This window comes from Pseudoalteromonas sp. SA25, assembly GCF_011378705.1.
In the GTDB taxonomy this organism is placed as follows: Bacteria; Pseudomonadota; Gammaproteobacteria; order Enterobacterales; family Alteromonadaceae; genus Pseudoalteromonas; species Pseudoalteromonas arctica.
Map to the genome: position 1 here is coordinate 57,672 of NZ_WTKV01000010.1, position 95,202 is coordinate 152,873.

Here is a 95,202-nt window from a genome sequence, read left to right on the forward strand (position 1 = left end):
TTTCAATGGTGCCACTTACTTTAGAAGCGACATATTCACCATTTATAAAATTCACATTATTATGAAAGTTCATTGTGCTATCTCCCCATCCATCCGCCATCAACCAATAAAATAGCGCCGTTTACATAACTAGCAGCCTCAGAAGCCAAGAACACTGCGGGCCCTTTAAAGTCTTCAGGATTTCCCCATCGACCTTGTGGAATGCGCGCTAAGATGGCTGCATTACGCTCTTTGTCATTGCGTAATGCTTCAGTGTTATCGGTATCAATGTAACCTGGCGCAATGGCATTTACATTAATGCCTTTGCTAGCCCATTCATTTGAAAGCGCCATAACCAATTGCCCAATAGCACCTTTACTAGCTGCGTAACCCGGTACTGTAATACCACCTTGAAAGGTAAGCAAAGAAGCTGTAAAAATAACTTTACCCTCGCCATGTTCTATCATTTGTTTGCCTATTTCGCGGCTTAAAATAAATTGAGCATTTAAGTTAACTTCAATCACTTTATCCCATAAATCATCACCATGCTCAGCCGCAGGAGCACGTAGGATTGTACCTGCATTATTAACTAAAATATCAATTTTTGAAAAATCACTTTTTACATCATTAATAAAAGAATAAAGCGCATCACGATCACCAAAATCACATTGGTAGGCTTTAAAGTTTCGGCCAAGGGCTTTAACTTCTTTTTCTACTTCTGAGCCTTCAAGCTCTAAGCTTGCAGATACACCAATAATATCAGCGCCAGCCTGCGCTAAACCTAGTGCAATACCTTTACCAATACCGCGCTTACAACCTGTAACTAAGGCTACTTTGCCTTCTAAGCTAAATTTTTCTAGCATCTGATTCATTTTCATACCTTTATAATTTTTATTATTGTGGATTACATTCAACAAGCGCTTTCATGCCTTCTGGATTTCCATCCATACTCGCAAATGCACTACCAATATCAGTTAACGAACTAACCGAACTAATGAAAGGTTTAAGATCTATTTGGCCCGATGAAATTAATTCGATAGCCCAATCAAAATCGGCCGCTTCGTATACACGTGCACCTAATAACTCCAACTCTTTCCAAAAGAATTGAAATAAATCGATTTCAGGTTTAACACTGTGAATGGCCACCATTACTATACGACCCCGACGCCCTGCTATTTCGGTCATAGCCTCTATTGCGGGTTTTACGCCTGATACTTCAAATACAACATCTGCACCTTTTGTTTGTGTCCAACTGTCTACATAGGCAGCTAAATCTTCTTCAATGGGATTAACCGATTTAACACCTAGCTCATCGGCAAAAGCACGGCGGCTTTTGTTAGGCTCAGACACGAGTACTTCTGCACCAACACTTTTAGCAACCGCAGCAACTAATTGCCCAATTGGCCCGCCACCAAGTACAACCACTTTCTCACCCGCTTGTAAGCGCGAGCGTCGTACATCATGGCACGCAACCGATAAAGGCTCTATTAATGCACCTTGCTTTAAATCAACGCCTGCTGGTAATTTATGCAAAGTACGCGCTTTAACTGTCCAGCTTGACTGAAAAGCACCTGGTGTATCTATTCCCATAAACTTTAAATTTTGACAAATATGCGTATGCCCCGCATTACACGTAGGGCAATCGCCACACCAATCTAATGGGCGTACTACCACGTTTTCCCCTACAGCAAAGCCTTCAACGCCTTCACCTATTTCTGCAACAACACCTGATATTTCATGGCCAATTGTTTGCGGAATAGACACTCGTTGATCCATCACACCATGGTATATGTGCATATCAGTACCGCAAATCCCAACGTATCCAACACTCAATCTAATCTCACCCGCTTTAGGTTTAATAGATGTGCCTTCAACAATGTTAAATGACTTGTTACCTATATATTGTGCAGCTTGCATATTTTTATACCTTCAAGAATGTTTAATTAAATAGTAACCAAGTAATGCATCATTAAAACAATGCCGATACGAGGAATATCAAAGTGAACTATCACACCTTAATATGGTTTATTGTTAACAATTTACACCTAGGTATGTTGTTTGTAAAGCCACTCTTAATATTTAATATAACTTCAGAGCAGTAAAGCGGGCCTGTTAAAAACATTAAGGCTTGAGTAATAAAATTTACTTGTATGTTTTACTTCCAACCTATATTGTCAACAATTAACACAATGTAAAGAGGGACTATAGTGATTAAAAACAAAAAATCAATTCTTAGCTTACTGATAATTAGCGCTATAAGCTTAGCGGGATGCAGCCAAACCACACAAACGCCCAGTAGCCAAACAAGTAATAACGTTGTATTTTCTGATGTGTCTGAACAAGCAGGCTTAATAACACAAAAAAACTGGAAGTATGGCGGCCCTACCATTGCCGATATAAACAGTGATGGTCATTATGATCTGCTGCTAACAAATCACGACACCACCCCTATTCGTTTATTTATGGCAAATGGAGATGGCACATACACACTACAAAACGATATTTTTCCACGAGCAGATCTACACGGTATGTCGGCCGGTGATTACGACAACGATGGCGATCTCGATGTACTTATTGCACTAGGCGGTGGAAATGGCACCACACCTCAACCCCAGCGACTACTTAAGAATAATAATGGTAAATTTGAAGATAAAACTGTTGAAGCTGGCTTATCTAAAATGGGGGCTCGCGGGCGCTCTGTGCGCTGGGTTGATGTAGATGCCGATGGTGATCTTGATTTTATACAAGTAAACGCCGAAAAATTAATTCACGAAAACTCACCACGAAATATCATTTTTGAAAATCTCGGTAATGGAAAGTTTACTTATCACCCATCAGCTACTTTTGAAAATATAAAAGCCGAGCGTGTATTATTAACCGATTACAATAACGATGACATACTCGATATTTTTGCTTTTGATGGATACAACGATTTAACTATTTATCAAGGTAATAACGACTTTACCTTTGCCAATGTTACTAAAGATCTATTAGGTACAAATAGTGAAGCCTACAAAGGCACGCTCGCAGTTGCACAAGCTGATATAGATAACGACGGCGATATGGACTACTACCTTGCTCGCGGAAAGCTAAGCTACGCTATCGCTAATAACAGTCTATCGTTTAATAAAGGCAGCAAACGGCTAGACCTGCGTGATGAAGGTAATAAAAGCCACGATGGCATAACACTCATTACCGACAACACAAACTCAGGAAGTCTTATACTAAGTGACTTTTATCACTTCCCGCGTGCCAAGCTATTAAGCCAAATGGATGTATACATAGGTGAGAAAAAAGAACTAATAAATACACCTAGTAAAAACACCACCATTAGCCAGAAAAAAGCGCAAGGGTTTCCAACTAAGCTTGATAAAACCGGCTGGTACATTGGGTATTTAGGGAATAATAAATGGCGAGTGGAATGGGTACTTACCGACAACCTTGCATGGGATGTACGCGCATCATTCAAAAATGTAAAAAACTATCAAAGCGATTGGCAACCACAAAACCTCGCCCTTCCTGATGTATTACTACGTAACGATAATGGTAAGCTGGTTGATATTTCATCTAAATTAGATGCATTAACAAACAGTAATAACTGGGGAGTTGTACCCGGCGATTTTAATAACGACACAAAAATAGACTTTATGGTCTATCGCTTTGGCGAACTAAAAGAGCGAGTTGCTGATGTTTTACTCATTAACCAAGGTGATTACAACTTTAAAGCAACAATCACTCATAACGCCGATACCGAACGTGGCTTAGACTCACACGGCGATATGGGAGCCGCATTTGACTTTAACCTAGACGGAAAACTCGACCTACTAAGCGGAGATGAAGATAACGGCCAATGGCATTTATATAAAAATACCACTGAGTTAAGTCACGCCCACTTCACCCTTATTAGAGTTGGATACTCAAAAAGTGGGGTTGATCCGTATGGTGCAAAAGTACAAATTAAAACAGCAACTGCGAACCAATATCAAGTTATTGGCTCACAAAGTGCTACTCACTCGCAAAGCTTACTTAATATTGTACATTTTGGATTAGCACAAGCAGATTCAATTTCATCAGTTATCGTTACATGGCGAGATGGCAGCTCTGAGCTTTTAAATAAACAACCTGCAGATCAATTAATAAGTATTGGTAACTTAAATAACTGATCTATAGACGCGACTTTCATGGCCCCCTTAATTAAGCGAATAACGACAGGGGGCTTGTTTTACCAATTCAATATTCTGCTTATTTAACTGCTCAAAAAAACTTATCTATCTGTACTTTGTATTCCCATGGTTGCTGCAATACATTATTCGTATTGTGTTTATTCCACTCATTCCAAAGCTTTGCTAATTTCGCTTGTTCAGCAGGTAATGTATCAACCAAGATATGTCCTAGAGTTTTATCACTAACTTTAAGTGCGTTAAGCTTATCTAATACGACAACAATCGGGCGATCCATAGCAAAATTCGTCGCAGCTAATACTCCCCCTCGCCTATAAAATGTGCAAACTGAGCTTAAGCAGCATCCGTTGCTTACTCGGCCTATAAACCGCTGAAAGCGATAATACAGCAAAGAAAGGTTGTTTATTTGGCGACTGATTAATCAGTAAAATGACTGGCTTGAGTCGCAAGTGTATCCACTAAGTACCCTTCGTGTTCAGCATAGTGTTTAAAGTCTCGCTCCATCTTTTGAGAAGGGTAAGCCTGTTGTTCTGCTTTACCATATGAAAAATAACCACGCGCGCCATCACGAAAACAAAAGTTATCAAACTCTCGCTGAGTAGCGATGATATTCATCGTGATTACCTTGAAGCCTATGCGGTAGGATTTAATAACTCAGCGTACTTTTCAACGGTATTTAAAAAACACACCGAGTTATCATCAAAAGAATACCAACAACAATGCCAATTAAAGTCATCGATGAGGGCAGTTAAATGAGTTTATTTAATTTCCACATCACCATAACGCTGCTGATACAAAGATTTATGAACTTGTTTAGCCGCTTCAACTAATTCTGGGTATGGAATGTCTGTTGTTGTTACAAATCCAACATTATAATTTTCGCCATCATACGCCCGACCGGTAATTGGCGAATCAATATATTGGAACCAGTGAGCACCAATTAAATACGGATTATCAATAACCGTTTTCATATAGGTTTTGTACATATCAGCACGATCGCGTTGATTAGCAGCATGGATAATGCCTGGATTCGGTTGACCAGTATCACCTGAACCAATGTGAAATTCCCCAATAATCGTAGGCATATCTAGTTCTTTCAACATATCCCATGTCATCGGGTCTAGTCCTTCACGATAATAATTATAACTGATCACATCGGCATACTTCTTAGCAGACCAGCGAGCTTCTGGCGATGTCCCCCAAGAAGTAAACCTCGCGCCCATATATAAATGGTCAGGCAATACTGATTTTAAAGAATGATTTACAACCTTAAAATATTCATCGGAGAAACGAGTTAACAACCACGACAAATCGGCAATCATAGCGTTATTAAAATTACTGTCTTTTTTATAGTTAACGCCAGTATTATTAAATACTTCCCATGACTTAATATTTCTATTCCATGCCTTATTTAGCTGGCTAATGGTTTTATACTTTTGTTTTAACATATCACTGAACACTGATTTGGTCGGGCTATTCGCAGTCGTTTTAGATAGTGCATCAAGTACAATGCCATAACGTAAGGTTGTTGAGCCCTCTCCTCCCCAGCTCATTTCGTTATCAATAAACACCCCTATACACCAAGGGTTATTTTGTACTTCTTGGGCAATAACTTGAGTGGTTATGTTCGCTCTTTTAACAAATTCAGGATCGAAAGCGTCAGGCATGGCTCCCCAATAATCAAAACCAGAACTCAACCTTTTAAAGTCGCCGATGATCCACCCATTCGCAAAATAGGGAACTTGTTGATTATTATAAAAACTAGCATCGGTCCAATTCCCAAATGAAGTAAAGCCCCAATCTTGCATTCTTTTTAAGGTTACTTCGCGCCATTTATCGATATAAGAATCTGGGTATTGCTGAGCATAACGACGTTCTAAATTTGCTTGGTAAAAGCTAAAAACTTCCCCATGTTGGATTGGTCCAAGATGAGATGAGCGCTTGTAACTATAGTGATTTGCCAACTTATCATTATACTGTGGTAGCCAATTAAACATGGCTCTTCGGTCTGGATAAGCGATGTAGGCTGATTTTTGATATTTAGCTAAATTACTATTTAAGCCCTTTGAATCTTCTGGCGTTACATCATCAGGGTCACGCGCTCTGACCGCATCATCGCGATAATCTACACCTGTAAATGTTGTTGTGTTAGCCATTCGCGCGTTGGCAATACCTGAGGAAAAAAACAAATAACCTTCGGGGTCAACTAACGCCCATTTGCCATTTACTTTTTCCGTACGAAAAAAACCTGTTGCCTTTAACTTAGGCCCTTGCTTCCAACCGCCAAACTTACTTCTATCAGCCCGCGGGGTTACTTTCGACAAATCATTTAACTCTTTATTTGCGATTGCTCTTAATTGTTGTTCAGAGCTGACCTTTAACGGGTAGTTGACCTGTGTAGATTGACCAAATTTATCGACGATGTTTGTTAAAAAATCTGGTTTTGCATCGGGTATCGTTTCGAATCGTAAATTATCAACGGTTACAGCCGTTGGATTTATTTGAGTTTCTGTATAGATAGCGATACTTTCAACTTGGCTAAAATCTACATTGAGTTTAGCGCCTCTCAAGATCATTTTTCGTGCGGTTGTTTTAAAGCTAGCAGGAGTGTCTCTGAGTCCTGTATCAACATTTAAAGTCTGGGAGTTGAGCTCAAAATATAATGTAGCGTGCTCGTTAGTTGTTAGCCCAATTGTACGTCTTTGGACTTGTTTATCTTTACCTGTGATATTCACACTGAGCATCACTGGAAAGTCGCTTACGTTTGAAACATCGAAAAATAAAGCGCTATTGCCCAAAACACTCAGATCCCATAACTTATTCGGTTTGAGTGTGATCCCAGAGAATTTATGCTTAGTGGAAAACGAAAGCTCTAATGCTTTATTTTTATTTTTAATTACTTGTGTCGTTTTTATATTTTTATTTGTTAGTTTATAACTGTTACTAGCGTGCTCAAAATCGTCAATTAAAATAGTCTTGTTATCGTGTTGCAAGTCAAATTCCCTTGCAACACCTTCACCGCTTAAAACTAACGTTGAGTATACAAAGATAGATAAGCATCTAATTATTTTATTCATTTTATTACCTTATACTTTAACGAGTAATAGGTAATGTTATGAAAACGCACTCTGACACATATTTTTATTCATTTAATTGGTTATGAGTCATTAGTTGAATTATTTGCTGTTGATTCAACGCCGCTTCTACTACATAAAGCTCATCGAGTCCGCCTTTAAAGAACATTTGCTTCTCATGTATTGCGCCTTCTATGTAACCAATATTTTTTCCTATCGTCAGTGGCCGAGAGGATGGGTGCTGTAAATTTGTTGCGACTTTAGCGATTGACTTTTTCTGCGTTTTTTCAAGCTTACCATCAACATATAGCAAAACATGTGTCGCTAAGTTACTCTTTAGTCCACCGTATAAAACCACTGCAATATGGTGCCACTCATCATCTCGCAGATCGGTATTACCCACAATTTGAGCATTATAGGTCCCTATTCTGATCCTACCTAAAGGCCCGTCAATTAACTCTGGATTAGGGGAAATTTGCCACGCTGAATAATCTTGCTGTAATCCCCAGCTCACAATGCCGTATGCATTTTCAGGTAAAAAATCACTAGGTACTTTGAGCCAAAAGGCGACCGTTCTGGGGTTATCACTGCCAACACCAGGGTACTGTGTTTCTAACCAATTATTTTCACCATTAAAGCTGATTGCCTTATCATACACCCCAGCTACTTCTGTTAACGGTTCATCAATGGGTGATTTATCTTTGGCTACATACTGCTGCCCATCAATACCACGGCCGCTGGAGAGATAATTATGTTGCTGCTTATCATCAAATGACCAATGTAATAAGTGAGGCTCTTCTATTGAGTCTCCAGGTAATACACGCATAAAATCAGAAGGTACGCTAACAAAGCTGGTAATTTGATGATTTAAATCAAACGCTAATGCCTGATCTTTTTTCACATGTTGATAAGACTGCGTTTTATTGCCACGCGCTTTTATTTCACCATCGAGCACATGTACTTGAGATTCACCGCTATTAGACACTTCGACGCCAAATTCTGTGCCTAAATCTATTATCTCTGAACTTGGGGTATCAACTCTAAAGCCAATTGCATTTTGTGGTACTCGGGCCACTAACTTACCATGATGAAGCGTTACTTTATCTCTGGATTGCAAATTCACTTTAACCGGCGCTTCTAAAACGAGTACCACGCCATTTTCGAGTAAAATTTCACTGTAACCATGCTCAAGAATAATATCTCCTTGACCTAATTGACTGCCAACAGAAAAATTAGCGTTATGCGAAGCAGTCATTTTTGTGACTTCAGCAAACTTATTTGTGTAGTCCAAGTGCTCTGCCAAAAATATAACGCTGACAAAAAGCATAATACTTGCAGCAAGCGCATACGGGCTTGAAAACCAGCTCATTGTACTTTTCGGCCGAATCGTTTTTTGTTGCTCGCTTAGTTTTGCCATTACACTACGGGTAAAATTGTCTGGTCGCGTATCCGATTGATGATGTGCTTTTAATAAACGTTCACTCGTCACATATTTACTCACTTGTGCAAGTAAATTAACATCATGCTGACAGGCTTCAAGCAATTCGTCGGCAACATCTTCGCCAGCCAAATACGCGGCTAATAGCTGTTGTTGGTGCTTCGTCATTTGTTCAGTCATGCTCATCGTTGCTGCTGCTGTATTCTTTTATCAATACATGTTTTCAATGATTGACGAATTCTAAATAAGCGCATAGTCATAGTAGAATGTTTATCTTCATATTTTCGACATAGCTCAGCCAATGAAACGCCTAATGTGTAATGTTCAGTTAATAAATTGCGCATTTTCTCGCTTAATTTTTCAAGGCAAATAGTTAAATTATCAAACATATCAAGCTCGACCCCTTCATGGATATTTTCATCAATGTGTTGATTTATTAAGTGCTCTAACTCATCAGCGCTGCCTAATGCCACAGCTCGGTGTTTACGTTGATGGTTTTTTAATAAATAAGCAGCAATCCCCCTCAACCAAGCTAAAAAGGAACTTTCACTGTTAAACTCAGCGATTTTTTTAAAAGCAATAATAAAGGTCTCTTGTGCTAAATCTTCTGCTTCGTGAGGGGTATTTAGTCGAATAACTAAAAAGGCCCTCACAGCAGACTGATAACGCTCAACTAACAGAGAATATGCAGCAACATTGCCTTGTAATATATCGTCAATTATAGAACCATCACTTTTACCATCTAACGATATTATATTTTCTTTCAAATCAGAGTCCTAATTGAAATAACTGACGTAAGATGGTGCGTCAATTTGCAATTGACTTTGAGTCGTAAATAACTTCCCAGATGCTAAATCACGCTTAATAATCACAACATTATTACTATATTGATTAGCCACTAATAACTGTTTTTGTGATTTTGAAAAATTAAAATCACGAGGATGTAAACCGCCACTTGAGACTTTATTAATTAATTGTAGTCGGGTTTCTGCCATTAATTGATAACCATAAATTGCATTCTCACCGCGCACAGCCACATAAACATGGCGACCATCCTCAGAAATACGAATTGCCGATGCAAGGTTTTGTTGCTCGTCAACTTTTGCGGGCATTATATTTGTTTTTGAAACGTGTAATAACGCACCATTTTGTAATATTTTGAAGATACTAATACTGTTACTCAATTCATTTAAGCTAAACACTAATTTTTTAGCCGGATGAAAAGCAAGATGGCGAGGCCCATCCCCCGGCGTTAATTCAATGCGGTGTACTGGCGTAAAATCACTTTTTAAGCTATCAAAAACAATAATCTCGTCTGTACCTAAATCCGTCAAATACAGATAGCCACTTTGCTTATCCCACCCCGAAAAATGTAAATGAGCACTTCGTTGTCTGGGCGTAATACTACTTCCTGTATTAGTAAATTGACCCCGTGATACTAATAATCCTGCCTTATTAATATTAAACAGTTCACTATTACCTGTCGTGTAATTTACAACAGCTAACTGCTGGCGATCATCCGAAATATTAATATGACATAGCCCTTTTCCTTCAATCGGGTACGTTTTAAGCTTTGTAAACGCGTTACTTTTCCAGTCATACACGTTAATAACAGATTTTTTATCAAGCCCTCTGCCAATGCTATACAATTTATTTATTGTCGGTTGCCAATTTAGATAGCTTGGATCGGTTGCCGATACAACGACGCGTTCGTTAATTAATAGATCATCACTTTCGTTATAAGAAACTAAATAAACGCCCTGATCAGGCTCATTTGTGTAGCTGCCGACTAAAAAATAATTAAGTCGAGATTGTTCATCGCTGATACTTTGACAACCACCAAGGCAAAAAATAAAGGATATAAGAACAAACAGCTGAGCGCACTTTTCAAGTCGTATATGTAATCCTGTTAGCCATAAACTCATTTATTCAATTCCCTTTACTTAATTTGAATTTCAAACAGTGCTGCAGGCACATTTTTAGATGGATGAGCGAATTCTAGAATCAAGTGTTGCGTTGTTATAGGCTCTACTAAATCGATTTTATTAATACTTTGATAATTACCCGTAACGTGTGCAATTACCTCACCAGAATCTGTTTTAATTGTATAGGTTTGCACACAATAAGGTACCTGGTCTTCGTTATGCTCCATTAATACGGTTTCTAACGCATGGTCAAAGTCACTATCAAAATAAAGAACTATTTGCCTCATCGTTACTTTTTCTGGCCATACTAACCTTAGGGTTGGCGATGGATCTGCTAAGTCAGCAACCCATGCATTCGTTTGTAGCCAAGGCCTCACAAAGCCGTTAATTACCTGCGTCGCTTGGTGATTATGAATGGCGGGAGATATACCGATTGCCAAATTTTGACCGTTTGGCCGCCGCGCTGGTGTCCAAAATTCAAACTCTTCAAGACCACTATTTTCAGGTACTGTTTGTTTGCCTTTATTTGATACCGCTTTGTGAACTTTATTGAACACAACCATAGTGCCCGTAATAAGCTGCTCTGTGGTAGCAAGCTCTATATCACTGTTTTGTAAAAAACAAATGAACCCGTACTGCATCTCTAAGCTGCAATCACTAAAATCAAACTCGAGCGTACTTTCGCCCGCCGTGACAGACAAACTGATAGTTTTACTTATAACATCTGGCGTATAGTTTTCATGCTTGATACTAGTGCGCAATTGACACGTTAACTCTGTCTCTTTATGAGCAAAAACCGTTATGCTAATTGTTGGTCCTTGGCCTTTTGCAAAAGCAACCAACTGTGCACACGATGAATCTAATTGCATTCTACTGCCGCTAGGTTGAAAACCATTGAACACTAATTCACTCGATGCAGTAATAGAGGCTTGGGCTGCTAAATTATTGTGCTTATATAAACGGATCCCAGGGATACTTTGGCCATTTAGATTCAGGTTTTGCTGTAACTGTGCTATGTGTTCTGGCTGTAATAGCTCTTTGGGTGTGATATTGAGTTTATTACACATAGCAGCAGCTGCCCCCACCGCTTGTCCGCCGTGTGCGCAGGTGATCATAACTCGTGTTGAACCAAACGCCATATGTGTTGCGCTGATTATTCGTCCTGCATAATATAAATTTTCTATATCACGGCTAACAAAGCAGCGGTACGGTATTTGGTAAACCCCTTTTGAATGATATTGAGAGCAAGGAGGTCGTTCGCTGTATATGCCTTCAGCGGGGTGAATATCAATCGCCCATCCACCAAAAGATACAGCATCATTGAACTGGGTTTGCTCAATAATATCTTGCTGTTTTATCATATATTCCCCTTCAAAGCGCCTGCTTTCGCGTTTGCCAGGAATTGTGCCTACCCATTCTAAAGTTAGATTTTCGACATCATCAAACCTGCTGCTATTTTTTATATAGTCCCAAATTCCGTAAACGAGTTTCCAAAGCTCCCATTTAATATCCTCAGTTTCATAAATAGTATCGCGTATTCCGCCAAATTCTATCCACCAAAACTTACAACCAGAGTCACTTCCGGCAATATCTTTACAGCGAGGTATCGCCTCTATTTGTTCATACGAGTAAGCAAAATCAGGAGCTTTGTAACTAATAGGCTGATCCATTTTTTTACTGTAGAAAAATAATGTATGGCCAAGTAACTCCATGTTCTCTTCATCAGATGCTAACAGCTCACCAAACTCTGCTTTTGATTCAGCACCAATTCTGAACCCCGCTCCAGCATTAAACGCAACAAGGCCATCGCCGGTCGCATCACAAAATATCGGCGCACTAATAATGTAATGAGTAGAATTTTGACTGCAAAATGCCTCTACACTGGCAATCTTAGTGCTGTGTTGTTTATTTACATCAACCACAGAGGTATTTAACAACAAGGTAATATTTTTTTCGGCAATCACTTTGTCGAGCAAAATGGTATCGAAAATTAATGGGTTACCGTGTCTGTTTAACTTAAGATTGTCCAGCATGATCTCATCAATAACCCCACCCTCGCGTGACCAGCGATTATTGTTGCCCATATGCGATGTTGCCCCCAACGCCCATAATCTTACTTCGCTTGACGCATTACCACCGAGTACGGGACGATCTTGAATTAACACAACCTTGCTACCCGCTCGCGCCGCACTGATTGCTGCACATGTACCTGCTAAACCACCACCGGCAACAACAAACTGAGTATTTAATTGTTGTTTCTTGTTTTCGCGTGCAGCTTCATTAAAGTTTTGCTTAATCATAACTCTTGATCTCTTTTTCTTGTTTTTGATATGAGCGTTTATTTTTTAATTCTGGGCTTAATGACTGCGCAAAATAAACACTAGGCTGGTGAGGTACATCCGTAACTTTTAATTCTTTTTCAAGCTCATTTACCATTAAACTACAATCAAATCTGGCTAAAAAACTGTGTTTATTGCGCGCTTGTTTGTCTGAAAAGTGGCACAAGCCCCACTCAATCCCGTTTGATTTGCTTTCACAGTCAAATGCATTGGCAACATAAGGACCTGCTGCAATTGGCATGAGGGATGTCACCGCGGCAATCGAAAAGTTCACCCCATCAGGTGAATATTGAATGGTGTTACTTTCATTGCCATTTCTGATAGTAAAAGCAGCTATTCCTGATTTAAACGGAAAATAAGTAGTTTCGTGGCCTGAGTTTAAAATAGGGTTCAGAGGGTGTTTATCAAAAGGCCCAAAAGGATTATTCGCGGTTGCCAAGCCATTACCCACTAAGTAATCGGGTCTATCTCCGTAGGCGGCTTTATAGTATAAATGTATTTTTCCGTTATAAATTAATAAATAAGGGTCATGAATCGAGAATTGATCCCAACTTCCCGGCTCACCATTTTCAATAATAACCTCGCCATGTGGCAACCACGGTCCATCTGGCGTATCGGCAACTGATAGTGTTACCGGACAATGATCACCTTTCTTACCGCTAGCTTCATTAAAGGCTTGATAATAAAGATAATATTTATTTTCATAAATCAAGATATCTGGTGTACTAACCGAGCGCCAACCTAACTGCGGGTGCTTGGGCCTAGTGACGGCGATACCTTGTTCAACCCAGTCAAATCCATTAATACTGATGGCATAGCCAATTTCGGATAAATCCCAATCAGTGGAGGGAGTCAACTCATTACAGCGCTGCGCCCCTTTTGGTGGGAATTGAGTGCACCGTTTTGTGTACCAAACATAATAAAGACCATCAACTTTGATAATTTTAGATGGGTCGCGTCTTGAAATAGTCCCATCATTATTATGATAGCTAAACCCAGTGAGCTCAGTGTACTTAAAGCTAGTAAATAAAGGGTTGTCTTCCGGACGAGGGGTTAAATAATTGTCATACAACCTCGACATTGCTGCACTCAATTCTCGTGCTGGTTTTTTAGCTGGAATAACCCATGGGTAACTTTGCTGCTTTAATTTGTTATTGCTATTGCTCATTGATACGTACCTTTACTGCCTTACTTCTAAACTTAAAAACTAAAACACCCCCTAATATAAAAATGCCACTGCTTATTACTGTTATTTCGATTTTTCCAGTAGTTGCAATTGCGGCCAACGAAAGCATAATCGCGCCAGTAGAGAGAATACCAAACCCTAAAACTCGAATACCATGATTGTTATCCGCACTTTTTTCTGGAGTTATTAATTCGGCCGTCGGTTTAATTTGGCTTAATTCGACTAAGTAGTTTTCATAACACGCAGGTGTTTTTCTTTGTGCTCTTAAGTACAACTCAAATACCGTCAGCATCAATACAGGAAATAACACCCCCATCATCATCTCCTGCGCTCTATCTAAGCTAAAATCAAATAACCAAGGACTCACAAACTTAAAAAAAGCATTCACCAGTAAACTAAAAATAGTGGTTATTAAAATCGTTTTCCCAGTTTGATAACGAGAAAAAAGCAACCAAATGGGTGGCAAAAACAACGGTCCACCAGTGAGCGCAGCCATGGTCATTACCACTTCAACTACACCACCAAGTAAGGGAATTAGTAACGCAACAATAATCGTAATTAGACCGAGTACGCCAGTTGCAATTCGACCGACCTTGACTAGCGTAGCTTGGGAAGCATCTGGTTTTATATTTTTATATATGTCATTACTGATAACACCTGCGGCGATGTTTAAAGACGTGTTAATTGAGCTTGATGTCGCAAATACCATCCCTGCTAGCATTAATCCAAGCATCCCTACTGGCAATACTTCTTTGCACATTTGCAAATAAGCCCCTTCACTTTCAAACCCAACTAGATTGGGGTTCATCGTTCGGTAAATCATCGGGGCTAACATCCAAACTACTGGGCAAATAAGATAAAGAATCGCAAATAGTCCCCCAACCTTTTTTGCATCCTTTGGTGTTTTCACACTGGTGAAGCGTTGAATATAAGACCAGTTACCAGCAATAAAAAATAAGTTATAGAGCCCAAAGGCAAAGATAAACTCCCATGAATACTCATCATTTACTAAGCTAAAAAAATCATCAGGTGCTTTGTCGATAAAGTTCTCAATGCCGCCAATCGCCTCAAATGATAGCGGTACCACAATTAATACCGCTGCAGTGAGGACCACAAATTGCAAAATGTCGGTAATTATCACCGCCCATAAACCGCCAACAGCGGTATAGGCTAAGATCAATAGTCCTAAAATGATGACGGTATATTCAAGAGATAAACCCGTAGCGACTTCAACTATTTTTGCCACTGGATATAAAAAAGCACCAGTCGAAAAGCTCGCAATTAAGAGAAAAATATAGGTATAAGTTCTTTGTACATTTAAGCCAAGGCGCTGCTTAATAAATTCGGCTGCGGTTAATACACCGGTTTTCTGCCATTTAGGCGCAATAAATAAAGCAATCAACACCCCTGCTAAACACATAGTCCATTGAATAGTAATCGCCACCCAGCCATGCTTATATGCAATAGCTCCCCATACAACAAATGTACCTGCCGAGAAGAAACTCATAAACAGTGACAACCCACTCATCCACCAAGGTAGCGCACCTCCCGCAGAGAAAAAGCTTTTCATATTCTTTCCAGCAGCAGAAAAACTTAAGCCACACCCAATGATCAATAAAGAAAATATAACGACTACACTCATATCAATAATATGCATAGCCTTAGTCCTCGCTATTTTCTTTTCGGGTGTAGTACCTAACCCAATCTATCGCCATGCTGGTACCATCAATATCATCACTTACAGGACCTGCAATCGCCGCTTTTAAAATAGCTAAACTAAATAACATCGTTGTTTCACTAAAGCAGACATCATTTCTCATTGTGTAATAGAGTTCACCGTCAAAATAAAAATTAAAGTAATCTTTATCCCATTCAAGTCCATAGGTATGAAACTCTTTTGAAAAATCAGCAACGTCAGCGGCATTATATGAGGTGATTTTTTGCCAATTCTCTCCATCGTGATACTCGATGTTGTAATCGGAAATTAAATTGCGATAAGCACCTTTATCAACACCATGCTCTTGCAGCCAACCATTAATAAATTGAATAGCGCCAATTTCATGCGACTTATCCCAACTGAGTTCTAAAAACTTTTCACCATGTTTTTCTGACACCCAGCGTGTTTGCGGATTACCATCAATAGCAAAAGACTCTTCTGATATTAACTTATTAAATAACCCATTCGTCTTTATAGAAACATCGTCAGCTTGCGCTAAATTACTTATATTCTTTATTTTTTCTTCGTCAAATGCATCAGGGTATTGAGCGCTAGGCGCAAAGACTCTAAATTCAGAAATATGAAGAGACGTAGGATTAGTCGATGTTAATCGTATTTTTTTAGTTTTAACTGGCTTGTTAAACTCAACAGTGTGATCAGGCTTGCCGATTAAAGTGTGGTGTAACTGGTTATCACTGTGAGTAACACGGCCATTTGGTAGTGTATAAGTATCGGTCCAGTTATGTACGTTGGTATTAATTATATTAGGGAAATGGCCTTCATTAATATCAATCTCGCATGCCTTTAAGCCATCTTTAATCCCTTGTTTTGGCCAAAACCAAAATGAGTTATTCGTGCCATAGGCACCGGCATATTTAAAGCGAGCTTCAAAGTAGCCATAATGAAATGAGCGTTTTGACCAAATATTACCTGTCGTCCAGTCTTGGCCACCTCGAGGTTCTTTCTTCGCTAATAAGTGCAGTATTCCGTCTTTAACTTGTGCATTATCGCGCCAGCGACTACTTAATACCCATGGGTTTTCTGTCGGCCCATTTTGAGAGACCCAGTTTTTATCTAATTCAGCATTCGCATAATTAAACTCATCATTCCACTGTAATTGCCATGTTGAGGAGTCAAGTTCGCGTGGTTGATCAGCACCGGCAAAAAACGATGTGACAACTATTGTTGCCAGCGTACATTTAGAAAATACTTTAAACATGTTTTACCCTTTATTGTTGTTTTATCTAACGAGTTATAAGTTTTATTTCATGCTAGGTATTGTCTTGAGAAATCAAAATGACACAATTTTTATTAAAAAAATAAAAAAGCCCGCAGAAATGCTGCGGGCTTTTTATTAGATTAAAAATTTAGAAATTAATACGGGTATTAAGTCTCAATGTCCGGCCTGTTTTATATGCGTAAACAGTACGTGATTTAGTTGCATCGCCTTCAAGCGGGCTGCCTTCAGAAAACGTTTGGCCACCAGCATTTAAGAAACGACTGGTAAAGTATTGTCTTACGCCTTCATCAGTTACGTTAGCTACCTGTAACGATACAGTCATGTAGTTATTTACTTTATAACTTGCAGAAAAATCGAGTGTTTTACGTCCTTCTTCCCACAGCGATCCGTTTTCCCATGAGCGTTGTACAAGTTGATCTGTAGTGCCTTGATACGCTAAACGAATTTGGTGTCCGTCTTTTTCCCAAAAACCTGTTACGTTGTAGCTGTGCTCTGGTGTATACGCTACCGCTAATGAAGGTAGTTTTACGCTGTCATCAATAGATGATACTTCTTGATCGTACTTACTGTCTTGAAATGTATAGTTAGCCTGCAAGCCGAGGCCCGACCAAATACCAGGTAAGTTATCGTAGGTCTGCATATATTGAAGCTCTAACCCTTTAATACTTGCCCCTTTACCATTTTTAATTCGGGTGGTGTTAAATTTGGCACACATTTGCTCTAAGTCGCCCGAATACATCCACTCTTTTTGATAATCCTGGCCACCTTGAAAACGCTTAGGCATACATTTTTCTAAGCTATCTTGGCCTGCAATAAGTACTAAATCGTCTGGGTTATAAGATTCGCCCTCTTCGAGTCCCACTCCACGTAGGTCATCCATGTAGGTAACAATCGTTTCAGACTCTTCAAAGTTTGTCATGTCTTTATAAAATAATGATGCTGCTAATAATCCCGAATCGTTGAAATACCATTCATATGATAAATCAAGGTTTATTGATTCAAGTGGATCGAGTTTAGGATTGGTAAGCGTAATTGAGTTGTTACGGTTTTCACCGCCCCATTGTGTTTCTCTTACTTTAAAACCAGGACGTAGTGAATCTATTTGTGGACGAGCCATTGTTTTAGATGCTGCAAAACGAATAATGGTGTCTTCACTTTGCAAGTAGTTAATATTGATACTGGGTAAAAACAAATCGTAGTCGTGCTCACCAGTTACTGCAAACGAGCGTAAGCTTCTGTCTTCTGTTGGTAATAAGTTTCCATTTGCATCAAATTTACGCTCGCCATATATCCAGTTTTTTTCGGTTGATACATCAGAATGGCGCCATAACCACCACTCAGATTCATTTGGATTACCACGTACAGCGTTAGGATCATGACACGCGCCTTGAGCAGGAATAGCCACATCGTCTGATTTATCAATAGTGCCTTTTGTGTCGTAGCCTAGACCATCGGTTCTCGACCAGCGTATTTCTTCGTTGTAATCTGCACCATAAAATTGCGTTGCAGCACACAGTGGTAAGCTAGTATCACGCAACTCTGCTAATTTAAATGGGTCCATTAAACGAGCATTATTTGAAGGGTCAAATGCAAACTGTACACCCGATGCACCTTGCACTTCTACAGTCGTTTTTACATAACGCACACCCACATCACCTGTAACACGTCCATCTGCTAATTCGAAATTTAGCTTGGTGTAAAATGCTAAGTTATCTAGCTCTGTATTGCGTGTGTTTGAATCGTCTGTGGCAAAAGCAACTTCTGGACTCCCTAAAGCTACTTCAAATGCTTTAAAAGCCGAAAATCGATTCCACCCGTCGGTTACATTGTCGCGGCCATAACCTAAATCAGCCATAAAATCGTCAACAGGAAACCCTTCACCGTCGGTTATTAAATCACCAGAAATATCTCTTAAACCGCTACCAAGTACTGCAGGTTGGCCTGTTGCAGGGTTTATAACTACAACCCCCTCGCCTACACTATTAAAGGCTCCTTGCTGAGCATCTACATATTTTGTACGTTTTGACCATTTTGCACCAAATTCAATTGAGCGTACATAGCTTGTGTCAAGCACGTAATCAAAATCGACAAAGAGCGACTTTTGTTCATCTTCGACTTCGTTGAGGGTTCTGCCCATGTACGATAAATGCTGCGCTTTTAGCTCATCCGGATTAAATCCCGTGGTGCTGTAGTTATCCCATAGATTTGTTGGGTCACCAAAAGTGTCGTTTTCGCCGTAATCAATTAAGCCGGTGCCTGTAACTAATTTACACGGACCGCCTGCTGTACAGTCATAACCAACAGGCTCCATATCCTCTGGTGGCACATTTACTAAGCTCCATGCACTAATATTGGCAAAATTTTGCAGTGCAACGTACACTGAGTTTTCTGGTATTTGCTGCGTTTTAGAGTACCCAACGCCTGCTTCCATCGAAAATGAGTCACTAAAACCGTGATTCATATCAAGTGAGTAAACTTGGTTTTTATTTTCAAATTCACCTTCTGACTGCACTAAACCACCGTTACCAAAGCGGTTAATAAACTTAGTAAATGTATTCGTTTTTAAATCGATTGTACGCCAGCTAGCTTCAGGATCAGTAAATTTAGCTGTCACGCCGGAAAGGCCTGGGTCTTCACCTTCAACTAAGTTTTTAGTTTCCATTGAGCGCGTATTAATACCATGCATTGAGTTATTAACGTCTTGTTTTGCAAGGTTTGCGTTAAAGTTAAACTCTGTGTTTTCACTTGCTCGCCACTGCAAACCTAAGTTAATACTGGTGCGGTCATTTTGACTATCAAAAAGCTGATAATTAACTAAACGAGGTGTAATACCTACCGCATTTTCAACAACGTTGCCATTTGTATCTGTTGCTAAAGGCGACTGAACTGCTGTCCACTCTGTAGCAGAGTATTGGTCTTTTCGGTATTCGTTAGTCTCTTTAACTGCAGTAAAAACCACGCCAAAGGTATCGTCAAAAAGCTTTTTCGACATCGTACCCGATATTTTATAATTTTCTTTATCAGATAAATCGTTGTACCTGCCTTCTAAAGTCATAGTGGAAATTTCATAATTTAAATCAAGCGGCTTTGTAGTCGAAAGATTGATATTTGCGCCTAGCGAACCCTCTTCATGATCTGCACTCGGTGTTTTTACCACTTCAATTTTAGATAAAATATCGGATGAATACTGCGATAAGTCTACGCCTTGGCTAAAACCTGTAGAACCTAATTGCACACCATTCATGCTAATATTGTTTTGTTGTGAGTTAGCACCACGCACAGATATTCGTGCACCTTCACCATCAACGGATTGTACTGATACACCAGTTACACGCGAAAGCGCATCAGCAATATTTTGATCGGTAGACTTACCTATATCTTCCGCGTTAATCGAATCAACAACGTTTTCAGCAAAACGCTTATCATTAATAGATTTTTTGAGACTGGCGGCTAACCCGCTGACTTCAATTATTTCAATATCGGCTTCTACTTTCGGTTTTTCTTGTGTGCTTTCGTCTTGCTTGGCATAAACCAATTGTGTTGCAAGTACTGCAGCTGTAATCGCGCTCAACTTGAACGCTTTGTTGATGATTGTCATGTGTGTTCCCTTTCTAAGGTATTATTATGTTGTCAGGTTAATCTTTTGTAAACAATAATATAATAACCAAACAATTGTCAACTGTATTTTGTTAACAATATTTATTTGATTATAAAAAAGCAACTTAATGCGTAAGCATTAAATTGCTCTTAAGTAACAGTGTTAAAGTAAATATTTACACAGAGTTTATCGTCAATAGTTCTAGCCTAATCAAAATTCTTTTATATACGGCCAACCAGTAAACTGCTTTTCTGTTGATGGATCTGTATTCCACTCCCAGCACTCTAATTGATAATATTTTTTTGCATGGTTTATTTTAATAATTCCATAACCTTCACTTTTTAAGTTTCTGTCAGCTAAAAACTTACCCCACGTTGTATTTTGTTTAGCAAAAAGTTTATGCGTAACTTTTGGGTTAGCTGCCGCTAGAACTCGCATTTTATTGCCAAACGTGTCGGTAAAATCACCGGTGTTTTTGTCGTTGTTTCGCTGATTTGGTAAAGGTGCGTAGGGTTCAAACCATCGCTGCCAAAATGCTGCGCTAGCTGGGCCTGCAAAAAACAAGCTGCCATCATCAAAAGTATTGATTCCTTGATAGGCAAGCAATCCGAGGTGTTGATCTCCCGCAATTACTAATGCGTTAGCGTCACTTACTAGTTTTACTGCGCGTGTACGCCCATCAGCCGGGTAGCCATTTGCATCGTAATCTATTAATGCTTTGCCATTTTCATCGGTTTGAGGCGACCCCCACATGGAAGCTGTAATACATATTTTAGGTTTACCCGGGTGCATAGTTTGCCAGTCTTTTAAAAAGGCTTCTTGGCGTTTACCTAATAACTCACCCGTTGTGGCAAGCTTATTCGCTTTGTAGTCAGGTGGCGTTTTAAATTTACGATCCTCAACCATCGCAAAACTAATACCGCCATATTCAAATGCAGCATAACTAACCGGAATATCGTATTTTATCGGTGTGGGATCGTAAGGGTCCGGATTATGCCCATTTTGCATACGGTAGATCATTCTAACAAGGTCTTTGTCCCACTTATAACCGCCGTCTTCCTCTTTTAGCATATCGGAGTGATCGCCACCATCGCCCCACAAGTTACCTTGCAGCACATCATGGTCATCAACTAAAACAAGTGTAGGCTTATCTTTTATACTATCGGCAAACGCCCAGTACCATAAGTACCATTTATATAAGGTATCTAGTTTGGCATCTTTGGTGTGGCGACCATAGCGAGTCGGGTATGTTTCGTAGTACTGATCGCCACAAAAGACATACATATCAGGGTTATGGTAATCAGCATTTTCTACAAGTTCAGTGTGAGGAAATAAAATATTGTCTTTGGTGTAACGTCCTAAATCGCGCTCGCTACTAATAAGGCGTGTGTAATGTGTGTTGTCTAAGCTTTTAGACGTAGGAATAATACAAGAGTACAATGCAATCGTAAATTCTTTACTATTTTGTGGGTCCTTAGCAATAGTTCCAGAATATAAAGTGTCATCAGGCTTTTGTGGGTTAACAATTCTGTATTGAGCTTGTTTTAAATAATCCCAATTACTTAATCTAAACCTTGCTACAAAACCATCTTCAATTTTTGCTGTACCTGCATATTGCCAATCCGATTGGTTTTCAAACTGATATTGCAGCTCCACGCGTGAGAACTTTTTAATATTAATAGGCATTAACTGACAAGATAGCTTGAGTACCTGCTGATTAACGCTATACATACACCCCATAACGGGGCCTAAGGTATTGGCATTATTTAGAGTTATTTTACCTCCACCGGTTTCAATATCACTAAACCCCCAACGAGCGCCTGCTACAAAAGGCTCTGAGGAGCTTAATAACGAAATACCTCCTTGCAGTTGATCTGCGGGGACTTTGTGAAGTACTGCAAATCCTAACTCCTGGGCAGTATTTGTGTTACTTGCCACAAGACGAATATCAAAATGGTTTGCATCTATTGGGTCTAAATGGCAATCGAGTGTTATTTTATCGCCGCTTTTATATTGTTGTATATTAAATGGAGTACGATTAATAATAGTAAAATCAAGGGCTTTGCTTTCATCATCAAACTGTCTAAATGATAATTTACCTAAACTGTCAAAGGCCGCAATTATTCCGCCATTTTCGCCACCAGCTCGCTGCGCTAAAGCAGCACCTTTAGCGGTTAGCTCACCTTTACCAATCCCTAATAAAAATCCACAAAAGCCTTTTTCGTTCGGCGTTAAATTACGTACGGTGGCTTTTATACGCCCACTTTGTAAAGAGCTATTAAGCTGCCTAGTGAGTAACGATACGGTACGCGCTTCAAAATCTTTTTCTTCTCGAGTACATAAAAGCTCATTACCTATGCGTTGCCAGTCTTGGAGTCTGTTCCCCCAAAAATGCTTACCGAGCCACACTTGCTTGCTTAAATTTGTATTATCTAATGGTGCAGTTGAGGTTAAGTCACCTCGGTATGAAGCAAATAAGCCGCTGCAACCACCTAACATACTTGAACTTAGTAGGCCGGCGCTGAGTTTTAAAAAACCTCTGCGTTTCATTTTAGTCACCTTTATTATTGTGTGTTAATAAGACGCCTTGTGTAGACAGTGTTTTTACGTAAGGGGGTTATACATTTGGGTAGCCATTAGGGTTATTACTTTGCCAGCGCCACGTGTCTTTCATCATGTCTGCAAGGGTATACTTACATTGCCAGCCTAGAACACCCTGAGCTTTAGATGAATCAGCCCAAAAAGCAGCTAAGTCGCCATCACGGCGCTTTACAATGTCAAAGTTAATATCAACTCCGGTATACTCAATAAATGCTTTTACTATGCCAAGCACAGAATAAGGAGTACCAGTGCCTAAGTTAAATGCTTCATATAAGCTGTGGTGTTGCTCGCCAAGCCATTTAAGGGCTTTAATATGACCATTGGCTAAATCACTAACGTGTATGTAGTCACGCTCACATGTACCGTCTTGAGTAGGGTAATCGCCTCCATAAATGGCTAATTTGTCACGTTTACCTACAGCAACTTGAGCAATAAAGGGCATTAAATTGTTAGGAATACCTAATGGATCTTCCCCTATTTGGCCGCTAACATCTGCGCCAATAGGATTAAAGTAGCGTAAGCTTGCTACTTGCAAACCAGTATTTGAGGCTACTATTTCTTGTAGTATTTGCTCAATCATTACCTTTGTTTGCCCATACGGGCTTGCTGCACGCCCTAGAGGTAAACTTTCGGTATAAGGCACCGATGCGCCTTGTCCATAAACTGTAGCTGATGAGCTAAACACGAGTTTATCAACATTATATTTAAGCATGCATTGGCATAAATTTAAGGTCGACACCAAGTTGGTATAATAATACTCAAGTGGTTTTTCTATGGATTCGCCTACCGCTTTTAAACCTGCAAAGTGAATAACCGAATCAAATTTATGCTCGCTAAACGTGGCAGACAACTTATCGTTATCAAGTAAACTGGCGTGAATAAATTCAACTTTTCGCTTTGATAACGCTTCTACGCGAGTTAGCGATTCACGACTCGAGTTACTTAAATCGTCTATTACTACTACGTCAAAACCATCTTTTAATAAGCTTAAAACAGTGTGGCTGCCAACATATCCCGCGCCTCCTGTTACCAGTACTTTTTTCATTAAATTGTCCTTATGCTCTTATAAGTGATACACCAGCTGAAGGTACGCTTGTGTAAATCGTTTCTTTTAATCCTGTTTGTTGCTCGTACTGCGTTTCAATAGCACTAATTACATTCTCTACCAAAAAATTAGGAACAAACGCCACTACACAACCACCAAAGCCACCGCCCGTCATTCTTACGCCGCCGTGTTCGTTAATTACTTTTGCGATAATATTAACAAGAGTGTCGATTTGGGAGGTGGTTATTTCGAACAAATCCCGCATAGAAGCATGGCTTTGTGCCATTAGTGTGCTTAGTTTGGCGATATCGTTATTAGTAAAAGCTTGCATAGCTTCTAATGTGCGCACATTTTCATACACTATATGCTCAACACGTTTAGCTACACTTGGGTCAAGGGTATGCTTTTTACTTTCGTACTCACTAATACTTACTTCCCGCAAGCTCGGTTTAGACAAGGCTTCTGCTCCTGCATAACATTGTTCTCGGCGTAAATTATATTCACTATCTAGCAAGCCACGTTTAACGTTTGAGTTAACCATTAAAATGGTCATCTTTGGGTCAATACTCACTTCAATTAAATCAAGTGAGCGGCAATCTATACCCAATGCTTGTCCTTGCTGACCACACGCCGATATAAGCTGATCCATAATGCCACAGTTGCAGCCCACAAAATTGTTTTCGGCTGCTTGTGCAATTTTGGCTATGTCTTTTCGCTCAATAAACAGTTCGCATAAGTGATTAAATGCATAAGCAATACCTACCTCAAGTGCAGCCGATGAGCTCAGACCAGCTCCTTGCGGGACATTACCTGTGATGCATATATCGCAGCCACTGAGTTTATGATTTCGTTTTTGCAGTTCATCAACTACGCCGCGAACATAATTACTCCACGTTTGCGTACTGTGGCTATTAAGCGGTTTATTTACTAAAAAGTTGTCGGTTTGGTTATCGCAATCAAGTGCAAGTACATTTACTACATCGTCAGTTCGAGGGGACACCGCAATGTAAGTAGCGTATTCAATGGCACAAGGCAGTACAAAACCGTCATTGTAATCGGTGTGCTCACCAATTAAATTAACACGCCCTGGGGCTTTGACAACAAAGTCGGCATCGCGTCCAAAGTGGTTTGAAAAAGCTAACCGTGCGCTTTGTTCAACATTCATTTAGTGCTCTCTTTATAATGCGTTAGTGATTGTTTCTTCAAAATAGTGGCAGCTTGCTCTGGCGTTATATCGCGCTGTACTTCGGCCATCATCTCGTAACCAACCATAAATTTTTTAACACTGGCTGATCGTAGTAATGGCGGTAAAAACTGCGCATGTAATTGCCAAAATAAGTGGCTTTGACCATCATAAGGCGCGCCATGCCAGCCCATAGAGTAAGGGAACGAGCACTGAAACAAGTTGTCGTAACGAGTTGTTATATTTTTAATAATTTCAGCTAGAGTACTTTGTTGAGCGTCTGTCAGCTCTATCATTTGAGTAACCGCAAACCGAGGTAATAGCAGTGTTTCAAATGGCCATGCAGCCCAATAAGGAACAACCACAAGCCAATCATCGTTTACACATACTACGCGTTCATTTAATTCCATCTCACGTTTTGCGTAATCGAGCAATAAACTACTGCCATACTGTTTATAATAGTTACTAAGGTTTGTATGTTTACGTGCAACCAAACTCGGTAATTTATTTTGTGCCCAAATTTGACCATGTGGATGCGGGTTAGAGCATCCCATTACAGCGCCTTTATTTTCAAATACCTGAACCCAGTTGTAAGTTTTTGATAACTCTTGGCATTGCTCTTGCCATGTGCTTACTACATTTGTAATTTGCGAAACACTGAGCTCTGGTAGTGTTTTTGCATGATTAGGCGAAAAACAAATAACACGCGCAGTGCCACGCTCTGTGTGCATACTAAATAGGGGATCGGTTTGCTCCACATCAGGCACACCTTCACGCAAGGCGGCAAAGTCATTAGTAAACACAAAGGTGTTTTTGTAATCTGGATTTACTTCGCCGTTAATACGCGTATTGCCTTTACATAAAAAGCAGCTTTCGTCGTATTCTGGTTTAACCTCAATATCTACACTTTCTTCTTGACCTTGCCATGGGCGTTTAGCCCTGTGTGGCGACACCAACACATATTCATTTAATAATGGGTTTAAACGCCGATGTGGATGCTCTGTCGGGTCAAATTGATTTTGTTGCTCACTCATTGTTTACTTTCCCTAGTTACTGTTTTGAAAGGTACCGGCGTCGAGCACTTGCTTACGAGGAGTAAAACGACAAATATAGTTCCAGTTCCAACTGGCATCGTATTTATGGCACAATCCCCAGCTAATTCCAGGTGCTGGATTTTGCTCAAACCCTTGCGCTGGTCGATATAAGCCTATCGCTTCTGGACCGCCTTTTATATGCGCCATAATCTCAAAATTAATACCGTCCTGAGCAAATTGAATGGTGTTTTTTTCAGGGCCATCGGTTGTTAGCAAACTAGCAATACCACCTTTGTAATTCCAAACGACGACCTCATGACCGCTATTAGAAATAGGATTGTAAGGCGATTTAACATAAGGCCCTAATACATCATCAGCAATAGCAACACCGTGTTTAATTTCACGACCACCAAAGTTCATTCCCTCACCTTGGGTCTCACCTTTGTAATACAAGTAAAATTTATTATTAAAAAATACTAAACATGGGTCGTGTACTTTATGGCTATCAAAACTACCTTTAACTGTTACTGCAAAACGACTGTCTTCATCACCAAGCCATTGACCATCTTTACTTGGGCTAACAATAGGTTCAGGTGATTTAATCCAAGGACCAAAAGGGGTATCGCAATGCGCTATAGCAATATGCTCATATTGGCGATTGGTATACGGTGTTTGTACCGTTTGATACACCAAGTAATACTTACCTTGATGCGCAAATACTTCAGGGGTAAAAATAGCGCGATCGTCATAGTTACCAGCGTCACCTCGACTCACAGCGACCCCTTGCTCTTGCCACGTTATGCTATCTTTTGACGTTGCATGCCAAACTTGCGTTAAATCCCAAGGAAACACTTTTGCACTTGAGTCTTGTGCATTAAAACCAACCGTTTCCCCCTCACCTTTGGTGTACCAACAATGGTAAACACCATCAATGTATAAAACAGATGAAGGATCGCGACGTATAACTCCTTCTTCATAGGCAAAATCGCCCAGCAACGGTTCTACATCAAATTCTGTAAGCCACTGCGGGCCATATTTGTCGTAGCCACGCTCTATTGCACGCTTACTTGCTAAACTTAATTTTTTATCAGACATGTTAATTCCTTACTTACCTAGGCTTATATTTAGCGACTGGTATACGTCAAGAGGTAAAATCGCGCCTTGATGTTGCACAACTTGTGAGGCAACACTGTCAGCCATTTCTAATGCATTTTGAGGGGTTTGTGCGCACATTCTGGCGGCTAAGTAGGTTCCGGCAAATGAGTCGCCAGCCGCTGTACTGTCAACTTGCTTTGCAGCGGGTGTAAACGGACATGACGCTTTAAGATCATCTTTGCAATAAACCTGCATCCCGGCACTACCAGCTTTAATAACAATTTCGTCGATATCAAATTGTGTACAGTACTTAACAATCTCTGCACTGCTTGAATGACCGAATAACACACGGTGATCATCAAGACCTGGTAAAACTACATTACTAAGCGCATAAGCACGCTCTAGCCATTCAATAGCGTGGCTTTTTGATTGCCACATACGCGCGCGATAATTAGGGTCGAACGCAATTGTGCAGCCTTGTTTTTTAAGATCAGCTAATAATGTGAGTAAACCTTGTTTAGATTCATCATCTAAAATACCTAAACTAATGCCACTGAAAAACACCCAGTCTGATTCTTTCAAACCTAAATTAAATGGCTTTTGAGTATATAAACTCATCATATGCTTCGCTGCTGATTGATTACGCCAATAATCAAAGCTTCGCTCACCATCAGCATCCGTTGAAATAGCGTAAATACCCACGTTATAGTCTGCTGTTGTAATCACGTTTTGCGTGTTAATACCTTCTTGTTGCCAACATTTGAGCATATTGGCACTCAGTACGTCGCTACCTACAGCTGTAAATAGCGCGCAATTTAGTGTGTTTGCAAAACGCTTTGCATACACAAGAGCATTGTAAGTATCGCCCGCAAAAGACTGCTTGCATTCGCTAATACCTGTTGGTACTAGCTCGACCATACATTCACCAATAGCGAGTAAAGTACTCACACACCCTCCTGTACTTTTTTAGTGTGTAGGCCTTCTAAGTAGACTTCAATTTCTTCTATCGATTTATTTTTAGTCTCTGGCATAAACTTAAATAGCAATGCAAAGCCGGCAACACCCGATACGGTATAAAGTAAAAAGATGTTTGCAGCGCCTAAATTACTTAGCTGCCATGGGAAAAACTGCTGAACAAAATAGCTAATTACACTGGCAATAAATGCGAAGGTAGGAATGGCCACACCTCGAATACGAGTCGGGAATATTTCAGAAAATATCACCCACATAATTGGCCCAATCGAAAAGTGAAAGGCTGCAATAAAGCCCGCTATACCAAATGATATAAGTGGCGCGTTTATAGTTGCTGCGCGTGAAATTAAATCGCTTTCAAATAATTGCTGTTGCGAAGCAGTAAGTACGCTCGCTAGTGCTTGCTTAAATTCAATATCACTGTGATACACAGTACCAATTATGTGCTCCAGTCCTGTAATAGAGTTTAACGCTGAAAACGAGGCTATATCTTCAGCCGACAAACTATACTCTGCCTGGCTAAAACCTAAATAACACATAAACAAACTAATTGTTGCAGCTGCTAACCCCCAAATAACAAGGGGTCTGCGCCCTAACTTATCTATCAAAGCAATAGCTACCACAGTAAATACAATACTGACTAAACCAATTAAAACAGCGTTAAAAAAAGCAGCATCAGTGCCGACTCCCAGTTGTTCAAACACCGTCGGAGCATAAAACATTATGGCGTTAATCCCCGTCACTTGCTGCACAATAGCAATAGTAAAAGCAATAATGACAGCGGCGCGAACACGACTTTCGAGTAGTTGTTTAAATGAAGAAAAATACCCACCTGTTTCGCTGTAATCAACCAAGCTCTCTTTAATACTCTTAAGTTGCTCTTGGGCCAATTCAGTATTTTTATTTAAACGATGCAAGATAGTTATAGCGCGTGTTTCGTTGCCTTTCATAACTAACCAACGCGGGCTTTGAGGAATAGTAAATAATAATAAAAACCATAAAATAGCAGGAATAATCTCAACGCCTAGCATCCAGCGCCATAAATTATCTTGTACATTCCACTGTGTTACCCACTCAAAATTACTGTGAGCTAAATCAACAAGTAAGTAGTTAGCAAAATACGCTGCGGATAATCCAACAACAATATTTATTTGAATCATAGACACTAATTTACCACGGTACTTAGACGGTGCAACTTCGCCTATATACATAGCAGCGACCGATAAAGACGTGAATGCTAATCCACCTATAAAACGAGCAGCAACTAATAGCTCGTAACTTGGCGCGAAAACCGATGCAATTGCCGACAGTATGTATATAAACGCAATGCCTATTAAAGTATTTTTTCGGCCAAACATATTGCATATGTAACCGGTAATGACTAAAGCAAATAGCACACCAAAACCAGGCGCACTCACTACAGTGCCTATTTGAATGTCTGATAAATTGAATTCTGCCGATACAAAACGAACCGTACCTGAAATAAGAGCAGCGTCTAATCCAAATATAAAGCCGCCAAAGGCGACAATAAATGCAAAGAAAAACACATTACGTTTACTACCATTCATACTTCTATCCAACTTTGTTGTTATCATTGTGTGTTGCTTTATATAGAGAATAAAGCGAGTGCTAGTGTCAAAACCCAACATTGTTAACAATTAACCATGAGTAATGACTTCGAGACTATTTCAAAATTAACGCACTTGCAACATCTATTTTAAGAAATCATGCTTTAACTTAAATTCTTTTACAATTAACATTAAAAATTAGTTAAACAAAATCAAAAGTTTATTATAAATGACACACAAAAACACAAATTGCACATTGTCAACAATATTCAATTTTGTTTTTTTGTTGTATGGTATGTTAAATTGTAATTAAAGGTTGAACAGCAATGAAATATAAAAAGAACATACTACTCACATCGCTCTTGCTTGCGCTAAGTGCCTGTAACCAACAAGAAATCAAGGTTGAAAAACCAACCAATGAGCCTATAGAGGTTAATTCAGCAGATACATTAATGTATTTATTTACTGATGCTGCACACACACAGCTAACCCCAGTTCAATACAAAAGTAATGCAGCCACTGTAAAGGCAGAAAACTCTGTATTAGATGTGACATTTCAATCTAAGAAAAATTCGTACGCCAGTATTGTTTTTTCACCGGAAAAACCTTGGGATTGGAGTGAATTTAGTGATTTTAATCTCGCCTTTGAATTGGCAAACCCAGGAACACACTCTGTACAAATTTATTTAGATATCTCCGATATTGACGGTGCTAACTATACGCGTAGCGTTAATGTGCCAGTAGGTGGATACAACACGTATTACGCAAAACTTGACGGCCACGACCTTGCAACGCCCGATGGCAAAGAAAATGTAGAACTTAACTTTACCTCAGGACTTCGTTCAAACCCTGATACATGGGAGTCTGATGAGGTACAGTTTATTTCTATGTGGGGTAAAAAAAATCTTAACTTAAAAGGCATCGCTAAAATAGCAATTAGCGTGCAAAGTACATTGCATGACAAAGAGCTGGCAATAAAATCTATTTCACTTCGTAAAAACCCTCAATTTAATACTGCTTTTTTAACCAAGATTGTTGATGAATTTGGCCAAAATGCAAAACAAGAATTTTCAGGGAAGGTACATTCAGAAGCCGAGCTATTGAGCGACAAAAAACAAGAAGCAGCACAGTTACTTTCTAAACGCCCAACTAATCGCTCACGCTTTGGTGGCTGGGCAGAAGGTCCAAAATTAGAAGCTACTGGTTATTTTAGAACGGCTAAATATAATGATAAATGGTCATTAGTCGACCCTGATGGCTATTTATACCTTGCAACTGGAATTGATATTATTCGTCTTGCAAACTCAACAACACTAACGGGTTACGATTTTGATCAAGCGTTGTTGGCTAAACCAGCTAATGCAGGTGTAACACCTGAGGATTCAAAAGGGTTAAACCAAGTAAATAAAGAAGCGCTTAAAAGCCGCTTTGTAGCGTCACAAGTGCGTAAAAATTTATTTGAATGGCTACCTGATTATACCGATCCACTCGGTAAACATTTTGGCTATCGTAAAAGTGCGCATTCGGGTCCGTTAGAACACGGCGAAACATATAGCTTTTACGCAGCTAATTTAGAACGTAAATATGGTCAAAATAATGCAGATTACATGCAAAAATGGCGAGAAGTTACCCTCGATAGAATGATTACATGGGGCTTTAGTTCATTAGGCAACTGGACAGATCCAAGCTACTACGATAATCAAAAAGTGCCCTACTTTGCCAATGGTTGGATTATCGGTGACTTTAAAACCGTATCAAGCGGAAACGATTTTTGGGGAGCCATGCCGGATGTATTCGACCCTGAATTTACAGTGCGTGCTAACGAAACCGTTAGTGTTGTTGCGAAAGAAGTTAAAAATTCGCCTTGGGCAGTAGGTGTATTCATTGATAACGAAAAAAGCTTTGGCCGCCCTGATTCTGTTAAAAGCCATTATGGTATTGTAATAAACACATTAGGCCGTGATGCTAAAACAGTGCCTACTAAAGCTGAATTTTCTCGCTTAATGAAAGAAAAATATACTGATGTCGCTAAACTTAATAAGGTATGGCACTTAAACTTAGCCTCATGGGTTGAGTTTGACAAAGGTGTAACGGTTGATATAAAAAATGAAGAGCAGCTTGTCGATTTTTCTATATTACTCACCGCCTATGCTGATAAGTACTTTAGTGTGGTAAATGCCGCTATGGATAAATACCTACCAAATCATATGTATTTAGGTGCGCGTTTTCCTGATTGGGGCATGCCTATAGAAGTTGTTAAAGCCTCGGCTAAATATGTTGATGTAATAAGTTTTAACGCATACAAAGAAGGTCTAAGGGATGACAAGTGGGCGTTTTTATCACAATTTGACAAACCCGCTATAATTGGTGAGTTTCATGTTGGTTCATCTGATTCAGGATTATTTCATCCTGGGTTAATACATGCTGCTAATCAACAAGACAGAGCAAATATGTATACCGATTATATGAACTCAGTGATCGACAACCCCTACTTTATAGGTGCTCATTGGTTTCAGTATATAGATTCTCCGATTACAGGCAGAGCTTACGATGGCGAAAATTATAATGTAGGCTTTATAAGTGTCACTGATAGACCCTACATTGAAATGATTGAAGCCGCTAAAGCGATGAATGAGTCTATGTATGAGCGACGATTTAAAAAATAATTGCACATTCATCATTTAATTGTATATTTATTGGTCTGTTGTAATGTGTTAACAATAGACCATTCCTTTTTTTTTATATACACTGAGATAAGTACATGATCTTAACTTGAATAACGACTATTTATTAACCGTAGCTAAGGTCACATAAAGTAAATTAAATCTAGGAATAAATATGGCTGGTAACAGAGCAACAAAAATTTTGTCTGTAAAAGATCAAATCGCTGAACAATTACGTTCAGATATAATCTCTGGTGAAATGCCACCACAAACTAAGTTAAATGAAAAAGAGCTGGCAGAGCGCTTTGGTCTCTCCAGAGGTCCAATTCGAGATGTGATTTTGCAATTAACAAAAGAAGGTCTGTTGATTTCGCGAAATAATTGCGGCGCATCAGTCAACAGCGTACTAGAGCCTAAGCTACAACGTTTAATGATTAAACTTCGTCGCAGCATAGAAGAGTACGCAATCACAGAGTTAAACGGTAATTTAACTGAGCAAAACATTGCTGAACTTGAAGGTATCTTAGCATCTCTAGAAGACGCACTCGATCGCGAAGATTATACCGAAGTAACTAAAATCGATATTTCGTTTCATCAGTATTTAATATACCAAGCTGGGGGCGAAGAGCTGGTAAATATTTGGTATCCGTATGTCATGCGTATGCGTTTAAACTACAAACGTATTACCTCAAGCTCTGAGTGTGTTAATGAGCATCGCGCTATTTTAGAAGCACTTAAAGCTCAAGATAGCGCCGCAGCAGTTAAGGCTGTAAAACATAATATCAAGTAACTACTTTCGAAGTCATTTTGATACTCCGTTATATAAACTAGCGGTTATGAAGTCATAAGGGCATGTTGATCTTTGTGGATTGAAATTTGTTCAATCTAGGAGCCGATTTAATCGCGGCCCGAGATTTGTAGTCTAGTGGGCTACCGAGCAAAACCTCCGCATCCAGCTCACGCCCCTTACCATCATCCATGTAGGTAAGAAAGAGTAAATCGCCCTAGTTTATATAAATTTCAGTTATAAAAAACTACCCTCTATTTATTACATTAAATGCATGAACACTCAATATCACTGAACGAGCTTTACACGCATTGAAACTGATGCGCTACGCCCTAAATTATCAACCACTCTTACGTCAAATTCGCCTACTTGCGGGTGCCAGAAAAAAGGCGTATCTCGCTCTACTTTACCAACAAAGCTGTTATCTACAAACCAATATAAAATACGTGAATCTGTATCTGTGATTGCGCTAAAAGGCAGGCCTTCTTGCTTCAATTTACTGGCTCTTATCGTGTAGCTAATTAAATTACTCGGGGATGTAATACTCGGTGCTGAGCCTCGTGTACTCGTGTCATTAATTAAGCATGAATCTAAATAAGGTGGAGGCTGGCGTTTAACAATACCTGCTTGTTTAAATAATCTGACTAAGTCAGATGGCCAAAATTCATAAACTGCCTTTGTAGTTGTAGATTCAACATACTGACAAGCACGTAATCCCGATACTTTATCAATATAAATTTCACGATGTACATCGGACACTTTAATTGGCGACTTACCTGGAATAAAAAGCCCTTTTTCTGTTTTAGGGCAATGCACATTAGGTAAATCACCTGTTGTTGAACAAATATCTACTTCTGTAATATTTAAACCACCTGGTTTTATATTGCCTTTGATTAAGCCGTAACTATCTAATGAACGTATTATTTCAAAAAATAAAGGCGCGGCTGCTTGTCGCCCAATAAAAGATGGGTGCCCTTCTCCTGAGAAATTACCCACCCATGTAGCTAAAACATACGGACCAACAATACCTACTGACCATGCATCGCGAAAAGCAAATGAAGTACCTGTTTTCCAATATACAGGATATGATTGTCTTCTTTCTTTTTGAAATGAAATTTCATCAACTGCACTATTTTTACTTAGCATTTGTAAAGTCAGGTAGGCTGCCTCTGGGCTGATGAGTTGCTTAATATGATTGTTTTGATTATTTGGGTTGTTTTGGTTAATAACAGTGGCGTCTTTTTTTAATATAACTTCATCCTTATACACCCCTAAATTAGCTAACATAGCGTATAACTTAACGAGCTCTAGCATCGTTACTTCACTGCCGCCCAGCGCAAGCGCTAAACCATAAAACTCTTTGGGCTGAAGCTTTTTAACATCGGCTGCAACGAGTAAATCGTATAGCCCAACATTCTGTAAGCGATACATCAAATTAACAGCAGGCACATTACGGCTCAGCACTAGCGATTCAGTAGCCGATATAGGCCCTAAAAACTGCTGATCGTAATTCTCTGGTGTATATCCTCCAAAGCGTTTGGGGGCATCTTTTACAAGCGTTAATGGATGAATTAACCCTTCGTCTATAGCAAGCGCATAAATAAATGGTTTAAGGGTTGAACCTGGTGAACGTTTAGCTCTTACACCATTTACTTGACCGCTAATGTCATTATTAAAAAAATCCACAGAGCCTAATTCAGCAACTACTTCCATAGTTTTATAATTTAGTAAAATAGCAGACGTATTACTGAGCCCGTCTCTATGCCTGCGATTAATGTAATTTCTTGCATGGCGCTGGAGTAAGTTTTGTAAATTAAGGTCTATCGACGTTTTATATTCTCCAGGCTTTAGGTGCGGGTACTCGCTTTGTAAATTATTAATAAAATGTGGAGCTTCAAAAGGCAAGTCTGAAGAGGCATATACCTTTATCGGTAATTGCATAGCTGCTAGCCAGTGTTTATCGTCTGGGTACTTTTCAAGCCAACGAGTAAACAGTTTTTTTCTTGTTTCTAGCAATACCAGTTTAGCCGATTTTTTAATGGGATTTCGTTTGGTTGGGTTTTGCGGGATTAAGCTAAGTAATAATGACTCAGGTAAATTAAGATCAATAGCTGGTTTCTTAAAATAAATTAAACTGGCTGCACCAACACCTTCAATATTTGATCCATAAGGCGCTAAGTTAAAATACGCCTCGAGTATTTGGTTTTTACTGTAGTGTCGCTCAATTTGTAACGCTCGAAGTATTTGTTCTACTTTTCCAAAAATAACATGCGTGTTCATCCCAAAGTGTAACCGGGCTACTTGCATTGTTATTGTTGACGCACCGACTCGGTGACTTCTTTTAATATAGCTAGTATAAAACGCATTTATTAAAGCAATAAAATCGACACCAATATGCTCATAAAAGTCTTGGTCTTCATACAGTAAAGTAGCTTGTTGAATGCTCAAAGGGATTTTATCTATTGGCGTCCATAATCTATATCTATCGTCTGCGGCTAAATTTAAACGAAGTAATTTATCACTGCTATCGTAAAAAGCCGTTGAGTAAGCATTGGGCTGGGTAATATCAGGCTTTGGAGTAAATAAATACAACAGCACTGCAAGCAGTGCTGTTGTAAAAAAAGCCGTTTTTATTATAAAACTAAGCTTTTTATTTAGCGGCGGTAACATCAAAACGACCCGATTTTGAGTGCGCTTTAATACTTAAATCATACATAGATTCAGCATAAGCCGATGGCACTACAAAGCTGCCAGATGCAGTAGCCTTAACTTTGTAAGTAAGCTCAGTCATGCTATCGCCAAAGCTGCCATACAATATAACGCGATCCTCTCGTATATCTTTATAATCAGAGGTCCGGCGATTATAACTATTGCGAACGCTGTCTCTAAGTACTTCAAACCCACCAGGTAGTAAATCAATAACAGCAACATCCGAAATATTTTTACCCGTTGTACTACGCACTCGTAATACAACGTTTAGTTCTTGACCTTGAACAGCGGTGGTTATCACATTACCTTTATCGTCTTGGTATTCTCTGACAACTTCTAAACCATTACTTAATGACTTTTGTGGCACGTTTGTATCAAAACCAGCTTGGCTCATCATGTAAAATGAGCGAGGTGGCGCTAATACATCAAGCGTTTTAACGTCATTTAAAAACGAGGCTTTAGGATAAGGTGTATAGGTTACGTCTAATGCCTTTTTTTCTACCATTGTCGTTGTTGCCATTATTTTTACATCTTCAGGCTGGGCTTGTGATAACGCAACTTTTGAGTATGCCGTCATAGCAAGTACAGACCAAGCAGACGACAACGTGTTGTAGTCTCCTTTAAAAATAGGGTCAACGACATTAAACAAATCATCTTTAGTTAACTGCCTTAAGCGAGCAGGAAAATGCTTTGATAACAAATAAATATACTGTCCGTCGTGAGCTAAACGTGAGTCGTAAGCGCCCCAATTATCGTGCTGGGTATCTTGCCCAATTTTATAGCTATTGATCAGTGCTTGCGCTTTATCGCTTGCACGTAATAGCTGATAAGTTGCGCCCATAAACGCGGACGTTATATCTTGTTGCCATACTTTGCTATTACTCGCATTTACACTTTTTTCTAAATCAGATAAGTAATTAGTTGTTACCTCACCTTGTCGTGTTAGCAAATAAATAGCATAAGCGCGGTTTCTGTCATTCGTCTCTAAAGATCCGCTCGCTATACTGCGCACACCTTCAAAACCACTGCTCCACATATCATAAGGTATTGCTACGCCCGCTTCTTTTGCATCTAATAAAAAATGCATAACATAAAGAGAAGAATAAATAGATGCACTAGAATTACCCGGCCATAACATAAATCTGCCATCAGGTAACTGACGTTGACGAAGGGTATCTATTAAGTTGTTTATACGCTCATGTTTATAAGATACATCGCCCATATAACTTGGGTGTTCTAAATAACTCAGCACCGGAAACACACTACTCACTACTTGCTCGGTACACATATGAGGAAAGTTATCTAAATAACTAATAAGACCATCAACAAGCGCTAACGGGCTTTGTGAAGCGGTAATATTATTTTGTGCTAAGTTAGGATATAGCTGTCTCGAAACCGCTATTTCTTTTTTACCTGATTCACTAAAGCCACTTTCAAAGCTACTAACAAATGCAACCGCAGGGCGCACACTTAACGTTGCCGTACGTTGACTAACATTATCACCCGATAACGCAGTAAATGTAATTGATGCAGCGCCAAGCTTATCAAGCACTTTCACTCTAAACGTTAATGTGTCTTCTGATTTTTCATCAATATTTAGCGTTAATTTTTTATCGCTTATTATTTCAATGTTGCTTGAAGTAAGCGCTTCTACCGTAATTGGCAGTTGTTTACCTGAATCCTCAACGCCATTGGCGATACCAAGTACAATATCAAACTCATCGCCTGGTGCTGCTGTCGTTAATACATTAGGAGTTAATACAAAGGGCCCTTTCACAAGTGTTGTACTTTCTTTAACACCAACACCCTCGTCATTTACGGCAATAGCAATTACACGTACCTGACCTGCAAAAGTATCTGGGATAGTAAACGTATGTTTTTTCGTTTTAGCATCAGCCGATAAAATACCAGACCAAAATGCGACTGGTTTTTGTACCTTACGAGAGAACGGGTTAAGTTGCTTGCTCTTGCGGTTCATTGCCATTGAGTCAGCATAACCACCACCCGCAGCTGCAAGCTCTTGCACTAGTTTAAATTCAGGTAAAATAAGATCAACAATTTGCATAGTACTAACTTCTAAAGCACGTTTTTGTAAGAAGTGATTTAACGGCTTTGGCGTCCGATAATTCGCCACTTGTAAAATACCTTCATCTACAGCAAATAACAGAACACGTGAAGGTGATTTGGCACTATATGAAATGACTAAGTCGTCACCTGGTTTTACTTTATCAGGTATGTTTACGTCAAAATCTATTGCGCGTTTACTACGATCAATCGCAAATGCTTTAACTGCGTAGCTTAATGGGCTTGTAAATATTTCTTTCGATTCAAGGCTTCGAACAAATGAAACATTAACATACGCATTGCCTTCTATCCCTTTAGGTAGCGTTATGGTTTGTATGCTACTTGTTGTTTTACTCTCAAACCATTTAAAAGCGTGTACTTTATTAGTTTCAATTGTAATTAAACCCGAGCCAACATAAGGCGCTACAATACTTATTTCGATTGTTTCGCCAGGTTTGTAATCCGGTTTATTTAATTGAACTTGCAGTTCAGCATTCTTTTCAAGCTTACCCGCTAAGTTACCCGTGCCGGTTATCGTAAACGATACCCTACTGACAGTATTCCCTTTGCCATCAACGAGTTCTATTAAGTAATCACCTGGTTCAGCAGTGGGTAATTCGTAGTTTGCGCCATCTTGTTTAATGTAAAACGGATTGTTTGATACCTGTTTGTTTTTTCTAACCGATTGGTACTTATAAGTGCCGTTATTTTGTTGCACCAACGTAGATACATATTGTTGTTCTATTAAATTTAGCGATAAATCATCACGAGCAACTTGCTCAGTTTCTGAATTAATATTAATAAATTTTACAACACGTTTTGACTCTTTTGATATGTAGCTTAAATCGCCATCGGCTTTATAACCAACTAACTGCTCAACTGGCGAAACAAGCACCGAGCTGCTTGCACGAACACTTTTACCACCGCCTTCTTCATACCCTTGTACTGCAAAATTTAACTGATAAGTACCTGCCTCATAGCGAGTTAAGTCAATATCAAATTCTGCCTTGCCTTGTTCATTAGTTTTGGTTTCGGTTAATGATTCAATACTGTGTCTAATATTTTTTCCTTCACTGTGGGGATCAGAAAACACATAATCTTTGTATTCATTAAAGTAAAAACCAGCTGGAGATAAACGTAAATCAGCAGTAACACGTCTATTTTGAGCGGGTGTACCAAATAAATTTTGAAGGCTCACCAATGCTTTAAATTTTGAGCTGTTTACCCACCCCTTTGCAGATGATTGAGAAAATTGACTACTAATTTTCAATCTATCGGGTACAAACTCTTCAACTTTAAACTGAGTACTGCCTAATTGGTCGCGGCTATTATTATTTTTAATAAGTTGGACCGATACATAATATGTTCCGGTATTGGCGCTATTTTGTGTTTTAAAGTCAAAATCAAGCAATCCATACTTATCTAAGCTCACTCGTTTATTATAAACAGTTGTCCCTTTAGGATCGGTAATTATAAGTTCAAGCGGAATATCGCCCAGTTTTGCAAAGTTTTGTTGCTTAACAATCGTGGCAAGTTTAACACTATCGCCTGGTCGATAAATTCCACGGTCAGAAAAAACAAACGCATCTATTTTATTACTACCACTGAGCCCAGAACTTACACCGCCGGTATCAAACCGAGAGTAGTTAACCATTCGAGCATAGCGATTATAAGGAATAAAAGACATGTCACTTTTAGTTTCGACTACAAAAGCAACGGGAGTTTGATCATCAGTAAACCACGTTGTGTTGTCGAAAAATGCGTGCCCCTCAGAATCTGTTTTAGCATTTAAAATAACTAATCCGTTTTTACCCAATAACGACACCTTCGCTTTTGCTACCGGTTTTCCTGTTTCAATAGATTGGACAAATATATCGCGAGATCCATCTGCATTGTTTTTTACCAAAATACCTAAATCAGTAATAAGGATAAGTCGTTTTTCTTGGGGGCCATATACGTAATTATCCGCAGTATTTAACGCTTGGGCATTTATAAAAAACAAGCCTAAACCAAGTGACTCATTATACTTACTACTCAAATCAATAGATGAATAGACCGCTTTTTTAGGGTGCTCCGATTTTAAATTAACTTGTCTGGTAAAAATTGAACTTATGTTTTCTTCTGTAAAGTAATAATTATTAAATTCTGGATTAGAAATATCACCACTGGTTTGACTTATAAGGTGGTTAATTTGATTGGCTTCTACCCTACCTACTTTAACTTGAAGTGCGTTTACACCACGGGTTAAAAATGACAATTTATGGTCGCCATTTTTTGATAATATAGAGCCCTTAGACATAATATTTACTTGTGTCGGATAAGCCGGCGTATCTAAAATAGTGTCGTATTTATTCACCATCGTAAACTCACCCGTCGACTTTAATCCCTTATCAATCGCGATATAAACTTGCTGGTTTTGAGGGGCGTCAAACGTAAAACTGTGTAACTTAGTTGTATCTTGCGCGGTAGGAATCGCATTTAACTTAACTTTTTGAGATTGCTTAAGCACTGCATCAGTAACCTCTCGTGGACTACCGAAGTACTTATAATTACCTTTTGAATCTTTAGTCGGTAATACATAAGCAACCGTTTTACTAACCACATCTTGCGATGAAATATCATCTGTGAAGTCTAAAACAAGTGTTTGTTCGGGTTCCCCTTGCGTATTTTTTACCATCAACACATTGGCCGTATTTACTCTAAAAAAGCTATTTACACTTGGGATCAACACGGCGTCTTTAATCTCTACTGTTGTTTGAGAAGGACCCATAACCGGCTTTACACCGCTATTAAGAACAAAATACAGATAGCTTTCGGTATCTTGAATACGTATTTGCTCTGAAGTAATGTAAATCTCTCGTTGATGCTTGTCGTAAGTAACATCAAATTTATATTGTGCGAGTTCGTTCTTGCCATCTTGCTCAAGTGATTGAGTCAGCTTTAAATTATTTTTTATGGTGTTTATATCTGTTGGGTGAGTCGCTTTTAATGTTGCAACCACCTTGTGACTTTTTTTAACGTTAGGATCTTGATAAAAAGCGAGCGAGCTTAGTGTTAGTTCAAAGTTGGGAGTTTTAAATACATGCTCATTATCACTTAGATGTATATCACTTTTAAAAATAGATGAATCAAAACGTACCTTATATTCTTGCCCTGCTGACCAATCTTGTTTTGGGATAAATTTAAGCTGGCTTTCACTATTCCAAGACCACTGTCCAATTAGCTCAGGCGTGACTTTTATACCTGTGGGAATCACTTTGCCAACAAGCGCAAGCTTTGCGACAGAGTAAGACACTGCATCCGTGTTCTCTACACCATCTAACACGGGAGTAAAATCAATATAAAGCGGTTCAGGGTTTAAAACATCAGATAAAGTGGTAACAGCAGGTGTAGAGTGAGTTGCTTTGTAACTAATTGGCTGTGGTAAGGAAAGAAAAAAACAATAGCCTGCTATAATTAATATCAGCATTAGCACGGCGCTAAAAAATGCTGTTTTGCGCTCTTTAGCAAACCTAAGCACATTATTTATAGCAGTAATTAACCATTTCGGTTTATGCCAAATAATGACACCAAATACATTTAAAATAACAAAAAATGTGGTCAGTAAAACCCACACACTGCCAACTGTTTTTTCGGTTACATTCACGTTGCCAAGTAAGCTTGCAACCAAACTAAATAAACCCGTTCCTATCGCTGAAAAAGCAATACTCATAAATAAACTAGCTATTTTGGGAGCGAGTTTACTTTGTTTAAGATTAACCTCTTTTGAGTTAGCCTCTTTTGAATCGGTTTTTGTATTCACGTTCAAAATCCTTTTTCTTTATACTGCAATATCAATAAATGAGAGAACTCATACTTATAATCTGGTTATTTATATTCTTGTGGGACGAAACGGTAATGCCCCGTAATTTTAAAATCGAAAAGCATGTCGCTTTTTTCAGGTCCTTGTCCAATATTATGAACAATTAATGGATTCCCTGTGTCTTTTGCTAACTCATTCACAACCATACCAATGTGCGGCAAATTACCTGGCAGCATCCACGTTACAATGTCACCCGTTTTATAGTCGTTCACGTTACTTGATTTAGCGAGCACTTGGCCATGATTTTTAAAGTAAGCCTGTAAGTTTGGCACACGGCGGTGGTCTATATTTTTATCCGGTTTGATTAAACCCCAAATACGCTTAGAGGGATATAGCTCAAAGCTTTTTAACATGTCCTCATGCACAAGCTTTTGCAAATCAATACCTAAAAGTCGATATGATCGAATAACTACATCGGTACACACCCCTACATTAGCGGGCACATCGCCACCCGGATAAGCAATAGAGCGATAAGACCCATCGTAGGTAACGTTATGTGTTGTTCTTTCAAGTAACGCAGCCACAATATCGTCATCAAACGATGCCGCATAGGCATTTACACTAAGTAAGCTCAGTAAAAAAACAGTAAAGCGTGTCATATGCAATCCTTTGAAAATGTTAATTAACTACAACGCTTGAACCACGTGTTCAGGCACGTTTATTTTCTTGCCATTATTTGTAAAGTGCTTATCAAGACCATACGCCATGACTTCAAGTGGCGCAGCATCATAACCAACCTGCTGAATTTCGGTTATGTAACGCAACATAAAAGCCTCGGCGCCAAGTTCACTCCATTGGGCTACGTGAACAAGTTCATGAAAATGCACAGCTAAATTATCAGCTACGTAAGGAAGCATGTAATAAGTGTTTTTGTATGTAGTACCTGCGGCATCCATGTCAATAAAATCGTCTAATCCCATTTCACGCAAAAAAGGAAAGTTAGGTTTGGGTATTTCATCGACAATAACGTAAAAGGCATTTTTTAAAAATTCGACAGGATAAAACCCTGCAAACTCACTGGCAAATTTCTCACAGCTAATTCTTTGGGTTTTATATTTAATATTTGTTGCATCAATCCATTGTTCTATTTGTTCGAGCACGTCCATTCTCTTAATCATCAATGTTTATTGGCTTGACCTTTCCCATTGCGATACAAGCCGATAAGTTAAATGATACCAAAACCAAGGCGAATAATCGAACTCCAAAACCTAAGAAGTGAACTTATAATAGTGTCCAGTTGTAGTTCATTTATTATTTCATCGGTATCAGCATAAACTAATGCACACGTAAAACCAGTGGGGGTAAGTAACACTAATTAATATAAAACTTATTTTAAATCGTGTAACCATTTTACTAATTTTTGAATATGCCCGCTTGAACATAAGATTAGATGGCAAGCTTGTATGTAACCCATTGAGTGCAAAACGTTTAGTGTTTCTGTCGGTAGTTGTTGTAGTGTATCTGCGGCAATAGAATACAAGCCATTGTAGCCTTGTGTTTTGCCATTTGATTTAGTGATGTTTAGCTGCACTGCTTCAATTAAATCGTGTTTTAGTAAAGTATTGATAAAAGCGGTTGTACGTTCGCCGCCATGCATAAGCTTTATCAATTGCTCACTCACATTATTTAGATATGTGGTTGGCTCCCCTGTTTCGTTAAATAACCGTGTTCCCTCACTATTATTTACTCTTGGGTGTTGTTCGTTAATTGTAACAGCGAGATCTGTTTGCTCGGTCTTGTTAGTAAGTTTATTTCCTATTCCTAACTTAAATGGTTGTCGCTGTAAGTGTAAAGGTACGTAAGTGGCATGCCATATATCATTTTGTAAAAATAAGTTTTGCCCCTCATCAAAGCCAGTTAAAGCATATAGTTCAAACTGGCCAGTTTGATTGTTCTTCATAAAATAGACTGGGTAGTCTAATGCAAGTTGAGCAAGCTCATCGGCAACAACCGGAATGTAGTTTACTGCTTCGCCGTATTGTGTACCGCGTTCAGTTTTAATGCGAGTGTACTTATGTGTATTTTTATCGAGTAATACTGAGTTTGTCATAGTGTGTCGCTCTTATGTTTTAACTATATTTGCTGCATACCAAATTGATTAATTTGCGCTAATAATGCTTTATTGGTAGGTAATTTATTAAGTAATTTTTGGGTGTATTGCTGGTTGTTATTAACAAGCGCAATGACCTTTTTAAAATAACTTTCTGAGTTGCCATACAGTTCGCTTGAGCCTGTAAACCCCATGCCATACATCACATATTGATAGCTTGCTGCTGGAAACACTTCTTGTGAATGATCAAAGTGGTTATCGCTTGGTGTATGAAATTCCCAAAGTGATAAATTATCTTTTAAGCTTTGTGGAATAGTATTTTGATGACAGTGCGCTTGCCAAAATGGGCTGTCGGTTCGTTTACTCAACACATAATGTAACTTTAAAAAGTCGATTATTCGCTCCCACCGGTAGCTAAATGTGCGGTTAAAACGCTGCGCGGTTATATTCATAACATGCCTATTGGCCGGAAATTGCTGCGCAACAAAATTGGCTGACATTTCTACCAGTAATAAAGCAGAGGCTTCCAGTGGCTCCAAAAAACCAGCTGAGAGGCCTACTGCGACACAGTTTTTATGCCAAAATTTTTCACGATGTCCTGGTTCGAAACTAAGCTTTTTAACTTTGTATTTGCTTTGCTGATCTTTATTAATATTTAAGTAATCAAATAATTGCTGCTTAGCATCTTCATCACTAATGTGTTTACTAGAGTATACATGCCCTATTCCACGGCGTGTTTGTAATCCTATATCCCAAATCCAGCCCGATGTTTGTGCTGTAGATAAAGTATGCGAGCATATTGATTCGTCATCTTTGTATGGCATGTGTATGGCAAGCGCACTATCAGCAAATAATACATCTTTACAAGATTTAAACCCCACCCCTAAGTTCTCACCTAGTAATAACGATTTAAAGCCACTGCAATCAATAAATAGATCCCCAGCTATCTCTATTTTATTATTAAGGCTAACGCTTTTAATATCGCCATTTGTGCAATTGTTTACACCAACGACAGTGCCTACAATGTGTTTAACATTAAGATTATCAATGCAGTGGTTTTTTAAGAATGTAGCGAATAAGCCTGCATCCAAGTGATAAGCATAATTTGCTATTGCACTAAATTCGGGTGTGGTGATTTGTTTGGGAGCTAATCCACTTTCGCATATTGATTGCTGCGTACTTACATACTGGGCAAAAGGAGGTTGTGCGTTATTAATATTAAGCCAACTGGTGGCTAAATTATTTTCAAACATACCCGTAGGTAGCTCAAGCGGGTGATAATAGTAATCATCATTTTCTCCGGTTACCCACTTAGCAAATTTAGCACCTTGCTTAAACGATACATTACATTTTTTTATAAATTCAGTTTCACGAATACCCATGTCTTTAAGGGTTCTGCGCATTGTAGGCCAAGTTCCTTCGCCAACGCCAACTGTAGGAATATCTGAGGACTCTAACAGCGTTATATTTATTTTTTTGCTGTGATGTTTTTGCAAATACGCCGCAATTATTCCTGCACTTAGCCATCCTGCAGTTCCACCGCCAACTATTACTATTGATTTAATATCATCGTTCATAGCAACCTCGTTAGTTAAAAAGCAAAACGACAGCGCTGAGCTGTCGTTTTGTATTATTTGTCAAAAACTAACTTACCATTTAGCACTTAAGCCAATGCTAAAGCGCGGACCATATTGCTCAGCAGATACTAATTGCTCTGCAAAACGACCATGGCGGCGTGTTGTTTCATTAGTTAAATTAAGTGCATCAAAGCTAACACCCAAGGTGTCGTTAATGGTGTAATTAAAACTAAAATCTAGCTGACCGTACGCCTCTGTAAATGTAGGCTCAGTTCCCAAAGACAGTAAGAAATCATCGCGCCAGTTATAGGCTAAACGTACTTGGTAATCATCGTTTTCGTAAAAGCCGACCAAATTACCTGAGTCGCTTAGTCCTGCTAGTGCAATTGTTTGGTCAAAATCATACGGTTTAAACGATTCATCGCTATTAACTATCGTATAATTAGCAACGACGCCAAAGCCTGTATCAGGCACCATGTACTGCGCATTTAATTCCCAACCATCTACTTCACGATTTTGAAGATTATCTGGCGTTGCTATATCAAATGTAACAATCGGGTCTGACGCTTGGCTTAAACATGCTGGGTTAGGTGTATCTGAACTATCAGGACAACCAGGGCGAGGGTTAACACTTGGATCGCGCAACGGCTCGCCATTTACATTATTTAGCGTACCTTGCACTACGCCTGCACCAATGAAGTTTTCAACAAACTTTTTAAAGTAACCAACCGATGCATAGCTTCCGTCGTCTCCATACCACTCAACTGAAAAATCAAAGTTATCTGACGTAATTGGCAATAAGTTAGGGTTACCTTGCGATGCATTAAACGGTCCTTCAGGACGGGCGTTAATGGTAGTTGATGGGAACATACCACCAATACCTGCACGGGCTAAAGTACGACTATATGAAAAACGAGTTTTAAAGCCGTCATCTAAGTCGGCGCTTATATCAAAGTTTGGTAATATACGTGTATAACCACCTTCAAGCTCCTGCGGTGTTGCTGTTGCAGCAAATACAGGGCGAAGCTCTTCAGCATGACGATAGTTAAAAGCAACAACCCCAGGCTTGACTGAATAACCTGTTACATCGGTGTCTTCGTAGCGCACACCGACATTCATATCAATTGGAATATCGTTAAATTCGGTTTTAAGATCAAATGATACATATATCGCGAGCGTTTGCTCCTCAACCCCATTTGTAGAAATATTTGGCTCAATAAATAATCCTTCATCTCTGACAATATCTACAAAATCGTTGGCACTGTAACGTGGAATAAATGGAAATAGCTGATCCGAACCTGAAAACTCATCAGCAAAGTCACCTTGTTCATCAAAGGTTAGCCCTAGGTTGTCTAGGGGAATATCCACAAATGAAAATTGCTCAGAAAGATAAGTATCAATTTGGTAATCGGTATACATTACACCAAAATTAATAGCGCTGAGTGCCCCACTCTTCAAATTCTCCCATTGTCCACTTGCATGATACTGCTTAATGGTATTTTTCATTTCATAGCCACGGCGCTGATATAAATCTGACACAATATTAGCTGGGTTGTAAGCCCCACCCGCCAATGTTGAATCATCAACCCCAATACTCGGAATATCACCAGAGAAGTTAGCACTGATGGATTTAACCGAACCTGGGACATTCTTTAAATTCGCGATTGTTTCAGCTGTATCACCATCTGGGTTTGAGTGCGATGTAGAGTTATGAGCGTCAAACGTAAGTTTCAATGAATCGCTTGCTTGCCACGCTAAATTTAAGCCTAATGAATCGTTTTCTTTTTCCTCGTAGAGTTCCCACGCCCAAAAATTTAACTCATCATTTGCATTTTTAATATCGACTAAAGTGCCATTTTCATCGGCGGTGCCTGTTGGGTTATCGAACCAAAATGCCATTTTATTTGTGTTACTAATTTCTTCAAAGCGCGATAAAGTGTAATCAAGGGTAGCCGTTAAGTTGTCACTAGGAGCGTACTGTAAAACCAACTGCGCATTTTGGCGTTCTCGCTTAGTTTCAAAGCGCTCCATTTCTGGCGTCCAAGGTACCCAATAAGTACCAGTTGGATTAGCTGTTGTATCAATTGCACTGCTATCAACACCTGCAGCATTTGCTCGGTTACGCACCCAACCTTGCGATGTACCTACGCGCTCTCGGCCACTTTCTCGCTCTGAATGCGACAGGGCAAGTAAAACACCAAACGTATCATCAGCGAATGTTTGGCTAACCATTCCCGAAATTTCTGGTGTTACGTTTGATTTCTCTGAACTGGTGTCTTTAATTGCCTTTGCATTTGCAAATGCTTTAAAACCGTCAAAATCAAATGGTTTTGCTGTATTTATATTAATCGTTGCGCCAATACCGCCTGAGGCCACATTCGCTTTGCCCGTTTTATAAACGGCTACGCCCGACACACTTTCAGCCGCTATTTCTCTAAAGTTAAAGCTGCGTGAAACACCCGCCTCTTGCAATACAGAGGAGTTAGGCATTTGACGACCATTTAAGGTGACAAGGTTAAAACCTGGACCAAAACCACGGACACTAACTTGGTTGCCTTCATTGTTTGCACGGTCGATTGATACACCACTTATACGTTGCAGCGATTCAGCTAAGTTAGTATCAGGTAACTTACCAATGTCCTCTGCTGATATAGCATCAACTACGCCTGATGAGTCTTGCTTTATTGAAGCAGATTTACTTAATGCGCTTCTGATACCTGTTACTTGGATAACTTCAACATCACTTTGTACAGTTGTCTCGTTTTCCTGTGCGGCATAACTTACAGGAGACGTTATCAGCATTGCTGCGCAAATCGCATTTAATTTAAATTGTGTGTTAGTCATTTTTGCACCTAAATATTGTGTTTATTACGTGTAATCGTTGACGGATTATTTACGGGATGATTATTGTCATCATAATATTGTTAACAATTAACTTTACAATAAATTAGTTTAGCTAATTAAGTCAAACAAATTGACCATTTATTTTACAGTTAGCGTTGGTTTTTTATTCGACATTGTAAGCAAGCAGTAAAGTACTGAGACTTATGCATGACTGTTGAGCGGGTTGCTCCCTACAAAAGCGCTAGTTGGTATTAGCGCTCTAATAATGAGGTTATTTTTTGGGCGGTATTTTTAAGCTCGCTAATTACACTGTGTTTATTAGCGTGAGTGTTTAGGGTTGAGTCAAAAGAAGAAATGGTCAATGCAGCTATTAAATTTGCATTAGGCCTGCCAATTAAGACACTAAAATCGTGTACTCCGGCGATAAGTGGATTGCTTTGCATTATGTGCCCTTGCACTTTGATTGTGTTTAGCTCATTTAATAATGCTTTATAGGCGTCTTTACTAGCACTGTAAATTTCATCGTGTTCGATAAGCATTTGCCGCACTTCGTCATTACTGTTGGCTAAAAGCAGTTTACCAGCGCTTGAGCTACTAAGTGGAAATAAAGCCCCCTCTGCAATACTCAAATGCATAGGGCTTTTGCTACGCGCTTGCACTACCACCATAGCTTGGCTTTGATAAAGCATACTTAGATGACATGACTGTTCAATATTTACAGCTAGATCTTCCATATGTGGCAAGGCCGATTTTAGTACATTATCCATTGGTGAAATACTTCGCGATAAATTATACAACTTTAATGACAAATGATATCGACCAGAGGTTTCAGAGCGAATTAGATAACCGCGTTTTTCAAGCCCAATAAGTACTCTATAGACTTCGTTAGGTGTTTTTAAAATACCAGCCGCTATCTCACTTTGTGTACAAGGCCTTTTATTTTTTGCTAAAAATTCTAATATATCCAACCCCTTATCTAAAGCAGGAACTGCATATTTAGTTTTTGATTTATCGTTCATTTGTACTTATTTATGCCTTTTAAAATTGATAAACAATACGTTTGTTTATATATAAATTTAAAACTTTTTTTTAGCTTGAAATTTTCAATAATAATTTAAAATCAATGACTTAATAAAACAAAATTCATTCATATATGAATTCTATATTTTTATATAAATTACGCTTGACCTAAATGCTTAACCGAGCAATCATTGTTAACAATATACAACTGTAAGAGAAAATGGAAATATATTTATGTCACACACTTATTTAACACCACAACAAATAGCTGATTTTCATCGTGATGGTTATATTATTGTCAAAAATTACTACAGCGCTGATGAAATTGAGCTATTACAACAAACTGCTTTTAATGACGATACACTCTATGAGCGAGCATGGGACAAAAAAGACGCCGACGGCGCTGTAAGTAAAGTCTGTTTATGGCAAAAAACAGGCGACGATTTATACAGTATGTTTTCTCGCGGTCGTCGCTTAATTGAAGTATGCGAAACACTTATTGGCGAAGAGGTGTACCACACCAGCACTAAAATTATGATGAAAGAACCATTTGTAGGTGGTGCCTGGGAATGGCACCAAGATTTTGGCTACTGGCATCGTGATAACTACATGCTTTATCCAAAATCAATTAGCTGTATGGTCGCCATTAATAAAGCGACGCAAGAAAATGGTTGCTTGCAAGTACTTAAAGGCTCACATCATTTGGGACGATTGGATCACAGTAAAACGGGTGACCAAAAAGGCGCCTGTTTAGAGTTTGTAGAAGAAGCAATGAAGTACCATGAACTTATCAATGTAGAACTTGAACCAGGTGATGTACTGTTTTTCCACTGTAATTTACTGCATAAATCAAATCAAAACCGTGCTGCAGAACCTCGTTGGTCAATGATCAGTGCTTACAATGCGATTAGCAACCAACCATTTAAAGAAAACGAAGCTGTTTATTATCCTTTAAATCGCGTTAACGATGATGCTATTTTAAATTTTAAAGCAAAAGAACGCACTTAAAGTAACCTTCTAGCCTAAACCAGCTTATGCATTATAGCCCAATGCATAAGCTGGTTTTTTTATATGGAAAATTCTGTATGTTAACCTCAGAGCAAAAACACCTTATACCTCACGCTACTCCTAAAAATGACGAAGACCCGCACGGGAAAATAATTGGCCAAGGTCAATTTAAATACAAAATAGACGCCCACTGGGGGAAGTTAAACCCCAATAAATACCCTATAGAAAATTGTCATGCGATGGTGATGGACTCACAAGGGAGAATATTTATGATCACCGATAACACGACTAATAATATTTTAGTGTATAGCCAAAACGGTGAATTACTTGACGCTTTTGGAAGCTCTTTTCCTGGTGGACACGCTATAAAAATTGTAAAAGAAGGCGAGCAAGAATTTTTATACGTTGTAGATAGTGGCTGGATTGTTAATCGCCACTGGGATGGTCACAGCACAGAGCAATGGGATAGCCCTACTAACAATGTCATTCCACAGGCTGGCTTTATTTCCAAAATGACCTTAGATGGCAAACTGATTTACAGTATTGGCCATCCACAAACGTGCGGTGCTTATAAACCCGAGCAACCTTTTCGCCCTACTGATATTGCCATTGCCCCCAATGGGGACTTATATGTAACCGATGGTTATGGCAGCGACTTTTTACTGCATTATGATAAACAAGGCCGCTATATAAACCATTGGGGCGGTCACCATAATGATGACGAAAATTACAATTTACACAACACCCACGGTATTGAAGTAGACTTACGCGATCCATCAAATCCCACATTAATAGTAAGCTCTCGTTTTGAGCAATGTTTAAAAGTATTTTCGTTTGATGGTAAGTACCTTGATAGAATTAGCGCTAATGGGGCATATATTGGCGGTCCCGTGTTCAAAGGCGAACTATTTTATGCACCTGTTTGCTGGTCGCATATTGACAATAAAAATGCTGACGACTCTGGCTTTATTAGTATATTTGGTAAAAATAACACGCTCATAGCTAATTTAGGAGCACCGCAACCCCAGTACAAAAATGGTGAACTACAGCCGATGCAAAGTAACGGGGACATTTTTAATCACGTGCATTGTATTTGCGTAGATCAAGACGACAACTTATATGTAGGCCAGTGGAACTCCTCTAAAACATACCCAATTAAATTAATAAAACAACCATGCTAAGTTTAACGCTCTGAGAATAGTGTTTATTTTTTATAATGAGTACCTTGTACTCATTATAAAGCATAAAACTCACAGGCTTAACAGCAAAAATACACCTAAAGCCATTCCTCGCATATTTAGTATTAGTTTATTTGTATTGTGTTAGGCAGTTGTAGCGATACAAATAAAAAACTGCGAAGCTATCATATAGATAAACCCGCAGTTTGTTTATTACTAAACCTTTATTACACGTTTTTAGCGAGTAATACGTTTACTCATTTTAAAGTTTTGTAATGTTAGTGAACTAACTGCACCACCGCTGTCAGGGAATGTAACTTCAATATTGTTAGTTTTTTTAATGTTATTATATGGCACTGGAATTTCAATAACACCAAAGAAACGCTCACGTCCAAGGCCACCATTTTTTTGATCATATCCTCTAAAATCAGTAGGAATAGCGACTCTATTACCATTAACAGTCACAACTGGCGTTAACGACTTTCCATGAGGGCGGCCAACACCTAAGCGCAATGTAGCCTCGCCATTAGCCCCTTTATCTACATTGTTAATAGTAAAGAACTGGGTCGCGTTGGCTGCAATATTTTTAACTACTGCACTTGCGTAATGCTTAGACTCTTGATTGATATTGTTAATAGCAACATTATTTTGGTGACTCACTTTAATTATCATGGTTGATTCAGAGCCCAATACAACAGAGCTTGGGAGTGTTGTTCTGTTGCTGTTATCCAATATTGGTTTTCCTTGAGCATTAGGATATAAGTGCTTAATATTTACACTCGTTACGGCGTTAGAACCCTTACCTAAAACACTTAAATCGATATCAGTCGGTGAAAATTCAAGGCTGTTTAATATCAAATAAACATCTTTGCCATCAACATACGCGTCAGCTTGAATATCCATATCGCTTGCCCAGCTATCAATTCGCGTCCCTTTTATGTCAGACCATAACTGGTAAAACTTAACCATTTCTGTGTAAACCCATTGCTCGCCGGTTTCGCCTTCACCTTCTTTAGCTTGACGCAGTAAACGCCAGTAGTAGGGAATAGTGTCGCTAATACGGCCCCATTCTGCTTTTAATGGAATAAACGGAATGGCTTTATCAATACGGTTTGGCCTTTCCATAAAGCTCATAAGCATAGAGCTCATTGCCTTTAGACATAACCAGTCACGTTGCGGAGTCCATTTAGTACCAAATGAGCCTTGTAATTGAGAGCCATATTCGGAAATAACTAACGGTTTAATACTACCCCACTTATAAGCCATATATTGCTCAACCATATCAAGGGTCGCTTCCATATTGCTGCCTTTTCTGTACTGTATTTGATGCTGACCACCAGGACCACCTGGGAAATTTGGAAAGTCATATAAGTGCATCGAAATAAAGTCCATTTTATTTCCTGCAATATCTAAAAATGCCTTGTCGCGTTGCTTCCAGTTATCGAAAAATTGTGACCCTTTTTCATAATCAGGAAACGCCACCGTAAACCCCCCTACTTTTACATCATTCAGTGAAGGGTTAGCATTAATTACATCAGCAACTGAGTTATGCAATCTAAAAATGTCATAGAGGCTCTCTTTATCATAGCCGTTATGCGGAAAGTCGTGCAGTTCAAATAGTGGCTCGTTCATTACCTCAACATACGTTGGGCGCTTTTGACCAAGGCTGTCAGATGTGCCTGCTTTAAAGTACTTTTGTAAAAACTGCGCCATGTAGTCGCCCAGGGCTGTACCTAGTGGTTCACCTGCTGTATCTGTTTGCGAGAAAGACCAATTTTGATTACCAATTTTAGTACCATCAGGGTAATAAGGGTGTTGCTGTGCGGCGACAATTAAATCACTGTTACGCCCTTCATGCTTTCGCATTGTTTTAGCTTGAGCTGTTGTAATATTGGTGTAATTCCATTTAACTCCGCCACCATTTGTTGTTGCGGTTGCCGCGCTTGCATAACCTGGTTTTGCTGAATCTTCTGGTAATTGTGTTAGTTGATATTTCATGTTACCCGTATCACGACCAAAGTACACATCGTAATCTTCTAAAAAATGCGTCATTAAATCAGGATCTGCATTAGGCGCATTTAAGCTTTGAGCATTATTTCCAAACCAGTCACTTTCGGTATTTGATGAATGTAACGTAATAAATTTACGACGGTCGAAGCTATCAAACTGTCCTACGGCATGTTTTGTATCAATATTAAATTGTACCTTAACTTTATCGTTACTAACGCTTGCACCGCTGCTTGCTTGTTGCTCAACAACAAACTTATTTTGATTTGCACCACACTGCGATCTAACAACTAAGTTACTACCATTTGATATGTTAGTTGGTTGAACACATTTACCTCCCGATACATGCTTAATGGCGTTTGCGGATGTTTTAGTAAATTTAACTCGATTATCAAAATCGCAACCCGACCACAATACAAGTTGCTGTCCATCCGCCGGATTTACTAACCCGCCAGGATGAATGCATAAACCTGACTTATCGTGTTTTATACTCCCACCAGATGTCCAACTAAACCTAGCTGCGTCGCCACTACAATTATTATTTAATATTACTTGAGTACCATTTACTGCATTGCCTGCGGTTCTAAAACACATTTGCGACGACATTTGTTTAATAACTGTGCCAGCGTGTGCATTAAAAACGCTTGAAAGTAGTAGCGCGGACGAAACCGCACAATATAATAAGCTTTTTTTCATTTTTGTTACCTATCTTGGTGTGAAAATTAATCCTTTGTGTAAAGGCATTGAGTACACAACCAATATAATGTTAACAATTAACTATTTACAACATAAAATTAACTCTTTATTTAAATTCCACACTTTAGTATCAATATCCGGCACGTTTATTTAAAGCTTAAATGAACAGCCTGAACACACCATTTACAGTTAAAACAATATCAGCTTGTAATACTTGCGACAAAAAAAACCATAACTATCTGTTATAAAATGTATTTAATTTGTCAGTATTCAGAAAGTATATTTTTTGAAATATATTTTTAACTACAGATCAGAATAGTTATTTTAGAGGTTGTAGAGTTAACAGCTATTATATTTTACCCTTAAGTATTTAAGGGATTTGTAGGCTTCAATGAATGTAATTATCAAAAAGGCAGGTCTAATTAGTTAATAAAGCAGTATTATCAAACACATTAACGAGTTTACTTATGCCCTATAATTTACAAAAACTAATCATAATAAAACTAGCTCACTTACTTTCACTTCTCGTCTTTTCATTAGTTATCTTATACTTGGTTAGCGCAAAAGTGCATGCCGTTGATGCTGTATGGCCGTCAAAAACGACATACAAATATGCAAACGTAAACGGTAAAAAAATATTTTACCGAGAAGCTGGCACGCAACATAAGCAAACCATTGTACTTTTACATGGATATCCGTCCTCTTCACACAGCTACCGAGAATTGATCCCGCTTTTATCAGGTCGTTATCATGTAATTGCACCCGATTATTTAGGCTCAGGATACAGCGAACGCCCAAACCCAGAAACTCAAAAATATACTTTTGAATTACTAGCTCAATACGTTGAAGGGTTACTCACAACGCTTAAAGTAAAGCGCTACAGCCTATATATACAAGACTTTGGAGCACCTGTAGGCTTTAGAATGTTGTTAAATAATCCTAATAAACTTGATGCACTTATTGTACAAAATGGTAATGCGTATTTAGAGGGGCTAACCCTACTGAGGCAAGCATTTTTTAAAGCCGCGAATGAAGATAGTTCGAAAGCTCAGCAAGATAAAATTTATTCGTTCACGTCTGAACAAGCCATTATTAATAAGCAGTATTTACGAGACGTACAAAGTAACCCAGAAGTGATGAGCCCAGATAGCTGGACGCACGATCTTCACTTTTTACAAACCAAAGCCGATAGAGTAATTCAAGTACAATTGCTACAAGATTACTACAACAACCTTCTCGACTATCCAAAGTGGCAAGCTTATTTACGCAAGTACCAACCACCAACGTTAATTGTATGGGGTAAAAACGACCCAGCATTCATAGCCGAAGGCGCTAAAGCATACTTAAAAGATGTACCGAACGCTGAACTCTATTTACTCGATTCAGGGCACTTTAGCGTTGAAGAAAAACCAGTAGAAATTGCAAAGTACATTATCGACTTTATGAATAAGCTAGCTCAATAGTAAGCCTTTTATTTTGGTTTAGTATTTATAGCGAACATAAAAAAACGCTGAGGGTATAAACCATCAGCGCTTTATTAAGCTCAAGCTAAATCCACAAAAATCACATTTAATATGGATAAGTTATACTTTTATGTATTTAACCTTCTTCTTCAATAAGCGACTCTAGTAGGTCGTGTATTTCAGCTTTAAGCTCTTTGTCTTCAATTTTATTGGCGCTGACTTTAGCATTTTGAAGGTTTTTAATAGCTTCATCTTTTTGGCCAAGCTCAAGCTGTAATGTAGCCATTGAAAAAGAAACCGACGACATGTGATCTTTGTTATTAATCGCAATCGACTTTTCTAATGCTTTTTCGTAAGTAGTAATTGCCTCTTCTAACTCTTCGGTAAAATCAGCTAAAGTTTCCCATTGTACAGGGTGATCTTTTGGGGTGTTTTCGTTTTCAAAACAAATAGCTTTTAATTGAGCAAATAACGACTCAAACTTTTCACGGTTATTTTTGTTAGCCGCCGCCATTAAATCTTCTGCTAGATCATGTACCGCTTTATATACTTTTGTATTCATCATCACTGGTTATCCTTTAATGCAGCTAAACTCATTTACTCACTCAATTTAGCTAAAATGTATCATTACAGTCATTATAAAACGTATTTAAACAACTGATTTATTTAATTTGGTGTATAGCGTAATAATACATTATTAATGAACATCGCGTAGGCGTTAAACACTCTGAGATTAAACTTTATCGCAATTACTCTTGGTAAACTTACACGCTGAATAAACTTGCAACCCAATCCAACGTAAAAATGGTCGTAAAGACTTTAAGTGCAATGACAACTAAAAATAATAGGATGATTGCCGCTTTAGCTTTGCTACTTTTAAGATTGTTCCAATACAATAGCTTTGCATTAAACTCTGTTTTTAACTTAGTGACAGCCTCCTTCATAATAACGCCCTGCTTAGGTATCTGCGCTCAGCAACATTTAACAATCACACAGTTGCTCAAGCGGGGTTTGTAATATTTTTCGCTACCTTTAGAGTAAACCATTAAATAAAGCCTGTACTATATAAAATGTAACAAAGGGTTTTAACTTAAGTTATTGTATCTAACTATTGTTTACACACCCAAAAATTAAAGGATGGGTAAATTCAGTAGAGCGTTAATAATAAATTTGGTGCTACACTAATAACTAACTTAAACTCGTTAACAGCCAACCAAATTAGCAAATTATGAAAGAATGCAACCAGTGTGGTAAATGCTGTATTAAATATGGCGGCGGCGATTTAAGCGCAACGAAAGAGGAAATAGATTTATGGGAGCTCTTTAACCCCGAAATTTATGAATACGTTAAAAACAACGAAATTTGGTTTGACCCAAAAACAGGCTTAAGACTTCAAGTGTGCCCATTTTTAGAAATTGCGCCTAAAAAAGATCCTCTCGCTAAAAATATGTATACCTGCAGTATTTACCTCGACCGCCCAGAGGACTGTCGCCACTACCCAAGCCTCATTCCTGAAATGATCAGAGACGAATGCGAAATGATTGAACCTATCGACATAAAAAATCAAACCAGGGCTCAACATAAACTAGATATACTTATGATTGATAGTCGGTAACTCTCTTATAAACTGCAACAGGTTATTGGTTATTTTTTTATTTTTAAATAAGAGTAAACGTGTATACCAACAACCTATAGCCACAACAATAGAGCCAAAGCAAATTACAAATAAGGGTATTATAGGCTCATTCCATCCCATTGGAATAATTATAATAAATGGAGTTACGCTCGCTAAAAGAACCATAGGTAAATTAAAAACATTAAATTTTTTTAATAAAATTGATATTGGTACCCCATAAACAAGTAGTGCGGGATAAACATAAAATAAGCTTCCGCCAACCATTAAGGCATCTGTTTTCTTTTCGGCCAATAGCACAAGTAAATATAATACACATAAAGATCAATCACTAATGCATACGAATTATGCCATCTATTTTTAAAATTTAATAAGACTTCTGTGATAATTAAAGATTGTCTATGAATTTAAAAAGCGGACGAATAACAACTAAGGCCACTAATAATTAGTGACCTTGCTTTTTATATCATAACAAATAGTTAGTTTTTTAAATTAAATATCATCACTGTACTCAAACGCTTGGAGCGTCACGCTGCTAACAAATCCGCCATCATCAGGATATGTAACTAATATTGTATTATTGGTTTTTAACAGCTCGTTTGGTACTTCGATTTCTAGCATACTAAATACTTGTGGGCGAAATACTTGCTCATCACCGGCATAATCGGTTGGTACAGTAACTAAAGTGTCATTTACTTTAACGATAGGTTGTTGAGCTAAATCATGCTCTCTACCAAAACTTAAACGCAATATACCTTTACCATATTCACTTATTTTTACATCGTTAATGTTAAATTTAAGCGCTGTATTGGCTTTAATTGCCTGTTTGTAGGTTGTTGCATAGTATTTATGCTCGTCAGACTCAGCAATAATTTTTATATTGTCGCTGAACGTATATTCAATAATTACTGTGGCTTCTGCGCCTATGTTAATGCTTTTTGGTAACTCATTTTTTACACCAATATTTTGTGATGTTGTTGTTAGTGTTGGCTCACCATTAGCAAAGTGCAAGTGCTTAATTTTAATGTTATTAATCGGATTGCTTGGTAGCTCTATTAAATTTAGCAAGGCGCTATTAGCACTTGTTTCTAAATTACTGATAATTACATATGCTTTGTTATTGTTTACATAACTATCTACTAGTAAGTCGGCTTCGTTTGATTCAGTATTAACACGTGTGCCATTTACATCTGACCACAATTGATAAAATTTAATAATGTCGGTGAATACATATTCATCGCCTGTTTCACCTGTTTTTTCGTCATTGTGGCGTAGTAAGCGCCAAGCATAATCGCGTCCCTCATTACCACTCCACTCTGCTTTTGCTAAACTAAATGGAATGGCTTTAAGTATGAGATTAGGTTTAGCCATAAATTGCATCATCATAGGGCTAAACGATTTCATAGTTTGCCAGTCATTTATTGCAGTCCATGGCGTTGCTTCTGTTTTATGGTCACGCCCGCCGTATTCCGAAATCATGAAAGGTTTTACCTTACCTAGTTTAAGCTTTTCGTATTGCTCCATCATATCCATAGTGGCTTCTATACGGGCTCCTTTAAAGTTAGCAACGCCTTTATCGCGGTTTAAGTAGCCAAAGTCGTAAAGGTGAATCGAAAAATAATCCATGTATTCACCGCTGGTATCTAAAAATAGCTTCATTCGCTCATCCCAACGATTAAAATTGTTATCGTCAAACCATGGAAAAGCAGTGGTGTACCCACCAATCTTAATACTTGTATTAACTTTTCGTATGCCTTGGGCTACTTCGTTATGAAAAATAAATGTATCGATAGGCTTACCGTGATGTACATCAACAAGTTCGTAAAGTGGCTCATTAAGTATTTCAAGGTATTGTGGGCGTGCTGGGCCTTTGTTCGGTCCTTGGTTGTCATTTCGATAAAATTCATTTACAAAATGTCCCATGTATTGACCCACGGCATCGGTATTAGCAAAGCTCCATTCGCCTTTGCCTTTATGATTACCAATCCAAAACTGATTAATTTGCCCGCCTATCATTACATGGGCTCTATTGTCGTATTTATGAAGCTTCGACAACGTTTTACCATAATAATCTTCGCGAGCAGTTTTGCCATAAGCAGCGATACTCTCAGGGCTTGCGTACCCTAGATTATTTGGGTTTTGCTCAACTTGAGTCGCGTAATACGGCATAGAACCGTTATCACGACCAAAGTACACATCAAGGTCGTTAAGTAAGTAGTCGAGCTTATCTTCTTCCCCCTTCCAATCGGTTGTTGTTAGCATCGAGTGCATAACAATATATTTACTTCTATCAAAGGTTGATAGGCCGTCAATACTTCGCTTTACGTTTAAATTTACGGATACTTCTGGCTGTGCGACTAAATTGCATGATGCAGTACATGCAAATGCAATTAAAAGTGAGCTAATGACTTTCATGGGTTATCTCCTTATTTTAATTGTGTGTGAGTTTTGCTTTCTAATTGAGCAAAAAAGATCATAGTTTTAGCTACATGTTCGTGCCAATACTCCCAGCAATGGGTGCCTGCAAAAATATCGAACGTATGAGGAACATTTTCATCAACTAGCTTTTTTGCAAGCGCAGTATTAGCACTAAAAAGTACATCGTCTTTTCCGCAATCAAATCGCAGTGGCGGTAATGTCTTTTTATTCGCGCTCAATGTTTTAAACACGTCGCCTTTGTACTTATCAGTGGTTTTTTTTAGTGGCTTTAGAGTGTGTTCATCAACAAAGTGATTAAAGTCGTCAAGCTCAGTAATTGATGAATGCGCTGATATACCGCTAAAAATAGTTGGATGCTTTGCACCTAAACATAATGCTCCATACCCTCCCATTGAAAGGCCCGTAATATAAATATTTGATGAGCTCGAGCACATTGGTTGAGTTTGAATAACAGCGCTAATCACATCATCAACTATCCATGCTTCATAATCTGCATTTTTAAGTGGCAAATACCCGCTGCCCTCGGCGTGCGCGCCATCTGATGGCATCACTAATACAAACTCGTTAAGGCCACTGCTACGAAGCTGCTGATACACTTTATGTACACCCCCTAGCTGGCTCCACACCCAGTGGCTACCATACACACCATGCAGTAATACAATCATAGGTACATTTTTATTACTGGTTGCTTCTTGGTAAATGCTTATATCACCTCGCCCTTTTAAGTGGCTGCTATACGCGGTTAGCGTTACAAAGTTATCAGCGGTGTAGCTGCTATTTGATATTTCTAAATGATGAATTGCCATTTTATACTCCTTTAATCATCAAACACGACGACACCTTTAGCGATACGCCCTGCTAGCATGTCGTCAAAGCCTGTTTGTAACTCATCTAACGAGTAAGTTTTTGTGACTAGCTCATCGAGCTTGAGCTTTTTTGCGTCATAAAGGTCTAGTATTTGAGCAAAGTCGCGCTTAGGATTACATTGCCCGTAGAGCGGATTTATATAAATTTTATCCCATTCAAATAGTTCGCAATCAAAATCTATTTTTTGCTCAATGCCACTCACTTGCACCGCAACGCCCGCGCTGCGTATTAATGCTAATGGCGCTGAACCAAGTGCCGGCACTGCTGTACACTCAAAGGCATAATCGGCTCCGCGACTATTTGTTAGCGCTTTAACTTCGTTTATCATGTGAACTAAATCAGGGTCATACTTTTTAGCAAGTACGGTATGTGTAGCACCAAATGCTTTAGCTTGTGTTAATCGCTCCGGTGACAAATCAATTGCTATTATTTTAGCGGCGCCTGAAATTGCAGCCCCTTGTATTGCATTTAGTCCTACGCCTCCACAGCCTAATACGGCCACTGAAGAACCTGCTTTTACTTTAGCTGCATTAACCACTGATCCATAACCGGTCATTACGCCGCAACCAACAATACTTGCACTTGGAAAAGGAATGTCACTGTGTATTTTTATAACTGCAGCAGCCTTAACGACGGTGTATTCGCTCATCGTACCTAAATGAAATGAGCGCTCTAAGCTATTGCCATTATGCTCACACGCTTGTTTACCTGCGTGTCCGCATAAACCATTGCCAGTTACGGGGCTATTTACTTCACAAATATGTAAATTACCCTCTTGGCACTGGAAACACTCACCACACGGAATTGCCCAATTTAGTATTACTTTATCGCCGATAGTAAATTCCGTTATACCTTCGCCCAACTCAACAACGGTTCCTGCGCCTTCATGACCAATGATAAATTTTTTATTCCACGTTTTAATTGAATCCCAATCTGTATGACAAATACCTGAGGCTTTTATTTTAATTTTTACTTCGCCAGCACTTGGTTTTCCGACATTAACGGTATCGAAGAAAAAACCGCCTTTTCCATCTGCAATTGCAGCTTTTGCCTTGTACATGTAGACTCCTAAGTCTCTAAATATAAGTATTATGTTATGAAGCAACCGACAATTTACTGTGAACCGTTTTGTATAAAAGACGGTTACGATTTCGAAATTCATCATGTAAGTTATCTTCAGCACGATAGCTATTCATGTTTTATGCACTTTCATCAGGTGCATGAATTTATATTTTTTGAACAAATTGACGGCACTTATTTTTATCATCAAGGTGAATCGATTCTTTCTGATTTTGAGGCCGTTTTTACACCCGCTATGGAAACCCACGACTTTGCTTTAAATCCGCGCCCTAAATCTTGGTATATTGTGCAATTTATGCCTGAACGCCTTAATAATCAGGCCTTACAAGAATTTATAGAATTACTAAAAACTGGTTTGCATTTAAGCTTTAGCATTGAAATACAAAAAAGGATTCATAAGTTGCTCGCTTGGATGCTTAGCGAATTTAACGAAAATCCTAAAAGTAAAACCTGTGCTCAACTGTTTGATAGCTTAATCACTATGGTGTGCGAATATGGTAAAAGCAGTTTATCTAAGCAGCAAACGTCATTAAGTAGCTCAGCAAGTTTTAAAAAGCTTGCTCCGGTAATTAATGAGCTTAAAACAAATAACGGCCTTAACCTGTCACTTGAGCAAGCCGCAGCCCTTTGCCATTTATCACCTTCGTATTTTTCAAGGGTATTTAAGAAGCACTTTAGAGTGCCTTATTCCGACTACCTAATTCAGCACAAGTTATATAATGCCGCACGGTTACTCGGGCAAAGTGATGTTTCGGTGACTGATATATCTTACGATTTAAGCTTTTCTAGCCCGTCGTATTTTATTAAGCAGTTTAAACATCACTTTAAAGTGACTCCGCATCAGTATCGACAGCAGTTACGCCTGAAATAACTGAGGCTTTGCAAGTGCTATAGTCAAATTGTTCAATACCTGTTTGTTTACCTTTAAACCTTGCTTAATAGCCTGTGTGCCAAGTACATAGGCCTTTGCATAATTAACAGCTTCCACACAAAGCAGTGTGTCGTTATTAAAGTACCAAAGTGAAAATTGACCGGGAGCTTCTTGGCGCTTAATAATCTCGTTATAGCCTTGTGATAAACCTACTATTTGTAATTTATATTCGTATTGATCTGACCAAAACCAAGGGAGTGCAGGAGCTGACGTATTATTTTTAGCTAAAAACTGCGCAGCAACTTTAGCTTGGTCAACTGCGTTTTGTACCGACTCAAGTCTGATCCAACGATTATAAATTTTATTAAAATGAATAGTGCAATCACCAATTGAGTAGATATCAGGGTGTGATGTTTGGCATACGTCATTTACTTTTATGCCTTGATCAACCACCAGCTCAGCATCTGTTGCAAGTTGTGTATTTAGCCTTACACCTACGCCAATTAAAATAAAATCGGCGGGATACTCACTGCCATCACTACATTGCACATAATGTTTATTGTTTGTGTGCTTAATTTGTACAATATCTTTTGCTGTTTGCAGGTCTACCCCCTTCGCGTTGTGTAAATCAGTTAAAAAGTCAGACATAGCAGATGATGTGACTCGCGATAGTATTTTTTCTTGTTTTTCGATAACCGTTACTTTAGCGCCAAGTGCAATAAAGGATGACGCCGATTCAAGGCCGATATAACCTCCACCAATAATCACCACTTCTTTGTTAGTGCTTGCACTTAGCGCTTTTTTTATTGCTACGGCATCACTATGTGTTCGCATTGCGAAATATTGAGAGGTGCCATATTCATCTACAGTTTCACTAAGGCCTGTAATTGGAGGAATAAAAGCTGAGCAACCGGTTGCGATTACTAATTTATCAAATGCTAGATGCTTATTATTTTCAAGAGTAACTATTTTGTTATCTTTATTAATTGCAGTAACACGCTCACCTAAACATAAATCTATATGGCTATCTGTGTAGGATTTTTGCACCTTTAAAGGTATTGATTTTACCTCTAACGATTGCAGCGTTTTTTTAGACAGCGGTGGCCTGTGATATGGCAGTTCAGGATCGCTATCGAGTAATGTAATTTTACCCAGCCAACCTTGCTGGCGTAAGTTAAATGCAAAGTTAACGCCGCCATGGCTTGCACCAATAATAACAACGCTTTGCTGCAGTGAGTTTGGCTCTAATTGTGTGTTTTGCATAATGCTGTACCCGCTTTTAATTGGCTACTCTGAAGGTCATGCCATCAATATTTTCAGACACCTCAATTTGGCAACATAAACGGCTGTATTGCGTTACGTTATCGTCCAGCTCTAGCATGTCGCTTTCTATCTCATCGGGTGTACCTACTTTTTTAAAGTCATCCGGTGTTAAGTAAATATGACACGTTGCACACGAACATACACCGCCACAATCACCATCAATACCAGCAACACCATTTGCTGATGCCAGTTCCATTAGCGAGCCACTGTCGCCTTCTACTTCAACTGCATCGTTTGTTTTGGTTATAAATATTACTTTCGCCATCGTATTAATCCTCTACTTTTACTTGTTACTGTATTTATTTAACTATTTTCTACGGTGTTTTTATTTTGATTTAAAGCTAACGTGCAGACAGTTAAAGCCAACCTTTCTTGAAAACTCACCGAGTTTTTCAATATTTTCATCTGCTTTTATTGTCTCTATTTGAGCAACTTTATTAGCAAGCGATAACACTAGTTGACGTAAAATTTGGCGGGCATGCGTTGCGCCCAAACAATTGTGATGGCTAAAACCAAAACTAATATGCGGGTTAACTTTTCGATCGAAGTCGACATTGTTAGGGTTTTTGAATACCTTTTCATCGCGATTAGCCGACGCCCAACATAACGAAACTCGTGTGTCGGCTTTTATAGCGTGCTCACATACGCTTGTGTCTTGCGTAGCGACACGGCCCATTTGCGTAAGCGGCGCAAAATAGCGAATTAATTCTTCTACGGCCCTGTTTAATATTTCAGGCTCATCATCAATACGCTTTAAATCGCTGATGTTTTCGCTAAAGTAGGCAATAGAGTTTGTGATCGCGTTTATAACGGTGTCGCGCCCCCCTGCAAAGGTGAGGATCATCACACCTTTTACTTCTTCTTTACTCAGCTTTTTACCGTTCGCCTGTGAATTTAAAAGCACTGAATATAAATCATCACCCGGGATTGCAATGGCGTTTTCTATTTGCTCATCAATGTAGTTGTATAGAATATTGGCTTTATCGCCATCAAGGTCACTGTCTTCACTTCTAAATACATGAGTACCCCAATCTATCCATGTTTGTGCTTTATCCATTGAGGTATTAAGTAACAGCGTTAACGCTTTAGATTGAAGTGGTAAAGCAAATTGTGACACCACATCAAACGACTCTGCTTTAAAGGCGTTTTCAATAGTTTCATCAATAATGGTTTGTAAACGCGCTTGGTAACATTCATCTAATGGGCGTTTAAACCAAGGGTTTAATAATTCACGAAAGCCACCGTGCTGAGGAGGGTCTACTTCAAACGGAATTTGGCGTGTTTCACGTATTGCCACTTCTGATGGAATTACAATACGTCCAGGTTTAGCACCCGATTGAAAAACAGCACAATTATGCGCTGTTTTTCGTACATCTTTTAAGCCTAAGATCATATTTACAGGATCGTTTTGGTCATCCATTTGACCCATTCCTGTTACTTTTCGTTGCTGTGCAAACGCATCGGGAAACTCGCTAATACCAGTTACTTTTGACGTCATAATGAAACCTAATTTCTATTATTAATCTATTTTTGTTACACCATTTTAATCGCAACTTTATTATACAAATACACGGATTTTGCTTAAAAATGGTAATTTGATGCTCTTTATTGCTATTTTAAATATAAAAAAGCCAGCAATTAAAGCTGGCTTTTGACGGAGTTGTGAGAGCCCCTAACTAATTAATTTAAAATCTAGGTAATGAAGCTATTTTCGGTGTGAATTGCAACCAACAGTTTTACAGCAGACTAAGCAATTTGGGTTTGTGTAAAAAAATCAATATTTGCAATGGCAATAACTATTTACCTTTATAAAAGCGTCCACAAAATCAGTACTCATAAATTAAAACTTATGACAAAGAGATTATCATTCATTCCTTGATAAATAATTTCTACACTGAATTTGTGGACACACAACAACTCTTTTCTTTTATTACTAATTTTTCTAGTTACGACTGTTTAATTAAATGTGTTCTCATTAGTTGAGGGTCAAATTCTACACCCGTCCCAATTATATCTGGCGCGCACGCTTGCCCATTTTCAAGCTTTAAAGGACGTGTTGTATATTCATCTATAGGGAATGAATGAACTTCTAAAAAACCAGCGTGAGGCTGAGATGCCAACAGTGATACATGTAGTTCATGCATGCCATGGCTACAAATAGGTAAATTATGGGTATATGCCATACTCGCTACATGTAACCACCCTGTTATGCCACCAATATTTGATGCATCTGGTTGTAAAAAACCTAATTTAGCTTGGTCAATCGCATAGCCAAATTCGTGCAATGTATGTAAATTCTCACCCATTGCAAGCGGTATCGAAGTAGCTTGCGCTATACGAGCAAAGCCTTTGTAATCATCAGGTATGGTAGGTTCTTCAAACCAAGTAATGTCGTATTTTTCAATTGATTTGGCAAAACGAATAGCTTGCTCGACACTCATTGAATAATTAGCATCTACCATAAGCGTTTTATCTTCGCCAATTAGATCTCTTACTGCGGCTACGCGTTCTATGTCTTCTTTAAAGTTGGGTTTACCTACTTTAATTTTTACTGCATTAAAACCACGCTGCAGGTAACCACCTATATTATTAAGCAGCTTTTCTTGGCTAAAGTTTAAATCTATTCCACCCGCATAACATTTTGTTTGATTACAGCTACCGCCCGCGACTTGCCATAATGGCGCGTTTAAACGCTTACATTTAATATCCCACAGCGCTATATCGACTGCAGATATGGCAAAACTAAGTAAACCACCACGGCCAACATAATGAAGTTCCCACTGTAATTTGTCCCAAATTGCCATGATAGACATTGAACTTTGTCCAATTAGACCAGGCTTAATTTCATCGTTAAGAAGTGAATAAATTGCACGACCACCTTTACCGCCAGTGTAGGTATACCCCATCCCCTCATAACCATCATGAGTTATAATATGCAGTGTAATAACTTCAAAGTGAGTGTGATCACCGTGCTTCGCATCACTTAGCACTTCAGCTAACGGAATTTGGTAATACTCGACTTTTACACTTTTAATTGTTTGTGATGATACTTTCATTAAGCCACCGAATTAGTTTACATAACACTGTTCATTGTTAACAATCTACAACAGCTAGTGATCGTTGTAAAGTCTATCTTGTTAAATAAAACGAAATTAACTTAGTTAAATATTAATGCATTCGTGTTTTAGTTTATGAAACTACACACGTTATCGCTGTGTTTAAAACGGTTTGAAATTAGCTATAGAAAAAGCGAAGTTATTTTAAATCAAGTGCAAGTAGTTGCGTATGCGCTGTTATATAAACGCGATTTTGTGATTGATTAAACGTTAAATTAGCACTAATATTTGGCATTTCAATTTGAGCTAATAGCTCAGCGTTTTTATTAAACAGCCATAACCCGTTAGGTCCAGTTGCAAAAATAACCCCACTTTTATGTACCTTTAAACCATCCGGTAAACCTTTGTCGTGCTTAGTTACTGATGGTAATTCATAAAATAATGATTTACTTATCACTGCCCCACTATCGTTTAAATGATACTGATACCATGCGGGTTTATTTGCATTGGATGCTGCTACATATAAGGTTTTATTATCAGCTGATAATGCGACCCCATTAGGATAAATAAGATCACGATCTAGCAAGGTAAGCTCCCCTGTATTTTTAAGTGAGTATACTCCCTGAAAATTAAGCTCTTTACTTTCGTCATCTAATTGATTGGGCAAACCATAGGGGGGATCGCTAAAATAAAGCGTGCCGTCGTCATTAAAAGCACCATCATTAGGGCTGTTAAATTTTTGCGTATTGAAATGACTAACTATGTGTAAGTATTTTGATTTTGGCACACTCAATGATGCCTTCATTTTTGATATTACACGTGAGCGCGATTGTAAAAGCACAAGCTCATTTTGCTTATTCACAATTAAACCGTTTGAATAGCCGCTGTGTGCTAAATACAAACTTGCTCCTTTGCCTGGAGTGTATTTATATACCTGATGATTAGGTATATCAGAATATAATAAATACCCTCCTTGGTTGATCCAAACAGGCCCCTCTAGCCAAGCATAACCCGAGGCGAGGGTTTTAACATGGCTATTTAAGTTAAGCACTTCAAGCGCTTGCTCATTAAATATTTTGTAGGGGCCTTGCTCGAATAAAAGTGTGTTACTTTGCTTAGCAGATACACCCAAACATAAAACACACAATGCGCTTAGTATATATTTAATTTTTAGCATTGTTATACCTACGTTCATACAACGATTTATTCATGCTTTTAGCTGCATCTACAAGCGGTTTGTATGGAATATCAGCTACATTTACAAAGCCTACATTGTAGTTTTCACCATCGTATGCTCGTCCGGTTAGTGGAGAATCGATGTATTGAAACCAATGCGCACCAACAAAATATGGGTTGTCTATAACGCTATTCATGTATTTTTTATATTTAGTACCACGCTCTTGCTGAGATTGAGTATGTATAAGTCCTGGATTTAATAAACCAGAATCAAGCGCACCATTATGAAATTCACCTATAATGCTTGGCATGTTTATATCTGATAAAAACGCCCAAAAATCTTCGTTTAATCCCTCCCGGTAATAGTTATAGCTCATCACATCTACATGCGCGGCAGCGGCGGCTCTTATTTCAGGCGTCATACCCCAATCGGCAAAACGTGCCCCCATATTTAACTGATTTGGAAGGTGTTTAGCAATAGCCGCGTCTACCACGGCAAAATACTGATTAGCGTAATGAAATAACATAGTAGATAAATCTTCATTAGTTTGCTCGTTAAACTGCGTAAGTGCGACGCCTGCAGCAAACTCATCCCATGAGGCAAGGCGTATATTCCATGCTTCATTCAGTTTGCTAATTTTGCTGTACTTATTTTTCATTAAGGTAACAAATTGTGCTTTAGTCGGGCTATTTTGGGCGTTATTTTTAAGTGTATTAATAGCAATACCATAACGTGCGGCGTCAGAATTCATCATGCCCCAGCTTTTTTCGTTATCAATAAATACACCAACACACCAAGGGCTGTTTTTAACTTGTTGGGCTACTTTTGCAAGCGTTACATCAGCGCGCTCAACAAATAAGGAATCAAATGGGTCAGGTAATGGGCTCCAGTAGTCGTTACCACTGCTTACCGTTTTAAAATTACCAATGATCCACGCATTAGCAAAATAAGGTAATTTATTAGTATGGTAATAATCTTCTTCTATCCAATTACCAAATGAAGTAAAACCCCATGAAAGCATGCGTTTCACTGTGGTGTTTTGCCACTGTTTCATTAAATTGTTATTATTGTTGGCTTGATATTTTCGCTGTAAATTAGCGCGATAAAAGCTAAATGTTTCACCTCTTTTAATTGCACCACTGTGAACTTCGCGCCTATAGCCGTAATTATCTGCTAAAGGGTTATTTTGCTCGGGTAACCAATTAAACATATCAGCTCTAAGTGCTGAGCTTTTATAGCGTGTTGGCCACGCTGCCTCTGGGGCTGGGCTTAACCCAAGAGAATCCTCTGGTGTTAAATCACCAGCTTCACGCTGTTTTATATAGCTTTGATCAAAATCGTAACCGGTTATGGTTGAAGTATTTGCCATACGAACGTTATCAATGCCGGTTGAAAAAAACAGATGACCTTCTGGGTCGACTAAACTCCATTTCCCTTTGTATTTTTCGGTTCTAAAATATCCCGTTGCCTTTAATTGTGGGCCGTTTTTCCAGCCACTATATTTAGAACGTCCTTTCATTGGTGAGTTTTGTAAGTTAATTTGCTCTTTTTGAGAAATAACTTGTAGCTGCTCTGTTGAAGATACTTTGTTGGTAAAGTCTAATTTTGCATTTTGCCCAAATTTATCAACTAACCCTTTAAGATAGTGAGTATCAAAATTAGCTGGTTTGATTAAGCGAACGTTATCTATTAAAAAACGTTTATCCTCAAGTAATCCCTTTACTCCAAATGATACTTTAACAATGCTACTTACATCGATATTTTTTTGTCCGCCTCTATAAACTATTGGCGTATAACTGCTCTTCCAACTTGGTGGGTTTGAGCGAATACCTGAATTAACATTCAAATTTACGCCTTTTAATTCTATATAATACGTGTTTTGAGACTGAGCAGGCACAACAACACTTCGAGTTTGAAATTGTCCCGACTTGTCTATTGTCTTTATGTATAGGTGAGTAGAAACCTCATCAGGGTTTTGTATATCAAGTGCAAGGGCAAAGTTTCCTGTTGCTTGCCAATCCCATCCTTTTGGATTAATGAATTCAAAATCACTTTCTACATTAGATTTAGATTTTAATGTAACCGCTAGTTTATGGTTTCCACCTTCCTTTATTAATGTACTAAAGCCATTAATTGTATTTATATATTGGCTGTAATTATCCTGTTCAAAATCAAAAATTATATGCTCTTTTTTTAATGGAGTGGCCCCTTTAGTTAAATCTTGATCTGAAGCTTTCGCATTGTGACACCCTGCAAGTACCGATAAACAAAAAAACGAGGATGCTAATTTTACACTGTAAGGATTGAGAAACATGTTGGCCTACTATTGTGCGTGTTTAAATGTGTACTTTTGAGCAATAATTGATAGCTAAAAAGCGTTAAAACTACACAAGATAATTACACACACGACGATATAAAACAATTAACTGTTAACAATACAGTGAATTTTAGAAGCGTTATATAATAGAGGGAGCTATTAAAAAATATAAATTATAGATAAAAAACATAAAATTCAATACTTTAAACACTACTCTCCATAATCATTAGCAGATATTCTTTGAGGGTACTACGAGTAGGTTTGTTACAGTAAAGTAGAGTTAATGCCAGATTAACTTCTATAGTAGAGCAAACAGTTTATCGGCACTTTTAGTGGTTTGAACGCAAAATACAAAGTTATACTATAACATTGTTGATTCGCTAATTTTGCGGTGTTATATTATATCACAACATAATAACCACGAACCAATATATCCATGACAAAGTTAACATTAATCTCCTCTGCTATTTTTTCTGTTTTATGTTCTCAATCAGCTTTGGCTGCAACCGTTACCGGTAAAGTAATGGATGATAAAAATCAACCAATTAAAAATGCCTCTATCCATGTCCATGGCAAAAACCAAAGCGTTAAAAGTAATGATTTAGGCGAGTTTGCTATCGATATAGATGCAAACAGCCAATTACATATTAGTAAAGACAACTACATAGACTCTCGTATTGCTGTTACCGAATCTTCAAATAATCTGTCTGTGTCACTTAAACCAACATCGGTTGAAACAGTGGTTGTTTATGCCTCTGCACTTCATAAGAACAGCCTAGAAATGATATCGCCAGTAAGCGTGCTCTCAGGTGATGAATTAAGAAATAAATCTAAACCAACACTTGGCGAAACTCTTAAAGGTTTACCAGGCGTAAATGCAAGTTACTTTGGCCCTGTATCATCAAGCCCAATTATTCGAGGTTTAGATGGCCCTCGCGTTAAAATTACACAAAATGGATTAGATGCCAGCGATGCGTCGCGTATTGGCCCAGACCACGCGACATCAAGCGACAGCCTAGCGGCAGAGCAAATTGAAGTGTTGCGCGGTCCAAGTACCCTACTTTATGGCTCTGGTGCAATTGGTGGCGTTGTAAACGTGGTTGATAACCGTATTCCTACTAGCAATATCGACGAGCTTACAGGCGCTGCTGAATACAGCCACGATACGGTGTCAAATTCAAACACCGTAGCAGCAAAACTTGAAACAGGTAATGAAGGCTTTAACTTTCATTTTGATGGTACTAAGCGCAGCGGCGATGATTACCAAACACCGACCTTTACTATTGCCGACGATGATGGCGATGTTGAAACCGAAAGCTCGGTAGAAAATACTTTTATTGATAGCGAAACACTCAACTTTGGTACCAGCTATGTTGGCGATCACTTAACGATTGGTTTTTCTTACGGTAGCATTGAGACTGATTACGGTATTCCTGGGCATGAGCATCATCACGATCACGAAGGTGAAACTGAAGAAGAGCATGCAGAACATGAAGATGAAGCTACTGAAGAGCCAGTTTACGCACATTTAGAGCAAGACCGCTGGCAAGGGCTTGTAAGTTACGCTCTTCATAATAACTGGATTGAAACCATCAACCTACGTGTTGGCTATACAGATTATTCACACAGCGAAATTGAAGATGGCGAAATTGGTACTACTTTTAAAAATAAAACGACTGAAGCACGTTTAAATGTAGAGCATAAGTTTGCTGATTGGCACGGAATGATGGGCTATCACTACAGCGATTCTGACTACGATGCAATTGGTGAAGAAGCATTTACACCCGCGAGTGTAACTACAACTAACGCATTATATTTACTAGAAGAGCGTGAATTTGGCGACGTGACAATAGAGCTTGGTGCACGTGTAGAAGATTACAAAATTGAAAGCCAAATCACGGCACACGAACATAGCCACGATGAAGTAGAAATAGATCATAGCGACGAAGAAACTATTGGATACAATAAAAGCTTTACCAATTTAAGCGCCTCTGCCGGTGCCATTTGGCAGTACAAGCCGGGTCATAGTATTGCGACAAGTATTTCTCATTCAGAACGAGCACCACTTTCGGCAGAGCTTTTATCAAATGGTTTACACATTGCAACTGGCACTTATGAGCTAGGTCTTGGTTACAACATTGAAGATAATGAAGCGCATTTTGAGCCAGAAAATATCAAGCAAGAAACTTCAACAAACCTAGATTTAAGCTTTAGGCGTTTTAGCGGTGATTTTGGTTACACCGTTAACTTTTTCTATAACGATATTAAAAACTTTTATTTCCAAGAAAATACGGGTTTAGTTTACGATGAAGAAGATGGTTTAGAATCAGCTATTGGTGCACATGACGATGCTGTTGCGGTTTATCAGTTTACAAGTAAAGACGCAGAGCTTTATGGAATTGAGTTTGACGCACATTACCAAGTAACCCCAAGCGCTATGGTTAAAGTATTTGGTGACTCAACTCGTGCAAAACTAAAAGACGACGAAGGCAATTTACCGCGCATCCCTGCCAATAAATTAGGCTCTGAGTTACAGTACGATTTAGGTGACTTACAACTAACACTGACGGGTACTCATTACTTTGATCAAAACGATGTAACTGCATTTGAAACAAAAACGGACGGCTATACGTTATTTGATGCACAAGCTAATTACCAATTAGGTTTAGGCAGTGTAGATGCACAGCTTTATATAAACGTGGATAACATTACTGATGAGTTAGGCTTTGTGCATAGCTCATTTATTAAAGATAAAGCCCCACTACCTGGCAGAAACTTCCGCTTTGGTGTTCGTGGTTATTTTTAATAATTAAAAATAGTTTTTAGTTTATATATTTACAAACCGCATTTTATTAATGCGGTTTTTTTATTTTTAGAATATATAATATCAACACGCAGTTATACTTAATCGATTTGAAGGATTAAACCTGATGCTAACTGCGTTAAGAATTTCTGATATACGACTGCATGGATGCAGGAGGTAGAGCAATGCAAGAGCAATTAGTGGTAACAACTAAACAACGAAATTTTTGCCTTGTTACCGACACAATTTTCTTAGCGAAAAATAGATCACTTAGTTAAGCTAATTGGTATAAAACACTTAAATTACAGACACAAAAAAGCCGTATTCAAATTGAATACGGCTTTTTAAATTCTTAAATTAAAATTTATTTAATTTAAGAAATGATTTCGTGTAGCTCAACATCAAATACAAGCGTTGAGAAAGGTGCGATTGCAGCACCTGCGCCACGTTCACCATAAGCAAGCTCATGAGGAACGTAGATACGCCATTTAGTACCTACAGGCATCATTTGTAATGCTTCAGTCCAGCCTTTGATCACGCCACCAACTGGAAATTCAGCTGGTTGACCGCGCTCGTATGAGCTATCAAACACAGTACCGTTAATAAGTGTACCGTGGTAATCAACACGTACTGTAGACTCAGCTGTTGGCTTTTCGCCTTCGCCAGTTGCTAGTACTTCGTATTGAAGACCAGACTCAGTTACTGTGATTTCAGGACGTTTTGCGTTTTCTTCTAAGAATGAAATACCTTCTGCAGAAAGTACTTTAGACTCTTCTTCACGACGAGCTTGAATCTCTTCGTTTATTTTTTCAAATGCAGCTTGGATCTCAGGGATCTCAACTTGAAATGCGCTACCAGCGTACGCATCTTTCATGCCTTCAAATACTGAATTTAGGTTTAAGCCTTCAAAAGGATTAGACTTAAGTTGCTCACCCATTTGTAAGCCAATACCGTAACTTGCTTTTTCAGCATCTGTAGTAAAATTATCTGACATAATGTGTTTTTCACGTTTTGTTAGTTAAAAGACACGACTATGCTATCACAAAATAAACCGCGTTTGGGGCTAGTTTTTGCTGAGTTTTAGCTTAATTAGGCCAACAATATAACTACAAAGCGGCAAACTGAATAAAATTCCAACAAGTAGAGGCATTGTTAGTAATCCTGATTCGCCGAACAGTAAAAATGGCACTACAAGTAGCCCTATACAACCAATAAAAACAGAGCCAATAACTGGCCAATGCTTATCGTATTTGGTAATAAGATGGGCAGCTAAAACATTAAAACCAACACCATAAATTAAAGCGGTAATTAATGGATACTCTGGTTGAGCGTCTATAGCCATTTTTGCTAATAAGCTAATAGCACTTTGATAGCAGTAACCAAATACCGTCCATAATAAAAGATGTTTTATTAATTTCTGCGAGGTTGGTAGGTTTGTTGCCTTAGTCATTTAGAAACTCCACAAAGCAAAAAACCGCCCATAAGGCGGTTTTTTTAAATAATGGTGGAGAGATAGGGATTTGAACCCTAGATGGGCTATAAACCCATGCCGGTTTTCAAGACCGGTGCATTCGACCACTCTGCCATCTCTCCGCACGGCGCGAATAATATGGCTAAATACATAACTTGTAAAGAGCTAAATAGAAATTAATATAAAATATTAACATATTGGATAAAATAGACCCACTTTGTTCTTTTGTTAAGCTCTTCACTTTAATAAAAGTGTAGTTAATGGACTAAAGTTAAACACATTAATAATATTGTTTAGGTCTACGTGCAATCCAAGAGCAGATTAAACAAGCCAATATACTCAGTGCGGTAAAGGTAACGCCTTGAAAAATTAAATCGAATCGATTTAAATCATCACTTGGTACTACAACAAACATAAAAGCAGGTAGCACACTAAGCGATAAAACGTAGCAACATACTTTAAATGCACGCCCAAAGTCGAAACGTTTGGACTGGTGCATCCACCATGTTAACAACACAAGCATACCCATCGCTGAACCGGCTATAAAGTGTGATGCATTTGTGCTCATTGCAACATACAGTGTTACAAAAGCACCAATGATTCCCCAAATTGACCATGCTAGCCAATTCTCTTTTTCACGTAAAAATAAATTTCCCATAGTTTTCGTCTTCTTTATCGTTATTTTTATTAAGACTTTCCATAATGTATCAAAAAACAACCGATTAAAAAACAAACTGAAGAAGATTTTGTAAATTTAGTGCTTCCAAGCGCTTCTTACAGCCAAGTCATTAACTTTTAAATAATACTCTTTGTAACCTTAATGAATTATGACTATGTAAGTTGCGCAAAGTTCATACTATTTCACAAATTACTAAAATAGTTTTCTGGCTTATGGCGAGGCGACTTTTTACAATCGACTTCGGGTGTACCTATATATAAATACCCTACTATTTCATCTTGCTCATGTAAGTTAAGCGCTTTTTTAACCGCGCTACTTTGTGCAAAGTAGCCTGTGCGCCAAACACCGCCTAACCCTTGGGCAAATGCAGCTTGTTGCATCGCTAATACACTACAGCCTGCGCTTTGTACTTGTTCTATTCGAGGAACTTTTGGGTGTTCTTGATATTTAGCAATTGCTATTACAATCATAGGCGCACGAAGGGGAAGCTCTTTAGCACGGTTAATTACTTTTTCTTCTTGTTGCTCTGCCACTGCACTTTGATGGTAAATTTCACCCAGTTTATTGCGTGCATCACCTTGAGCAATAATGAACTGCCACGGTGCTATACAGCCATGATCAGGAACACGTAATGCTGCTTGCTTAATTATGTCGAGCTGCTCAGGCGTAGGGCCCGGCTCTGTTAGTTTAGAGTCTGATTGGCGGGTAAGTAAAAGCTCGATAGCGTTCATAACGATTCCTCAAAATTCAAAACGCTAGAGTAACATTTAAACCCTTAAAAAATAAATACCGAGAAATTAAAATGCAAAACGGCCGCAAAGGGTTAAGCTATACGGCCGTTAGTAAAGTAGATTAAATACGTTATTCTTTTACAATATTTCGCCTTAACCAGTAATCTATACTAACAAAACGCCCACCGCCCATAAAAAGCAAGCTAAGAAGCATAGCAAAATAAATTGCCGAAAATTCTATACCGTTGTTTAAAATAGACGGCTTGCCCTTTTCGTATAGATAATCAGGAAACCCGTGTTCTTCAACTAAGCCACGAATTTTACCTATTCGGTCTTGTACTTCTAGTGAGTTTTCAAGGCTTTCTTTAGCGCCCGGAATTGATAACCAATCGAGCACTTGCGCAGCACTTGTTTCTGGATTAGTTGGTGCTATTGCAAACCAACCGTTATGCCAATGCACTGAGGTTGCAGCGACAACCATTGTGAACATAAGTGGGATACTGACCAAGCGAGTTAAAAGGCCAAGTAATAAAAACCAACCTCCTAAAAATTCACTCCAGCCAGCTAAAAAAGCTAGTAAGTCAGGAAACGGCAATCCTAAACCCCATTCATTATTACCAAACCATTGAACTACATCTGGAGATGCTAAAAAGTTATCAAAGAAACCTTCTGTCTCACCGCTTATAGCAAGTTTGTTATAACCTGCAATGATCATAACAGGGGCTAAAATCAAGCGAAATAGCAATGCAGGTAAACCATCTAAAAATGATAGTTTACCCAATATTGCATCATAAAGATTGGTTAGTTTGTTCATGCGTATCCTGTGTGTTCACTGTTTATTAAGTTATAGACTATAAACAGCAAAGACCGCATGAATTGATAAACTATTTCAATTTATTTACAAAGGTTAAATACTTCTAGCGACCTGAAGAGCTTCAAAAATAGCGCGTTTAGCATCAATAGCAGCAGCTAGTTTAGCTCCGCCTATAACATGTACCTTTGCGTTATCTGTGTAATTTTCTAGCACTTCGTTGTTAGAAACCTGGCCAATACAGGCAATAACCGTGTCTACTGGCAGCACTTGAGTTTCACCAGCAACATTAATGGTTAGTCCGCTTTTATCGAAGCTTTGGTATTGGCAATCAGCAATTTGCTTAACGCCATGCTGCTTAGCAACTTGACGATGTATCCAACCCGTTGTTTTACCAAGCTCACTACCAAAACGACCCGCACTGCGTTTTAACATATACAATTGACGTTCATCTTTATGAGGTTGGGCTTCACACTCAATCCCCCATTGCGTTTTAAACTCACTAATAGTTTGCGATTTATGTTCGCTTAAAAACGCAACCATATCAAAACCTATACCACCGGCACCTAAAATAGCAATTGATTTACCCAGCTCTACTTCGCCGCGTATAACTTCGTCATAAGCAAATACACGCTTATCATCGCTACACTTAATAGAGGCTTCACGCGGCCTAACGCCAGTTGCAAATACGATGTCATCATAGCTTTTAAGCATTGAATCGTCATAAGCTTTACCAAGCTCTACAGTTACTTTTAATCGCTCAAGCTCATTAGTGAAGTAAGTAAGAGTATGGTTAAAGTCTTCTTTACCTGGTATTTGCATAGCTAAATTAAATTGGCCACCCATTTGCGGTTTTTGGTCAATCAGCGTGACGTTATGCCCTTTTTGAGCCAAGTAACAACTTGCCGATAAACCAGCAGGGCCTGCACCGACTACTAATACATTTTTAGCTTTGGTTGCTTGCTCTAACGGGTAATCTAGCTCAAATGCAGCTTGTGGATTAACTAAACATGTAGCACGTTTATTTTTAAATACGTGATCTAGACAACCTTGGTTACACCCTATACAAATATTAATTTGCTTAGATTGGTTATTTGCGTATTTATTAAAAAACTCTGGATCGGCAAGTAGTGGCCTTGCCATCGAAATTAAATCAGCCTCGCCTGCATTTAAAATATCGTTAGCTATTTCTGGAGTATTAATTCGGTTAACAGCAATCACTGGCACGCTCACCACGTCTTTTAAACGTTTTGATGCTTCTTTAAATGCACCTGGCGGCACCATACTCGCAATAGTTGGTACACGCGCTTCGTGCCAACCAATACCTGTGTTAAATATATCAACACCCGCTTTTTCAAGCTCGGTAGCTTGTATGACAACTTCCTCTGGTGTTGAACCGTTTGGGATTAAATCAATAACCGACAATCTAAAAATGATTAAGAATTGCTCAGATACTTTTGTTCTTACAGCTTTAACTATTTCAAGCGCAAGTCGCATTCTATTTTCTAGGCTGCCACCAAATTCATCTTCACGTTTATTGGTGTGCGGCGCCATAAACTCATTAATCAAATACCCTTCAGAACCCATAACTTCAACGCCATCGTAGCCAGCTTTTTCAGCCATATAGGCAGAGTGCGCAAAGTCTTTAATTGTTTTCTTAATCGAGCCAAGCGACATCGCTTTAGGTTTATAAGGATTAATAGGTGCTTTTATTGCACTTGGTGCTTGATTGAATGGATGGTACGCATAACGTCCAGCGTGTAATAATTGCAAACAAATTTTTCCGCCGTGTTTATGCACAGCATCTGTGTAAGCGCGGTGCTTAAATACATCGTAATAACTATTAAATGAAGATGAAATAGGTGTTAATTTGCCACGTAAATTAGGGCTGTATCCGCCCGTAATTAACATTGCGGTACCGCCTTTTGCACGTGCTTCATAAAATGCACGTAAGCGTTTGCGGTTATGCCATCCCTCTTCAAGGCCTGTATGCATTGAGCCCATCACTAAGCGGTTACGTAATTGTGTGTGTTTTAGTTGTAATTGTTGTTCTAACATCTTGTGCCCCGTCAACTGGTCTAACCTGTATACATTAGCTAATTCTGCTTTAATGGCAAGTAATAAGCAATATGTGCCTTCATTTAATTAAAAAAAGCCATAAAAACATGTATTAATAGCACCTCATAAACACTTCGTTACGATTTAGCAGTTAAATTTATTTTTATTCTAGGCTAAGATGGAACTAATGTATTAACTGTACCAAATTAAGGAGCTATTTTGATAGCAAAGGTATTTAAAGGTATTTGGACTGGAATTAACTTTTCTCGTCGTTTAATACTCAACATTCTGTTTTTATTACTGGTAATTGTTTTCTTAGTGTCACTCTCAAGTGACGACGATAAAATAATAGTTGAAAATGGCTCTGTTCTTAGGCTTAACCTAAATGGCCCTATTGTTGAAGAAAAAACATACATAGATCCGGTCGAAGCTGCAATTAGTGATGCTACTTCTGGTTCTGAAGCGCCAAGCGAAATATTACTCGACGATATTGTTGAAGTAATAAACGAAGCGACTAAAGACGATCGCATTACGGTGATGCTGCTTGATTTACAAGAAATGCCTAAAGCGCATTTAAACAAACTTAAGCAAATTACCAATGCTATTGATGCATTTAAACAAGCTGGCAAAAAAGTGATTGCATCGGGTTATTACTATACCCAAGCACAATACTATATTGCATCACATGCTGATGAAATAGCTATGCATCCATACGGTAGCGTAGGTATTGAAGGTTACGGCATGTATCCGCTTTACTTTAAAGATGCACTTGAAAAGCTTGAAGTAACGCAGCATATTTTCCGTGTTGGTACATTTAAGTCAGCAGTAGAACCTTTCATTCGGAACGACATGTCTGAAGCAGCCAAAGAAGCTAACCGTGTTTGGTTAGGCGCTCTTTGGAGTGAATACAAACAAGATGTTGCTGCGGTTCGCCCATTTGATGAGTCAAATTTCGACGAGACAATGGACGTATATCTTGAAAAAATGAAAGCTGCAGATGGCGATGCAGGTAAATATGCACTTGAGCACCAGTGGGTTGATTCTTTAAAAACAAATCAACAAGTTCGCAAACAATTAATTGATTTAGTTGGCGCACAAGAAGATGGCAAAACATTTAAGCAAGTTTCATTTCGTGAATACTTAAGCTTGGTTAAACCACCGATTGAATTTGATAACCCTATTACCGAAAAAGTCGCCGTTGTAGTTGCTAAAGGTACAATTGTGGATGGTGAGCGTAAAGCTGGCGAAATTGGTGGCGACTCTACAGCAGCCCTACTTCGTAAAGCACGCCTTGATGACAAAGTTAAAGCGGTTGTACTGCGCATTGATTCAGGTGGCGGTAGTATGTTTGCCTCTGAAGTTATTCGTGCAGAAGTATTAGCGCTTAAAACTGCTGGTAAGCCTGTTATTGCCTCTATGAGCTCTGTAGCTGCATCAGGTGGTTATTGGATTGCCTCTGCTGCAAACGAAATCTGGGCAGCACCGAGTACTATTACAGGGTCGATTGGTGTGTTTGGTACGTTTATGACATTTGAAAAAACCTTATCTAAAATTGGTGTTTATTCAGATGGCGTTGCAACAACCGAAATGGCTGGTTTTTCTATCACTCGTCCCCTAAACGAAAAAATGGGTCAAGTAATTCAGATGAGCGTTGAAGAAGCATACGGTCGCTTTTTAAATGTTGTCGCTGATGCCCGTAATATGACGCCTGAGCAAGTTGATAAAATTGCCCAAGGCCGCGTATGGATTGCATCTCAAGCACTTGAACTAGGTTTAGTAGACAAACTTGGTGATAAACAAGATGCTATAAAAGCAGCCGCAGCACTTGCAAAACTTAATCACTATGAAGTTAAAACCATTAAACAAGATTTAAGCTCGCAAGAAAAAATGATTCAAAACATTTTTGGTAACGCGTCTATTAAATCGATGCTTGGTTTACAAACACAAAAAACATCTGTGTTAGCAACGCAAGCTAACTTGCAAAGCGTTATTAACCAATTAAGTACTGAAGTTGAAAACCTTAAAGATTACAACGATCCACAAGGTGTATATGCACGCTGTTTAGTGTGTAACGTTGCACAATAAAAGTGCATAGCTTTACCTAATCAGCTGTATTTAAAGTTACTTAACGTTATACTAAGCCCAGTTTTTTTACTGGGCTTTTTTTATGAAACGTAAACGCATTTATATCGCTTATACTGGCGGTACTATAGGTATGAAAAAATCGAGTCGAGGTTATATTCCTGCTGAAGGTTTTTTAACAGAAACCGTAGTAAACAACGCAGAGTTTAACCGTGATGAAATGCCTTTGTTTGATATTCACGAATACTGCCCTCTTATAGATTCTTCAGATATGTCTCCTGAGCATTGGCAACTTATTGCTGATGACATTAAAGATAAATACCAAGATTATGATGGTTTTGTTGTGCTTCATGGCACCGATACAATGGCGTATACAGCCTCAGCACTATCGTTTATGTTCGAAAACCTAACTAAACCTGTGATTGTAACTGGCTCACAAATTCCGCTTTCTCAATTACGCTCAGATGGTCAAGTAAACCTTCTGAATGCAATGTATTTAGCGGCAAATTATCCAATTGCAGAAGTAAGTCTATTTTTTAATAACCAACTGTTTAGAGGTAACAGAGCAACTAAAGCCCACGCCGATGGATTTAATGCATTTGCGTCGCCTAATCTTGATCCCTTAGCGTTATCGGGTATTAGTATTCAACTTATTAAAGGCCAACTTAGTCCTTATGTTGAAAATGAGCTGCAAGTTACTCCTATTACACCTCAACCCATTGGTGTGCTTTATTTATACCCTGGTATTAGTCAAGAAGTGGTTAAAAGCTTAGTTAATGGCAATATTAAAGCCTTGGTGTTGCTTAGTTTTGGTGTAGGTAATGCACCGCAAGATCCTAACTTTTTATCAATACTTGAAGAAGCAAGTAAACGTGGCGTCGTTATTGTTAATTTAACCCAGTGCTTAAAAGGCCATGTAAATATGGGCGGCTATGCAACGGGTAATGCACTGTTAAATATTGGTGTTATTAGTGGGTACGATATGACCCTTGAAGCATGTTTAACTAAATTACATTATTTATTTAGCCAAAAGCTAGAAGTAGAGACGATTCGTCATTTAATGCAAGACAATTTACGTGGTGAGTTAAGCCGTTAAATCTCACAGCGCCTAAAATACAAAAGGCACGCTAAATAGCGTGCCTTTATCGTTTTAAACAACTGTTTATTACCTAACTTTAGCGTCGATATCTACTAGGTCAGTTAAATGGCATGTTTCACCGCTATGGGTTTTAACGCCGTGCTCACCAAAGTAATCACGCTGGGCTTGAACTAAATGCCCATTACTCGGTGTAGTTAATGTTGCTAAATACGTTTGTGTAGCACCCAATACAGGGAATGCTAAACCAGTCATTATTGCTTGTCCGGTAATTTTGCGCAAAGAGTTAGACTCTTTCTCAAGGGTATCAATAAATTCAACACCTTGTGCAACGCTATCAAGGTAGTCAGCACGAATAATACAACCAGCACGCCACGTTTGAAGCGTTTTAGATAAATCAACTTTCCACTGATGAGTACGTGATGCACCTTTAATTAACGCTAAACCTTGGCGATACGCTAGTAAGCTTGCAAGTAAGAACGCTTCTTTTAGCTCTTCTAAATCAATTTCAACATTGTTAGTTGATTTAGATGCATACGTCATCTCTTGTGCAGCCGTTGTATTACATGCATTAGTTAAATGACGTGCTTGTACAGCAGCAACAAGTGAAGGAACTGCAATACCAAGCTCTAGTGCATTTTGCGCAGTCCAAAGACCGGTACCTTTAGCGCCAACTTTATTATCAATTAAGTCCGCAAGCGGTACATTATTATGATTTTCAAGTGACAATATGTGGCTAGAAATAGACAGTAAGTAGCTATTTAATTGACCTTCTGACCAGTCATTAAATATCTCAGCCACTTCTTTTGGAGAACGATTGGTGCCTAAACGAAGTAATTGGTACACTTCTGCAATAAGTTGCATAAGTGCGTATTCAATACCGTTGTGAACCATTTTTACAAAATGACCACTTGCTGATTGACCAACACGTGCAAAACACGAGTCGCCATTATAGCTAGCAGCTACTTTTTCAAACCATGGCTCAATACGTTCCCAACCACCCTCAGAACCGCTTGCCATCATTGCAGGACCATGGCGAGCGCCTTCTGCACCGCCAGAAATTCCCATAGTGGCAAATTCAAATTTATTTTGGTATTTAAGTTTACGCGTTATACCGTCTTTATAATTACTATTACCGCAATCGACAATCATATCGTCACAGTTAACGCCGGCCTCTACAAGTTCATTACAAACTGTATCAACTAACTCACCAGCAGGAACAAGTAATAAAATAGAACGAGGTGCCTCTAAACGCCTTACCATGTCTCTTAAATCAGAGACAATGTGAAGCCTATCAGCCATGCCTTGAGATTTAGCACAACTTAGTAACTCTTCACCCGCATGTGGGTTTTTGTCATAAGCGACTAGCGTTATCCCTTTTTCAATCAAGTTTAGGGCAAGATTTTTTCCCATAACGCCTAACCCTACTAATGCAACTTGCATCTAGTGTCCTCCTCGGTAACAACTATTTGGTTAGAAAATTCAGTGTATAAATTAAATAATACCGCGTGCATTATACTCATACAGTCATAAAATACTAATTATGAGTCAATACAACATGCTTTTTTATTACAGATAAATAAGCTACGTAATTATATCAAACATCAATGGTCTAGGGGTGACTAAAAGCAAAGCTAATTGAAATTAAGATCATTGACGCATTCTGACACCGGTGTCATAATGATGACACAATAGTTTTGTATAAAATAGTGGCAAACCTTTGAAGTTTGCACATAACTAAAATATTTTATTCTAATATAGATATTTTAAGTCAACAAAATAACGTCAACATGCTTTCACCAAGCAAACAGGAGAAATTGATGCTAAGACGCACGAAAATAGTCGCTACCCTTGGACCTGCTACCGATAGAGATAACAACTTAGAAAAAATTATTATCGCTGGGGCTAATGTAGTACGTTTAAACTTCTCACATGGTGTTGCCCAAGATCATAAAGACCGTGCACAAGCTGTACGCGATATTGCAAAAAGATTAGGCAAGCATATTGCTATACTTGCTGACCTTCAAGGCCCTAAAATCCGCGTTTCTACTTTTAAAGAAGGTAAAGTAACGCTTGCTGTGGGTGCAAAATTTACCCTTGATGCAAAAATGGAAAAAGGCGAAGGCGACATAAACTCTGTAGGTATTGATTATAAAGAATTACCTAACGATGTAAGCCCTAACGATTTACTACTTCTAAATGACGGCCTTATTCAATTAAGTGTTGATGAAGTAGCTGGGCATTTAGTGCATTGTACAGTCACTGTTGGCGGTGTTTTATCTAACAATAAAGGTATTAACCGTTTAGGTGGTGGCTTAACTGCTCCAGCATTTACTGAAAAAGACAAAGAAGATTTAATAACTGCCGCTGAAATTGACGTAGATTACATTGCCGTATCATTCCCACGTAGTGGCGACGATATGCGCTACGTACGCTCACTTGCTGAAGCTGCTGGTTCAAAAGCACAGTTACTTGCTAAAATTGAACGTGCCGAAGCCGTTGAAACCCAAGAAGCTGTTGATGACATCATTTTGGCGTCTGACGCTGTAATGGTTGCTCGTGGTGATTTAGGTGTTGAAATTGGTGATGCTGCTCTTATGGGCAAGCAAAAACTAATTATTCGTCGTGCTCGTTCATTAAACCGTACTGTAGTTACAGCAACGCAAATGATGGAATCGATGATCGATAACCCTATGCCTACACGTGCAGAAGTTATGGATGTTGCAAATGCTGTTCTTGATGGAACAGATGCTGTAATGCTTTCAGCTGAAACAGCTGCAGGTGATTATCCTGAAGAAACAGTTGCGACTATGGCACGCGTTTGTTTAGGTGCTGAATCGCAAAAAGAAACGCACGTTTCTAAACACCGTTTAGATAGTCGCTTTTCTAACAATGCTGAATCAATTGCGCTTTCTGCTATGTATGCAGCTAATCACTTAGATTCTGTTAAAGCAATTATCACACTTACTGAATCTGGTAGTACGGCTAAATTAATGTCGCGTATCAGCTCAGGCTTACCAATCTACTCGCTTTCACGTCATGCGAGTACATTAGGTCAAACAGCACTTTATCGTGGTGTTTACCCAGTATTTTTTGATTCTACAAAAACTGAAAAAGACGGTATGGTAAAAGCCGCGCTTGATACTTTAGTTTCTCAAGGGTCTTTACAGTCTGGCGATACAGTAATTATTACTCACGGTGACTCAATGGAAACTGTGGGCGCAACTAACACAATGAAAATTGTAACTGTTGCATAATTAATATCAATTCGCTTAATTAAGTGATCTATTTTGAGGATAGAAAAACGTGTTGATAGCTAGGCAAAAAACTCGCTATTTAGTTGTTCTAAATGAGAATTTTTTAACACAGGTAGCAACACGTTTAGCCCCGCAAAATGATTAAGTATTATTGCGGATTGGTATAATTACTAAATATAAAAAATGCGAGCTTAGCTCGCATTTTTTGTGTCTGTAATAAAAGCGTTGGCTTTAACTTGCTAATGCTGCTTTAACCTTATCTCGGTAGCTACGGCTCACTTTTAATTCTTGGCCATTTTCAAGTACTAATAAATACTCACCACTTACTTGTGTAACCAGTTTACTAATTTGTTTTGTATTTACTATTGCGCTGCGATGTACACGCACAAATAACTGAGGGTCGAGCTCTTGCTCAAGCTCTTTCATTGTTTTACGTAGAATATGCGTTTGTCCGTCTTCACAGTGCAAACACATATAGTCACCTGCTGCATCAACCCATTGGATAGTCGCTACTGGTACACGAATAATTTCACCCTGCTCTTTTACAGCAAGCGATTCTGGGTAACGTCTGTCTGTTAGCATATCGCCAGTGGCTAATTTTTTAAGTATTTCTTCGCAATTGTTACCAGTAATACCGGCTACAAAACTCGCTAGTTTTTTCTTATGGGCGTTGTCTTGCTGCGTTTTTAAGTAGGTATGCACTTTTTCTACCGCCTGTTTTAGTCTGTTATCATCAACGGGTTTTAAAATGTAATCGAGAGCATGAATTTCAAACGCTTTTACAGCAAACTGGTCAAAGGCCGTTACAAATACAATCGCTGGTAATGCTTTTGAGCTTTCGCTAAGGGCTCTTGCTACTTCAAAGCCATTCATACCTGGCATTTGAATATCTAAAAAAACCAAATCAATTTTCTCGCTTTGACACATTTCAATTGCATCAGCGCCTGAACTACACAATTTAATTACTTCAATATCAGAGTATTCTTCGAGCCTTACCGCTAAACCTTTTCGTGCTAACGGTTCATCATCAACAATGAGTGTTTTTATTTTAGTCATTTTTCACAGCCTTCTCAAAAGGTACTCGCAGATTAACTTTTAATCCACTTGGCGTATTATGTGATAATACAAACGAATAATTATTTTCATACAACGTTTTTAATCTATCTTTGGTATTAGCGACACCTACGCCTTGAGCGTTAACTAATTGGCCATCGAGTATGTCAGTACCTGGGCCGTTGTCGCCCACTTCTAGTAATAACTCATTCGCAAATACCTGTGCTTTTATATCAATTACTCCACCTTCTGTTAGATGGGCAATAGCATATTTAATCGCGTTTTCTATAATAGGTTGCAAAATTAAGCTCGGTACTAAAGCCTCTTTAGCTTGCTCGCTTATATCTACATTTACCTTTAATCGCTCATCAAAACGTACACGTTCTATTTCTAAGTAAAGCATGAGCGCATGTAACTCTTGCTCTAACGGTACTTTTTTTATTGGATCGGTATTTAATGTATAACGTAGAAAGTCACTTAACCTTGCTACCATTAAGTTAGCATCTTTGTTTTCTTTAACCAAAATTAAAGTAGAAATAGCGTTAAGTGTATTGAATAAAAAATGGGGATTGAGCTGATACCTGAGCATTTTTAGTTGCGCTTCGTGTGCCATAGTTGTGGCCTTTAACGCTTTTTGTCGCTCACTTTGTAATAACTGATAATATTTAACGCCAAAGTACAAACCACTCCAACATAAAATAATATAAACCGAATCTAAACCTTGCTGCAGGTAATAAAACCACTCCTCTGGTCTATAACCATGGCGGTATATTTCCCATAGATTGAATTTTTGAACGACAGCCCATAGAGTGCCCGTTATATAAGAGGCGCCAAATACTACAATCATTAATACCCAAGGCGAGGCATTCCAAATTTTACGGTAAATATACCTAAGCGGCACTGTCATCAAACAACCAGCGTAAGCATTCAATAAAATAACAAATACGTATATATCACGCATTTCAAATACTTTAGAGCCAATATAATTTACTAACGCATAACCAATCCAGCCTGCAATTTGCAAAAGCCAAAAAAAGCGTTGTCTGTTATCGACTAAAGATTGCCAGTTCAAAATAGATGTTTACTCCGTATAGTTAAAGACTAATTCCATAAAATAGGCGCTTGTTATTCTTTATTATTTTTACCTATGTAGGGCTGATTTTAATAAAATTAGATAGTCTTATTATATAGATTTATGAGTTTGCATAGCACTACAGCCTACCTTGCTTTTTAATAGTCTTACCGCAAACAAATAGTAGATACACTAAAAAAGCGAAAGGTTATCCACCTTCCGCTTTTTAAATATCAATAGCTTTGTGTAAATTAAGCTAGTTTGTCTGATGCTACTTTGTATGTTGGATCTTCAATCACATTCACTTCAACCAAATCACGTGCTTTATGAAGCAACTGCGTACAGTCTTTACTTAAGTGACGTAAGTGAAGTTGTTTACCTGCTTTTGTGTACTTATCAGCAAGTGTGTCAATTGCTTCTATTGCACTGTGATCAGATACGCGGCTATGCTTAAATTCAACAATTACATTTTTAGGGTCATTTTTAACATCAAATAACTCTGCAAAGTTTTTAACTGAACCAAAGAAAAGCGGGCCATGTAACTCATATACTTTAGCGCCTTCTTCATCAATATAGTTAGTTGTGTATATGTGCTTAGCATGCTGCCAAGCAAATACTAATGCAGATACAATAACACCTACACATACTGCAATCGCTAAATCGGTAATAACAGTCACACCCGATACAAGTACTATTACGAAAGCGTCAGATAGAGGCACACGCTTCATCATTTTAAAGCTGGCCCATTCAAACGTACCTAATACAACCATAAACATAACACCAACAAGTGCAGCTAGTGGGATCATCTCAATTAAGCTTGAAGCGAATATGATGAACGCAAGCAACATCAATGCAGCACTTATACCCGATAAGCGAGAACGACCACCTGAGTTAATGTTGATCATTGATTGACCAATCATTGCACAACCACCCATAGCACCAAACATACCACAAGTAATATTTGCAGCGCCTTGGCCTATACACTCTTTATTACTATGACCGCGAGTTTCTGTAATCTCGTCAATTAAGCTAAGCGTTAATAATGATTCAATTAAACCAATAGCCGCTAAAATAAGTGCATAAGGAAAAATAATTTGTAGCGTTTCGAAAGTAAACGGTACCATAGGAATATGAAACTGAGGTAAACCGCCTGCAATTGTTGCAGCTTCGTCGCCTGTCATTCCTTTTAAGAAATCAACTACGGTATGCGCTTCTAAGTCCAAACCAATAACTAAAGCGGTCACTGTAATAATAGCGACTAATGTAGAGGGTACAGCCGTTGTTAGTTTAGGTAAAAACTGAATAATAGCCATCGTTAAAGCCACTAAACCAAGCATAATATATAACGGGTTACCCGTCATCCATTCTTGTCCGCCCATACCATCAGGCACTTTAAATTGTCCTAACTGAGCGAGAAAAATAACAATAGCTAAGCCGTTTACAAAACCAAGCATTACCGGATGAGGAACCATGCGGATAAACTTACCGAGTTTAAATACACCCGCGAGTATCTGCAGTATGCCCATGAGCAATACGGTCGCAAATAAATACTCAACACCATGATCAAGCACTAAACTTACCATAACAACAGCTAGTGCACCGGTTGCACCTGAAATCATACCAGGGCGGCCACCAAATATAGCCGTAATTAAACCAACGATAAACGCGGCATATAGACCAACTAAAGGTTCTACATTTGCAACAAAGGCAAACGCAACAGCTTCTGGAACTAAGGCTAGCGCCACAGTTAATCCAGATAAAATATCGTTTTTAGCAGAGCTAGGCGCCCTACTGAGTAAGTTAAACATTGAGTTCCTCAAATGGTGTAATGGGTATCAAAAAAGCGCTAAATTCTACCAAATTAGCGCTCAGTTAACAATTGTCATTATGTGGTTAAACTAAACTAAAAGAGGTTTAGCTTTTAAAAGAAGTGCTTTTATAAAGGGAGGGAAGTACTACGTTTTACACATGTCATTGTTACATTAGAATGTACTTCTTGTACATATTCTAAGCTTAGTAAATTATCGCGTACAAAGTGCTCATAACCTTCTATGCCTTGTGAAATTATGCGTAGCATAAAGTCCATTGTTCCAGCCATGGTGTAACACTCTGTTACTTGATCGTAACTCATTATAAGTTTTTCAAATTCAGCAAGGTTCTTTTTACCGTGATTTGATAAACGCACATGTGCATATACAAGCATATCAAAGCCAAGTTTTTTCTCATCTAAAAGAGCCACTTTGCTTTTTATATAACCATCTTGCTCTAGCTTGGCAATTCGACGCCAGCATGGAGATTGAGACAAGCCTACTTTATCAGCAATTTCTGCGGTTGATAAACTAGCATCTTGTTGTAAAAGTGCCAATATTTGGCGATCTACGTGATTTAGAGACATTTTATTTCTTATTTATCAAATAAACTGGTTAAATTATACAACCATTTTAAAACTCAGTCTGCTTATTTTTAATTTTTATGCAGTTTACCAAACTTCAAATAAGTAACTTAACCAAACTTACCACTCACAAAAGGATTTGTTTGTTTTTCAAATCCAACCGTAGTGTCGCTCCCATGCCCTGCCAATATTTTAGTATTATCAGGTAAGGTTAGAATATGCGTCTTAATCGACTCTATAAGTTGTTCGCTGTTCCCCTTAGGGAAATCAGTTCGCCCTACTGAGCCTTTAAAAATAACATCACCTACAATAACGCATTCATTGTCTTGTTGATAAAACACAATATGACCAGGTGTATGCCCTGGGCAATGCTTCACTAAAAAGCTAAGTTTACCTACGCTCACGGTGTCGTTATGGTTTAGCCAAATATCCGGATAAAAGGGCTCAATGGGTTTAAACCCGAACATTTGTGCTTGCATAGGTAAGTTTTCAAACCAGAAGTACTCATCTTTTTGTGGGCCAATAATTTGTACGTTAGATTGATTACGTAAAATATCAGCCCCACCCACATGATCTAAATGCCCGTGCGTTAACCAAATAGCACTTAATTCTAGTTTATGCTCATTAAGGGCTGCTACTATTTTATCAGGGTCGCCACCTGGGTCTATGACTACGGCTTGTTTAGTTTCACTACACCAAATAATACGACTATTTTGTGCAAATGCAGTGACGGGTATGGTTATAATTTGCATATTAGATTTCTTTACTTTTTTGATCCGGGATAACAACTTCTTCTTCAAATGACATCAATATTGGGTACTTTAAGTACGCTTGATCATAAAATGGACTTTGCTCATATAACCAGTTTAATCTCGCATCAGCGTCGCTAGCGAACGATTTATCTTTAAGCTTTTCATCAAACTTAAGCGCTAGTTTTGGATTGTCTTTTAGCATTTGGCGTGCAAACGGAATTAGTGCATAGTTTTCCATGTACTCAGTACGCTGAAAAATAGTATTAAATTCCCCCCATGCAAAAAACGAATCTGGTGCTTCAGGATGCAATAAATGCACGGCAAGCTCACCTGCTTTTTGTTGAGTATTGACTTGATACCAACCATCTAAATCTACATTTATAGCAGGGACATAATCAAAACTTGCTGACACTCTAAAACGGCCTTCAAATGGTGCTTTATCAAACGTGTAGTCTGCCACCTTTGCTACTTTTAAAGGCTGTGTATTTGCCCCTTCAAGTTTATTAATAGAGACTCCATGTAACTTTAGTTTCTTAATAATATTGCGATATACAGGCGGAATAAAAAAAGCTTTAGGTACTTCAACTGTATGTTGTACATCTTTTTGCCAATAAATAGGTAAGTCGATATATGTATGTGCTTTACCCAAATACTTCACTTCATTTTGGCCTGAGAGCGCATTCATGCTTGATGAATACTCAATACCTTTAAACTGCGCAATCGTATCAGCTTGCTTGGCATAGCCACGCTTTACTATTAACTGTTTAGGAACAAATTCCTGTTCTTTTTTTACTGCATTAGCTAACTCATGACTATGCTTTGATAGCGCAGTAATAGCACCATCTAAAAATACGTAAGTTCCTAATACACGTTGCTTGTAAGGCTTCAATGAATGATTTTCAACTAAAATAGTCGGTAATGACTTTAAATCCCCCCAACCATTTGAAAAGCGCGGCGTAGCAACCCATCCCGCTAATCCTTTTTTAAAGTCTCGCTTGTCCATAACAAAAACAAGTGGCCCTGGCATGTGCCCTTGCTTAGCTAGCGTATCGTCAATCAGAGGCTTAAAAAACTGGTTTAGTGCATCAGATACCGCAGGCGACTCGCTTGAAAATACCGGATTGTAGCCATAAGTCACATCGTACTGGTAATCTGCGCCGTCGGTTACGTGTACATCAATGTATAAATTTGGGTTGTAGTCGTTAATAACCTTTAAAACACTTCTAACTTCTGGGGTATCTAATTTAGTAAAATCACGATTTAAATTAAGGTTATTAGCATTTGTTCTAAAGCCCATTTTTGTAGGGCCCCGTTGATTGATGCGATTGAATGCACTACTACGTTCGTGTCCATCTACATTTAATATAGGAATAAATAATATATTTACCTTTTTTAAAATGTCACGGCGCTTACCCGTCGCTATATCTCTGAGTAACATAAACATGGCATCTTTACCGTCTATTTCACCAGAATGTATTCCTGCCTGAATAAAAATAGTTGGCTTAGTGCTATTAGCCATTTGCCTTGCTTCAAAAAAACCTTGTTCACTGGCAATCAACATTTTTATTGCACGCTTGCTATTACTATAGCCAATGGTTTGAGATTGAAACTGAGTAGGGTTTGCAGCAACTAATCTATCTACAAATGCCATTGTATTTGCATAATCTGGCGACGCTTCACCTTCTGACAACTCAAAATCAGTAGTTAACGGCCCTTGTTTTTGTAAAAGCTCTACGCTTTTCCCCTGCCACTCAATTAATGGAGGTAAGTGTGCGTCATACGCCACACTTGCAGATAAAACTAGTAAACTTGCAAACATAAAATTCTCTAACAAACGCCTTAATTATATAAATTATATCAACTAAATTTTTTATAATGAGGAAACTGCGGTGATTCAACAAAAAAATGCAGCCAATTACATGTCACTCATTTACACCTGTCTTTTAAGGCTATATAACGTTATTAATGTACAGTAATTCATTACATTACTATTTATACCAACTCGTAAAAATACTTAATCAATTTAAAGGATTACATCTGACGCTAACAGCGCCAAAAATGTCTGATATACGTCTGCATGGATCCAGGAGAGTGAGTAATGATGGAGCAATTGCCAAGAACAACTAAATAGTGAATTTCGCCCTGCTCTAACGTATCTTTTGTAAGCGTCTAGCTAACGACACCTAGCCTTTCTTAATGTTCCAAGGTAACAGCGCCTCAAGGTTATCAGGCTGCTCAGCTAGGTGCTGTAAGCAACTAGAAATATAGTCATGCACCACAAGGTCATTTGCCTTCGCCGTTTCAACAAGGCTATAAAGTACCGCACTGGCATGTGCACCCTTGCTGGTATTTGAGAACAACCAGTTTTTTCGCCCTATCACGAAGGGTTTTATGGCTCGCTCTGCGCGGTTGTTATCTATTTTAAGTCTGCCATCATCAAGGTACCGCCGGAATTTTTCAAATTGATTTATCGCGTAGTTAATGGCTTTACCTAGCGCCATTTTGGGCGGGATTTTATCTTTGTGTTTGAGCAGCCATTGGTATAACTCGTCAACAATGGGTTTGGCTTTTTGTTGTCTAACAGTGTACTTCTCTGTGGCTGATTTATCTTTGATAGCTTGCTCAATACCGTAGAGCTTACCAATGAGGTTGAGCGCTACATCCGCTTTGCCTGTTTTCTTATTATTGCCTTTCGCTTCGATGAATTTACGACGCATATGAGCAAGGCATGCAACCAGTGTTGCCTGAGTTTGCTCATAAGCCTTGTAACCATCAACGTGCATGTAGCCTTGGTAACCATCAAGAAAATCAACCGCACATTGGCCCGCACGGCTGTTATGATAATCGAACAGGACAATATTAGTGCTTTTACCCGGTTTATCATCACCGCAACAATACAGCCACATATAGCTTGTCGCTTTATCTGCGTTGATGACGTTTAACGGGGTTTCATCGCCATGGATAACTGCTTGCGATAACAACACCTCTTTTAAGCGTTGATACAGGGGTGACAACAATTGTGCACAACGTAGCATCCAGCTCGACATGGTTTGCCTGCTTAATTCTATACCAATATCGCCTAACATTGTTTCTTGGCGATAAAGCGGTAAGCCAAACTGGTATTTACACGTGATTATTTGACTCAGCAAGCTGGCCGTTGCGATACTTTTTGGAATGGGTGATGCGGGCATCGGGGCGGATTTCACCACACAATCAATACCTTCTTGCTCACAGTGACGGCATGTATATTTCGGGCGAATCGTTTTAATCACTTTGATATGTGCTGGCACAAACTCTAATGCTTCACTGCTGCTTTCACCCATTTTATGTAAGGTGCTTTGACAGCAATCACATACTTTTTCACCCTCATTGAGGTCAACAATCACGTCTACTCGTGGTAATTGCGCCGGCAGTGGGCGGCGTTTCGGTTTGGCTTTTTCTTTCTTTACTGAGGGCGATGTGGCCAATTGCGATTTATCATACTCATCAAGCGTTTCTTCTGCTTCATTGAATACTTCACCCGCCCCCGGCATTTTTTCTGATTTCTTAGCGTACTCTTTGGCAAGTTTCGCATTATAAGCTTGCAGCAATTCGTGAATTTGCGCATCCTTTTTAGCTAACTCTTCATCTTTTTTAGCGACGACATGTTGCAACTCAAGCAGCATGCGCTTGAGTTGTTCTGGGTCATCAGGAAGTGAGTGTGCATCAAGTTTCATCCCTGCAATTTAACAAAGTTTTATGCACTTTTCTCGTTTGCAGGGCAAATAAAAACGGATGTGTGGCAATGATCGTTTACTGTTAATTAGATCATAGATTGATACTGCAATTCTTCATGGCCAAGCACATCATATCCCGACAACAACCAATCCAGTTGCCCAGAGCTGAGTTCAAATTCTTGCAAAGTGGCTTTATTTGGCCATTTGAACTTTTGTTTTTCGAGTCGCTTATACCACAAAGCAAACCCTGTTTTATCCCAGTACACTAATTTGAGTTTATCTTTCGCTTTGCTGCAAAACAAAAATAGCGCGCCAGTGTAGGCATCACGTTCAAGCTCGCCTTCAACGATGGCGACCAGACCA

67 protein-coding genes and 1 tRNA gene (1 of these 68 cut by a window edge) are annotated in these 95,202 nt (G+C 38.7%); 12 read left to right on the forward strand and 56 right to left on the reverse strand.

The features are described from left to right. The 3 genes in view from aldA to GQR45_RS10140 are tightly spaced (at most 31 nt apart) and all read right to left on the reverse strand, a layout consistent with a single transcriptional unit that may run on beyond the window. A protein-coding gene (gene aldA / locus GQR45_RS10130) for an aldehyde dehydrogenase (RefSeq protein ID WP_165725811.1) crosses the window boundary here: on the reverse strand, positions 1–73 show its 5' end (the start). 1,376 nt of this gene lie to the left of the window's left edge; only the first 73 of its 1,449 coding nucleotides appear in the window; it begins with the start codon at positions 71–73; the stop codon falls past the left edge of the window. 4 nt (positions 74–77) lie between these two features. Next, on the reverse strand, positions 78–842 hold the full coding sequence (locus GQR45_RS10135) for a 2,5-didehydro-3-deoxy-L-galactonate 5-reductase (protein ID WP_165725853.1): 765 nt from the start codon (positions 840–842) through the stop codon (positions 78–80). Between the two features lie 31 nt (positions 843–873). Next, positions 874–1,896, reverse strand: coding sequence for an alcohol dehydrogenase catalytic domain-containing protein (locus GQR45_RS10140; RefSeq protein ID WP_165725812.1), 1,023 nt, complete (start codon positions 1,894–1,896; stop codon positions 874–876). A 290-nt stretch (positions 1,897–2,186) separates the two neighbouring features. Between GQR45_RS10140 and GQR45_RS10145 the strand changes: the two genes are divergently transcribed. Next, positions 2,187–4,142, forward strand: coding sequence for a CRTAC1 family protein (locus GQR45_RS10145; RefSeq protein ID WP_165725813.1), 1,956 nt, complete (start codon positions 2,187–2,189; stop codon positions 4,140–4,142). Between the two features lie 91 nt (positions 4,143–4,233). On the opposite strand, the gene GQR45_RS10150 is transcribed toward GQR45_RS10145, so the two are convergent. From GQR45_RS10150 to GQR45_RS10235, 18 genes are all read right to left on the reverse strand, one after another. After that, on the reverse strand, positions 4,234–4,437 hold the full coding sequence (locus GQR45_RS10150) for a hypothetical protein (RefSeq protein ID WP_165725814.1): 204 nt from the start codon (positions 4,435–4,437) through the stop codon (positions 4,234–4,236). Positions 4,438–4,577: 140 nt separating this feature from the next. Next, positions 4,578–4,775: a hypothetical protein gene (locus tag GQR45_RS10155; RefSeq protein WP_007583024.1), complete on the reverse strand. Its 198-nt coding sequence runs from the start codon at positions 4,773–4,775 to the stop codon at positions 4,578–4,580. A 143-nt stretch (positions 4,776–4,918) separates the two neighbouring features. After that, complete coding sequence (locus GQR45_RS10160; protein WP_165725815.1) at positions 4,919–7,237, reverse strand: beta-galactosidase; 2,319 nt, start codon at positions 7,235–7,237, stop codon at positions 4,919–4,921. A 64-nt stretch (positions 7,238–7,301) separates the two neighbouring features. Continuing rightward, positions 7,302–8,858 (reverse strand): LamG-like jellyroll fold domain-containing protein, encoded by a 1,557-nt coding sequence (locus GQR45_RS10165; RefSeq protein WP_165725816.1) that lies wholly within the window; start codon positions 8,856–8,858, stop codon positions 7,302–7,304. Beyond that, positions 8,855–9,439 (reverse strand): sigma-70 family RNA polymerase sigma factor, encoded by a 585-nt coding sequence (locus GQR45_RS10170; protein WP_007583017.1) that lies wholly within the window; start codon positions 9,437–9,439, stop codon positions 8,855–8,857. Before GQR45_RS10170 ends, GQR45_RS10165 begins: the two co-directional genes overlap by 4 nt. A 9-nt stretch (positions 9,440–9,448) precedes the next feature. Beyond that, on the reverse strand, positions 9,449–10,597 hold the full coding sequence (locus GQR45_RS10175) for a lactonase family protein (RefSeq protein WP_165725817.1): 1,149 nt from the start codon (positions 10,595–10,597) through the stop codon (positions 9,449–9,451). Between the two features lie 14 nt (positions 10,598–10,611). Beyond that, a complete protein-coding gene (locus tag GQR45_RS10180) occupies positions 10,612–12,897 on the reverse strand; it encodes an FAD-dependent oxidoreductase (RefSeq protein ID WP_165725818.1) in 2,286 nt (761 codons plus the stop codon). After that, complete coding sequence (locus GQR45_RS10185) at positions 12,890–14,104, reverse strand: glycoside hydrolase (RefSeq protein WP_165725819.1); 1,215 nt, start codon at positions 14,102–14,104, stop codon at positions 12,890–12,892. Before GQR45_RS10185 ends, GQR45_RS10180 begins: the two co-directional genes overlap by 8 nt. Further along, positions 14,094–15,779, reverse strand: a complete 1,686-nt coding sequence (locus GQR45_RS10190) for a sodium:solute symporter family protein (RefSeq protein ID WP_165725820.1) — start codon at positions 15,777–15,779, stop codon at positions 14,094–14,096. Before GQR45_RS10190 ends, GQR45_RS10185 begins: the two co-directional genes overlap by 11 nt. A 4-nt stretch (positions 15,780–15,783) precedes the next feature. Beyond that, positions 15,784–17,058: a family 16 glycosylhydrolase gene (locus GQR45_RS10195; RefSeq protein ID WP_165725821.1), complete on the reverse strand. Its 1,275-nt coding sequence runs from the start codon at positions 17,056–17,058 to the stop codon at positions 15,784–15,786. 148 nt (positions 17,059–17,206) lie between these two features. Beyond that, a complete protein-coding gene (locus GQR45_RS10200; protein WP_007583005.1) occupies positions 17,207–20,677 on the reverse strand; it encodes a TonB-dependent receptor in 3,471 nt (1,156 codons plus the stop codon). Positions 20,678–20,887: 210 nt separating this feature from the next. Then, positions 20,888–23,227 carry an alkaline phosphatase D family protein gene (locus GQR45_RS10205; protein ID WP_165725822.1) on the reverse strand — a complete coding sequence of 780 codons (2,340 nt, stop codon included), beginning with the start codon at positions 23,225–23,227 and terminating at the stop codon, positions 20,888–20,890. 67 nt (positions 23,228–23,294) lie between these two features. Beyond that, on the reverse strand, positions 23,295–24,323 hold the full coding sequence (gene galE / locus GQR45_RS10210; protein ID WP_165725823.1) for a UDP-glucose 4-epimerase GalE: 1,029 nt from the start codon (positions 24,321–24,323) through the stop codon (positions 23,295–23,297). 10 nt (positions 24,324–24,333) lie between these two features. Beyond that, complete coding sequence (gene galK / locus GQR45_RS10215) at positions 24,334–25,488, reverse strand: galactokinase (protein WP_165725824.1); 1,155 nt, start codon at positions 25,486–25,488, stop codon at positions 24,334–24,336. Further along, positions 25,485–26,540 (reverse strand): UDP-glucose--hexose-1-phosphate uridylyltransferase, encoded by a 1,056-nt coding sequence (locus tag GQR45_RS10220; RefSeq protein ID WP_165725825.1) that lies wholly within the window; start codon positions 26,538–26,540, stop codon positions 25,485–25,487. The genes galK and GQR45_RS10220 overlap by 4 nt, the downstream gene beginning before the upstream one ends. 12 nt (positions 26,541–26,552) lie before the next feature. Continuing rightward, a complete protein-coding gene (locus GQR45_RS10225; RefSeq protein WP_165725826.1) occupies positions 26,553–27,635 on the reverse strand; it encodes a family 43 glycosylhydrolase in 1,083 nt (360 codons plus the stop codon). Between the two features lie 9 nt (positions 27,636–27,644). Beyond that, on the reverse strand, positions 27,645–28,583 hold the full coding sequence (locus tag GQR45_RS10230; RefSeq protein WP_165725827.1) for a sugar kinase: 939 nt from the start codon (positions 28,581–28,583) through the stop codon (positions 27,645–27,647). Next, positions 28,580–30,175 (reverse strand): MFS transporter, encoded by a 1,596-nt coding sequence (locus GQR45_RS10235; protein WP_007583098.1) that lies wholly within the window; start codon positions 30,173–30,175, stop codon positions 28,580–28,582. The genes GQR45_RS10230 and GQR45_RS10235 overlap by 4 nt, the downstream gene beginning before the upstream one ends. 326 nt (positions 30,176–30,501) lie before the next feature. Here GQR45_RS10235 and GQR45_RS10240 point away from each other — a divergent pair, with 326 nt between their 5' ends. Beyond that, positions 30,502–32,841, forward strand: coding sequence for an agarase (locus GQR45_RS10240; protein WP_165725828.1), 2,340 nt, complete (start codon positions 30,502–30,504; stop codon positions 32,839–32,841). A gap of 172 nt (positions 32,842–33,013) precedes the next feature. Beyond that, on the forward strand, positions 33,014–33,628 hold the full coding sequence (locus GQR45_RS10245) for a GntR family transcriptional regulator (RefSeq protein WP_007586156.1): 615 nt from the start codon (positions 33,014–33,016) through the stop codon (positions 33,626–33,628). Between the two features lie 285 nt (positions 33,629–33,913). On the opposite strand, the gene pbpC is transcribed toward GQR45_RS10245, so the two are convergent. The 8 genes from pbpC to GQR45_RS10285 form a co-directional block, all read right to left on the reverse strand. Next, positions 33,914–36,295: a penicillin-binding protein 1C gene (pbpC, locus tag GQR45_RS10250; RefSeq protein ID WP_165725829.1), complete on the reverse strand. Its 2,382-nt coding sequence runs from the start codon at positions 36,293–36,295 to the stop codon at positions 33,914–33,916. Next, positions 36,276–42,200 (reverse strand): alpha-2-macroglobulin, encoded by a 5,925-nt coding sequence (locus tag GQR45_RS10255; protein WP_165725830.1) that lies wholly within the window; start codon positions 42,198–42,200, stop codon positions 36,276–36,278. Before GQR45_RS10255 ends, pbpC begins: the two co-directional genes overlap by 20 nt. Before the next feature lie 65 nt (positions 42,201–42,265). Further along, positions 42,266–42,859 (reverse strand): DUF1287 domain-containing protein, encoded by a 594-nt coding sequence (locus GQR45_RS10260; RefSeq protein ID WP_165725831.1) that lies wholly within the window; start codon positions 42,857–42,859, stop codon positions 42,266–42,268. A 27-nt stretch (positions 42,860–42,886) separates the two neighbouring features. Then, positions 42,887–43,366 (reverse strand): hypothetical protein, encoded by a 480-nt coding sequence (locus GQR45_RS10265; protein WP_165725832.1) that lies wholly within the window; start codon positions 43,364–43,366, stop codon positions 42,887–42,889. 221 nt (positions 43,367–43,587) lie between these two features. After that, positions 43,588–44,310, reverse strand: coding sequence for a SapC family protein (locus tag GQR45_RS10270; protein ID WP_007586163.1), 723 nt, complete (start codon positions 44,308–44,310; stop codon positions 43,588–43,590). Positions 44,311–44,333: 23 nt separating this feature from the next. Next, on the reverse strand, positions 44,334–45,887 hold the full coding sequence (locus GQR45_RS10275) for a tryptophan halogenase family protein (protein ID WP_165725833.1): 1,554 nt from the start codon (positions 45,885–45,887) through the stop codon (positions 44,334–44,336). A gap of 72 nt (positions 45,888–45,959) precedes the next feature. After that, positions 45,960–48,731: a TonB-dependent receptor gene (locus GQR45_RS10280; protein ID WP_165725834.1), complete on the reverse strand. Its 2,772-nt coding sequence runs from the start codon at positions 48,729–48,731 to the stop codon at positions 45,960–45,962. A gap of 251 nt (positions 48,732–48,982) precedes the next feature. Next, entirely contained in the window at positions 48,983–49,750 is a 768-nt protein-coding gene (locus GQR45_RS10285) for an IclR family transcriptional regulator (protein WP_007586168.1), read from the reverse strand. 235 nt (positions 49,751–49,985) lie between these two features. Here GQR45_RS10285 and GQR45_RS10290 point away from each other — a divergent pair, with 235 nt between their 5' ends. Together GQR45_RS10290 and GQR45_RS10295 are read left to right on the forward strand one after the other, a co-directional pair. Continuing rightward, positions 49,986–50,759, forward strand: coding sequence for a phytanoyl-CoA dioxygenase family protein (locus GQR45_RS10290; RefSeq protein WP_007378079.1), 774 nt, complete (start codon positions 49,986–49,988; stop codon positions 50,757–50,759). 77 nt (positions 50,760–50,836) lie between these two features. After that, positions 50,837–51,940 (forward strand): 6-bladed beta-propeller, encoded by a 1,104-nt coding sequence (locus GQR45_RS10295; RefSeq protein WP_165725835.1) that lies wholly within the window; start codon positions 50,837–50,839, stop codon positions 51,938–51,940. A gap of 234 nt (positions 51,941–52,174) precedes the next feature. On the opposite strand, the gene GQR45_RS10300 is transcribed toward GQR45_RS10295, so the two are convergent. Beyond that, positions 52,175–54,640 carry a ricin-type beta-trefoil lectin domain protein gene (locus GQR45_RS10300; RefSeq protein WP_165725836.1) on the reverse strand — a complete coding sequence of 822 codons (2,466 nt, stop codon included), beginning with the start codon at positions 54,638–54,640 and terminating at the stop codon, positions 52,175–52,177. A gap of 467 nt (positions 54,641–55,107) precedes the next feature. Between GQR45_RS10300 and GQR45_RS10305 the strand changes: the two genes are divergently transcribed. After that, positions 55,108–56,103, forward strand: a complete 996-nt coding sequence (locus tag GQR45_RS10305) for an alpha/beta hydrolase (protein WP_010554489.1) — start codon at positions 55,108–55,110, stop codon at positions 56,101–56,103. A gap of 136 nt (positions 56,104–56,239) precedes the next feature. On the opposite strand, the gene GQR45_RS10310 is transcribed toward GQR45_RS10305, so the two are convergent. Beyond that, entirely contained in the window at positions 56,240–56,668 is a 429-nt protein-coding gene (locus GQR45_RS10310) for a tetratricopeptide repeat protein (protein ID WP_165725837.1), read from the reverse strand. A 663-nt stretch (positions 56,669–57,331) separates the two neighbouring features. Here GQR45_RS10310 and GQR45_RS10315 point away from each other — a divergent pair. Further along, positions 57,332–57,718, forward strand: a complete 387-nt coding sequence (locus GQR45_RS10315) for a YkgJ family cysteine cluster protein (RefSeq protein ID WP_007586180.1) — start codon at positions 57,332–57,334, stop codon at positions 57,716–57,718. Positions 57,719–58,228: 510 nt separating this feature from the next. On the opposite strand, the gene GQR45_RS10320 is transcribed toward GQR45_RS10315, so the two are convergent. Genes GQR45_RS10320 through GQR45_RS10330 form a run of 3 tightly spaced genes read right to left on the reverse strand, consistent with a single transcriptional unit; the run spans position 58,229 to position 62,102 of the window. Further along, a complete protein-coding gene (locus tag GQR45_RS10320; RefSeq protein WP_165725838.1) occupies positions 58,229–60,151 on the reverse strand; it encodes a beta-agarase in 1,923 nt (640 codons plus the stop codon). An 11-nt stretch (positions 60,152–60,162) separates the two neighbouring features. Then, positions 60,163–60,981 carry an alpha/beta hydrolase-fold protein gene (locus GQR45_RS10325; protein WP_165725839.1) on the reverse strand — a complete coding sequence of 273 codons (819 nt, stop codon included), beginning with the start codon at positions 60,979–60,981 and terminating at the stop codon, positions 60,163–60,165. Between the two features lie 11 nt (positions 60,982–60,992). Continuing rightward, positions 60,993–62,102 (reverse strand): Zn-dependent alcohol dehydrogenase, encoded by a 1,110-nt coding sequence (locus tag GQR45_RS10330; protein WP_007586186.1) that lies wholly within the window; start codon positions 62,100–62,102, stop codon positions 60,993–60,995. A 36-nt stretch (positions 62,103–62,138) separates the two neighbouring features. Here GQR45_RS10330 and GQR45_RS10335 point away from each other — a divergent pair, with 36 nt between their 5' ends. Further along, a complete protein-coding gene (locus tag GQR45_RS10335; protein ID WP_231611814.1) occupies positions 62,139–62,993 on the forward strand; it encodes an AraC family transcriptional regulator in 855 nt (284 codons plus the stop codon). Here GQR45_RS10335 and GQR45_RS10340 read toward each other — a convergent pair. The 6 genes from GQR45_RS10340 to GQR45_RS10365 all read right to left on the reverse strand — a co-directional run bounded on the left by GQR45_RS10340 (position 62,979) and on the right by GQR45_RS10365 (position 70,863). Beyond that, positions 62,979–64,256, reverse strand: a complete 1,278-nt coding sequence (locus GQR45_RS10340) for an FAD-dependent oxidoreductase (RefSeq protein WP_165725840.1) — start codon at positions 64,254–64,256, stop codon at positions 62,979–62,981. The two genes, GQR45_RS10335 and GQR45_RS10340, sit on opposite strands and share 15 nt — an antisense overlap. A 16-nt stretch (positions 64,257–64,272) precedes the next feature. Continuing rightward, a complete protein-coding gene (locus GQR45_RS10345) occupies positions 64,273–64,581 on the reverse strand; it encodes a 2Fe-2S iron-sulfur cluster-binding protein (RefSeq protein WP_007586189.1) in 309 nt (102 codons plus the stop codon). Between the two features lie 60 nt (positions 64,582–64,641). Next, positions 64,642–65,814: a cytochrome P450 gene (locus GQR45_RS10350; protein ID WP_165725841.1), complete on the reverse strand. Its 1,173-nt coding sequence runs from the start codon at positions 65,812–65,814 to the stop codon at positions 64,642–64,644. Positions 65,815–66,262: 448 nt separating this feature from the next. Then, entirely contained in the window at positions 66,263–67,372 is a 1,110-nt protein-coding gene (locus GQR45_RS10355; RefSeq protein WP_010554481.1) for a mandelate racemase/muconate lactonizing enzyme family protein, read from the reverse strand. Between the two features lie 199 nt (positions 67,373–67,571). Further along, the gene (locus tag GQR45_RS10360) at positions 67,572–68,549 is read right to left on the reverse strand and encodes an SMP-30/gluconolactonase/LRE family protein (protein ID WP_165725842.1); all 978 of its coding nucleotides are present in this window, start codon (positions 68,547–68,549) and stop codon (positions 67,572–67,574) included. Next, positions 68,536–70,863, reverse strand: a complete 2,328-nt coding sequence (locus tag GQR45_RS10365; RefSeq protein WP_165725843.1) for an agarase — start codon at positions 70,861–70,863, stop codon at positions 68,536–68,538. The genes GQR45_RS10360 and GQR45_RS10365 overlap by 14 nt, the downstream gene beginning before the upstream one ends. Positions 70,864–71,302: 439 nt before the next feature. Here GQR45_RS10365 and GQR45_RS10370 point away from each other — a divergent pair, with 439 nt between their 5' ends. Continuing rightward, a complete protein-coding gene (locus tag GQR45_RS10370) occupies positions 71,303–73,672 on the forward strand; it encodes a TonB-dependent receptor (protein WP_165725844.1) in 2,370 nt (789 codons plus the stop codon). Positions 73,673–74,042: 370 nt separating this feature from the next. Here GQR45_RS10370 and GQR45_RS10375 read toward each other — a convergent pair whose 3' ends face one another. The 7 genes from GQR45_RS10375 to GQR45_RS10405 form a co-directional block, all read right to left on the reverse strand. Further along, complete coding sequence (locus GQR45_RS10375) at positions 74,043–74,663, reverse strand: FKBP-type peptidyl-prolyl cis-trans isomerase (protein ID WP_007586200.1); 621 nt, start codon at positions 74,661–74,663, stop codon at positions 74,043–74,045. A 69-nt stretch (positions 74,664–74,732) separates the two neighbouring features. Then, entirely contained in the window at positions 74,733–75,119 is a 387-nt protein-coding gene (locus tag GQR45_RS10380; RefSeq protein ID WP_165725845.1) for a hypothetical protein, read from the reverse strand. 52 nt (positions 75,120–75,171) lie between these two features. After that, positions 75,172–75,262, reverse strand: a tRNA-Ser gene (locus GQR45_RS10385). Positions 75,263–75,420: 158 nt separating this feature from the next. Further along, positions 75,421–75,798 carry a hypothetical protein gene (locus tag GQR45_RS10390; protein ID WP_007582705.1) on the reverse strand — a complete coding sequence of 126 codons (378 nt, stop codon included), beginning with the start codon at positions 75,796–75,798 and terminating at the stop codon, positions 75,421–75,423. A gap of 203 nt (positions 75,799–76,001) precedes the next feature. Then, entirely contained in the window at positions 76,002–76,550 is a 549-nt protein-coding gene (locus GQR45_RS10395) for an NAD(P)H nitroreductase (RefSeq protein ID WP_165725846.1), read from the reverse strand. A 130-nt stretch (positions 76,551–76,680) separates the two neighbouring features. Beyond that, complete coding sequence (locus GQR45_RS10400) at positions 76,681–77,364, reverse strand: DoxX family protein (RefSeq protein WP_165725847.1); 684 nt, start codon at positions 77,362–77,364, stop codon at positions 76,681–76,683. A 93-nt stretch (positions 77,365–77,457) separates the two neighbouring features. Then, positions 77,458–79,419, reverse strand: coding sequence for an NADPH-dependent 2,4-dienoyl-CoA reductase (locus GQR45_RS10405; RefSeq protein WP_165725848.1), 1,962 nt, complete (start codon positions 79,417–79,419; stop codon positions 77,458–77,460). 219 nt (positions 79,420–79,638) lie between these two features. On the opposite strand from GQR45_RS10405, the gene sppA reads away from it, so the two are divergent. Both sppA and ansA read left to right on the forward strand, forming a co-directional pair. Next, positions 79,639–81,504 (forward strand): signal peptide peptidase SppA, encoded by a 1,866-nt coding sequence (sppA, locus tag GQR45_RS10410; protein ID WP_165725849.1) that lies wholly within the window; start codon positions 79,639–79,641, stop codon positions 81,502–81,504. A gap of 82 nt (positions 81,505–81,586) precedes the next feature. Beyond that, on the forward strand, positions 81,587–82,597 hold the full coding sequence (gene ansA / locus GQR45_RS10415) for an asparaginase (protein ID WP_007582693.1): 1,011 nt from the start codon (positions 81,587–81,589) through the stop codon (positions 82,595–82,597). A 69-nt stretch (positions 82,598–82,666) separates the two neighbouring features. Here ansA and gndA read toward each other — a convergent pair whose 3' ends face one another. Continuing rightward, positions 82,667–84,040, reverse strand: coding sequence for an NADP-dependent phosphogluconate dehydrogenase (gene gndA, locus GQR45_RS10420; RefSeq protein WP_010554474.1), 1,374 nt, complete (start codon positions 84,038–84,040; stop codon positions 82,667–82,669). Positions 84,041–84,417: 377 nt separating this feature from the next. Between gndA and pyk the strand changes: the two genes are divergently transcribed. Further along, positions 84,418–85,854 (forward strand): pyruvate kinase, encoded by a 1,437-nt coding sequence (pyk, locus tag GQR45_RS10425; protein ID WP_007582689.1) that lies wholly within the window; start codon positions 84,418–84,420, stop codon positions 85,852–85,854. Positions 85,855–86,085: 231 nt separating this feature from the next. Here the strand turns inward: pyk and GQR45_RS10430 are convergent, their stop codons facing one another. The 8 genes from GQR45_RS10430 to tnpB all read right to left on the reverse strand — a co-directional run. After that, positions 86,086–86,910, reverse strand: a complete 825-nt coding sequence (locus GQR45_RS10430) for a LytTR family DNA-binding domain-containing protein (RefSeq protein ID WP_007582688.1) — start codon at positions 86,908–86,910, stop codon at positions 86,086–86,088. After that, the gene (locus GQR45_RS10435) at positions 86,903–87,979 is read right to left on the reverse strand and encodes a histidine kinase (protein WP_165725850.1); all 1,077 of its coding nucleotides are present in this window, start codon (positions 87,977–87,979) and stop codon (positions 86,903–86,905) included. The genes GQR45_RS10430 and GQR45_RS10435 overlap by 8 nt, the downstream gene beginning before the upstream one ends. A gap of 251 nt (positions 87,980–88,230) precedes the next feature. Continuing rightward, positions 88,231–89,787 (reverse strand): SulP family inorganic anion transporter, encoded by a 1,557-nt coding sequence (locus GQR45_RS10440; protein ID WP_010554472.1) that lies wholly within the window; start codon positions 89,785–89,787, stop codon positions 88,231–88,233. A gap of 128 nt (positions 89,788–89,915) precedes the next feature. Beyond that, on the reverse strand, positions 89,916–90,374 hold the full coding sequence (locus GQR45_RS10445; RefSeq protein ID WP_007375323.1) for an Lrp/AsnC family transcriptional regulator: 459 nt from the start codon (positions 90,372–90,374) through the stop codon (positions 89,916–89,918). 107 nt (positions 90,375–90,481) lie between these two features. Further along, positions 90,482–91,123: an MBL fold metallo-hydrolase gene (locus GQR45_RS10450; protein WP_165725851.1), complete on the reverse strand. Its 642-nt coding sequence runs from the start codon at positions 91,121–91,123 to the stop codon at positions 90,482–90,484. A 1-nt stretch (position 91,124) separates the two neighbouring features. After that, complete coding sequence (locus GQR45_RS10455; protein WP_165725852.1) at positions 91,125–92,942, reverse strand: M14 family metallopeptidase; 1,818 nt, start codon at positions 92,940–92,942, stop codon at positions 91,125–91,127. Between the two features lie 364 nt (positions 92,943–93,306). Beyond that, positions 93,307–94,839, reverse strand: coding sequence for an IS66 family transposase (locus GQR45_RS10460; RefSeq protein WP_165725095.1), 1,533 nt, complete (start codon positions 94,837–94,839; stop codon positions 93,307–93,309). 86 nt (positions 94,840–94,925) lie between these two features. Continuing rightward, on the reverse strand, positions 94,926–95,202 hold a 277-nt coding region (gene tnpB, locus GQR45_RS10465), incomplete at its 5' end, for an IS66 family insertion sequence element accessory protein TnpB (protein ID WP_165725094.1).

Bases quoted from the DNA above. Each gene is read 5' to 3' on its own strand.
- GQR45_RS10135 (WP_165725853.1), bottom strand. From the start codon at position 842: ATGCTAGAAAAATTTAGCTTAGAAGGCAAAGTAGCCTTAGTTACAGGT.
- GQR45_RS10140 (WP_165725812.1), bottom strand. From the start codon at position 1,896: ATGCAAGCTGCACAATATATAGGTAACAAGTCATTTAACATTGTTGAA.
- GQR45_RS10150 (WP_165725814.1), bottom strand. From the start codon at position 4,437: ATGGATCGCCCGATTGTTGTCGTATTAGATAAGCTTAACGCACTTAAA.
- GQR45_RS10155 (WP_007583024.1), bottom strand. From the start codon at position 4,775: ATGAATATCATCGCTACTCAGCGAGAGTTTGATAACTTTTGTTTTCGT.
- GQR45_RS10160 (WP_165725815.1), bottom strand. From the start codon at position 7,237: ATGAATAAAATAATTAGATGCTTATCTATCTTTGTATACTCAACGTTA.
- GQR45_RS10165 (WP_165725816.1), bottom strand. From the start codon at position 8,858: ATGAGCATGACTGAACAAATGACGAAGCACCAACAACAGCTATTAGCC.
- GQR45_RS10175 (WP_165725817.1), bottom strand. From the start codon at position 10,597: ATGAGTTTATGGCTAACAGGATTACATATACGACTTGAAAAGTGCGCT.
- GQR45_RS10180 (WP_165725818.1), bottom strand. From the start codon at position 12,897: ATGATTAAGCAAAACTTTAATGAAGCTGCACGCGAAAACAAGAAACAA.
- GQR45_RS10185 (WP_165725819.1), bottom strand. From the start codon at position 14,104: ATGAGCAATAGCAATAACAAATTAAAGCAGCAAAGTTACCCATGGGTT.
- GQR45_RS10190 (WP_165725820.1), bottom strand. From the start codon at position 15,779: ATGCATATTATTGATATGAGTGTAGTCGTTATATTTTCTTTATTGATC.
- GQR45_RS10195 (WP_165725821.1), bottom strand. From the start codon at position 17,058: ATGTTTAAAGTATTTTCTAAATGTACGCTGGCAACAATAGTTGTCACA.
- GQR45_RS10200 (WP_007583005.1), bottom strand. From the start codon at position 20,677: ATGACAATCATCAACAAAGCGTTCAAGTTGAGCGCGATTACAGCTGCA.
- GQR45_RS10205 (WP_165725822.1), bottom strand. From the start codon at position 23,227: ATGAAACGCAGAGGTTTTTTAAAACTCAGCGCCGGCCTACTAAGTTCA.
- galE (WP_165725823.1), bottom strand. From the start codon at position 24,323: ATGAAAAAAGTACTGGTAACAGGAGGCGCGGGATATGTTGGCAGCCAC.
- galK (WP_165725824.1), bottom strand. From the start codon at position 25,488: ATGAATGTTGAACAAAGCGCACGGTTAGCTTTTTCAAACCACTTTGGA.
- GQR45_RS10220 (WP_165725825.1), bottom strand. From the start codon at position 26,540: ATGAGTGAGCAACAAAATCAATTTGACCCGACAGAGCATCCACATCGG.
- GQR45_RS10225 (WP_165725826.1), bottom strand. From the start codon at position 27,635: ATGTCTGATAAAAAATTAAGTTTAGCAAGTAAGCGTGCAATAGAGCGT.
- GQR45_RS10235 (WP_007583098.1), bottom strand. From the start codon at position 30,175: ATGAATGGTAGTAAACGTAATGTGTTTTTCTTTGCATTTATTGTCGCC.
- GQR45_RS10240 (WP_165725828.1), top strand. From the start codon at position 30,502: ATGAAATATAAAAAGAACATACTACTCACATCGCTCTTGCTTGCGCTA.
- GQR45_RS10245 (WP_007586156.1), top strand. From the start codon at position 33,014: ATGGCTGGTAACAGAGCAACAAAAATTTTGTCTGTAAAAGATCAAATC.
- pbpC (WP_165725829.1), bottom strand. From the start codon at position 36,295: ATGTTACCGCCGCTAAATAAAAAGCTTAGTTTTATAATAAAAACGGCT.
- GQR45_RS10260 (WP_165725831.1), bottom strand. From the start codon at position 42,859: ATGACACGCTTTACTGTTTTTTTACTGAGCTTACTTAGTGTAAATGCC.
- GQR45_RS10265 (WP_165725832.1), bottom strand. From the start codon at position 43,366: ATGGACGTGCTCGAACAAATAGAACAATGGATTGATGCAACAAATATT.
- GQR45_RS10270 (WP_007586163.1), bottom strand. From the start codon at position 44,310: ATGACAAACTCAGTATTACTCGATAAAAATACACATAAGTACACTCGC.
- GQR45_RS10275 (WP_165725833.1), bottom strand. From the start codon at position 45,887: ATGAACGATGATATTAAATCAATAGTAATAGTTGGCGGTGGAACTGCA.
- GQR45_RS10280 (WP_165725834.1), bottom strand. From the start codon at position 48,731: ATGACTAACACACAATTTAAATTAAATGCGATTTGCGCAGCAATGCTG.
- GQR45_RS10285 (WP_007586168.1), bottom strand. From the start codon at position 49,750: ATGAACGATAAATCAAAAACTAAATATGCAGTTCCTGCTTTAGATAAG.
- GQR45_RS10290 (WP_007378079.1), top strand. From the start codon at position 49,986: ATGTCACACACTTATTTAACACCACAACAAATAGCTGATTTTCATCGT.
- GQR45_RS10295 (WP_165725835.1), top strand. From the start codon at position 50,837: ATGTTAACCTCAGAGCAAAAACACCTTATACCTCACGCTACTCCTAAA.
- GQR45_RS10300 (WP_165725836.1), bottom strand. From the start codon at position 54,640: ATGAAAAAAAGCTTATTATATTGTGCGGTTTCGTCCGCGCTACTACTT.
- GQR45_RS10305 (WP_010554489.1), top strand. From the start codon at position 55,108: ATGCCCTATAATTTACAAAAACTAATCATAATAAAACTAGCTCACTTA.
- GQR45_RS10310 (WP_165725837.1), bottom strand. From the start codon at position 56,668: ATGATGAATACAAAAGTATATAAAGCGGTACATGATCTAGCAGAAGAT.
- GQR45_RS10315 (WP_007586180.1), top strand. From the start codon at position 57,332: ATGAAAGAATGCAACCAGTGTGGTAAATGCTGTATTAAATATGGCGGC.
- GQR45_RS10320 (WP_165725838.1), bottom strand. From the start codon at position 60,151: ATGAAAGTCATTAGCTCACTTTTAATTGCATTTGCATGTACTGCATCA.
- GQR45_RS10325 (WP_165725839.1), bottom strand. From the start codon at position 60,981: ATGGCAATTCATCATTTAGAAATATCAAATAGCAGCTACACCGCTGAT.
- GQR45_RS10330 (WP_007586186.1), bottom strand. From the start codon at position 62,102: ATGTACAAGGCAAAAGCTGCAATTGCAGATGGAAAAGGCGGTTTTTTC.
- GQR45_RS10335 (WP_231611814.1), top strand. From the start codon at position 62,139: ATGAAGCAACCGACAATTTACTGTGAACCGTTTTGTATAAAAGACGGT.
- GQR45_RS10340 (WP_165725840.1), bottom strand. From the start codon at position 64,256: ATGCAAAACACACAATTAGAGCCAAACTCACTGCAGCAAAGCGTTGTT.
- GQR45_RS10345 (WP_007586189.1), bottom strand. From the start codon at position 64,581: ATGGCGAAAGTAATATTTATAACCAAAACAAACGATGCAGTTGAAGTA.
- GQR45_RS10350 (WP_165725841.1), bottom strand. From the start codon at position 65,814: ATGACGTCAAAAGTAACTGGTATTAGCGAGTTTCCCGATGCGTTTGCA.
- GQR45_RS10355 (WP_010554481.1), bottom strand. From the start codon at position 67,372: ATGAAAGTATCATCACAAACAATTAAAAGTGTAAAAGTCGAGTATTAC.
- GQR45_RS10360 (WP_165725842.1), bottom strand. From the start codon at position 68,549: ATGCTAAAAATTAAATATATACTAAGCGCATTGTGTGTTTTATGTTTG.
- GQR45_RS10365 (WP_165725843.1), bottom strand. From the start codon at position 70,863: ATGTTTCTCAATCCTTACAGTGTAAAATTAGCATCCTCGTTTTTTTGT.
- GQR45_RS10370 (WP_165725844.1), top strand. From the start codon at position 71,303: ATGACAAAGTTAACATTAATCTCCTCTGCTATTTTTTCTGTTTTATGT.
- GQR45_RS10375 (WP_007586200.1), bottom strand. From the start codon at position 74,663: ATGTCAGATAATTTTACTACAGATGCTGAAAAAGCAAGTTACGGTATT.
- GQR45_RS10380 (WP_165725845.1), bottom strand. From the start codon at position 75,119: ATGACTAAGGCAACAAACCTACCAACCTCGCAGAAATTAATAAAACAT.
- GQR45_RS10390 (WP_007582705.1), bottom strand. From the start codon at position 75,798: ATGGGAAATTTATTTTTACGTGAAAAAGAGAATTGGCTAGCATGGTCA.
- GQR45_RS10395 (WP_165725846.1), bottom strand. From the start codon at position 76,550: ATGAACGCTATCGAGCTTTTACTTACCCGCCAATCAGACTCTAAACTA.
- GQR45_RS10400 (WP_165725847.1), bottom strand. From the start codon at position 77,364: ATGAACAAACTAACCAATCTTTATGATGCAATATTGGGTAAACTATCA.
- GQR45_RS10405 (WP_165725848.1), bottom strand. From the start codon at position 79,419: ATGTTAGAACAACAATTACAACTAAAACACACACAATTACGTAACCGC.
- ansA (WP_007582693.1), top strand. From the start codon at position 81,587: ATGAAACGTAAACGCATTTATATCGCTTATACTGGCGGTACTATAGGT.
- gndA (WP_010554474.1), bottom strand. From the start codon at position 84,040: ATGCAAGTTGCATTAGTAGGGTTAGGCGTTATGGGAAAAAATCTTGCC.
- pyk (WP_007582689.1), top strand. From the start codon at position 84,418: ATGCTAAGACGCACGAAAATAGTCGCTACCCTTGGACCTGCTACCGAT.
- GQR45_RS10430 (WP_007582688.1), bottom strand. From the start codon at position 86,910: ATGACTAAAATAAAAACACTCATTGTTGATGATGAACCGTTAGCACGA.
- GQR45_RS10440 (WP_010554472.1), bottom strand. From the start codon at position 89,787: ATGTTTAACTTACTCAGTAGGGCGCCTAGCTCTGCTAAAAACGATATT.
- GQR45_RS10445 (WP_007375323.1), bottom strand. From the start codon at position 90,374: ATGTCTCTAAATCACGTAGATCGCCAAATATTGGCACTTTTACAACAA.
- GQR45_RS10450 (WP_165725851.1), bottom strand. From the start codon at position 91,123: ATGCAAATTATAACCATACCCGTCACTGCATTTGCACAAAATAGTCGT.
- GQR45_RS10455 (WP_165725852.1), bottom strand. From the start codon at position 92,942: ATGTTTGCAAGTTTACTAGTTTTATCTGCAAGTGTGGCGTATGACGCA.
- GQR45_RS10460 (WP_165725095.1), bottom strand. From the start codon at position 94,839: ATGAAACTTGATGCACACTCACTTCCTGATGACCCAGAACAACTCAAG.